Source organism: Rheinheimera sediminis (genome assembly GCF_004005375.1).
GTDB lineage: Bacteria > Pseudomonadota > Gammaproteobacteria > Enterobacterales > Alteromonadaceae > Pararheinheimera.
Genome location: NZ_RZUF01000012.1, coordinates 57,672 through 154,859, shown reverse-complemented (window position 1 = coordinate 154,859; position 97,188 = coordinate 57,672). Strand labels below are relative to the sequence as shown.

84 protein-coding genes and 11 tRNA genes are annotated in these 97,188 nt (G+C 46.0%); 37 read left to right on the top strand and 58 right to left on the bottom strand.

Annotation, left to right across the window (positions count from 1 at the left end):
* On the bottom strand, positions 1-538 hold a 538-nt coding region (locus tag EMM73_RS10145), incomplete at its 3' end, for a transposase (protein WP_186435178.1).
* Positions 539-734: 196 nt separating this feature from the next.
* Between EMM73_RS10145 and EMM73_RS10140 the strand changes: the two genes are divergently transcribed.
* The 3 genes from EMM73_RS10140 to EMM73_RS10130 all read left to right on the top strand — a co-directional run bounded on the left by EMM73_RS10140 (position 735) and on the right by EMM73_RS10130 (position 2,984).
* Positions 735-1,715 carry a hypothetical protein gene (locus EMM73_RS10140; protein ID WP_127686315.1) on the top strand — a complete coding sequence of 327 codons (981 nt, stop codon included), beginning with the start codon at positions 735-737 and terminating at the stop codon, positions 1,713-1,715.
* Between the two features lie 22 nt (positions 1,716-1,737).
* On the top strand, positions 1,738-2,256 hold the full coding sequence (locus tag EMM73_RS10135; protein WP_127686314.1) for a hypothetical protein: 519 nt from the start codon (positions 1,738-1,740) through the stop codon (positions 2,254-2,256).
* 98 nt (positions 2,257-2,354) lie between these two features.
* Entirely contained in the window at positions 2,355-2,984 is a 630-nt protein-coding gene (locus EMM73_RS10130; RefSeq protein WP_186435177.1) for a hypothetical protein, read from the top strand.
* A gap of 219 nt (positions 2,985-3,203) precedes the next feature.
* Here the strand turns inward: EMM73_RS10130 and EMM73_RS10125 are convergent, their stop codons facing one another.
* Both EMM73_RS10125 and EMM73_RS10120 read right to left on the bottom strand, forming a co-directional pair.
* Positions 3,204-4,520 (bottom strand): sensor histidine kinase, encoded by a 1,317-nt coding sequence (locus EMM73_RS10125; RefSeq protein ID WP_127686313.1) that lies wholly within the window; start codon positions 4,518-4,520, stop codon positions 3,204-3,206.
* On the bottom strand, positions 4,510-5,871 hold the full coding sequence (locus EMM73_RS10120; RefSeq protein WP_127686312.1) for a sigma-54-dependent transcriptional regulator: 1,362 nt from the start codon (positions 5,869-5,871) through the stop codon (positions 4,510-4,512). The genes EMM73_RS10125 and EMM73_RS10120 overlap by 11 nt, the downstream gene beginning before the upstream one ends.
* Positions 5,872-6,109: 238 nt before the next feature.
* Here EMM73_RS10120 and EMM73_RS10115 point away from each other — a divergent pair, with 238 nt between their 5' ends.
* The 4 genes from EMM73_RS10115 to EMM73_RS10100 are packed head-to-tail and all read left to right on the top strand — an operon-like array spanning position 6,110 to position 11,600.
* Positions 6,110-7,360, top strand: coding sequence for an efflux RND transporter periplasmic adaptor subunit (locus EMM73_RS10115; protein ID WP_127686311.1), 1,251 nt, complete (start codon positions 6,110-6,112; stop codon positions 7,358-7,360).
* Positions 7,361-7,370: 10 nt separating this feature from the next.
* Positions 7,371-8,060, top strand: coding sequence for an ABC transporter ATP-binding protein (locus EMM73_RS10110; protein ID WP_127686310.1), 690 nt, complete (start codon positions 7,371-7,373; stop codon positions 8,058-8,060).
* Positions 8,053-10,470, top strand: a complete 2,418-nt coding sequence (locus EMM73_RS10105) for an ABC transporter permease (RefSeq protein WP_127686309.1) — start codon at positions 8,053-8,055, stop codon at positions 10,468-10,470. The genes EMM73_RS10110 and EMM73_RS10105 overlap by 8 nt, the downstream gene beginning before the upstream one ends.
* A gap of 32 nt (positions 10,471-10,502) precedes the next feature.
* Positions 10,503-11,600 carry an MBL fold metallo-hydrolase gene (locus EMM73_RS10100; RefSeq protein WP_127686308.1) on the top strand — a complete coding sequence of 366 codons (1,098 nt, stop codon included), beginning with the start codon at positions 10,503-10,505 and terminating at the stop codon, positions 11,598-11,600.
* 12 nt (positions 11,601-11,612) lie between these two features.
* On the opposite strand, the gene EMM73_RS10095 is transcribed toward EMM73_RS10100, so the two are convergent.
* Positions 11,613-11,891: a superinfection immunity protein gene (locus EMM73_RS10095; protein WP_127686307.1), complete on the bottom strand. Its 279-nt coding sequence runs from the start codon at positions 11,889-11,891 to the stop codon at positions 11,613-11,615.
* Between the two features lie 3 nt (positions 11,892-11,894).
* Positions 11,895-12,035 carry a hypothetical protein gene (locus EMM73_RS20045; protein ID WP_186435176.1) on the bottom strand — a complete coding sequence of 47 codons (141 nt, stop codon included), beginning with the start codon at positions 12,033-12,035 and terminating at the stop codon, positions 11,895-11,897.
* Positions 12,036-12,255: 220 nt separating this feature from the next.
* On the opposite strand from EMM73_RS20045, the gene EMM73_RS10090 reads away from it, so the two are divergent.
* The 3 genes from EMM73_RS10090 to EMM73_RS10080 all read left to right on the top strand — a co-directional run bounded on the left by EMM73_RS10090 (position 12,256) and on the right by EMM73_RS10080 (position 13,898).
* Positions 12,256-12,780 (top strand): RNA polymerase sigma factor, encoded by a 525-nt coding sequence (locus EMM73_RS10090; protein ID WP_222422643.1) that lies wholly within the window; start codon positions 12,256-12,258, stop codon positions 12,778-12,780.
* Positions 12,770-13,363: a hypothetical protein gene (locus tag EMM73_RS10085; RefSeq protein WP_127686306.1), complete on the top strand. Its 594-nt coding sequence runs from the start codon at positions 12,770-12,772 to the stop codon at positions 13,361-13,363. Before EMM73_RS10090 ends, EMM73_RS10085 begins: the two co-directional genes overlap by 11 nt.
* Positions 13,364-13,496: 133 nt before the next feature.
* Positions 13,497-13,898 carry a hypothetical protein gene (locus EMM73_RS10080; RefSeq protein WP_127686305.1) on the top strand — a complete coding sequence of 134 codons (402 nt, stop codon included), beginning with the start codon at positions 13,497-13,499 and terminating at the stop codon, positions 13,896-13,898.
* Positions 13,899-13,911: 13 nt separating this feature from the next.
* On the opposite strand, the gene EMM73_RS10075 is transcribed toward EMM73_RS10080, so the two are convergent.
* Positions 13,912-14,463 carry a hypothetical protein gene (locus EMM73_RS10075; RefSeq protein WP_261373377.1) on the bottom strand — a complete coding sequence of 184 codons (552 nt, stop codon included), beginning with the start codon at positions 14,461-14,463 and terminating at the stop codon, positions 13,912-13,914.
* Positions 14,464-14,710: 247 nt separating this feature from the next.
* On the opposite strand from EMM73_RS10075, the gene EMM73_RS10070 reads away from it, so the two are divergent.
* The 5 genes from EMM73_RS10070 (at position 14,711) to EMM73_RS10050 (ending at position 21,364) form a co-directional block, all read left to right on the top strand.
* The gene (locus EMM73_RS10070) at positions 14,711-15,934 is read left to right on the top strand and encodes a multidrug effflux MFS transporter (RefSeq protein WP_127686304.1); all 1,224 of its coding nucleotides are present in this window, start codon (positions 14,711-14,713) and stop codon (positions 15,932-15,934) included.
* Positions 15,935-16,244: 310 nt separating this feature from the next.
* Complete coding sequence (locus tag EMM73_RS10065) at positions 16,245-17,777, top strand: Re/Si-specific NAD(P)(+) transhydrogenase subunit alpha (protein ID WP_127686303.1); 1,533 nt, start codon at positions 16,245-16,247, stop codon at positions 17,775-17,777.
* Between the two features lie 5 nt (positions 17,778-17,782).
* Positions 17,783-19,162, top strand: coding sequence for a Re/Si-specific NAD(P)(+) transhydrogenase subunit beta (gene pntB, locus EMM73_RS10060; RefSeq protein WP_127686302.1), 1,380 nt, complete (start codon positions 17,783-17,785; stop codon positions 19,160-19,162).
* A gap of 454 nt (positions 19,163-19,616) precedes the next feature.
* A complete protein-coding gene (locus EMM73_RS10055) occupies positions 19,617-21,035 on the top strand; it encodes a ricin-type beta-trefoil lectin domain protein (protein ID WP_127686301.1) in 1,419 nt (472 codons plus the stop codon).
* A 152-nt stretch (positions 21,036-21,187) separates the two neighbouring features.
* Positions 21,188-21,364 carry a DUF6435 family protein gene (locus EMM73_RS10050; RefSeq protein ID WP_127686300.1) on the top strand — a complete coding sequence of 59 codons (177 nt, stop codon included), beginning with the start codon at positions 21,188-21,190 and terminating at the stop codon, positions 21,362-21,364.
* 125 nt (positions 21,365-21,489) lie between these two features.
* Here the strand turns inward: EMM73_RS10050 and EMM73_RS10045 are convergent, their stop codons facing one another.
* The 7 genes from EMM73_RS10045 to EMM73_RS10010 all read right to left on the bottom strand — a co-directional run bounded on the left by EMM73_RS10045 (position 21,490) and on the right by EMM73_RS10010 (position 33,276).
* On the bottom strand, positions 21,490-22,008 hold the full coding sequence (locus EMM73_RS10045; protein ID WP_127686299.1) for a hypothetical protein: 519 nt from the start codon (positions 22,006-22,008) through the stop codon (positions 21,490-21,492).
* A gap of 10 nt (positions 22,009-22,018) precedes the next feature.
* Positions 22,019-23,239, bottom strand: coding sequence for a S1 family peptidase (locus EMM73_RS10040; RefSeq protein ID WP_127686298.1), 1,221 nt, complete (start codon positions 23,237-23,239; stop codon positions 22,019-22,021).
* A gap of 297 nt (positions 23,240-23,536) precedes the next feature.
* Entirely contained in the window at positions 23,537-24,127 is a 591-nt protein-coding gene (locus EMM73_RS10035; RefSeq protein WP_127686297.1) for a hypothetical protein, read from the bottom strand.
* 1,144 nt (positions 24,128-25,271) lie between these two features.
* A complete protein-coding gene (locus EMM73_RS10025; RefSeq protein ID WP_127686296.1) occupies positions 25,272-25,541 on the bottom strand; it encodes a hypothetical protein in 270 nt (89 codons plus the stop codon).
* 286 nt (positions 25,542-25,827) lie between these two features.
* The gene (locus EMM73_RS10020; RefSeq protein WP_127686295.1) at positions 25,828-28,893 is read right to left on the bottom strand and encodes an efflux RND transporter permease subunit; all 3,066 of its coding nucleotides are present in this window, start codon (positions 28,891-28,893) and stop codon (positions 25,828-25,830) included.
* A 4-nt stretch (positions 28,894-28,897) separates the two neighbouring features.
* Positions 28,898-32,137, bottom strand: coding sequence for an efflux RND transporter permease subunit (locus tag EMM73_RS10015; RefSeq protein WP_127686294.1), 3,240 nt, complete (start codon positions 32,135-32,137; stop codon positions 28,898-28,900).
* A gap of 71 nt (positions 32,138-32,208) precedes the next feature.
* Complete coding sequence (locus EMM73_RS10010; protein ID WP_127686293.1) at positions 32,209-33,276, bottom strand: efflux RND transporter periplasmic adaptor subunit; 1,068 nt, start codon at positions 33,274-33,276, stop codon at positions 32,209-32,211.
* A gap of 272 nt (positions 33,277-33,548) precedes the next feature.
* On the opposite strand from EMM73_RS10010, the gene EMM73_RS10005 reads away from it, so the two are divergent.
* Positions 33,549-35,012, top strand: a complete 1,464-nt coding sequence (locus tag EMM73_RS10005) for an OmpP1/FadL family transporter (protein WP_127686292.1) — start codon at positions 33,549-33,551, stop codon at positions 35,010-35,012.
* Positions 35,013-35,315: 303 nt separating this feature from the next.
* Here the strand turns inward: EMM73_RS10005 and EMM73_RS10000 are convergent, their stop codons facing one another.
* From EMM73_RS10000 to EMM73_RS09985, 4 genes are all read right to left on the bottom strand, one after another.
* Complete coding sequence (locus EMM73_RS10000; RefSeq protein WP_127686291.1) at positions 35,316-36,647, bottom strand: DUF4397 domain-containing protein; 1,332 nt, start codon at positions 36,645-36,647, stop codon at positions 35,316-35,318.
* Positions 36,648-36,857: 210 nt separating this feature from the next.
* Complete coding sequence (locus tag EMM73_RS09995) at positions 36,858-37,814, bottom strand: DUF4097 family beta strand repeat-containing protein (protein ID WP_127686290.1); 957 nt, start codon at positions 37,812-37,814, stop codon at positions 36,858-36,860.
* A gap of 14 nt (positions 37,815-37,828) precedes the next feature.
* Positions 37,829-38,362 carry a hypothetical protein gene (locus EMM73_RS09990; RefSeq protein WP_127686289.1) on the bottom strand — a complete coding sequence of 178 codons (534 nt, stop codon included), beginning with the start codon at positions 38,360-38,362 and terminating at the stop codon, positions 37,829-37,831.
* Positions 38,352-38,888, bottom strand: coding sequence for an RNA polymerase sigma factor (locus tag EMM73_RS09985; RefSeq protein ID WP_222422642.1), 537 nt, complete (start codon positions 38,886-38,888; stop codon positions 38,352-38,354). Before EMM73_RS09985 ends, EMM73_RS09990 begins: the two co-directional genes overlap by 11 nt.
* Before the next feature lie 446 nt (positions 38,889-39,334).
* On the opposite strand from EMM73_RS09985, the gene yegD reads away from it, so the two are divergent.
* The 3 genes from yegD (at position 39,335) to EMM73_RS09970 (ending at position 42,953) form a co-directional block, all read left to right on the top strand.
* The gene (gene yegD, locus EMM73_RS09980; protein WP_127686288.1) at positions 39,335-40,639 is read left to right on the top strand and encodes a molecular chaperone; all 1,305 of its coding nucleotides are present in this window, start codon (positions 39,335-39,337) and stop codon (positions 40,637-40,639) included.
* A gap of 150 nt (positions 40,640-40,789) precedes the next feature.
* Positions 40,790-42,235, top strand: a complete 1,446-nt coding sequence (locus EMM73_RS09975) for a DEAD/DEAH box helicase (RefSeq protein WP_127686287.1) — start codon at positions 40,790-40,792, stop codon at positions 42,233-42,235.
* Between the two features lie 19 nt (positions 42,236-42,254).
* Positions 42,255-42,953, top strand: coding sequence for a pseudouridine synthase (locus tag EMM73_RS09970; RefSeq protein ID WP_127686286.1), 699 nt, complete (start codon positions 42,255-42,257; stop codon positions 42,951-42,953).
* A gap of 452 nt (positions 42,954-43,405) precedes the next feature.
* Here EMM73_RS09970 and EMM73_RS09965 read toward each other — a convergent pair whose 3' ends face one another.
* The 3 genes from EMM73_RS09965 to EMM73_RS09955 all read right to left on the bottom strand — a co-directional run bounded on the left by EMM73_RS09965 (position 43,406) and on the right by EMM73_RS09955 (position 47,179).
* Positions 43,406-44,491 carry a glycoside hydrolase family 5 protein gene (locus tag EMM73_RS09965; RefSeq protein ID WP_222422641.1) on the bottom strand — a complete coding sequence of 362 codons (1,086 nt, stop codon included), beginning with the start codon at positions 44,489-44,491 and terminating at the stop codon, positions 43,406-43,408.
* Positions 44,492-44,572: 81 nt separating this feature from the next.
* The gene (locus EMM73_RS09960; RefSeq protein WP_127686285.1) at positions 44,573-45,754 is read right to left on the bottom strand and encodes an MFS transporter; all 1,182 of its coding nucleotides are present in this window, start codon (positions 45,752-45,754) and stop codon (positions 44,573-44,575) included.
* Positions 45,755-45,877: 123 nt separating this feature from the next.
* Positions 45,878-47,179: a polyamine export protein PaeA gene (locus tag EMM73_RS09955; protein ID WP_127686284.1), complete on the bottom strand. Its 1,302-nt coding sequence runs from the start codon at positions 47,177-47,179 to the stop codon at positions 45,878-45,880.
* 147 nt (positions 47,180-47,326) lie between these two features.
* Here EMM73_RS09955 and EMM73_RS09950 point away from each other — a divergent pair, with 147 nt between their 5' ends.
* Both EMM73_RS09950 and EMM73_RS09945 read left to right on the top strand, forming a co-directional pair.
* Entirely contained in the window at positions 47,327-48,112 is a 786-nt protein-coding gene (locus EMM73_RS09950) for a CLCA_X family protein (protein WP_127686283.1), read from the top strand.
* Positions 48,113-48,205: 93 nt separating this feature from the next.
* Positions 48,206-48,463, top strand: a complete 258-nt coding sequence (locus EMM73_RS09945; protein WP_127686282.1) for a hypothetical protein — start codon at positions 48,206-48,208, stop codon at positions 48,461-48,463.
* A gap of 59 nt (positions 48,464-48,522) precedes the next feature.
* Here EMM73_RS09945 and EMM73_RS09940 read toward each other — a convergent pair whose 3' ends face one another.
* Positions 48,523-48,774, bottom strand: coding sequence for a DUF4282 domain-containing protein (locus EMM73_RS09940; protein WP_127686281.1), 252 nt, complete (start codon positions 48,772-48,774; stop codon positions 48,523-48,525).
* Positions 48,775-49,043: 269 nt separating this feature from the next.
* Here EMM73_RS09940 and EMM73_RS09935 point away from each other — a divergent pair, with 269 nt between their 5' ends.
* Complete coding sequence (locus EMM73_RS09935) at positions 49,044-49,739, top strand: 2OG-Fe(II) oxygenase (protein WP_127686280.1); 696 nt, start codon at positions 49,044-49,046, stop codon at positions 49,737-49,739.
* 299 nt (positions 49,740-50,038) lie between these two features.
* Here the strand turns inward: EMM73_RS09935 and EMM73_RS09930 are convergent.
* The 21 genes from EMM73_RS09930 to EMM73_RS09830 form a co-directional block, all read right to left on the bottom strand.
* A tRNA-Ser gene (locus EMM73_RS09930) sits at positions 50,039-50,128 on the bottom strand.
* A gap of 115 nt (positions 50,129-50,243) precedes the next feature.
* Positions 50,244-51,302: a quinolinate synthase NadA gene (nadA, locus tag EMM73_RS09925; RefSeq protein ID WP_127686279.1), complete on the bottom strand. Its 1,059-nt coding sequence runs from the start codon at positions 51,300-51,302 to the stop codon at positions 50,244-50,246.
* Positions 51,303-51,380: 78 nt separating this feature from the next.
* Positions 51,381-51,456, bottom strand: a tRNA-Lys gene (locus EMM73_RS09920).
* 21 nt (positions 51,457-51,477) lie between these two features.
* Positions 51,478-51,553: transfer RNA gene (locus EMM73_RS09915), tRNA-Lys, on the bottom strand.
* 16 nt (positions 51,554-51,569) lie between these two features.
* A tRNA-Lys gene (locus EMM73_RS09910) sits at positions 51,570-51,645 on the bottom strand.
* Positions 51,646-51,671: 26 nt separating this feature from the next.
* Positions 51,672-51,747: transfer RNA gene (locus tag EMM73_RS09905), tRNA-Lys, on the bottom strand.
* 16 nt (positions 51,748-51,763) lie between these two features.
* Positions 51,764-51,839: transfer RNA gene (locus EMM73_RS09900), tRNA-Lys, on the bottom strand.
* A gap of 26 nt (positions 51,840-51,865) precedes the next feature.
* Positions 51,866-51,941, bottom strand: a tRNA-Lys gene (locus EMM73_RS09895).
* 346 nt (positions 51,942-52,287) lie between these two features.
* Positions 52,288-53,145 (bottom strand): tol-pal system protein YbgF, encoded by an 858-nt coding sequence (ybgF, locus tag EMM73_RS09890; protein WP_127686278.1) that lies wholly within the window; start codon positions 53,143-53,145, stop codon positions 52,288-52,290.
* 21 nt (positions 53,146-53,166) lie between these two features.
* Complete coding sequence (pal, locus tag EMM73_RS09885; protein WP_046520642.1) at positions 53,167-53,673, bottom strand: peptidoglycan-associated lipoprotein Pal; 507 nt, start codon at positions 53,671-53,673, stop codon at positions 53,167-53,169.
* A gap of 42 nt (positions 53,674-53,715) precedes the next feature.
* Positions 53,716-55,065, bottom strand: coding sequence for a Tol-Pal system beta propeller repeat protein TolB (gene tolB / locus EMM73_RS09880; protein ID WP_127686277.1), 1,350 nt, complete (start codon positions 55,063-55,065; stop codon positions 53,716-53,718).
* Between the two features lie 4 nt (positions 55,066-55,069).
* Positions 55,070-55,975, bottom strand: coding sequence for a cell envelope integrity protein TolA (tolA, locus tag EMM73_RS09875; RefSeq protein WP_186435175.1), 906 nt, complete (start codon positions 55,973-55,975; stop codon positions 55,070-55,072).
* Position 55,976: 1 nt separating this feature from the next.
* Complete coding sequence (tolR, locus tag EMM73_RS09870; protein WP_008899232.1) at positions 55,977-56,408, bottom strand: protein TolR; 432 nt, start codon at positions 56,406-56,408, stop codon at positions 55,977-55,979.
* Positions 56,408-57,091, bottom strand: coding sequence for a protein TolQ (tolQ, locus tag EMM73_RS09865; protein WP_127686275.1), 684 nt, complete (start codon positions 57,089-57,091; stop codon positions 56,408-56,410). Before tolQ ends, tolR begins: the two co-directional genes overlap by 1 nt.
* Positions 57,066-57,488 carry a tol-pal system-associated acyl-CoA thioesterase gene (gene ybgC, locus EMM73_RS09860; RefSeq protein ID WP_127686274.1) on the bottom strand — a complete coding sequence of 141 codons (423 nt, stop codon included), beginning with the start codon at positions 57,486-57,488 and terminating at the stop codon, positions 57,066-57,068. The genes tolQ and ybgC overlap by 26 nt, the downstream gene beginning before the upstream one ends.
* Before the next feature lie 726 nt (positions 57,489-58,214).
* On the bottom strand, positions 58,215-59,225 hold the full coding sequence (ruvB, locus tag EMM73_RS09855; protein WP_127686273.1) for a Holliday junction branch migration DNA helicase RuvB: 1,011 nt from the start codon (positions 59,223-59,225) through the stop codon (positions 58,215-58,217).
* 12 nt (positions 59,226-59,237) lie between these two features.
* Positions 59,238-59,861 (bottom strand): Holliday junction branch migration protein RuvA, encoded by a 624-nt coding sequence (gene ruvA / locus EMM73_RS09850; RefSeq protein WP_127686272.1) that lies wholly within the window; start codon positions 59,859-59,861, stop codon positions 59,238-59,240.
* 28 nt (positions 59,862-59,889) lie between these two features.
* Positions 59,890-60,411, bottom strand: coding sequence for a crossover junction endodeoxyribonuclease RuvC (gene ruvC, locus EMM73_RS09845; RefSeq protein WP_127686271.1), 522 nt, complete (start codon positions 60,409-60,411; stop codon positions 59,890-59,892).
* The gene (locus EMM73_RS09840) at positions 60,411-61,151 is read right to left on the bottom strand and encodes a YebC/PmpR family DNA-binding transcriptional regulator (RefSeq protein ID WP_127686270.1); all 741 of its coding nucleotides are present in this window, start codon (positions 61,149-61,151) and stop codon (positions 60,411-60,413) included. Before EMM73_RS09840 ends, ruvC begins: the two co-directional genes overlap by 1 nt.
* A gap of 109 nt (positions 61,152-61,260) precedes the next feature.
* Positions 61,261-63,036: an aspartate--tRNA ligase gene (gene aspS, locus EMM73_RS09835; protein WP_127686269.1), complete on the bottom strand. Its 1,776-nt coding sequence runs from the start codon at positions 63,034-63,036 to the stop codon at positions 61,261-61,263.
* Between the two features lie 151 nt (positions 63,037-63,187).
* Positions 63,188-65,935, bottom strand: coding sequence for a transporter substrate-binding domain-containing protein (locus EMM73_RS09830; RefSeq protein WP_186435174.1), 2,748 nt, complete (start codon positions 65,933-65,935; stop codon positions 63,188-63,190).
* Between the two features lie 176 nt (positions 65,936-66,111).
* On the opposite strand from EMM73_RS09830, the gene EMM73_RS09825 reads away from it, so the two are divergent.
* The 8 genes from EMM73_RS09825 to EMM73_RS09790 all read left to right on the top strand — a co-directional run bounded on the left by EMM73_RS09825 (position 66,112) and on the right by EMM73_RS09790 (position 72,608).
* Positions 66,112-66,951 (top strand): DUF72 domain-containing protein, encoded by an 840-nt coding sequence (locus EMM73_RS09825; RefSeq protein WP_127686267.1) that lies wholly within the window; start codon positions 66,112-66,114, stop codon positions 66,949-66,951.
* A gap of 64 nt (positions 66,952-67,015) precedes the next feature.
* Positions 67,016-67,759 (top strand): carboxy-S-adenosyl-L-methionine synthase CmoA, encoded by a 744-nt coding sequence (cmoA, locus tag EMM73_RS09820; RefSeq protein ID WP_127686266.1) that lies wholly within the window; start codon positions 67,016-67,018, stop codon positions 67,757-67,759.
* On the top strand, positions 67,756-68,721 hold the full coding sequence (gene cmoB, locus EMM73_RS09815) for a tRNA 5-methoxyuridine(34)/uridine 5-oxyacetic acid(34) synthase CmoB (RefSeq protein ID WP_127686265.1): 966 nt from the start codon (positions 67,756-67,758) through the stop codon (positions 68,719-68,721). Before cmoA ends, cmoB begins: the two co-directional genes overlap by 4 nt.
* Before the next feature lie 15 nt (positions 68,722-68,736).
* A complete protein-coding gene (locus tag EMM73_RS09810; protein WP_127686264.1) occupies positions 68,737-69,627 on the top strand; it encodes a LysR family transcriptional regulator in 891 nt (296 codons plus the stop codon).
* Between the two features lie 16 nt (positions 69,628-69,643).
* Entirely contained in the window at positions 69,644-70,051 is a 408-nt protein-coding gene (locus EMM73_RS09805; RefSeq protein ID WP_127686263.1) for a hypothetical protein, read from the top strand.
* 142 nt (positions 70,052-70,193) lie between these two features.
* Complete coding sequence (gene purM / locus EMM73_RS09800) at positions 70,194-71,237, top strand: phosphoribosylformylglycinamidine cyclo-ligase (RefSeq protein ID WP_127686262.1); 1,044 nt, start codon at positions 70,194-70,196, stop codon at positions 71,235-71,237.
* Between the two features lie 8 nt (positions 71,238-71,245).
* A complete protein-coding gene (purN, locus tag EMM73_RS09795) occupies positions 71,246-71,896 on the top strand; it encodes a phosphoribosylglycinamide formyltransferase (protein WP_127686261.1) in 651 nt (216 codons plus the stop codon).
* A complete protein-coding gene (locus EMM73_RS09790; RefSeq protein WP_261373376.1) occupies positions 71,877-72,608 on the top strand; it encodes a DUF3108 domain-containing protein in 732 nt (243 codons plus the stop codon). The genes purN and EMM73_RS09790 overlap by 20 nt, the downstream gene beginning before the upstream one ends.
* A gap of 21 nt (positions 72,609-72,629) precedes the next feature.
* Here the strand turns inward: EMM73_RS09790 and EMM73_RS09785 are convergent, their stop codons facing one another.
* Positions 72,630-73,394, bottom strand: a complete 765-nt coding sequence (locus EMM73_RS09785) for a class II glutamine amidotransferase (protein ID WP_127686259.1) — start codon at positions 73,392-73,394, stop codon at positions 72,630-72,632.
* 160 nt (positions 73,395-73,554) lie between these two features.
* Between EMM73_RS09785 and fadE the strand changes: the two genes are divergently transcribed.
* Positions 73,555-76,017, top strand: a complete 2,463-nt coding sequence (fadE, locus tag EMM73_RS09780; RefSeq protein ID WP_127686258.1) for an acyl-CoA dehydrogenase FadE — start codon at positions 73,555-73,557, stop codon at positions 76,015-76,017.
* 212 nt (positions 76,018-76,229) lie between these two features.
* On the opposite strand, the gene EMM73_RS09775 is transcribed toward fadE, so the two are convergent.
* The 4 genes from EMM73_RS09775 to EMM73_RS09760 all read right to left on the bottom strand — a co-directional run bounded on the left by EMM73_RS09775 (position 76,230) and on the right by EMM73_RS09760 (position 76,611).
* Positions 76,230-76,306, bottom strand: a tRNA-Pro gene (locus EMM73_RS09775).
* 19 nt (positions 76,307-76,325) lie between these two features.
* Positions 76,326-76,401 (bottom strand) — tRNA-His (locus EMM73_RS09770).
* A 27-nt stretch (positions 76,402-76,428) separates the two neighbouring features.
* Positions 76,429-76,505: transfer RNA gene (locus tag EMM73_RS09765), tRNA-Arg, on the bottom strand.
* A 29-nt stretch (positions 76,506-76,534) separates the two neighbouring features.
* Positions 76,535-76,611, bottom strand: a tRNA-Pro gene (locus EMM73_RS09760).
* A 243-nt stretch (positions 76,612-76,854) separates the two neighbouring features.
* Between EMM73_RS09760 and folD the strand changes: the two genes are divergently transcribed.
* The gene (folD, locus tag EMM73_RS09755; protein ID WP_127686257.1) at positions 76,855-77,712 is read left to right on the top strand and encodes a bifunctional methylenetetrahydrofolate dehydrogenase/methenyltetrahydrofolate cyclohydrolase FolD; all 858 of its coding nucleotides are present in this window, start codon (positions 76,855-76,857) and stop codon (positions 77,710-77,712) included.
* Between the two features lie 64 nt (positions 77,713-77,776).
* On the opposite strand, the gene cysS is transcribed toward folD, so the two are convergent.
* Entirely contained in the window at positions 77,777-79,156 is a 1,380-nt protein-coding gene (gene cysS / locus EMM73_RS09750; protein ID WP_127686256.1) for a cysteine--tRNA ligase, read from the bottom strand.
* 193 nt (positions 79,157-79,349) lie between these two features.
* Here cysS and EMM73_RS09745 point away from each other — a divergent pair, with 193 nt between their 5' ends.
* The 4 genes from EMM73_RS09745 to EMM73_RS09730 all read left to right on the top strand — a co-directional run bounded on the left by EMM73_RS09745 (position 79,350) and on the right by EMM73_RS09730 (position 82,136).
* Positions 79,350-79,844 carry a peptidylprolyl isomerase gene (locus tag EMM73_RS09745; protein WP_127686255.1) on the top strand — a complete coding sequence of 165 codons (495 nt, stop codon included), beginning with the start codon at positions 79,350-79,352 and terminating at the stop codon, positions 79,842-79,844.
* Positions 79,837-80,580 carry a UDP-2,3-diacylglucosamine diphosphatase gene (gene lpxH / locus EMM73_RS09740; RefSeq protein WP_127686254.1) on the top strand — a complete coding sequence of 248 codons (744 nt, stop codon included), beginning with the start codon at positions 79,837-79,839 and terminating at the stop codon, positions 80,578-80,580. Before EMM73_RS09745 ends, lpxH begins: the two co-directional genes overlap by 8 nt.
* 13 nt (positions 80,581-80,593) lie before the next feature.
* Positions 80,594-81,361, top strand: a complete 768-nt coding sequence (miaE, locus tag EMM73_RS09735; RefSeq protein WP_127686253.1) for a tRNA isopentenyl-2-thiomethyl-A-37 hydroxylase MiaE — start codon at positions 80,594-80,596, stop codon at positions 81,359-81,361.
* Positions 81,362-81,536: 175 nt separating this feature from the next.
* Entirely contained in the window at positions 81,537-82,136 is a 600-nt protein-coding gene (locus EMM73_RS09730; protein ID WP_127686252.1) for a Yip1 family protein, read from the top strand.
* Between the two features lie 79 nt (positions 82,137-82,215).
* On the opposite strand, the gene purF is transcribed toward EMM73_RS09730, so the two are convergent.
* The 10 genes from purF to fabB form a co-directional block, all read right to left on the bottom strand.
* The gene (purF, locus tag EMM73_RS09725) at positions 82,216-83,730 is read right to left on the bottom strand and encodes an amidophosphoribosyltransferase (RefSeq protein ID WP_127686251.1); all 1,515 of its coding nucleotides are present in this window, start codon (positions 83,728-83,730) and stop codon (positions 82,216-82,218) included.
* A gap of 20 nt (positions 83,731-83,750) precedes the next feature.
* Positions 83,751-84,239: a CvpA family protein gene (locus tag EMM73_RS09720; RefSeq protein WP_127686250.1), complete on the bottom strand. Its 489-nt coding sequence runs from the start codon at positions 84,237-84,239 to the stop codon at positions 83,751-83,753.
* 59 nt (positions 84,240-84,298) lie between these two features.
* The gene (locus EMM73_RS09715) at positions 84,299-85,054 is read right to left on the bottom strand and encodes an SPOR domain-containing protein (protein ID WP_127686249.1); all 756 of its coding nucleotides are present in this window, start codon (positions 85,052-85,054) and stop codon (positions 84,299-84,301) included.
* Positions 85,051-86,331 (bottom strand): bifunctional tetrahydrofolate synthase/dihydrofolate synthase, encoded by a 1,281-nt coding sequence (gene folC / locus EMM73_RS09710; RefSeq protein WP_127686248.1) that lies wholly within the window; start codon positions 86,329-86,331, stop codon positions 85,051-85,053. Before folC ends, EMM73_RS09715 begins: the two co-directional genes overlap by 4 nt.
* A 9-nt stretch (positions 86,332-86,340) precedes the next feature.
* Positions 86,341-87,213 carry an acetyl-CoA carboxylase, carboxyltransferase subunit beta gene (accD, locus tag EMM73_RS09705; RefSeq protein ID WP_127686247.1) on the bottom strand — a complete coding sequence of 291 codons (873 nt, stop codon included), beginning with the start codon at positions 87,211-87,213 and terminating at the stop codon, positions 86,341-86,343.
* A gap of 133 nt (positions 87,214-87,346) precedes the next feature.
* Positions 87,347-88,165, bottom strand: coding sequence for a tRNA pseudouridine(38-40) synthase TruA (gene truA, locus EMM73_RS09700; protein ID WP_127686246.1), 819 nt, complete (start codon positions 88,163-88,165; stop codon positions 87,347-87,349).
* 145 nt (positions 88,166-88,310) lie between these two features.
* The gene (locus tag EMM73_RS09695; protein ID WP_127686245.1) at positions 88,311-91,292 is read right to left on the bottom strand and encodes a FimV/HubP family polar landmark protein; all 2,982 of its coding nucleotides are present in this window, start codon (positions 91,290-91,292) and stop codon (positions 88,311-88,313) included.
* 193 nt (positions 91,293-91,485) lie between these two features.
* Positions 91,486-92,505 carry an aspartate-semialdehyde dehydrogenase gene (locus EMM73_RS09690; RefSeq protein ID WP_127686244.1) on the bottom strand — a complete coding sequence of 340 codons (1,020 nt, stop codon included), beginning with the start codon at positions 92,503-92,505 and terminating at the stop codon, positions 91,486-91,488.
* A gap of 138 nt (positions 92,506-92,643) precedes the next feature.
* Positions 92,644-93,792 carry a 4-phosphoerythronate dehydrogenase gene (locus EMM73_RS09685; protein ID WP_127686243.1) on the bottom strand — a complete coding sequence of 383 codons (1,149 nt, stop codon included), beginning with the start codon at positions 93,790-93,792 and terminating at the stop codon, positions 92,644-92,646.
* Between the two features lie 131 nt (positions 93,793-93,923).
* Positions 93,924-95,138 (bottom strand): beta-ketoacyl-ACP synthase I, encoded by a 1,215-nt coding sequence (gene fabB / locus EMM73_RS09680; RefSeq protein WP_127686242.1) that lies wholly within the window; start codon positions 95,136-95,138, stop codon positions 93,924-93,926.
* 165 nt (positions 95,139-95,303) lie between these two features.
* On the opposite strand from fabB, the gene mnmC reads away from it, so the two are divergent.
* A complete protein-coding gene (mnmC, locus tag EMM73_RS09675; protein ID WP_127686241.1) occupies positions 95,304-97,148 on the top strand; it encodes a bifunctional tRNA (5-methylaminomethyl-2-thiouridine)(34)-methyltransferase MnmD/FAD-dependent 5-carboxymethylaminomethyl-2-thiouridine(34) oxidoreductase MnmC in 1,845 nt (614 codons plus the stop codon).
* Positions 97,149-97,188 lie beyond the last annotated feature (40 nt).

Below are 97,188 nucleotides of genomic sequence, written 5' to 3'. Positions count from 1 at the left end.
TGCTTTGCATTTCGCTGACAAAGCTATCAGAACCCAGATAAATCAGTTGCTTGACCTCTGGCCACAAACTTTTTCCCACCCCGCGTAATACGAAATCCTGATACTTACGAATGGCAAGTGACCACTCGTTACCAAAGAGCGACAACAACTGGTCCACTGCCAGCCATGGCGGAGGCTCCTGATAATGGCAGGTAAAAACATAACTACTCCAGGGCCACTCTTCGCAGCTATCCACCATGGCCGCACGCACCGGATTTAATACAATGTAACGGCTCACCTCAAGCAGATAACTGTCCTTTTGCACCAGTATCGTTTTATAGCGCCCCTGAAACAGATGCCCCACTCTTTTGTGCGCCCGGTTAAAAAGCTGGGTGTAAACACCGTTCAACTGACGCATACCTGCGCTTAAATTGGCATCCGGAGTTTCAAGCAGAAGATGGTAATGATTAGTCATCAGACAATAGGCGTGAATGACCCAATTGAAGCGTTTGACACCGACTTTGGATGAAACCGACTTTGAGTTGTCCAAAATAATCATACAGACAGCGGTTCCCTAAATATAAAAACTCTATTAGCATCATATGTACCAACAAAGAACATACCCACCGTTAAACAGACGCATATCCGTCTCGAACGCCGGATAAAACGCTAAAAAGTTATGCTTATACGGTCTGACATTCGTTGAAATATGTAACTTAAACAGCTAAAGCAGAAATATCTATAAGGGAAAAATAATGGCGAATCTTTTAGGGAAATTAATTGGCATTATTATTAATATCATCATGATTCCGATAGTTTTGATCTTGGCAATTCCAATCGGGATTTTGAAGGCTAGGAGAGCTCAAAAAAGCAGGCTTCTTTTTACAGGTGCCGAGCAGACTTTATTAGGCAAAGCTCAACGTACAATAAATATGGAAGAATATGGACTGCTTTCACCCGATAGAGATCTACTTGAAGTAGCAAAATGTATAGAAAGTGCAAGGTGTGATTATCAAATAATAAAAAGTAGAGAGCGGTTTGATTCAACATTTACTGATTTCTTGATCCCTCGAATAAATAACTGTCATGTTGTTGATTGGAACAATGTGATGAGATTCTTTGAATTATCAGACTATGCGCAGTTCGAAGAAAACTTTGAATTTATTGAGGACAGTGTTGAAAAGTTAATACAAGGCAATATAGTGGAAGATAAGCTAAAAGTCAGCGGAGGAATTAGACTAGAGGAAGCAGAAGTTGATATTTTAGCCATCGTTCGCGACAACAAGGTGGTTTATCTCAATTCTGAAGCAGAGCATTTATTTGTTATAGATAAAGATGGTGACGAAAAACTTGATGGGAGAGTAGTTAATTTTGTTTTTTCAGGCCAGCTTGAAGGTGAGCATATCGAGCTGTTTGTTGCATTTGATGATTCAGATTCATACACAATGTTTACACTTAAAATGGGCATTATGGAAAGACTGAACTATGTTGCACAAGCCATATTTAAACACTTCGTCGCAGCTGGCTTGAAAAATATATTCTCTACCACTGAGAATTATTTCATTCAATACATCTACACATTTAAAGTATACCGAAAAAATGGAAAGTATTTCATGGTTAATAATTCGCAAACTCAAGCATACCTGATCGATGATTCAAGTATTATGCGTGATGATGTTGATAAAATAAAATCTGCATTTTGGAGTAAACGTAATGTTACAAAAAATTTTGTATGATATTCGATTCTGAGTCTGAGTTATGAATAGAAATGAAATCATGAATGCACACGAAGACTCTGTAATTTATAGCTTTAAGAGGTACGCAGCCTCTTTTGGTGATGTTATTGATGTTATCAGTAAGCCAGAACCACCTGATGCAATTATCACTATAAATGGTAATCCAAGCTGGATTGAAATAACAGATGCTTTCTTTAGTCCTGAGCTTGCAGAGAGTATTACAACAAATGTTTCTGATGATAAGCTACCTAGGCCTACTCCCAAAGAAAAGCGATTCTGTATCGATCCTGAGGAGCAATTTAGCTCGATATTAGAAGGCGTTATTATCAAAAAATACGATAAAGACTCGATAAGGAATGTATATAAACAGTACGGAAGTGGTATTTTATTGGTCGGTATTATAAATCCATTTTCTAGCGCTAAAGATCTAGCTACCTCTGAAAAAAATAAAATTGAGGAGGCTATTAAATCTAAAGATTCTAGGTTTAGTAAGGTTTATCTATATGATGTGCATGAACATATATTTCATAGAGTGCTCTAAAAAACCATAACAAGTTGCTGCACTCAGAAAATTACTCGTCACGCTCGTAATTTTTCATTAAGCAATCGTTAGCTTTAAAATCAATATTGGAGTATTAAATGAGAAAATTCATAATTCTGACTATTTTTGGTGCAGCTATAGCTGCGACCTCCGGATGTGCACTACAAAAAGCTAAAGGTTGGGATCAGTATGGAAAATATATGGCTGCCTATGATGTCTTGAGTTCTGACTGTCTCGAGTTGAACAAAAAAGACACAGATTACATTAATTATCGAATTGCAGCCTCTAAACTCCTAAATGTCATGGAAATTGATTCTGATCTTTACAACAATACATACAAAACAATTTATACAAACTCTCGCTCAAACACTCGCGAAGAGAATATGGAGTGGTGTGAAAAATTGCGCCCGGTCATAGTCATTGAAACTGAGGGAATGGAAGGCGACTACCAGCTTGGCTTGAAGGTGGTTGAGATATCTAAAAGAGAAAGAGCTGAGGACTGGGCAAGAGCTTTAGAGGCAACAGCTGCAATAGCCATGGCAGTTGGTGAAGGTATACAGTCTGCAAATGAGCAAGCCGCCCTTCAGTACCGCTACATCCCTATGCCCTCAGGACAAGTAAATTTCGGACAAAACACCAAGAGCAATTACAATCATTACTTGATTAATACGCCCAGCGGAATGAGACAGTGTCATGTAGCTAGTTCAGGCTATGTTTTCTGCAACTAAATAACGGCTCCAATTATTACATCACTTGCAGGTGGGAAATCAATGCGGTTTGGGCGATCTGATCAGTCGCCAAACAAAAACTTCACACAACCGCATTGAGCAAGAACAAATTACCATTTTTTATGTCTCAGGCGCTGTGCAGTGGCACACTGAATTTGGCCACCTAATTAGAGGTGTTATGGTAATCGTGGTTTTCATTATGAATGCACTTATCCGCTACTACGCAAATCGGATACTAAAACAACTCCCCCTTTGATCAGCTGGTTTGTATTCCAATTGAGCATCCTGCACCTGCAATAAGGCCCGCGATAAGCTTAAGCCAATGCCTGAACCTGTGGCCTTGGTGGTGAAAAACGGAATAAAAATTTGCTGTGCGACTTCGGGTGCAATACCTGGTCCGGTATCGCTGATATCCAGTTGCCATTGCTGTTGTGTAGTGCGCTCAAGCGTTAGGCTCAGTTGTTTCTGCTCACTGTGCTGCATTGCGTCCAGCGCATTTTGCAGCAGGTTAATCAGCACTTGCTCCATCAGGGCTTCATCCAGCCATAACAGGGCTTGGTTGGGGAACTCAGTCTTTAGCTCAACTCCGGACTGACTGAGGGCATCACGCTGTAAAGCCAGACAATTTTTGACAATAGCCACCAGATCCCTCTGCTGTAAATCCGCTTGTACTGGCTGACTCAACTGTTTAAAAGACAGGATAAAATCGGCCAGATGCTGACCGCGCCTGTGAATGGTGGTCAGCGCTTCGCTGAGATCCGCATGATCATCCTGATTTAATACAGAGTCTACTGTCGGCAAAATCTGCTGGCAGCTTTGCGCCAAAGACGCCATAGGGGTAACGGAGTTGGCAATTTCGTGGGTCAACACCCGAGTCAGTTGCTGATAAGCCTGTACTTCCTGCTGCAGCAGTGCCTGATTAATACTTTGCAGCGTTACCAGTTTACGCAGTTGGCCCTGAATACGGCTGCATACTATGCTCAGCGCCAGCCGGTCTGTGTAGCCTCGTTGTTGCCAGTGCAACTGGCCCTGATAATACGTTGTGGTGCTTTGCAGTATCGCTGCCAGTTGCGCTAAGTTAGCCTCATCAAAGCGACCTTGTTGCAGCTGTTGCTGTTGTGCTGCCGTCAGTAAGCGCTGCGCCGCCGGGTTAGCTTGCAGTAACTGATCGTCAGCTGCAAACTCCAGCACAGCAACATCCAGTTGGCTCAGCAATGTTTGCAAATACTGAGCTTTGGCTTCCGCTTGTTGGCGACTATGGCCTAATTGCTGCTGCACCTGGGCCAGCAACTGTTGCAATTCAGGCTGGTCGCGCAGGTTTAACGAAGTATCCTGATTCGCCAAAGCTCTAAGCACCAAAGCGGTCTGGCGCTGACGGGTGCTGCACTGTTGCCAGATCAACCAGGCTGCTAATACTGCAGCCAAAGTTAAGGCGACGGCAAAAGCTGATGATCCATCTTGCCATTGTCGATAGCTTAAAATCAGCAGCACAGCAAAACTGCCAAGCAATAGCAGCAAGCGGGTGTTAAAGGCCATATTTTTCCAACCGCCGGTACAAAGCGCCACGGGTTAAGCCCAGCGCTTTCGCTGCCTGACTGACATTGCCCTGATAATATTGCAGCGCCTGCCGGATGGTTTTTTCTTCAACAAATTCGAGGAAAAAATCTGTATCCGCTTTCTGCTCCGATGCCGAACTTATCGCTGGATTCAGGGCTGAACTTTGCAACTGACTAAAATCCACTGTATTGCCCTCCGCCAATACCACAGCGCGCTCTACCGCATGCGCCAGTTGCCGCACATTACCTGGCCAGTCGTAACTCTGCAAAGTGCGCTTATCGGCGGCGCTGATGTGTAAGCCATCGCGCTGATAACGCTGGGAATAATGCTGCAGATACCAATCGAGCAGCAAAGGAATATCCTCTTTACGCTCACGCAGCGGTGGCAACACTATCTCCACCGTATTAATGCGGTAGAGCAAATCCTGGCGGAAGCTGCCTTCGGTTACAGCCTGATAGAGGTTTTCGTTGGTGGCGCAAATTAAGCGAATATCCACAGCGACCGCCTGACTGGCGCCGACTGGCACCACAGTTCGGTTTTGCAGTGCAGTCAGCAGCTTGGCTTGTTGTGGCAAGGCTAAATTGGCCAGTTCATCCAGCAACAAAGTGCCACCACTGGCCTCAACAAAACGGCCGGCATAATCGCTTTTTGCGTCGGTAAAAGCGCCTTTTTTATGGCCAAACAACTCACTTTCCAGCAGGCTGGTGCTTAAACTGCCCATATCCACACTGACAAATGCTGCAGCAGCACGCTTTGAGGCCTGATGAATAGCCTGAGCGACCAAAGCTTTACCTGTGCCGCTTTCGCCCAGCAGCAACACATTGGCATCTGTCGCCGCTACTTTATCAATAGTACGTAGCACTTGCTGCATAGCCTGGCTTTCACCCAAAAGTGGAATAGTAGCTGCGTTTTCTGTTGCCTTGTGCGACGCTGGCTTAGGTTGAGTTGGCTGTTGCAACGCCTGTTGCAGTGTCTGTAATAGCTGCTCATTCTGCCAGGGTTTGGCAATAAAATTAGCCGCCCCACTTTGCATCGCTTTGACCGCCAAAGGCAAGGCGGCATAAGCTGTCATCATCACTACTTTGAGCTCTGGCTGGGTCTTTACTGCCTGCTTTAAGTAAAACAAACCTTCTTCACCACTTTGGGTATCGCGGCTGAAATTCATATCCAGCAGCAATAGATCAAAGTGCTCCGAGTTCAATGTCGTCAGCAAGAGTGCAGGCTCCTGTAAGGTCAGGACCTGGACAAAATGCTGCTTCAAAAAAATACGGCTGGCGATCAGAATGTCGTGGTTATCATCCAGTACCAGTACCTTATAGGGCTGTTTCATTTATACATCCTTGCGGTTGATTCCAGCACCCTACCGAAAACGCCATGCCTTCGCAACAGTCTTTTAAATCCAATCACTTAAGGCTTTTTCACCCTGTCCATTTATGGACAGTGGGCTGTATCACCAGTGGACAGCTTTCAAGAACCAAAAATTCAAATCATTGAAATATATAGCTTTATTTTTTGGCACAGCCATTGCGTATTCAAGCCCACAGAGTGCATTTTTTTGGAGCATCGCCATGGATAAGAAGATCACCCCAAGCACCCGCCGTCGCCTGTCAGCACCAGCAGCAGTGATAGTGCTGCTGGCAAGCACAGCCTGGTTTGGCAGCAACTGGCAAGCCAGCGCGCAAATGTCATTGCCGCTGCCACTCAGTTCAGTCAGCACAGCCCTGGTGCAACAGCAAAACCTGCAAGAAAGCATAGCGCTGCGCGCCAATGTGATGCCGCAGCAAACGGTGTTTCTGGATGTGATTGAAGGTGGCCGGGTCGAAGAAAAACTGGTGGAACAAGGCCAGTTTGTTACTCAAGGTCAGCCGCTGGTCAAGTTAAGCAACACAGCGCTGCAGCTGGATTTGATCAGCCGCGAAGCTCAGGTGACAGAGCAGATGAATTTTCTGCGCAACACTCAAATGACTATTGAAACCAACAGATTAAACCTGAAACGTGATGTGCTGGATATTGAACATCAACTGGTGACGCTGAAACGTAATCTGGCCCAGACAGAGCCACTGGTTAAAAGCGGCGTTTTGGCCAAAGAAACCCTGCTGAATTTGCAGCAGGATTTGCGCTATCAGCAACAACGTTTAGCGCTGACGCATCAACAGCAAAAACAAGATGAAGCCATTCGCCAGCAGCAATTAAGCCAGTTAAGCGAGAGTGTGGCCATGCTGACCAAAAACCTCGAATTTGCCCGGCAGAATGTGCAAAACCTGTTGGTGCGGGCGCCCGTCAGCGGTTATTTAAGTGAGTTTAACGTCGAACCCGGTGAATCCCGCGCGCCGGGCAGCCGCATGGGCCAGATTGATATTCCGGACCGTTACAAACTGGTGGCCAGTGTAGATGAATTTTACTTAAGCCGCGTCAGTACCGGCATGCAAGCCACTGCCAGCCTGAATGCAGAAGAGTTGCAGCTGACTGTCAGCCGCGTCGACAGCCGGGTGGTAAATAACCAATTCCAACTTGAATTTACTCTGCCGGGCGAGCAGCAGGTAAAACGTGGTCAGTCGGTGAACTTAACACTGCAACTCGAAGCGCAGCAACGCGAAACCCTGGTGCTGCCACGCGGTGCTTACCTGACCGACGGTGCGGGCCAGTATGTCTATGTACTGGATAGCAAAACCGCCACAGCTCGCAAACAAGCCGTCACCCTGGGTAAACAAAGCGCCAATCAGATTGAAATTGTCAGCGGCCTTAGTGCCGGTGATCAGGTGATCATTTCCGGCTATCGCGATTTTGCGCAAGCCGATACTATTCAATTAGAGCAATAAGGACTATTCCATGATCCAATTACAGCAATTAAACCGCGTATTTCGTACTGCGGAGCTTGAAACCACAGCACTGAACCAGATTGATTTAGTGATTGAACAAGGGGATTTCGTCGCCATTATGGGCCCTTCTGGCTGCGGTAAATCGACTCTACTCAGCATTCTGGGCATGCTGGACAGCCCAAGCTCCGGCTCTTATTTGTTTCAGGGCACCGACATTGCCCATTACAGCGAAAAACAATTGGCACAACTGCGTAAAACCCAGCTTGGTTTTGTGTTTCAAAGCTTTAACCTGATTGATGAGTTAACGGTATTTCAAAATGTTGAGCTGCCGCTGCAGTATCAGGGCATTGCCACAGCTGAACGCAAACAGCGGGTAGAAGCCATCTTAAAACGCATGCAAATTGACCACAGGGCCGATCATTTGCCATTACAGCTATCCGGCGGTCAGCAACAACGTGTTGCCGTCGCCCGCGCTCTGGTGATTAATCCGGCACTGATTTTAGCCGACGAACCTACAGGCAACCTGGACTCGAAAAACAGCGAAGAAGTGATGCAGATGCTGCGTCAGCTCAACCGCGAAGGCACTACTGTAGTGATGGTGACTCACTCTGAGCATGAATCACGTTACGCCAGCCGCATCATCCGGATGCTGGATGGCCAGATCATGACTGAGCGTGTCATGGAGGCGAAATATGCTTAACTCCTTCAGCATGATAGGTAACTATTTCACCACTGGTATCCGCGCCGTACTGCGGCATAAAACCCATTTAGCGCTGAACCTTTTGGGCTTAACCACAGGTTTGGCTTCTGCCTTACTGATTTTACTCTACGCCAGCTATGAACTGGGGTATGACAGCATGCATCCAAATGCGAGCTCTACTTACCGGCTGGAGCAGTTTTTTATTCCGGTGAATCAGCGCTTTCCCGTCTCCAGCCCGGCAATGAAAGCTGTTTTGGAAAACTATGATAAGCGGATTAAGGTCAGCCGTATTAATAGCGGCGCACCCGCTTTGCGCTTAGCGGGCTCCAGCCAGCAACTGAGCTTGGAACAAGCCCAGGCTGTGGATAGCAATATCACCGACTTTTTCCAGATTGAGGTGTTGCAAGGTGATTTAACTGCCGCTTTAACCCAGCCAAACCAGATAGCTCTGTCTGAGCAGGAGGCCATGCGGCTATTCGGTCATACCGAAGTGCTTGGCCAGCAGTTGCAACTGGGCGAACAGCGTTATAGCGTCAGTGCCCTGTATCGGATGCCACAGCAAAGCCATTTTCAGGCCGGCTCATTGCGCCGCATCAGCGATGAAATCGCTGCTGGCCGTCTGGCGGTGAATAACGTCTATAGCTATATCCAATTACCTGCAGACCTGGATCAAACCAGCATGCTGCAGCAGTTAACCACTCAACTGAACCAGCAAGCTTATCAGGGCGGCAAAGTAACTGAACTGCAACTGCGTGCCCTGACGGATATTCATCTACACTCCAGTTTAGCTTATGAATTTGAAGTCAATGGCTCAGCTGGCACAGTGAATATCTGCCTGGTATTAGCCGCCTTGTTGCTGCTGATTGCCGCCATCAACTTTATTAATATGAGCACAGCCCGCGCTGCGATGCGCGCCAAAGAAGTAGGAGTGCGCAAAGCTCTGGGTGCCAGCCGCAGTCAGCTGTTTGTACAGTTTATGCTGGAGTCCTTACTGATTGCCTGCTGTGCCGGTTTATTCGCAGCTGTTGCGGTAGAGCTGGTATTACCCGAGTTTAATCTTTTAGTAAACCGTCCTCTTCAGCTGGATTATATCGGCGACTTTGGACTGAGTTTATTGGCGAGTGTGTTGAGTGTCGGCCTTCTGGCTGGTGTCTATCCGGCGGTATTTATCTCGGCCTTTGATGCGAAAAAAGTACTGAGTGGCGACTTTCAGCGTGGCAACACGGCCATCTGGTTACGTAAAAGCTTACTGGTACTGCAAGGCGCTATTACTATAGGTTTGCTGGTATCCAGCATGGTGCTGCAACAGCAATTGCAGCTGCTGCAAAATCAGCCGACTGGTTATCAGCGTAACGCCAGATTAATGGTGAACTCAATAGATAACAGCCTGCTATTTTATGCCGAAAACAAAAATCTGTTACAAAGCCTACAACAGGTGGAAGGTGTTCATGCGGTCTCTCTACTGGATATGCAAATCACCGATACCATTTCTCAGGCGATGAATATTCAACTGCCGGGCCAAACACAAGACACTGCACTCCCGCCTATTTCACAGCTGGGCACAGGGTTTGATATTGCCAAAACTGCAGGCCTGACCTTGCTTGCTGGCCGGGATTTTAGCGAAACTTATCAAAGCGACTGGTATCAGACGCACGGCGATCATGCCACAGCTGCAGTGATCATTACCGAATCGCTGGCACGTAAAGCGGGTTACGAAAATCTGCAGGATGTGATTGGCCAACAATGGCTGCTGCCAGGAGATGTTCCTGTACTGCGTATGCAGGTGGTGGGTGTGGTTGCAGATATTCAGGTGGGGTCAGCCTTAAAACAACAAGAGCCTTTACTATTGATTTGTGGCCGCTCGCCTATGACGTACGCCAATATCATGCTTAGCATAGAGCCAACGCAGGCCCTAGCCGCCCGTGCCAGAGTGCAAGATCTGCTGGCTGAGCGTCTGCAGCGTCAGGATTTAAAACTCAGCTGGTTGAGTGATGATTACAATGCGATTTATCAGAATCAACAACGTCAGGGCAAAGTGATAGCACTATTCGCCGCACTGGCCATAGCCTTAACTTGTGTCGGGTTATTTGGTCTGGCCGCTTTTAGTGCCGAGCAGCGTTCACGCGAAGTGGCAATGCGTAAAGTACTGGGTGCAGGGCGCTTTAATCTGGTGAATTTACTGGCCAGCGAATACATCAAACTGATGGCCATCAGCGCCCTGCTCGCCATGCCAGCCACCTTCTGGGCACTGAACAGCTGGCTCAGCGCATTTAGCGTACGTATCAGCCAAAACCCGCTGTGGTATCTGCTGGCAGCAGCGGCAACCTTCGCCATTTGCTGGTGTACAGTGGCAGCTTTAGCCTGGCAGGTTGCAGGGCGCAAACCGGCTATGGTATTAAGACAGCAATAATGAAAAAACCAATGATAAATAAAGGATTATTGATGAAACTCAGTCTGATTTCAGCGGGCCTGCTGCTTGGCAGCACACTGTTACTCAACGCCTGCAGTACACCAAACAAGATCCAACGCCATTTAGGCAAAGATGCAGTCATTGAGCAGTTTACCGATGCTGAGCATCAAGGCACTTATCGTAATTTGTATCGCACGCCAGTGGAGCAGCGCCAGTATCCGGCCAACTGCGAGGCTGACTGCTATCCGGCGCATCAGGCAGTGGAGTGTAAGACACCGGGCCAGGATTGCCGCTATACAGGTGTGCAACAAGCACCTCTGTTAAACAGCGGTTTTAGTCTGCAGTGGCTTGGCCATGCCAGTTTTTTAGTCAAGACGCCGGATGGCCAGCAATTGCTGTTTGATCCAGTGTTTGGTCAGTTTGACTGGCCTGTAAACTGGGCTCAGCATTTGGCTGGTATTATTAAACGGCCCTACACGCCGACATTGACTGCAGAGCAACTGGCTGCCACTGACGCTGTGTTGTATTCGCACTTGCATTACGATCATTTTAGTCACGCCAGCATAAAGCAACTAGGCAACAGCCCTACCTATTACCTGCCTTTGGGGATGGCCGACTATATGCCAGAAGCTGGCTACAACATTATTGAACAAGCCTGGTATAGCCACAGCACATTAGGTGAACTGAATATCCATTTAGTACCGGCACACCACTTTAACAGCCGCAAATTGTTTAACGATCATAATCAGGCTATGTGGGGAGGCTGGCTGTTGGAGCAAAACGGCAAAACTTTGTTTTTTGCCGGTGATACCGGCTATTCAGCCCATTTTAAGGATATTCAGCAAAAATACGGTGATATTGATATTTGCCTGCTGCCGATAGCCTCTTATCATCATGACACCGACGGTGACTGGTATCGCTATGTCCATACCACACCTGAAGATGCCTTGATTGCCGCCAATGAACTCGGCTGTAAAGTGATGATCCCTTGGGGCTATGGCAATGCCAGCTGGCAGATGGGCGACATTAGCTCACACTCGCCACTGTTACGTTTACTGCATATGCAGCAGCACCTGAAAAGCCAGGTGCCACTGCTGATTTTAAATGAAGGGGATAGCGTGCAGTTGTAAAGACGCTGACGATCAGGCGACAGGCTTTAAACTGGCTTTTTCAGCCAGTTTATCGCCCAGTTTGCCTGTTACAGCCCAGACGACTAAAGCCACCCAGGCTATCCAGGAAAAGCCTGCAGGTATATTAAGCAAAGCAATTTTCGCTGCATGTTGGCGATTCAATGCCAAAGCCAGCAGACTGGGCAAAAACCACACCACCAAAAACAACAGACCAAATACCACTAAAAAAACCAGATCCGCTTGTTGCCATGCTTGCATAAAGGTGTCGAAAAATTGTTGTAAAGTTTCCATGTCTTACTCCTCGTTGTTGGTTTCAAATTTGTTTTGCAGTACAGAGGCCACCAGCCATAACACCATAAACAGCACCATAAATTCAGCATCGCTGGAGTGAAGCTCAGTCGTCAGCTCAGAAACACAGTAGTTTAAAGTTTCCATCAAATAATCCTCGTTGTTGATCGTCAGGTCAGTTAGCAAAAGCTTAAGTTTTCATGTCAGACAGACTTATTCTGTTTGCTTAAGAAGTCGTAACCTTCTTGTCAGCTGTTACAGATTTTTTTTATTTTATTTTTGTAACACTTTGACAACAGGGGCAGACTTACTAAGAGCAGAGTGATAACTTTTATGAAAACTCTAAGATATTGAACAGGGAGGTTTTTTGACTCTATCTACCACCAGCCTTATGTCGTCGGAACAGTTTTTACTGGAGCTATGGCAACAGAATCAGGCTGCGATCAGCCGTACTCTGATGGCATCAGAAGCAGACCCGGCAGCACGGCAGGATTTAAAGCAGGATATTTTTCTGGCGCTGCATCAATCGGCTGCGCGCATTCAGTCCGCAGAGCTGCCACGCGCTTACCTGTTTCGTATTGTGCACAACGTCACTGTTGATCACATAGCCAGAGCAAAACGCCAGCAATGGCAGCCGCTGGATGAAGATCATCAGCAGCTGTTAGTTCAGGATTGCCCTTCGGCTGAAGTTGGTGAGCAACAGCAAAGTCAGCAGTTAATGCAGGCAGTACGGCGCTTATCTGCAGCCAACCGCCAGGTTATTTTGCTGGCGATGGAAGATTTGGATGCCCCTGAGATCGCAGAAATTCTGCAGCTAAGCCAGGGGGCGGTAAGGGTGCGGTTAAATCGCGCTAAAACAGAACTGATGGAGATCATGCAAAATGGCAGATAATTTTGATTTTGCCGCCCTGACCAAAAGCTGGCAACAACAGAAAACCCCAACTGAGCAGTTGCCCAACGAGACGGATCTGGCACAAGCCACAGAACGTCAACGCCAACAAAAATGGTTGATGTACGGTGAATGGCTTAGTGCAGTAGTGATGCTGATGACCGCTTGCTGGCTAGCCTTTGCTATGCCGGGATGGCTGGGGTATCTGGCAGCAGTGTTCCTTACATTCGGGGCCCTTAGCACAGCTTATATCGGCTGGACAGTACACAGACCTATTCTTGCTTATGGCAACTGGAGCAGCAGCGGTTTAGTACAATTTCGCGCCCGGGCCTGTCAGCTTACATTGCGTTACTACCTCTACACCCAGTTGTCCTGTGCTGCCTTGATGTTATTTTCTGGCTTGTTGTGGCTACTAGAGTGGTGGGAACTTGCAGAGATCCCAACAGACCTGCTGCTATTTTACAGTCTGGTGGCATGCCCACTTTGTCTTTTGATGATGTTGCGTTTGCAACAAAAAAAACGGCAAAAAGTAAAGGAACTGGATCAGCTCAGCAGCTTAGCGGATGACTTTCAGCGCAGCGAATAGTTGCGCTCTGTCAGGGATACAACCCAATGAACAGGCGCAAACAAAGCATTCAAAAAAATCGCCAGTGATTGGCAAAGGTGCACAAATCAGCTAATGTAACTTTTTTGCAACTTTTGGATCCTTTGAGGTAGTGATGAATAAGTGGTTGTTGTTGGGTTTACTTAGTACTGGTGTCCATGCCTATGAGCCGGATAGAGACCAGGTACTGAGGTTTGAACCTACTCCATTTAAAGATGTGCAGCTCAATTGCCAGCGCGACAAAAACATTGTGCCCAGACGCAGTGACCTGATCCTGGATAATTATGCTTTGTTGGCTGCAGATAACGGCGAACGGGTTGCCATTATCACAGTGACCAATGGCGCTGGTGGTCAGCGTATGTTTAATCAGGAACATTTGGTGGCTTTACTCGCCGACTGCAGCCGTATTTTTCCGCTGGAGTTCGAACTTAGCCTGGCTGCTGGCCAGCAAACTACAGTACAAATTTATTTTGGTCGTCGGGTACAACCTGTACTGCAATTAATCAGCAACAACTAATGAGCACCAAAGCTTATTGCAAAAACCGCTCTTTATCTTCTATGGTGCATTGAGCTATTGGTGTGGGGTTATTGTCGCGCTGTACTGTCCAACATTCGTCATAAATTGAGCAATAACATAGCTCTATCTGCAGGTTGTCTTGGTCCGCCAGTAATTTCGCCACTTCAGTATCATGCAATTCCAGCGGTTTGGTGGACTCTCCCGACGACAGCACTATAGAACCTATATGTGATTGCACATGACCTACGGTGCGGCCACTACGCATTTTCAAGTAATCTGGCCAGCTTTTCACCGCTTTATTGTCAAAGCTCAGCCTGGCATGCTTAATAACTGCAGGCCCTGTGCCTTTGTTACTGACAATGTAATAAAAAAATGAACGACTGTCGTTATAGCTTCTTTGAATCTCAACTCTTGGCCACACCGATGCCCTGGCATAAGCCCTGTCAATAAAAGCCGAATAAATGCTGACAAAGGCGGTAATTAAACTGACGATCAGGGCTGAGCCCGCGATAATCATTTCCGGGTTCTTAAAGCTGTAACCTGTTGTCATCTCTTGATAATTCACTTTAACTTTGTTGATAAAAATTAGTGTAAAACATTTGTAACAGCAACAACAAGAGTAGAGCAGAAAAAATACAGGCAGTTCATAACCAATCATAGTCAGGCTAACTTTGTCGGCTATTTTTGTCGATTAACCTGATTGGCGACCGACAGGCTGCAAATTTGTTTAGATTTGATAACACTTTAGGTCTGCTAAAAGCGTTACACTCACACCGCTTTTTTCGGGTCGTTTTAAACAAGGAATGCTGTACATGTCTGATTACTCCACTCATGCACCCAAGTCGCGTATTTCTACCGGCGAATTTACTCTGCTGGTGGCGCTTTTGATGTCTATTGTTGCCATCTCTATTGACGCTTTATTACCAGCACTGGACGCCATTCGGGCCGATATTGCCATGAGTCACCCGAATCAGGCACAACTGGTGGTCAGTGCCTTATTTTTTGGCATGGCCATAGGCCAGTTGATTTGCGGGCCTTTGTCTGATGCCACTGGTCGGAAAAAAGTATTAAACGGCGGTATAGCACTGTTTTTAGTGGGTACAGCGATTTGTTATTTCGCGACGGATATCAACACTTTGTTGTTTGGCCGTTTTGTGCAGGGTTTAGGCGTGTCTGGCCCTTATGTGTCAGCTATTTCTATAGTGCGGGACAAGTACTCCGGCAATGATATGGCGCGTATTATGTCGCTGGTGATGATGATTTTTGTGATGGTGCCGGCTTTAGCGCCCAGCCTCGGACAGGCTGTGTTATGGATAGGCTCGTGGCGCGATATTTTTATACTTTATGTGTTTTATGCTTTGCTTATTGTGGTGTGGATTTTTATGCGCTTAGAGGAAACCCTGCCAAAAGAGCACCGTATTGCCATGAGTACAAAAGGCTTTGCTGAAGGCTTTAAGGAAGTGGTCAGTAACGTTCCTACTGTCTGCTATATGATTTGTATGGGGTTATTTTTTGGCAGCTTTATTGGTTACCTGAATTCGTCGCAACAAATTTTCCAGGACTTATTTAAAACAGGCGAGTTGTTTACCTTGTACTTTGGTTTACTGGCCATAGTCTTTGGCGCGGCCTCTCTGGTGAACTCCCGACTGGTACAAAAATGGGGTATGCAGCATTTATCCAACCGCGCTGTCTGGGGCATTATTATTAGCTCAGCCTTATTTTTAGCACTTCATTTAGTGATTGAAATACAGCTGTGGACTTTTGTAGTTTATGCGTCAGTCCTGTTTTTCTGCTTTGGTCTGGTGTTTGGCAATATCAACGCCATGGCGATGGAACCTATGGGTCATGTGGCTGGCATAGCAGCCGCTATTATTGGTTCTACTTCCTCTATTATGTCGATGAGTATAGGGACTGTGATCGGCTTGCTGTATGACGGCACTGTTATACCCGTCACTGCGGGTTTCTTTGTTTTTAGCTGCATCAGCATGGTTATTCTGACATTTGCGCAGAGGTATAAACTTAAAAACCCCGCCTAACAACACGTCTCTGCGATTAAGTAACCTGCTCAAGAATCCCCGCATAAAAATGCCGACAAACATTCTAAGCTTTGTCGGCTTTTTGTAGTCTCAACTTTGTCAGTTATCGCTATATGCTTATTTTTTATCGCCTTTTTTGTATTTTATCTGAGAGCTTTGCTGCACAAAAGCTGTAATTTCCAACTATGCTAAATGCGGCGTCAGTTCAGTTTTTACGAACAGCCCAATGTGCTTCACAATCACCAGATCACAGCCAAGCCTGAGGTGCTGGTATAGCCTGTAACGGATCAGAAAAAGACAAGAGGTCAGGATGTTTGTTGCTATTCCCAAAGAGGTAGTTCAAAACGAAACCCGAGTGGCGGCAACTCCAGCCACCACGGAACAATTACGTAAATTAGGATTTACTGTACTGGTAGAAGCGGGCGCAGGCAGTGCCGCTGGTTTTACTGATGAAGCTTACGTTCAGGCTGGTGCCAGCATTGCTGAGAGGGCGAAGCTGTGGGCCAGTGAGCTGATTTATAAGATCAATGCCCCAACGGAGCAAGAAATCGGCCAACTGCAAAAAGGCAGCACCCTGGTAAGTTTTATCTGGCCGGCACAAAACCCGGATTTAGTGGCACGTCTTGCCGCACAGGGTGTAAATGTACTGGCGATGGATATGGTGCCGCGCATTTCACGGGCGCAGTCACTGGATGCCTTGTCTTCGATGTCGAATATTGCTGGTTATCGCGCTGTAATTGAGGCAGCTCACAGCTTTGGCCGGTTTTTAAGTGGTCAAATCACAGCCGCAGGCAAAGTACAACCCGCCAAAGTGTTGGTGATTGGTGCTGGTGTGGCTGGTCTGGCAGCTATTGGTGCTGCCCGCTCTTTGGGCTCTATAGTCAGAGCTTTTGATACCCGCCTTGAAGTAGCCGAACAAATTGAGTCTTTGGGCGGCGAATTTTTAAAACTGGAATTTGCCGAAGACGGCTCCTCCTCCAGCGGTTATGCCAAAGTGATGTCGGATGAATTTATCGCGGCAGAAATGGCATTGTTTGCCGCCCAGGCCAAAGAAGTCGACATTATTATTACTACAGCTCTTATTCCCGGCAGACCTGCGCCTAAGCTGATCACCAAAGCCATGGTGGATTCGATGAAACCGGGCTCCGTGATTGTCGACTTAGCAGCAGCCACTGGTGGTAACTGCGAATATACAGAAGCAGGTCAAATCACAGAAACAACATCGGGCGTTAAGGTGATAGGTTACACCGACTTACCAGGCCGCTTAGCGGCCCAGTCGTCACAGCTGTATGGCACCAATCTGGTGAACTTAGCCAAACTCTTGTGTAAAACCAAAGATGGTCAAATGGTGCTGGATATGCAGGATGTGATTATTCGTAACATGTCGGTGGTGCATCAGGGTGAAGTGACCTTCCCTCCTCCACCCATTAGCGTCACTGCTGTTGCTAAACCTGTTGCTTCCAGCACAGCACAAGCAGTTGCCGCACCGAAAAAATCCATCAATACCAATTGGTTTATCGGCATTGCCGCGCTGTTGTTGCTGTGGATAGGCTACGCAGCCCCTACTGAATTTTTAGCGCATTTTACCGTATTTTTACTGTCCTGCGTGGTGGGTTATTACCTGGTCTGGAACGTAACTCACGCCTTACATACGCCTTTGATGTCGGTCACCAATGCCATCTCCGGCATTATAGTGCTCGGCGCTTTACTGCAAATCAGCAGCGACTCGGTGTTGGTGCAGGTGCTGGCGTTTTTTGCCGTGCTGATTGCCAGTATCAATATAGTAGGTGGTTTTACTGTCACGCAGCGCATGCTGAAAATGTTTCGCAAAGGCGGGGAGTAATAACCATGACACAAGGATTGATTACAGCGGCTTACATAGTTTCTGCCGCGTTTTTTATTGCAAGCCTCGCCGGTTTGTCGCAACAGGAAACCGCGCGCCGTGGCAACTGGCTAGGCATTTTAGGCATGACGATCGCACTTTTGGCGACTATTGCTGGCGTACATAGCGAGGCTATGTTGCCTTTAGTGATTGCTTTAGCCATAGGTGGTGCCATAGGTTTAAGACTGGCTTTGAAAGTTGAAATGACCCAAATGCCTGAACTGGTTGCTATTTTGCACAGTTTTGTCGGTTTGGCAGCAGTACTGGTGGGTTACAACAGTTTCTTTGAAACACACAAGGCCGAAGGTGCAGCCTTAACAGTGCATTTAACCGAAGTGTTTTTAGGCGTATTTATCGGCGCAGTCACCTTCTCCGGTTCTATCATCGCTTTTGCCAAGCTTCGGGGTATAGCCAGCTCTAAACCTTTGAGTATTCCGCACAAACATAAACTGAATTTACTGGCACTACTCGCCTCTACAGCACTGTTGATTTATTTTGTCAGCTTTAATGGCGCTGTGCCTGCCCTGCTGATTATGACGCTGATTGCTTTGCTGTTTGGGGTACATCTGGTTGCCTCCATTGGTGGCGCTGATATGCCAGTGGTGGTGTCTATGCTGAACTCTTATTCAGGCTGGGCTGCTGCAGCTGCGGGTTTTATGCTCTCCAACGACTTGCTGATTGTCACAGGTGCTTTGGTGGGTTCTTCCGGCGCTATCTTGTCCTACATTATGTGTAAGGCGATGAACCGATCCTTTATCTCTGTAATCGCAGGTGGTTTTGGTCAGGTGGATGCAAAACAAAGTTCAGGCGACGAAGAACAGGGCGAATACAGCGAAATTTCGGCGGAAGATGTAGCGGATTTGCTGAGAAACTCCAGCTCTGTGGTGATCACTCCAGGTTATGGTATGGCCGTGGCTCAGGCGCAGTATCCGGTAGCGGAGATATGCCAGAAACTCAAAGCCCGTGGTGTAAAAGTACGCTTTGGCATTCATCCTGTGGCTGGTCGTATGCCCGGTCATATGAATGTGCTGTTGGCTGAGGCCAAAGTGCCTTATGACATAGTACTGGAAATGGATGAAATTAATGACGATTTTTCCGACACCGATACGGTACTGGTGATAGGTGCTAACGATACAGTCAACCCTGCAGCTGCTGAAGATCCAACCAGCCCAATTGCAGGTATGCCGGTGCTGGAAGTCTGGAAAGCACAAAACGTGATTGTGTTTAAGAGATCGATGAACACCGGCTATTCTGGTGTAAATAACCCGCTGTTTTATAAAGACAACACTCAAATGTGTTTTGGTGACGCCAAAGCCACTGTGGATGCCATCCTAAAAGCGCTGTAAGCAGCCACCGATTGGAAAGCACCAACTGGTATCAATCTGCGCTGTGCCTTCGGGCCCAGCGCAGATTGTTCAATACGCTCCCCCTTCTGAGTTCAACCTCGTCTGCTCTGGAGTTTTGGCACAGTAATTTTGGAGTCGCGCTTCAGGCAGCCATTCACTGCGAAGGAAAAGCATGCGCAGCCCCACGGTTTTGCCAGCATTTTATCGTCTGTCCCCATTAAAATCAGCTGTAAAACTTGCACAGTAACTGTCACTAACCCCCACAAAAATGCAATCGTTTAACAAAATATTTTTCTTTATAATTCATAAACATAATATAAAAACCGCAAACAAAATAAAAAACCCATTAGTAAACGTTTACCTTGCCTGCTATAACTTCAGCCGTTCAACTGCTTTGGTACAACCAAGTGGTTAGACATACAACAAAAATCAAAATAATCGACAGGGGTAATTTATGACAATTCGCCGACTTTTTGCCGGGCTGGCTTACGCTTGCCTGTTTTTCCTCACAACACAGTCCCATGCCGCAGTAGTGTTGGGCGCCGATACCAGCTGGTTGTCCGAAATGGAGGCCAATGGCTATCTGTTTTACAATAGCAATGGTACACAGCAGGATCTATTCCCTATACTGAAACAACACGGCATGAGCGCTGTGCGGTTGCGGGTCTGGGTGAATCCGCAAAATGGTTACAACGGTATGACCGACGTGCTGGCCAAAGCGCAACGGGTAAAAGCCGCGGGTATGAAGCTGATGATCGATTTTCATTACAGCGACAGCTGGGCCGACCCGGGCCAGCAAACTAAACCAGCGGCCTGGGCCAGCTACAACGTGCAACAATTGATGGACAATGTCTGGAGCCATACCCGCAACAGTTTGCTGCAATTGCGTAACGCCGGTATCACGCCAGATTGGGTGCAAGTGGGCAACGAAACCAATGACGGTATGCTATGGCCTGAAGGCAGAGCATCGCTGAATATGAAAAACTATGCATGGTTAACCAACACAGGCTACAACGCAGTCAAGGACGTGTTTCCAGCAACTCCTGTGGTGGTGCATCTGGCCAATTGCCATAACGTGGAGAACTTTCGCTGGATTTTTAATGGCTTAAAAACCAATGGCGCGAAATTCGACATTATTGCTGCCTCGGCCTACCCCACCAATGCTTCAGGCTATACCTGGCAAAATGCTAACGCCGCCTGTTTGTTTACTCTGAATGAAATGGTGGCCACTTATGGCACTCCAGTGATGGTGACTGAAGTTGGAGTACCCTGGGATCATGCCCAAGCCAAACAAATAGTGGCAGATCTGATCACCAAAGTGGCTGCAGTGAATTCAGCTATGGGATTAGCAGTGTTTTACTGGGAACCTCAGGCTTATACGAACTGGAAAGGATACTCGCTCGGCGCTTTTACTCAAAATGGCGGCCCGGGCCCTGCCATGCAGGCATTTCTTGAAGCCAACAGCAGCAGGATAAAATCCCGTTTAAGCGGTAAATGCATAGATGTACCAGCTGCAAGTCAAAGCTCCGGTGCCCTGCTGCAGCAATACAACTGCAGTAGCGGTGCCAATCAGCAATGGCGCCCGGAAGCCACCGACAATGGTTATATGAGATTAAAAGCCAGTCATAGCGGCCTCTGTCTGGATCTGGCTAGCCAGAGCACAGCCAATAACATCAGACTGGTACAGCGCACTTGCAGCAGCAACAGTAGTCAGCAATGGCGCAGAGAATACATAGGTTCGGATCACTACCGGCTGCGCTCGCGCTTTAGCAACAGATGTATTGATGTCACGGGCTCGAGCTTAAGTGACGGCGCAGCTCTGATTCAATACAACTGTCATAACAACAGTAACCAGCAGTGGATCAATAACTAAGCTCACAGGCACCACAGGTTTTGTAATATTCAAAACCTGTGGTGCAACACAATGGCAGGCGCTTCGAATAAAGCTTTTGTAGTACCCCACTGAACAAAATCTCTCCTTCTGTCGTATATAACAGAACTACAACAACCTAAAGAGCCCATCCCATGTTTAGTTTTTTTAAGCGAGACCCTGTAAAAGCCTTACGACAAAAATACGATGCCAAGGCCGAACAAGCCATGCTGGCTCAGCGCAAAGGCGATATGCGCCTGTTTGCTGATTTAACGGCAGAAGCAGAAGAGTTATGGCAGCAGCTGGAGAAATTACAGGAAAAGAACAACTGATTAAGTTAAAAAATATACTCAATCAGTCGCTTCAAAAAAAGAGCATTGCATCTGAGCTCTGCTCTGTTCGTTATAATTTTAGCGCTTACAAGTACCAGACTATGTGCTGCATTGATTGGCCACTGTTACTTTGCCGGAAAATAGAAACCGTATTCCTGCTGTAGCTCTTTAAAAGCCGAAACTGAGGCTAAGTCCTTTGCAAACATGGCTGGCGTAGTCTTCGCAAAGTCCAGCACCTCTTTGCTCGGCTTATGATCCATGGTGTACATATTTTTCGCTTCAGTGGTATTGATACTGTAACTAAAATTGGCAATAGATTTTGAATGAATTCTCAATTCATAAGACACAACAAAATCATTGTTCTCAACAATAGGCAAAATCCCCAACGAGCCAGCCGCAAACATTAAAGACGTAAAGCTGGCCACATCTCCTCCTGCAGTTCCCTGATCGTGATAGGTCACCAATAATTTGACTGGAGTTCCATAGACCTCTTCGCCTAAATTTTTCAATTGCGGTAGTTTTTTTAATTGCTCTTCAATACCCAGTTCTTTGTCAAACATAGAGATAAACTGGACGGGCAGATCTGCGGCATTAACCTGCGCGGCGAAAGACATGATCGCGAATAAACCAAGGCTGTATTTCATTTCAAAGTCCTTATTGATAGCAGGATAATTTAACAACTGTCGCCAATGCTGCATCGTTGCCAGTGCGGAAGTCCGCGCTAAAATTTGGCTTTGAACTACTGTAAGCGATCTGATGCTTATCCAAAAAACGACGAATATGCTGCCGCTTTAATGCAAAATTGACATTTTGAGGCACAATGCCCTTTTCTATCAGGTTGGTAACATTCAGGGTACTAACTGCCATTCCTAACAATTCCCCCCCGTCTGAAACAATAGGTCCACCACTTGAACCAGGCTGAATTGGAGCGGAAAATTGTAAATGTCCCATAGAACCAGGTATACCTTCTGCGGCACTAACATTTCCTCTGGTTAAATTTGCACTTTGCGCCAGCACTCCCTGTAATGGATAGCCCACATTAGCAACAGGTTCGCCAACTACAGTCTCATCGCCTTCCCTTAAAGGTAAATATGGCACCTGAGTAAATTCACTGTTTAAAACAGCGGTATCCAGTAAGGTAGAATTTGCCGACAAGGTGGCATATGAGTCTTTTTGGCCAAAAGTCGCTTTTGTTACCAGACAATCATCCAATACATGAGCTGCAGTCAGGATTTGGCCATCTTTGTTGATGAAAAAACCTGTGCCGGTACTGACAGGCTTTTTCATATCTGCAATAGCTTCTTTGGCAACCTGATCTATTTTGGCAAGCTCAGGAAATCCACTCAGGCTGGGCTTCAGGGTGTTTAACACTTTTACGCTAATCACCTGCGCCGTTTTCAGCGCCGTATTGAAGAACGCAGCAGTTTGCGCTATGTCACCAATGTCAGCTTTATCTGTCTCTTTGCCTTCCATTAATAACTTGCCTTTAGTGTCAAATACCTTGTAGTTCAGCTGAAAATTTAACACACCACTCTCAGGCTTCCACTCGGGCGCAAGTGCAACAAGCAAAGCGTAATCGTCATTTGCATTAAATTGAGCCAAAGCTGAGTCTGAAAAATGGCTTTTAAACGCAGCATCAACACCCTGCGCAAGACCTTGGCCAGGGTTCACCCATAAGCCACGCCAACTGGCAAAAAATCTGGAGTTCAGGGAGCTTTTCGGAATGTAGTATCGAAGTTTTACCGGATTAGGCACCTGAACAGATTTATTTACAACGACCCCTTTAGGCAGAGCTGTTGGATCTTTTTTTACTGTAGTGCAACCAGAAACCAAAAGTGCCAGGCAAAGCAGCACAAAACCAAATTTTATATTCATCATTTTCCTTGTTATGAATCATTAAAGCTACCGGGGTCGCCTAAGCAGTAGGAGCAAGTAATCAGTTGATAATTTTCAATTTTTCAGCACTGTGTTTACTACTATAAAAAAATTGTTCAGATCAATACAAGAATAATTTTCAACATCACACAACCAAAGCTATATCAAGCTGAACAATCAAATAGCAAACACCCCTAAGCGGGAAACAACCCTATGTCTTGATGAAGGAAAAAAGCTTGAACAAAAGTGCAGATCACAGTGCGTGGCCCGGGCAAATTGAAAACACCGGCTTCGCTTCTATTCCTCAGAATATTTAATCAGTTCCTCGACATACAGATAGTCACTTTGCACCTGAGTCAGCTTAATAAATGTTTTCAGCTTGGGAGCATAAAGATGAATATCTTCGGTATCGGCACTGAACCCTCTGGAGTTTGTGATCTTGCCCTTGTATCTGATGCTGTAAGCCATAAAGGTTCCGGCTGGCACAGTTTCCTCTTTAAAAGACAAAACTTCAGCATCCTGAATGGTTGCGCCTGTCGTACCGTCATCACTTGTCCAGTGCTCTTCAAAGGTCCACTTTTTACCAACCTGTAAAGGCCAGCTATACCGGGGCGTTTTGCTCTGAACAGGTTTGACAATGGCGGCTAATGGAATGACCTTAGCTGCAGTTTGCATAAAGAGTTCGCCATTTTGGCTGATTATTTTTTTACTATCTTGTCCATCTGCACGTATTTCACCTGCAGTTGTTACGCCCTGGTATTTCCAAACCCATGTTTCGCCTTCCCGGTAGTCAGCGAGCTTGGGTTGTTGGGTAACATCAGATTGAGTTGCCAGACTACAGAGGCTACAGAGCAGTAGCGTCAAACAGACTAAATAGCAGCTTCGCATTTCAAAATATCCTTATAATTTAATGACTAACCAAACAAACCACCACAGCGCGAATTAAAAACCACCTAACTGAGAAGTGCATCATGTTTTAACGATTCATTTAGTATTTAGTAGTCAGCTTCAAAGCAGGCAGAAACACTGGCCGCTTACATCGGCTAATGGTGACAACTAGCTAGAAAAACGCCAACTACGAGCAAGATTCACGGCTTGAATCCTTAGGTGTTTTTAAACATCTTTGAACCCATTAAATGCCTTAACTTCTTCGCAACTATAAAAGTTGTGCATATAGGTAAGACCCAGCCTCCCCTTTCCTAGGTCAAAAAAATAGCAACCGCCCTTAATTTCTGAAAACTTAAGTGTCGAAAACTGCCAAAGTGCTTGGTTTTGATCTTTGAGTTCCAATGTACAGAAGTTGAAAAAGCATGTTGTTTTTTTTAATTCAGCTTTATAAGTCGGAATGCTGTCGATGTATATATTGTTATCAGTGAAGTTAACCGCCGGCAGAAGCGCAACTAACAATGTTGCAGGTATAACAGCTAGCAAACCACTTAAAGCGATTCGCTCATGCTGTGTCGCATTTTGACCTAAAATAACTTCACGGCCAGTTAAGAAATAAACAAGTAAGAAGATAAACGAGAAAACTATTAGAGCGTGTTGACGTTTCAGGGTTATTTTTGCAGCAGTCTGGCCGGTTTTTATGCAAGGCAGCGCGAGTGCAGTGTAGTTATTCTACATAAACGAGTGCTAACGCAGCAGAAAGGCCGGCCAGGCGCTGCCCTTCGGGTTCGTCTGGCGGCGCCCTGAGCTTTGTCACTCGTCGCTCATTTAGAATAACTAAACTTCGCTCCTCCTTTCGCGCTCAAAGCACCGCCAGAACGAACAAAATTTAATCTCGAAACGTCAACACGCTCTAGTCCAACTGACACTATGGCTAACAATGCATCCCTGTCTGTAAAAGTAGTATTTGAACCTATTAACTGCGTAAACAAAAACAAAACTCCGAATAAACCGATTATTTGTCTTATTGCTGTAGATTTCAAAAATGCCTACGAGGTGCATAAAGCAGCCAGTAAGCGTGCTTTTGTAGTGAAAGCTAAGCCGCCGCTAAAAAAACGTTGCCGTGACTGGCCTTGTTATAAGCCAATTACTTCCTTAGCCCAATGACTTTTAAGCCATTTTCTTCATAAACAACGATATCGGAAGTTTTAGCGGAGAACAAAATTTTAACCTCTTTCCCCGGAGGGACCTGTTCTGAGTATGGCTCTAACGACTCAATAGCTTTCCATTGCCCGTTTACAAACCCATCGGATTGACCAAAATTAAATTTATTCTCTTGTTCAAGCTTTAAAAGAGGATAAAAAACCGCTGCACTTAATAAAATACCAATAATCAAACCAATAGCCAGATTTTTCACTGATGCCTCCATGGCTTATAACAATACATTTTCGAAGGCCGTCCGCTCGCAAGTCGAACTTTTTTCTGCCTTTTTATGGCCTTTATTCATACCAAACTAACGCTGACGTACCTCTATTTCAACAGGTTTTTCTGACATCACTAAAATTATGGCCGACAAAATCTGTGCAGGCAGTACGCTGGTTGTCCTTTGATTTACTCAAGTACAAGCTGCTGCGGATCAGACATAAGCCTAAAGTAAAAAGCAGGCTGTGTTTGCCTGCTTTTCACCCCCAACGACTGCACAACTAAGGCGCCGTAATCACCTTATTCGCCAGTACTCTGGCTTTGCCTAAAAAGCCAGACCAGCGGATATTGAAGCGTATTAAACCCCAGTAAGTTAAAGGCACCAGCAATAAACTGGTTAAGGTAGAAAACACCAGTCCACCAATGATAGCAATAGCCATAGGCGCATAACTGGGGCCACCACCACCTATAGTGGCATCGCCAAAAGCCAGAGGTAACAACCCCAGCACAGTAGTAGATACCGTCATCAAAATAGGTCGTAACCGAGCCTCACAGGCTTCAATGATTAAAGGCACCAGCTCTGCATCCGGACTTTCGTGGCGTAACTGGTTAATACGATCGACCAGTACTATACCGTTATTCACCACTATGCCCATCAGCACCAGCATTCCTATCATGCCCATGATGCCCATCGAAGTGCCTGTGAATAAAAAGGCCCAAAACACACCGACAAAAGAGAACAGCAAAGAACCAATGACAGCAGTAGGCATGATTAGAGATTCAAACAAAGCCGCCATCACCAGATAAATCATCGCCACAGCCAGCAGCATATTAATCTGCATTATGCCTTGAGCTTCATCCTGATACTGAAAGCTACCTTCAAAAGACCAGGCATAACCAGCGGGTAATTGCAGCTGATTTAACCTATTGGTTAACTCTGCTTTGGCTTTATCCATCGTCAGCTCTTTGCTCATATTCATCCCAATGGCAAGCGTGGTCTGACGGTTAAAACGCCGGATTTCCGACAAGAGCGGCGCTATTTTCAATTCAGCCACCTGAGCCAAAGCAATCACCACATTGCCTTTCACCTGTACAGGAATAGCGGCCAGTTCGGCCGGTGAGTGACTGACTTTTTCGTCGTATAACACTCTAAGCTGCACTTCGCCCTGATCTTCAGAGCGGAAGGTGCGTAGGTTGCTGCCACGCAGTGCTAAACTCACAGCCTGAGCTACAGAGCTCGCATCTAAACCCTGACGTTGTAACTCTTCGTTGTTCAGCAGAATTTGCATTTCAAACTGACCTTCAGCTACTTCAGAGCGCACATCCTCTAAGCCTTCGATTTGAGATATGACAGGCACTATATCAGCAGCTAACTTAGTCAGCATTTCAGTGGATGGACCGGACAAATGCACCTGCATGCCCCCACCACTGTCACTCCAGCCAAAAGTAGGCTGAGAACGCACCAGCTGCGGCCAGTTCTTCCGAATATTTTCCTTAATTTCAGCCACAGGTTTGATCAACGGATCGTTAAACATAATGATAGAGATTGCATGATTCGCTCTGTAATAGCTGTAGACAGATTCAATTTCAAACTCTTCTTGGTGCTGATATAAATAAGCTTCCATTCGATCGACTTCCTGCTCTACCTCAGCCAGGCTGTAATTGCCCTGTACGTTGTAGTTCAGAAAAGCCCTGCCGCTGTCACCACCATCTTCATCACCACCAGAAACAGCCCCTATAGGAATGGCAATACTGAATAACAATAAAAAGGCGATGCCAGTGGCAGCTTTAGGTGAACGCATTACCCAACGTAAACAACGACCATAAAACAGCTCTACCTTGCTTGGTGCTGCATTGTCGCTGCTATGAATTTGCTGAATTTTGGTCGTTAAAAAAGGAATTAAAGTTAATGCCATCAACAAAGACACACCAAGAGCTATAGTGATGGCAATAGCCACATGTTCTAAAAACACAGTAACGTCTACTTTTTGACCAATGATATTGGGCAGAAATACAATAGCTGTAGTGGCAGTGCCAGCCAGCACAGCCAGACTGACGCGGTGCACTCCCAGTTCTGTGGCCTTTTTAATGTCAGGATGTGCAGCTCGTTCACGAAAGATACTTTCAGTCACGACCACAGAGTTATCCACCAGCATCCCCACGGCCAGCATCAAGCCCATCATACTGAGTATATTTAGGCTGTAACCGAGGAAATACATAGCGCCGAGCGTAATAGCCAAAGAAACAGGCACAGACAACACCACTACTAAAGTGGTTGGAATATGACGTAAAAACAAATACAAGACACCAAAAGATAACAAGGCGCCGATAGCACCTGAACTTAACAAGTTAGCTAACGAATCCGTCACGCCTTTGGCGGTATCATCCATGATAAATAAGTTGATACCGTTAAAGGCCGGGTCTTTACCTGCAGCATCGACCACAGCAATAGCGGCGCGGGATACATCCACCAGATTGGCATTGGATTCTTTAAATACGTTCATGCCCACGGCATAAGTTTGATGTAAATGCCGGCCTTCAGTACGTTTTGGTAATTCCAATATCACGTCGGCTACAGCACCTAAGGTTAAACCTGCCCGTATCGGCAAAGCACGAATTTCATCCAGACTGACAAATTCACCTACAGGTTTAACCAGAATACTTTCATCCGGATTACGTAGCTCGCCTGCAGTCATAGCGAAGTTACTTTCCTGCAGCAACTGCAGTAGCTGCGCTGGGTCAACCTGCAGATTACGCATACGTTGTGGGTCGAGGCGAATAGTCACCTGACGCTTATCCACGCCATAGAGCTCCACCCTGGATACACCGGGCACGCGCTCCAGGGGGCGTTTGATCACCCGCTCCAACAAGTCATAGGCCATAGCCAGGTCACGGTCACTGGAAATCCGAAGTTGGAAAATCGGCATATCGGCCGTATTAAACTGATACACCATCACTCGTTCTGCGTCTCGTGGTAACAAATGACGCATATTGTCTAAACGTTCACGCACTTCAATACTCTTGGTATTGATGTCTTCTTCCCAGTTAAATTCCAGCGAGATACCTGCGCCATCCTCTCTGGAGAAACTACGCATTTTTTTAACCCCTGTAACTGTGGCTAAAGCCTCTTCCACAGGTCTGGTAATTAAGCGTTCTATCTCACTGGGCGTTGCGTTTGGGTAAGGCACATTGACATAAATTTCCGGAATGTCGATGCCTGGGAATTTCTCCAGGGGCAACATCCGACTAGCGATCAAACCAAACACCAGCAAAGACAAAAACAACATGCACAAAGTCACAGGCCGGGTTAAAGCAAAACGGGTAATGGCTAAAGGTTGATGATCCATGCCTCTACTCCTTAGCCGCTTGCGCATCACGCGCAGTCAGACGATACAACACTGGAATAAACACCAGGGTGAGCAAGGTAGACAGGCTTAAACCCCAAATCACAGTAATAGCCATAGGAGAGCGGATCTCGGCACCATCACTGCTGCCAAGCACCATAGGCAACAAACCTAATACAGTGGTTAAGGTGGTCATCAATACAGGGCGTAAACGGGTGGCGCCTGCCTGCACTATGGCGTCATTGAGTGCTATGCCTTCAGCACGTAACTGGTTGATACGGTCAATCAACACTATAGCGTTATTCACCACTATACCGGCCAGCATAATCAGACCTATAAAGACGATGACAGAAACTCTGGTACCTGTCAGCCACAAACCAAGCACGGCACCAGCACCAGCCAGAGGCACAGTAAATAAAATCAGTAAAGGTTGCAGCAGATTTTCAAACTGGGACGCCATCACCAGATACACCAGAAATACCGCCAGCAACAAGGCCATCATCAGGGAATTAAATGAACGTTCCATTTCTTCACTTTGGCCCACTATAGTGGCCCCTACACCATAAGGCAGAGTCAGCTCTGCCAATACAGCTTTGGCCGCTGCTGTGCCTTGCTCTAAATCTCCATAAGCCAGATTCGCGCTAACCAAAGCCACCCGCTGCTGACCAATACGGGTAATTTCGCTTGGTCCTATTTCACGTTGAATATCAGCCACAGCAGACAAAGGCAGCGGGTTTTTGCTATTTGGATTGATGATAATTTGTGACAGTTGCTGCTCTGAGTTGCGGAAGTTTTCCGCCAGACGTACCCGGATATCCACTTTGCGATCGTTAATTGAGTACTGGCCAGCCACCTCACCCCCAATATAATTAGCCACACGTTTGGATACATCCGCTGCAGTTAAACCCAACTGCGATAATCTGTCGTGATGGAAATGCAAGGTAAGCTCCGGCTGACCTGAACGTAGAGAGCTTTTGATATCCGTAAATCTGTTATTGGCAGCTAACAGCTTGGCCAGTTGATCAGACGTGGCTTTTAAACTGGTTAAATCATGGCCTGACAGTTCAATTTCCATTGGAGTGCTGAAACTGAACAGCTCTGGTCTGTCAATTTTTGCAGTCAGAGCCGGCATGGTGCTGACGGTATCGCGGAACAGTTGAATAAGGCGTTCTTCATCTTCTGTAGTAGCACTGTCTTTTAAAATAATACTTAAACGGCCCCAGTGGCTGCCACCCACATTTGGATCTACAGTCATCTGCTGCCCTGTACCGGCCTGAGCATAACTGCGATCAATTTCAGGTTGCAGTGAAGCCACAGCGGCCAGTTGCTTCAGTACTTTGTCAGTGCGCTCAATGGCGCTGCCAACGGGCAATTGCACTTCAACATAAAACTCGCCCTGACTCATGCTTGGGATCACATCAAAGCCTAAACCAGGGATCAGCGAATAAATCAGCGCTGTGATGCCTATAGTAGCGGCCACCACCAAAGTTTTTACTTTGAGGGCTGCAGTTAATACGGCACGATAGCCCGATTCCAACGCTGTTAAAAAAGCCTGCACCAGATTAAGCAAAGGGTTAAAGATAAAGCTTAATGCTTTAGCCACAACACGGAACAAAATGGTCAACAAGGTAAACAAACCTAAAAACAAAAAGCGAACGCCCAGATATAACAGATGGAATGGCAACAGCGGCCATAAATACCAACGAGAGGGTTTAATAGTTAGTTTGCTTGTTTCTGCAGCAACTGCCGAAGCTGAAGCAGAACCAGTGCGCTCGCGGGCTGCCATAGCCGGAATAAGTGTTAATGCCACCAATAACGACGCCAGCAAAGCATAAGTAACAGTTAAAGCCTGATCTTTAAATAGTTGCCCTGCCACACCTTCGACAAACACCAGCGGGAAAAACACTGCCACTGTAGTTAACGTAGAGGCAGTTATCGCCATCGATACTTCACTGGCACCTTTTTTTGCCGCGTCCATAGGTGCCATGCCCTGCTCTTTGTAACGGGCAATGTTTTCGAGCACCACTATAGCATTGTCTACCAGCATACCTATGGCCAGGGCAATACCGCCTAAACTCATAATATTTAAGCTAATATCCTGCGCATACATCAGATTAAAGGTGGCAATCACCGACAAGGGAATAGACACAGAGATCACTAAAGTGGTCCAGACATTACGCAGGAATAAATACAACACCAGCATAGCCAGAATACCACCGGCAAAGGCGGCAGATTTTACTTCATCTATGGCTTGTTTAATAAAAGTAGACTGGTCATACACCAAGGTAAGCTGATAACCGGCAGGCAGATTTTTTTCTAAATCCCCCAGTTTTTCTGTCACTGTTTTTGCAACCTGAACTGTATTGGCGTCACCTTCTTTATAAATAGAAATTTCAATGGCTTCTTTACCATGCACATAAGTAATGCTCTGACGGTCGACAAAAGAGTCACGCACTTCAGCAATATCTGACAAGCGAATTTGGCTTTCGCCGACTTTGGAGATATATAAGTTACGAATTTCGTCCAGGGAAGCAAATTGGTTAATAGTGCGAACTAAATAGTCATTGCTACCTGTTTCTAACCGACCACCCGCCTGATTAATGTTTTGCTCTTTTAAACGCTGATTGATAGTGCTGATATCCAGCTTTAACTGGCTTAACTTTTCATTGTTAACAAGAATTTGAATTTCCTGAGTCAAGCCCCCATCAGGTCGCACTGCAGCTACACCAGGCAAAGATTCTAAACGGCGACGTAAATCTTCTTCTGCAAAAGTACGTAAACTCACCAGTTGAGCCGGGGTTAGATCATTTTTTTCATCCCGGCTTAACGCCAAACGTACCACAGGATCTAAATTCGGGTTAAACCGAAGCAACAAAGGCTTTTTCACATCTAGCGGCAGATAAAGTACGTCGATTTTTTCCCGCACTTCAAGACCTGCCAGATCCATATCTGAGCCCCATTCAAACTCCATGATCACATCAGAACGACCAGCTCGGGATACGGAATGCACTTTACGAATACCTTTGACTATGCCCACTGCCTCTTCAATCGGCTTACTCACCAGTTGCTCCACTTCAGCCGGTGCCGCGCCCTGGTATTCAGTGCGGATTGTTAAGGTTGGGTAAGACAAGTCAGGAAGTAAATTGACGGCTAGCCGGCCCATGGCGACCAGACCAAATAACATAATACCTAATGTAAACATCCACATGGTGACAGGACGTGCAACAGCTATATCCACTAGTTTCATAGAAAGTCCCTAAATTATTTTTATTTATTCATAACGGTGGGGCTTAAGCCCCACTGCTGAGGGAGAGTTGATTAGCTTTTCGCAATGACCTGAACAGGGCTTTGCTCTTTTAGACTAGCCTGACCTGCAGTAACGACCTGATCACCTTCAGCTAAACCAGCGACCACTTCAAACATGGTGTCGGATTCATAGCCAGTCGTGATAGTTTTGCGTTCAACTTTGCCGTCTTTGTTCACCACGAAGACTGAACTGCTGTTATCCATCGCCATCACTGCACGTTTTGGCACTAATAACGCCGCATCTTTTGCATCGTATTGCACTTCAACCTGAGCAAACATACCGGCTTTTAAGGTCAGATCGCTGTTATCTACGGCCACTGTGACTCGGGCTGTGCCTGTAGCTGCATCAACCACGGGAGAAATACGGATAATCTGAGCTTGTTTAACCGGCATAGCGGCAAAATGTAAGTGAGCAACCTGACCCACTTTAGCACGAGGCAACTGATGCTCTGGTAAATTGATCACAGCTTCTAAGCGCTCTTGTGACACAATTTCAAACAAGGCTTTGGACGAGTACTCAGTGATCAACTGACCCACTTTGACATGACGACGAGCCACAACACCACTGATGGGGGCAATGATTTGAGTTTCTTTTAACGCCAACTCTGACAAGGCCACTGAAGCAGACAAGGATTCAACCTGCCATTTTAATTTGTCGTATAAATCAAAACTCACCAGTTTCTTCTGATACATAGCCTCTAAACGCGCCAGCTCACTTTTTAACTGGCCGAGTTCAGCCTTACCTTTGGCTAAATTCAGTTGCTGACGTTCAGTGTCTAAAATTGCCAGTACTTGACCGGCTTTCACTACATCGCCCTCTTCCACAAACAACTGCTGCACTATGCCAGTAGACTTGCTATTCACCTCAGCATCCTCTTTGGCTTCCAGTGTGCTTGTGGTGCGGTACAAGCTGCTGATTTCACCACGACTGACCAAAGCAGCCTCAACAGGAATACTAATGACGGTGTCCACTTTAGCAGCATCAGGGCTTCCTTCAGCATTACCGCATCCGGTTAAGACCAAAGAACTGGCTAATAAGGCAGTGGTTACAGCAGTTGCAAGCAATGAGCGGGTTTTCATAATGAGTCCTTGAATAAACAAAATCGAATCAGTTGCAATCGGATTGCATCCCCTGTGCCATTTCGAAAAGTACTTAAAATCCTTTTAAAAACAACATCATAAAATTAGAAAATAAAAACCTGGCTGAGTTTATCTTTATTCTTTGGCAAATTTCACTACTTTTTAGTCAATCAAAGATCCGACCAGTAACGCGATATGCCAGATTTAGAGCATGTACTCTAAGGCCTTGTCCCCCTATAATGCCGCGAAATTTATTACAGGGTACACAAATAATGTTACGAAAAGCTTCATTACCTTTGGCAATCAGCCTTGCCTTCGCCAGTCAATCTGCATTCGCCGAAGGCTATAAACTATTTGAACAATCCGTCAGCGCTGCCGGTAACGCTTATGCAGGTCGCGGTGCTCAGATCTCCGACGCCTCTTTACTCTATTCAAACCCTGCAGCATTAACTGAATTAGAAGGGGCGAATTTTTCCGGTGGCGTCAACCTGATCTATGCAACCAGTCGCTACAGTGACGCATCAGCCCAAAGTGCAAATGGTATGGCGGTATCTGGCCGCGACTCTGGCAAAGCGACTTTATCGGAGTTGGTTCCTTTTGGTTTTTACACAGACCACTTCAGCGATACTATAAGCTGGGGTATCGGTATCTATGCCCCTTTTGGTTTGTCATCCAACTACCATGACGATTGGGTAGGCCGCTACTTTGCCGATGAAACTGCAATTAAAGTGGTGGCGGTACAGCCTACTCTGGCCTATAAACTGAACCAAGTTTGGTCAGTAGGTTTGGGTATCAATATCAATTACGCCGAAGGCACTTTATCCAAATACAAAGACCACTCAGGCCTCTGTGAACTTGGAACCAACATTAATGGACTGTACGGCGCCAATGTATATAACGCAGCCTATTGTGATAGCCATTACGAAGTAAATGGCGATGATGTAGCTGCAGGTTACAACCTGGGTATTCACTCTGACCTCGGTACCACCAAGTTGGCCTTGGTGTATCACTCAGCAGTGAAATACAATTTAAAAGGTGATTCTGAAATTACCAACACGCCTATTACAGGCGCCAATGTGGCTGGCAATCCAAACTTTATCGTGGCTCGTCCAGAGCTGCCGGCCATCAGCCTGGCCACAGGCAAACTGGCTGCAAACAGCTATCTGAACGAACAAAGCAAACTAGATTTAACCACTCCGGCCAACCTGGCTTTTAGTGCTGATCAACAAATCACAGAACTCTTATCTGTGCAAGCCAGTGTTACCTGGACAGGCTGGAGCAGCTTTGAGTCTATTGATATCGTCAGCGATGACTCCACTCCCAGCATTTCACTGAGTACTCAATTACCACAGAACCTTAATAAAGAAGGTTATATTGGCTATATCCCAGAGCATTGGCATGACACCTGGTCGTTCTCTTTAGGCACCACAGTGCATTACGATGATCAATTGACGCTAAGAACAGGCCTGGCTTACGACGAAAACCCTATCACGACCAGCCATAAAACAGCGCGGGTACCCACAGCAGATCGGATTTGGTGGACCTGGGGGGCGACCTGGGCTCTGAGCGCAGCACAAAGTGTTGACTTTGCTTATGGCTATATGTGGATGAACAAAGTCAGTATCGATGAGCACGAATACAACGCCAATGGCAACCGTATTTATAACTCAGGTGTACAAGCCAACTACCGTAACAAAGCTCAGGTTTTAGCTGTCCAGTGGAACTATAAATTTTAAAAAACCTAACCTTTTATCAAAAGCCACCGTTTTAACAGTGGCTTTTTCTTTTTCGCAGTTAATAGCGTGAAAAGAGCAACAGCTCTGATAGCTACAGTCGCAAAAATGGCCACGTCCTGTGGCCATTTTTGCTTTACAACCTATCACCTACCAGTGAATTATTTAATCTGAACCCGAGATAATGAGTGTCGACCTTTTTCGATTTAATAAATTAAATCAGAGAAGTAAAATTGTTATATTCAACAACCAAAGTCTATTCATTAGCACCGCTTATCCCACATTCATCGAGACCATCACATCAGGTTATTTAACCAAGGTAATCTTATAACCACTTGGAGCTGTAGCAGATGGCTCAGCAGCCAGAATATAGTTTTTACCTGCGTCTAATTGCAGCGTCGGTGTTTTATCCAACAAGCTGATAGTACCGTTGTCTGCGACCTGCACCAAAGAAATAGAGTAGAAATCCTTGGGCAAGGTTAGACTGGCATACTTCTTAAACTCCAGCGCTTTGACATGAAACTTAGCGCTTTCAATGGTTTCATTCTGACGCACGAAATAGAAGTGCAGATTTTTGAAATCAGGGACCAGGTTCGCAACATTAATCTCGTGCTCATGAATCTGAGGCAGATTTTTTTCTATGAAGTTGAGTAAACCTACCTTTTGCTCGGCATCACGGAACAACAATACCGACTTGCTTTGACCTGCATTAATAGTCAGCAACACGTTGTTTAACAACAACTGGTTGTTTTCATTTAACACAGCAATACTGTAATCGTTTTTGTCTAACTGGATATAATCAGTCAGGGTATCCTGCACTAAGTCTGCAACAGGTAAGTTGTTGATAGCGATCTGACCTTGCTGGTTATCCAGGCTGTTGTAAATTCTGACCTGTCCTTTCGCCAGACGATGTTCTAAAGCCTCTACAGTGCTGGAGTTGCCAACAATATCTAACGATACTTGCTGCTGCATAGGACCTAACTTGTCACGCACGACCAAAACATAGCTGGTGGTGTATTGGAAGTTATAGGCAACTGCTTCGAAAAATGGTGTAGTGCTACCCGCGGCGGTCAGAAAAAGTTTGTACTTACCACGTTTGAGCATCTTGCCAGTGCTGGTAATGGTCTTAGTGGCTACAGACTCTAACAGCGTAGCTTTGCTAAAATCATCAGTCTCGGCAGCGGTGTATAGATCTACTTTGTCATAATTAGCCGATACGTTTGCGACAAAAACCCGGAACTGGTCGTCAAACTTTTCTTCACGTTTGTGTGTTAACGTCAACATACTAGGATTTGCCGCATCGCCAGCCATCAACAGCAGCGTCTTTTCACCCTTGTTTAGGGTGATATCTGCTTCTTTGATCAGGGCACTGCTGGTCGCATTTTTTAGCTGATATTTGTAACTGCCAGGCTCCACAGTAAACATATTCGAGGCATCGCCAAAAGTAGCAGAACCCGCCGCTTTTTCATCTACTGTCAAAGCGCTGTTAGCACTATTGGCTGCTCCGTTATAAAACTGCACGTAACCCTGGTTAAACCCTTCTTCAGCTTTTTCATCTGAGCTGCCACCACAAGCGGCCAAAGCGATCAGCGAAAACAAAGGCAAAGCCAGACGACTGGCACGCTGTATCATGTTCATAAAGCTATCCCGTAACTTGGTTGTTAGTTGGCCAAGAGATTATGTATAGCTTCATGAAAAACCTAGCGTTTTTACCAACACCAACAGTTAATAACAGCCTTTAACAAATCACGTATAACTGAACACTAAATGGCTATTGCAAAGTTATGTAAAGCTGATGTTAAGAGGTAACCTAAGGCAGCAGGGACAAGGCGTACTGCCTGACTGAGGTTAGTTTGTTTCCAGCTTTAATGCTCCGCTGACTGTATTCATCTGGATACTGCCTTCGCCCTGGCCAGTGCTGAATTCAAGGCTACGGCGCGGGCCATATTTAGTTTTTTCCGCCTTGTGACTGGTCAATTCATTCTTAATAGACCCCCCGGCATTAGCGACCAGATAAAACTTAGCGTCAATAGTTTTATCCAGTTTAAGTTTGGCATTACCACTGACAGTACTGGCTTCTACTCGTGGTGCAATACTGCCTTTGAGTTCAGCGTCTAAAGAACCGTTGACCGAACTCATGTTTAGTTGCTGTACATTGGTTAATTCCAAATCAGCTTCACCATTTACCACCGAGACAGAGACTTCAGAAGCCGACGACTTAGTGTCAATACTGCCGTTGACAGCGTCAATGCTCAAACGACCCTGTGAGCCACGATCTTCTATTTCGCCATTCACTGTATTGAGGCTAATACGACCATTATTGTTCACACTGGTAATTTCACCATTGACGGTTTCCAACTGAATAAACTTTTCTAACTTTTCACCATACACAGAACCATTGACCGTGCTAATTTTACTGCTGCCCTGAACTCCTGTAACTCGGATGCTGGAATTCACCCCTTGAAACTCAACTTCAGCGCCTTTCGGTACTTCAATTTTTAAGCGAGACCCTTCCTTTTCCTTATCGTCCCAATTGCCGTAGTTACGTATATTGGGCATCTTCACTTTAAAGCTGGTAAAACCATTTTTTGATTCCAGATCGTAGCCATCGGATTTTTCATCCAGGGTGCCTGACACTTTAAAACGACTTTCTGCAGTTGCTACTATCTCCACTTCACCACGCATGTTTTCAATATAAATTTTTTCGTTATTGGCCACTTTCAAATTTTCATTGACAGATTCAGCTGCCCATAAATGATGGCTGAAAGCAGCCAAGGCCAGACCTAAAATCAGTTGTTGTTTCATCATTTTACTCCAGATTAAACCAGGCCCGACCGGACCACCTTTTGTAAGTAATTCTGCTGTTGGCTATACAATTGACGTAACTGTTTAAGCAACACTGCTTCATTTGGATTGTATTTCAAAGCCAGTTGCACCAGCTGAATGGCTTGTTGCCACTGAGCGAGTTGCTGTTGCCAGTCTGCATATACAGGATCGACAGCTTTCATACTGGCCAGTTGCTCTGCTTTGGCCTGCTCAAAGCTGTACACTATCGCAGTTTCGGCATCCATTAGTTGTGGGTTAAAAGCCGGCGTTTGCCCTCCAGCGCCTGGTTGCAAAGCTGCTGGTGGCCAAAATAGAGCAACAGCGAACAACACCGAAGCCGCACTGGCGACATAAGCGCTGGCAAAAGCTCCAGATAACCAGCGGTTTGATTTGAACTGATCCTGATTAGCTGCAATAGTTTCAGGCATTACTAAAGCTTGCTCCAGCTCTGGCCATAAATCGCGGGATGGTTTTAACTCGGAGGCTAAGCCTGCAATCAACCTATCCAATTCATCTTCAGTTTTCATCTAACCACTCCCGTAATAACTGCCGTGCTCTGTGGTATTGCGATTTAGAGCTGCCTTCGGCTATGCCTAATAACTCTGCAATTTCCTGATGCTGATAGCCTTCTATAGCAAACAACACAAACACAGCTCTTGCCTGATGAGGCAAACGTAAAATTAATTGCTCTAACTCCCTACTCTGGCCCAACTCAGTGCCAGCCAATTCAGGCAATTCCTCTGTGGCCAGTCGCAGTAGTTTATCCTGACGCCATAAGTCTATTGCCGTTCGACTTGCAATACTATGCAACCAGGTACTAAAACTACTTTCACCACGAAACAAGTGAAGTTGTTGCCAGACCTTCACAAAAACGTCCTGACAAGCATCTTCGGCTTTGCCGCGGTCTGCCAGTAAGCGCAGACATACTGCGTAAACCCGACCAGAATACTGCTGATACAACTGTCTGAATGCCACGAGGTCGCCTTGCTGTGATAAGCGCACCAGTTCATCCATAAGCAAGACTTTATATTCCGGACATTCAGAGCTCAACATCCCGTTCCTGTTGTTTTATTTCTGCTGTTATCTGCTTAGTCGGACAGACAGGCCCAAAAGGTTTAAATGCAATAATAAAAAACGTCTGACCTGCCAGATTTAGTCAAACATACTACAGCTGGGTGACTGATTTTTAATATAAATTTTGTTTGGCATGCCAGCCCCCCCAGACTCAAGCTTATGTCTTACTTTATCAGGTAAGACAACTGCAGAAAAAACTCAACAAAACAGCTTAAGCTTGATAGAAAACTCTGAATTTAGGGCCAGAGCATCTCATCACTAGAAAACAGCGTTTAGTATCACTTGCCCATGATTGACCACTTTTTAGAAACAAAAACTGTAGTTTATGCAAAGCATCCTCATATCGCCTTAGAGAAAGCCAAAATCGTGGGCAAAGCAGCCGAATAAAGCTATACTCGCCGCCCTTTTTTCTGACAGGTGATCCTATGTCTGCTGCTTATCTTGCTGTTGATTTTGGCACATCCAACTGTGCTGCTGGTTTTATGCTGGACCAACAGCCGCATTTATTGGCGCTGGAGCAGGATGGTAGCCGTTATTTAAGTTCTGCTTTGTATATAGAGCGTCAACGTGATCCTGAAGACGAAGATGCCTACCTGTCGGCCAGTCTGACTCGTTTGTTGGCGCAAAACAGTAAGGTGCTGGTTGGCAAAGCGGCGCACGAGCGCTATAGCATGGACCCTTTAGGTGGTGTTTTTATCCGCTCACCTAAGTCGATGTTAGGTAGTCGCCTGACACCAGCTCAAACTGAGATTTATACCCAGGTCGCAACCTTATTACTGGGTCAAATCAAGCAAGGTGCGGAACAAAAACTAGGTCATCAGGTTGAACGGGTGCTGATTGGCCGCCCTATCCATTTTCAGGGCATAGATTTAGCCTTGGGCGATGAACGGGCTTTAGCGATATTAAATCAGGCTGCAAGCCGGGTTGGGTTTAAAGAAGTCGATTTTGCCTACGAGCCTGTGGCTGCTGCTATTGAATACGAGCGACATCTTACACAAGAACAACTGGTGCTGGTGGTCGACATTGGCGGCGGTACCAGTGATATCAGTCTGATCCGCTTAGGGCCAGAGCATAGCCAAAAGTTTGACCGCAGCAGCGATTTGTTGGGTCACAGCGGCAAACGTATAGGCGGTGTGGATATGGATATAAAACTCACCATCTATGGCCTGATGAAACTCTTTGGCCGCCAGAGTCTGGCGCTGGATGGCAAACCTTTGCCTGGCGCCTTGTTTAGCGACGCTGTGAATATCATCGATATCCATGCGCAGGAAAGGTTTTATGCCGAAAAAACCTATGACGAACTGCTGGATTTAAAAGACTTAGCCGCTGAACCTTTGTTATTAAATCGCTTTATTCAGGTCTATCAGCAGCATTTAAGTTACTACCTGAATCAAAAAGCAGAGCAAGCCAAAATCGGACTGACTGAGCATGCCGCAGTGGATGTGATACTGGACCGTATCGACCAGGATCTTTTACAAAACCTGTCGCAACAGCAACTGATGGACGCTTTGTATCAGGAACTATCCGGCATTAGTAAGTTGATCCAGCAATGTGTTGAAAGCGCCGGAGTCAAACCTGACAGTATTTTTGTCACAGGTGGCGCTTCTGCAGTGCCTGGCGTTCAGCAGATGCTGCAGCAGTTATTGCCCGGAGTACCAGTGATCCGTGGTGATCAGTTTGGTTCAGTTGCCATGGGCTTAAGTAAGTTGGCCTCGCTTCGCTTTGGTTAATGGCTGACTCATTGCAGAGTTAATTGCACTCAATTTGCCAAACTGCACAAAAAACCGACAATAGCGCTGGTCGCGCCAGCGCTTTACCGTTACAATGCGCGGCTTTTTGCGGGGGCCAATTGGGGTTCGCGCTTTTATTTGAGAAATTTAATGTCATTTTCTGCTTTGGGTTTAAACCCTGCTTTGGTTGAGGCCGTACATCAGGCCGGTTATACCCAACCTACTCCTATTCAACAACAGGCCATTCCAGCTGTGTTACAGCGTCGTGATCTGTTGGCTGCCGCTCAAACCGGCACCGGCAAAACTGCCAGCTTTGTTTTACCTATACTGCAAATTTTATCAGCACAACCTATCCAGAAACCTCGTCCGGTCAAAGCGCTGATTTTAACGCCGACCCGCGAACTGGCGGCGCAGATTGAAGAACAAATTCAAAAGTACGGCAAAGAATTAAGCCCTAAACTCAAACACCATGTGGTGTTTGGTGGTGTTAGCATTAACCCGCAAATGATGGCTCTGCGTGGTGGTGTCGATATTTTAACTGCCACTCCGGGTCGTTTATTAGATTTACTGGGCCAAAACGCATTAAAGCTGGACCAGGTGCAAATGCTGGTGTTGGACGAAGCCGACCGTATGCTGGATATGGGCTTTATCCGTGATTTGAAAAAAATCCTGGCGCTGTTGCCTAAAGTTCGCCAAAACCTGCTGTTTTCTGCAACCTTTAGTAATGAAATTAAAGGCTTAACTCAGGGCTTGTTACAAAACCCTCTGATGATCCAGGTCACGCCGGAAAACACCACTGTCGAAAAAATTGAACAGCAAGTTTATTTGCTGAACAAAGGCCAGAAAACGGCCGCTTTGTGTGAATTGATCACCGAAAACAACTGGCAACAGGTGTTGGTCTTTATGCCAACCAAACACGAAGCCAACAGATTGAGTGAACAGCTGACCTATGCAGGTATTCCTTCTGCGGCATTGCATGGCAATAAAAGCCAGAATGCCCGAACTAAGGCATTAGCCGATTTCAAAGCCAATGAACTGCGGGTACTGGTCGCCACAGACGTGGCAGCCCGTGGTATAGATATTTCCCAGCTGCCTTATGTAGTGAACTTTGCTCTGCCACGCTCACCTGCTGATTACGTGCACCGTATAGGCCGTACTGGCCGTGCTGGTAAATCTGGTTTAGCTGTGTCTTTTGTTGCTCCGGATGAAATTCCGCAGTTAAAACTGGTGGAACGTTTGATTGGTATTAAGCTGCCAAGCCAGACTATCAATCCAAATCCATTGCCAGAAGCCATGGTGGCCATAGCCAAAGCACCACGCCCGCCTCGCCCTGTGCGTAAAGCTCCGGCTGAAGGCGCTAAGCCAAAAAATGCAGGCAACAAAGCTCAAGCTCACGCGGGGCAAAAGTCTGGTCAAACACAGGGCCAAGCGCAAAAAACGGCCCAGGGTCAAAAACCACCACGCCGATTTGAAGCACCAAAAACACCAGGTATTCAGACTCAGGCCGCTGGTCATATGGCCACTCCTGCTGCTGAACACAATAATGGCAATGGTCAGCGTCGTCGCTTTAAACCTAAGCCAAAAGCTACAGCTTAAAAGATAGTGGTCAAAGCGGATGAAGATTCGTTTAGCCAAATATCTGGCCGACCATGGCCTTTGTTCAAGACGAGCCGCTTCAAGGCTGATTGACGAAGGCCGGGTGTTGGTGAATCAGCGCCCAGCCAATCATATTGACCATGTCGATGCTGACGACCAGATCCAGGTCGATCAGCAACCTTTCCATGCCACCACGACAAAACACTATGTGCTTTACCACAAGCCTGTAGGCATTGACTGCAACCTCAATCCAGACAAAACCGACAGCTTGTATCATCTGTTGCAGCACTTTCCGATGCGACTCTTTCCTGTTGGCCGACTGGATAAAGACTCTTGTGGCTTAGTCTTGCTGACCAATGACGGTGAGCTGGCGCAACGCTTGCTGCATCCTGACTTCTACCACGAAAAAACCTACCAGGTGACAGTAGATAAACCACTGATGAGCGAGGTATTGACTCGGCTTGCAACTGGCGTTAGCTGGACAGTAGGCCCTCACAGTTATCAATCCCGACCATGTCGTGTAACCCCCCTGAGCGACTGTAGTTTTGAAATTGTGCTGACCCAAGGTTTAAACCGACAAATCCGCTATATGTGCCGCAGTCAGGGCTTCAAAGTAGTGCAGCTTAAACGGGTGCAGCTTGCACAATTTAGCCTGGCTGATTTAGCCGAAGGTTGTTTTCAGGCCCTTAGCTTGTGCGGCAACTCAAGTGGGTTCTGAGGATATTTCTGTTGTAAACTGAATTTTTATCAGGTGGTTGAAAACATAGATTAAAGAAGTAAGCGTCAAACCTATTTGTTTTTTTGCCTGTCTCAGGGCAGCTTTTGTCTTTAAATATATGAACTCGGGATAATGAGTGTCGACTTTTTTCGATTTAATGAATTAAATCAACGAAGTAACATTGTTACGTCAAGCAAACAAAGTCTTTGCTGACTGAATGTACAGATTTTTGTTGATATCAAGGCGCTTTGTCGTACGCCACAGCAAGCTATAGCCAGACGGAGCAACGCAGAGAGGCGCGAAAAGATGTCAGTTCAGTGGCACGGCTTATCCCGAGTTCAGGTTAGATAACTACAATTCTGCTGAAATCAGCTATTGATGCCAAAGCTGAAAAGTTTTGGCACAAGCTGCATTAAACCGGGTCTGGAAAGCTACAGCCACCTAGACTAAAGTCAGGGCGCCATAGCAGCATCTTGTGGCTGATTTAAACGCTGCAATTCAGCTTTAAAGAATAGTCCCTGACGGCTCGGCGTATAATTCCAATCGTCCAGCAGCGCTGGCGTCCACAGCACATCAAACACCCAAGGCGTCCATGAAATACCGCGATGTTCAAAAAACTCAATAATGGCTTTACCATAAGTTTCATCGCCAATCACGGGCTCATGCGCGCCAGCCCCATCAGCGGACATAAAACCAAATTCAGTAGCAATCACAGGGTAACGTTCGGCAACATAACCCCAATCCTGCTGCCATTGTTCCTGCCAAGGCCCAGAACGTTTTTGTGGGTAAGGGTGAGTCACATAGGCGACCCGATCAACTGCTATGGGCTGGTCTTTGACATAAGACAAATCATAACCCCAGTCAAAGCCCGCCACCAAAGGTATGGCAGCATCATCAATCTGGCGGATCATATAAATCAACTCCTCCATCAGCCGCTTGTAATCTGACCATGGCATCAGTCCCATCTGGCCACCGGCATTAGTGGGTTCGTTGTATAACTCATACAAAGCCACGGTCGGATTCCCTTTGTATCTGTTAGCAATTTGATACCAGAATCTGAAGGTTTCTTCTTTGGATGTGATGTAATCTGCTCTGTGGTACACGCCATTGAGCATATTGCCTATCGTATGCCAGTCGATGATAACATAGAGCCCAAGCTCCGAGGACCAGCGCACAGCATCATCCAGGTAGCGTAAATAGTCTTGTTCCCCCTTGGTGCGCCAGGCTTGCGGATGCACAGGAATTCGCACTACGTTGGCATTCCACTCTTTGGCTTTTTCAAAATAGCCGCGGCCCCACTGCCCGCGTTCGTCCAGGGACGCAGGATCAGCCAAAGCCAGGCCCCGGAATACAAAAACGCTGCCGTCTGGTTTGACGAACTGATGACCTTCAATAGTGATACGCGGTAACTGCTGCGCTGATTTAAACTGGGCAGGCGCATCAGAAAAACGCTGTTGCAGTACTTCTTCAGCCACAGCCTGTTGCAGGCTGCTGATACAAAACATTATCACGCCAGCCATCAGGGTTAGTGAGTTCATCTATTGGTTCCTATGTAACCTGTTTCAGTCCCCAGCTTACTGGTGTTGGAGCTGAAGCACAACTATAGCCAGAGCAGTAACTCATCGGTTAAGAGGTTGGCGGTACAAAAAAAAGCTAAGCAGCAAAGTTAAGCCAAACATCAGTACTGACCCAAGCACTACCCCGTTCCAGCCCCAGTGCTGCCAGAACGGCGACAAATACAAGCCTCCCGAACTCGCACCCAGATAATAAAACACCAAATACAAAGCGCTGGCACTGGCTTTGGCCTTCTGTGCCTGCTGATTCACCCAACTGCTGGCGAGAGAGTGGCAAAGGAAAAATCCAAAAGCACTGATAAAAAAGCCTGCGACAATCCAGGGCAAGCCTTGAAGCAGAGTGATAACAGTACCCAGCATCATAATGAGTATGCCCAGCATCATCCCCAGAGCAGGATGAATATTCTGCCCGACTTTACCTGACAAAGCTGAACCAACGGTGCCAGTCAGATAGGTGACAAACAACAAACCTATCCAACCGCTGGACAACAGGTAAGGCGGATCTGCCAGCCGGAATGCCACAAAAGTGTACTGATTTAAAAAAACAAAGAAGTTTAATCCACCAATCAGGTAGGTCAGTAACAATACCTTCTGGCGCAAATGAAACCAATTGTCTGCCATTGCCTGTTTCAGTTGAAACGGCTGTTTTTGAAAATAACTGGATTTGGGCAGATAACGCCAGACCAAATAGGTGCACAGTGCGCTACCAAGCCCCATAGGCCAGAATACCCATTGCCAGTGATTCATTTCTGCAAACCAGCCGGACAACAGCCGCCCGCTGATACCGCCGAGTGAATTCGCACTGATATAATAGCCAACAGCCACTACCATAGCGGTTTTACTGAACTCCTCGCCCATGTAAGCTATAGCAATAGCAGGCAAGCCGCCTAAACAAAACCCCTGCAAAGCACGCAGTATTAAAAGCGACTGATAAGACTCGACCTGAGTCAGAGCCAGCGTACTGAGCGCCATACCGCCCAGACTGCAGAGCAATAAAGTACGACGGCCATAAGCATCCGATAAAGCGCCATAAACCAGTAAAGACAAGCCTAAAGCCAGCGTACCTATAGCGTAACTCCAGCTGGTTTGCAGTGGCGTCAATTGAAACTCACGACTTAACAGCGGTAAAAGCGGTTGCAACAGATGCAGGTTGGCAAACACAAAGACTGCAGCCAGACAAAGCGCAAAACTGGCAGCGTAAAAAGCAGGTGTTTTTTTCTCAATCATGGCTTTCAATCATCAACAACGCCGAGTCAGAAGTTCTGGCTCATCACAGATGGCTAAGTATACAGCGAATAAGCAGAAATTTACTTTGCTTTAACTCAAACGACTATTGGCCTGACCCCAAAACTACTCGCCTTGCTCTGCCACTTTGACTTTAGTCACCAGCAACTGGTCAATTTTGTAGCTGTCGATGTCTACCACTTCAAATTTGTAGCCCTGATAAACCACAAAGTCGGTGCGCTTTGGAATTTTCCGCAGCATATACATCATAAAACCAGCAATAGTTTCGTAATTTTCGTCATCAGGGAAAGTGTCGATATCAAAGACCCGCATCACATCATCCAGTGGCGTTAAGCCCTCCACCAACCAGGACGCCTCGTCACGTTGCACTATTTGCTCTTCGTCTGAATTCACCAGCTCACCCATCACAATGCTCATCACATCTTTCAACGTCACCATACCAACGGTTAAAGCATATTCATTCAGCACTACAGCAAAGTCGATACCACTGGACTTAAAATGCGCCAATACTTCGTATAGGGACAACGAATCAGGTACGATCAAAGGGGTGTGGATCATGCCTTCTTTCAGTAAATTAATAGGCTGTTGATGCAACACCTGCATCAAGATGTCCCGACTGTCGACATAACCCACTACTTTATCCAGGCTGTCATCACAAACAATAAATTTGGCGTGCGGATGTTCGGCAATCTTGTTTTTAATGCTATCTGCCGTTTCTTTTAAATTAAAGTAAATCAAGCTTTCGCGTGCTGTCATGGCGGAGGTCACAGTGCGGGAATCCATATCAAACACGTTTTCCAGCAAAGTTCGTTCTTGCTGCTGCAAGACACCTGCCTGAGCACCTTCATCCATCATGGCCACTATATCTTCTGGCGTAATTTGATCGACTCGCTGAGTGGGCACGTTAAACAGCTTAAACACCAGATTAGCCAAACTATTAAATAACCAGACCAGAGGTTTAAAAATAACCAGCATCAACAACACCAGATTGACCACTGATATAGCAACCTTTTCAGGCGCTAACATCGCCAGGCGTTTGGGCATCAAGTCGGCAAACAAAATAAACAGAGCAGTGACAAAAAACACTGACAAACTGAAGGCAATACTCTCATTCGCCGGATGTTCGAAAATTAAATTCAGCAGGGTTAAAATATAAGGAGTAAAAGCCGCTTCACCTAAAATACCGCCTAATATCGCCACAGCATTCAGGCCAATTTGAGCTATGGTAAAAAAACTACCAGGGTTTGACTGTAATTGCAGCACTAACGCAGCACGGGGTTCACCGTCTGAGGCCAGCTGTTTTAAGCGGATTTTACGGGAAGCAGCTAAAGCTATTTCAGACATAGAAAAGAAAGCGCTGGCACTGATCAACAGTAACATAATCAGTAAATTCTCTAGCAGGGACATAAAAATCACTCTTTGATAATGGGCTTTGGTACAGAAAAGCCATCAAGTTGTATTGAAAACCACTATACCGCTTGTCAGTATACGACCTAAACTTGGTTTTCCCAGCATAAGCACTCAAAAAATGTTTAAATTTGAACCAGTTACCCTATGACCGATTTAGTACCTCGCATACAGCAGGCTTATTTTCGTAACGGCCCACAACACAGATCCGGTGCTGATGTCAGCTTTTTGGACATAGTAAAAGTCTTTGGTTTCCAAAGTATTAAAATAGGCCGTTGGGTCACAGCAGCAGAACAACAATTGGCGGCTAACTTGTTTTTTGACACTTTATCCGACCTGATGCTGCTCCTACAGGTGCCAGAAAAGGTGATTTCGCTGAATCAAAGCCTTAGTCTGAATTTTGGTATTGGTGGCCAGCAAGGTAGCTGCGCTTTTTATCAGCCGCAGGGTCGCTTACTGGCGCTGGCTAAAAATGCCGGTGGTGGCAGCTTAGCGCATGAGTGGTTTCATGCCTTTGACCATTATATTTGCAGCAAATTATTTACCGATGAACTACCCACTACAGCTTTTGCCAGTTCAAGCTGGCTCAACAATGCCACAGTGTCCCCTCACCCGCTCAATACCTATTTGGATCAAAGTTTTGCTGCCTTGTTTTTATCTGCCACTGGCACTGAACCTAATAGCTACGTTAAAACTTCCGCCGCCTTCGACCAAAGCCATGGCATTTATTATTACGCCAAACCGGAAGAATTGGCTGCGCGTGCTTTTGAGCATATGTTGCAACAGCAGCAGCTTAAAAATAGCTTTTTGGTCAGCGGCACCTTAAAAAGCAAAGCAGCGAAAGCAGGCTTGTATCCGGAACAAGCTTTATCGTCAGTGTTGGCTCAGCACTGGCTGGGCTATTTTTCCTTACTGGGCCGCGCGCTGAGTTAAATTTGTCTGGAGCCAAACGCCATGGCACAAATATTGATAAGTATTCTGCAAGCACAGAACGACTGACAGTATTTTGACCAAAGGGTGAAGCAGATGAACACAACATGGCGCACAGAAGAACTACGTCGTTTAAATCAGACCATGAAAGCGATAGAGATATTGGCTGAACAGCCTGATTTAGCGGTAATCTATCAGGGTAAAGCCTGGCAGTATCGTGACTTACTGGAGCTTTCTGTCAGGATCTTCAGACTGGCTCAACAAGAAGGTTATGATGTACAGGCCTTTGAACTGTGGTTTGCCAAAGATGCCGAGTTATTTGCCCGTTACGGCCTGGAATGGCGGGTTGGTTAAGCTTGTAAGCAACAGCAAGCCTCTGGCTGACTTGCTGCACCTGGTAAAAGTAAAGAGTTTTACTGTTCGCTCTTTTCCGCAATTTTTTGCAAATTAGCGTTGATCTTAAATAATACGATCAACAACTCACACCAAATTCGGGCACCAATAGCACCACCAATCAAAATACCTAATCCTGTCAGAAAACCACCACCGTAATCAGAAAACATGGCAGCTACACCACTGAAAACAGCAACAACCAGCAAGAACCAATAGATCACAGTAATAATTTTTGGGGTTAACATAGAGTCAAAGAAAAAAATACTTTTCATCAGGACGTCCTTTTATAAATTCCGAGAGTTCTGTCTCCCTGACTCTGGTGAAGCCAAAACCAGGATTCTTTATCGCCATTATCGGTAATGGCTAATTATAAGGTAATGAATTCATTGAATTCGTTCAATAGCTACACAAGAACCTGAATCTTTATTCAGGCTCGGGCTACCTAAAAGCCCCAATGCTAATGTCCGCTGATAGTCCAGTGTCAAAATATTGTATGATCGAATTTTTGAAGCACTATCTCACTTTAGAGGCGAGTTTTTAAATGTGGCTGAACGACCAGCAAACTATCCCTTCAGCAATCCGCAGGTATCGAAAGACCCTGGCGGCTTCCACTCCTCAGCATATAGTGATAGATGGCTTATTTGAGCCACAAAAGTTAGATGCTATCTGCGCCGTGTTGCACCATGAACACTATTGGCAAACACAAAAACACAGTTACTCGGCTTTATACCTCGATGACAGCAAATGGCATGCAACTCCTGACTCAGAACGCTTTGTGCAGCGGGATCTGTGGCAAGGTCACAAAGCAGGCCCAGATGATAAGCAGTGCGCTATTGCTCAGGAGTTTTTACAGTATCTGCGAAGCAAAGAGTTTATGGCGCTGCTCTCTAAGATCTTTGATGTCCAGATCACAGACATTCATGTTGCCAAGCCTGAAGTGAATACTAATTTTTTTCGCTTAAGCGCTGAAGATTTTGTCAATCAACATGCCGATGATTCACCGGGCAGAGAAATCTGCATGCTGCTGTATCTAAATAGGAACTGGAGTACTGAACAGGGCGGAGAGCTGGTTTTTATGGGTAAGGATGATAAGACTGTGACTATCCCGCCTTTGTATAACCGCTGTGTACTCTTTGATCCCTCATCAGAAGGTTCTGAACATTGGGTCAAGACCGTAACTAGTAAAGGTACCACTGCGTATCGCTACAACGTGACTAGTTGGTATTGGTCGGAGTGATGGGGTTAGCAAAACTAAGGGGGCGAAACAAACTGGCTCCGAGAGAGGGATTGCCACGTCTCAATAGGCCCCAGGTTTAATCCGCGACAGCAGCGCCTCGGGATTAAATGAAAAAGGCCCGGACTTGCGTGCTGAGGGATTGCCAGCACCATCCGTGGTGCTGGCCCTGCGGGCCGCGCTAAAGCGCGTCCAAATTCGCTCCGGGCGAATTTGTCGAACTTAGGGCTCGAACCAAGACCTCGCTCTCCGGATTAAATGAAAAAGCCCCGGACTTTCGTCCGGGGCTTTTTCATTTAATCTGGCGGAGAGAGAGGGATTCGAACCCTCGTTAGGGATTAACCTAAACACACTTTCCAGGCGTGCGCCTTCAGCCACTCAGCCATCTCTCCGATGCTTGCTGCAGCAAGCGCGGCTATCCTATTGAAATTCACCGCGCCGTGCAACTGTTAAATACAAAGCCCCGTTCTTTTGCTGGAATTTTCAGCAAAACTCACTATAAACGCCTTAAGCGTTGCCTTTTACCGGCATTTGCGCTGATTTTGCGAAGTTCAGCATTCTGTCCAGCGGGATTAACGCCTGTTCACGTAAATCAGCGTCAACAAATATCTCGTGACCTTCAGACTGCAGTAAAGCGTCCTCAATCGCCTTCAGACCGTTCATCGCCATCCAAGGGCAATGAGCGCAGCTACGGCACGTTGCGCCGTTACCGCCCGTTGGAGCTTCGATAAAGGTCTTATCTGGCATAGCCTGTTGCATCTTGTAGAAAATGCCCCTGTCTGTTGCCACAATAAAGGTGTCGTTTGGCATGGTCTGGCTGGCTTTGATCAACTGGCTGGTAGAGCCAACCGCATCGGCTAAATCAACCACGTTGGCTGGTGATTCAGGGTGAACCAGCACAGCAGCATTTGGATATTGCTTTTTCAGCTCCACCAGCGCTTTGGCTTTAAACTCATCATGCACAATACAAGCGCCTTGCCATAACAGCATGTCGGCTCCGGTTTGTTTTTGCACATAAGCGCCCAAATGACGGTCTGGCCCCCATAAAATCTTTTTGCCTTCGCTATCTAAGTGCTCAACCACATCTAAGGCAATAGACGAAGTCACTACCCAATCCGCACGAGCTTTGACTGCAGCTGAAGTGTTGGCGTACACCACCACAACACGATCAGGATGCTCATCGCAAAAGGCGCTGAAGGCATCTGCAGGGCAACCTAAATCGAGTGAACAAGTCGCATCAAGAGTAGGCATTAACACAGTTTTTTCCGGGTTCAGAATTTTGGCGGTTTCGCCCATAAACTTAACACCGGCAACGATCAGGGTTTTAGCTGAATGCTTATTGCCAAAGCGTGCCATTTCCAGCGAGTCAGACACACAACCCCCCGTCTCTTCGGCGAGAGCTTGAATCTCAGGATCTGTGTAATAGTGCGCTACAAGCACAGCATCACGTTGTTGTAACAAAATCTTGATACGTTCTTTGTACGCAGCTTTTTGATCCGCATTCAGCGGCAAAGGTTTTTTCGGGAATACAAAGTCAAGTTCGTTGAAGTGCAGTGCTTGATCCATAACGGCCACCCGGTTTGAAAAAGTGCGGCATTATACACAAAAACTTTGGCAGTAAATACACAGAAGACGATGATTGCATGGTGGGTCATGATGGATTCGAACCATCGACCAACGGATTAAAAGTCCGCTGCTCTACCAGCTGAGCTAATGACCCATGCAAGGAGAATCGAAAAAGTGGTGGGTCATGATGGATTCGAACCATCGACCAACGGATTAAAAGTCCGCTGCTCTACCAGCTGAGCTAATGACCCAGAGTAGGTTTTGAATTGGTGGGTCATGATGGATTCGAACCATCGACCAACGGATTAAAAGTCCGCTGCTCTACCAGCTGAGCTAATGACCCAATTCAAAATGTACCTGGCGCGGAAGTGGTGGGTCATGATGGATTCGAACCATCGACCAACGGATTAAAAGTCCGCTGCTCTACCAGCTGAGCTAATGACCCAGAGTAGGTTTTGAATTGGTGGGTCATGATGGATTCGAACCATCGACCAACGGATTAAAAGTCCGCTGCTCTACCAGCTGAGCTAATGACCCAATTCAAAATGTACCTGGCGCGGGAGTGGTGGGTCATGATGGATTCGAACCATCGACCAACGGATTAAAAGTCCGCTGCTCTACCAGCTGAGCTAATGACCCCTGCCGCGGACGCATATCTTACTTATTTAAATTTCCAGCGCAACCAAAAATTACCAGAAAGGCCATTTTCTTTGTTCAACTGCTTAAAATGCCAGCACAAAATACCTGACCTGAGCCATTCTGCGACAGACAGTCGTTTTTATATACAGAAAATGACCGCCTAAAATCCTGCCAAAAATTCTCAGCGCATTCCTATTGGCGGTTTTTCATCTGGTTTTTAACTACTACCAAAGCTAAAAATAACGCACTATTACTCAACTATGTAACGGCCTTTGTAGGGGACAGCATGACTCCCATAAAAAAACCCCGGCCATGACCAGGGTTTTTACTAAAAACAAAAGTTGAGTTACAGACTCTCTAACTTAGTCTTGGCTGCTTTTGCTGGCTTAGATTGGGGATATTTACTGACAAGAAGTTGATAAAACTGCTTGGCTGCCGCTACATCACCTTCTCGCTCTGCAAGCTGACCTAGTTTTGCCAAAGAATCCGCAGCTTTTCCAGATTGCGGATACTGTGCGACTACACGCTCAAACTGAGCCTTAGCTTTCAACAGTTCGTTTTTTGTAAAAAACAACTGGCCAAGCCAATAGTAAGAGTTGGGCGCATAACTGGAATCTGGATAAGAACGGACAAAATTCTCAAACGCAGGAATAGCTGCATCGTAATTGCGATCTTTCAGCACTAAATTTACAGCACTTTCATAAGATTCGTTTTCCGAAGGGCTAGAAGATATTTCAACACCGCTATTATCAGCTGATTCAGTTGAATCGGACGCTGTATTGATTAGAGCAGCAGGATTCCCTATGGGCTCCTGGCTTGGTGCAGATGTGGTGCTACTGGTTGAGGATGGAGTCACAGCGCTGGCTGCTGTATTAGCTCCTTGACCAAGTCTACGGTCTATCTCCTGATAAATATTACGTTGTTGTTGTAATATTTCTTCTAATTTGTAGGAATGCATCTCAGTAACGCCACGCAGTTCAGACACTTCGTCTAATAATGCGGACACTTGCTGCTGCATCGCAACCTGAGCATTGGCTCTGGCCTCAACAATACGTTCCAGCGCAGCTATACGGTCAGCCGTGGAGGCGTATTTTGGAGTCTGGGTAGCGCCACCGCCAGCGCGGGACAGATCGGCTACAGGAGCCGGATCTGCCCACGAGGCAATGCTGATAACAGAAAGCGCAGTAACTAAAAATTTTTTCACTGCTTTGCTTCGTATCAGTTATTAGTAAACTAAAACAGCGCGACGGTTTTTAGAGAACGCGCTCTCGTCGTTACCTTCAACAGCTGGTTTCTCTTCGCCATAGCTTACTACTGACATTTGGCCAGCAGCAACGCCCAGGTTAGCTAAGTACTGAGTCACAGCTTGACCGCGACGTTCGCCTAACGCGATGTTGTACTCTGGAGTACCACGAGCGTCAGTGTGACCTTCAACAGTTACAGTGATGTTAGTGCGAGCGCGCAAGAAAGCAGCGTGAGCTTCCAGAACAGAAGCGAATTCTGAACGGATTGCTGACTGGTCGAAGTCGAAGTAAATAGTGTTGTCCTGACGCAGAGCTTCTAATTGCTGACGCAGCAATTCTTCAGCTGACAGGCCTTGTTCAACCACTTGGTTAGTGTTTGCACCAGTGTTTGCATCAGTAGCAGCAACTTCATCAGTTGAGCTACAAGCAGCTAGAGTTAACACTGGCACCGCAACTAACAAGCCTTTTAAAACTTTGTTCAAGTTCATAATTGTTGTCCTTAATATATCAATTAACCAAATTTTTGTTTTTTATAAAAATGGTGACCAAGCTGGAGATTTTACTCTACCATTTGCCGCCGGTAACCGTGCTTTAAAACGCCCATCCATAGATACCAGTGCCAGTACTTGTGACGAACCGTACAAAGTACTATAAATTATCATTGAGCCATTAGGCGCAATGCTTGGTGACTCGTCCAGATAAGTGCGAGTCAACACTTGCATATAGCGACTCTCGACATCCATGCGGGCGATATTATACTGGCCATTTGTTCTATTGACCATAACAATACCACGACCATCTGGTGTGTAAGAGGCTGCTAAATTCATATCTCCTTCAAATGTTACCCTTTCAGTAACACCTGTAGCTACATTTACACTGTATATCTGCGGATTACCACCACGTTCTGAACTAAAAATGATTTTCGAACCATCCGGAGACCATGAAGGTTCAGTATCGATCCGCCTATGGTTAGTTAACTTTGTCAAGGCTTTGGTCGCAATATCCATCACATAGACTTCAGCGTTACCATCTTTTGACAACACCATAGCCATTTTACGCCCATCAGGTGACCACTTAGGGGCTCCGTTAATGCCCTTGAAACTGGTCAGTATACTGCGACGGCCCGTATAAATATCTTGAATATAAATTTGTGACTGACGTTTTTCAAAAGTGACATAGGCCAGTTTAGTGCCATCAGGTGACCAGGCCGGAGACATTAATGGCTCTTTGGCTCTTAATAATACCTGTTCATTTTCACCGTCGTAATCAGCAACCACCAATTGATAACGGAAATCAGCTTTATCTCTTACCAGTACGTAGGCTATTTTTGTTAAAAAGGCGCCCCGCTCCCCTGTTAACTTTTCATACACAATATCACTGATGCGATGAGCGTACTGGCGGAACTGGTCACCACTAATAGTGGTTTCCCTTGCGTCCAACACATGTGTCAAACCTGTAGTCAGTTGGCCGCCAATAATGGCCGACGAAGAACCGCCTCCAGCAGCACCTTTAAACACATCCACTAATTCAAAACGCACGGCATATCTGTTAACACCAACCTCACGGATACTGCCCGTTACCACAGCTTCTACGCCCTGCTTCATCCAGCGTTGATAGTCGATCTCTTTGTTGTTGGCCGGTTGTTGTGGCATCCGGGTTACTGCAATAGGATTGAATTTTCCGCTACGCATTAAATCTGCAGACACTATATCTGCGATACGCTGGTTCGGCAGCGTATTCCCTTCAAATTTAAAAGGCACTATGGCAACAGGGCGGGCACTGTCCACACCATCTGTGATGACAATTTCTAAACTGGCATACGATTGCGCACTTATGACCAAGGCAAATGCGGCCAAGGCTTTTCCTATCAACTTCAGCATATTGTTATCTCAGTTCTGGTCTCAAAATTGTTGTTAAATCTTTCAAAGCATCGTATACATCAGGGTCTGGCGACATAGGGAAGTTACCCGCCTTTTGTATTGCACGCATTGCCGATTCACAAAGCGCTCTGTCTCCACCCAGTACAGAACTGGAGGTCACAAAACCATTGCTGGCTAACCGAATATTTACCCGACACTCTTTGCCACGCATTGTATCGTCTACGAACCAATTTTGTTGGATTTTCGCAATAATCATTGCCAGATAACGTTGCTTCTCTGTCAAAATCTGACCGGCCTTCGCTGCCCGCCGTGCTTCAGCTTCCTCCTCCAACTGCTCTGCCAGCATTTCTTCTGCAGCTTCGCGTTCACGTTTTTCTTTTTCTGCTTTTGCCTTTTCAGCTTTTTCTTTGGCTGCTTTTTCTTTCGCGGCCTTTTCTTTTGCTGCTTGCTCTTTTTTCTTCTTTTCTATTTCCTGTTGTTTTTTCTTTTCGTCATCTTTCTTTTTCTTCTCAGCAGCAAGTTTTTGTTGTTTCTCTTTTTCTACAGCCTGTTTTTTCTTTTCTTCCACCGCTTTTTTCTCAGCGATTTCAGCTTCTTTTTTCTCTTGCTCCTGTTTCTTCAGGCGCTGTTCTTCAAGGCGTTTATCACGTTCTTCCTGCTGTTTTTTTCTTTCAAGGTCTTTTAGACGTTTTTCCTCAGCCTGCTTTTTCAGCTGATTTTTTTCCTTCATTTCGTCAAATTGTGACTGATCTACCACTGTTGCATTCAAAGGCGCACTCAGATCACCAGGCATAGGTACCACTAAAACTTCTTTGCTTTTAAAAAAATTAAAATTGGCAAACAAAAGCACGACAACCAAAAGGTGCAAAGCACCCGAGATGATCAGCGACTTCTTAAACGCTGGTTCCATCTTAATTCTGCTCCACATCGTCAGTCATCAAACCAACGGAAGGCGCTCCTGCATCTTTCAGCAAGTTCAACAACTGGATAATGGCAGAATAATTAACACGCCCATCGCCTTTAATAATGACTTGGGTGCCAGGCTCTAACTGCAAAGTGCCAGCCACTTCCAACTGCATTTCCTGCGCATTGAATGGGCCTTTGTTCACGCCATCTTTTTCAAAATAATACAAACCGCCTTCATCTACAGTAGCCACCAGCGGTGTTTTACCATCTTTCATTTGCTCTATAGGTTCGGCATCCGACTTAGGTAGCTCAACTTTTACACCCTGTGTGATAATAGGCGTTGTTACCATAAAAATAATCAACAAAACCAACATCACGTCAATGTAAGGAACTACGTTGATTTCTGCCACCATACGGCGCTTTTTGCGGACGTACATTAGTTGTTTTCTCCGTTGGCCATAGCCTGACGGTGCAAAATGTTGGCGAACTCTTCAACAAAGTTTGCGTACGCACTTTCCAGCATTTCAACTTTATGAGAAAACTTGTTGTAAGCAATTACAGCCGGGATAGCAGCGAACAAACCGATAGCTGTTGCAATCAGGGCTTCCGCAATACCCGGAGCAACCATAGCAAGTGTGGCTTGCTGTACTGCACCCAAAGCAATAAATGAGTTCATGATACCCCAGACAGTACCAAACAGACCTATGTATGGACTGATAGAACCGACAGTAGCAAGGAAAGGCAAGTGAGTTTCCAGACGCTCTACTTCGCGAGACAAGCCCACACGCATAGCACGCTGAGTTCCTTCCATGACAGCAGCAGATTGACGGCTATTTTTATGTAACCGGGCGAACTCTTTAAAACCGGCCTTGAACAGAGCTTCCACCCCTGTCACAGTGACTTTACCGCTTACTTCACTGTAAAGCTTGGATAGATCAATACCAGACCAAAACTTATCTTCAAATTGTTTAGTTTCTTCCACTGCAATACTCAGAGCCTTATTGCGTTGGATAATCATGGCCCAGGACATTACAGACATACCCACTAACATCAACATAACCAGCTGAACGACAACGCTAGCATGAAGAATTAAATCAATTACTGATAATCCGCCTGTCACCTGATAACACCCCTAAAACGTCGCGAGGTATCGCACTCGCTTTCATTAATGATAATTTTACGCAGGCTATACTAACCTGCGCTGAACAAAGCAGCTCTGCATCTGCATTGTAGATTTCTTGCCAAAAAACCAAACTGGCCTTTTTCAACTGCTTAATCTCACTTTTGACCAATAAAAGCTGATTAAACCGCCCTGGCTTGTGGTTTTCCATCTGAATACTTTTTACGACAAAACCTATATCCTGGCTCAGCAATACGTCTTGTTCGACACCAAGGCTTCGAAGCCATTCAGTTCGGGCTCTTTCAAAAAATTTCAGATAGTTAGCGTAATATACTATGCCACCGGCATCAGTGTCTTCGTAATATACTCTGACTGGAAATTCAAACACCTCAAGCATCACTATATTCGGGCAGCCAAATTGGTCGCTATCATATTGGAGGCCAATCCCGAACTCAACAGGGCAAGACCTTTCCTCGTTAAAATATTTTTAGGTTGCTACTCCAGAAATCGGGTCAAAAATTTAAGATGGTTACTTGTATGAAAAGTTTCACCTTTACGATGGACAGGCAAAAAATAGCGTTTAATGGCTAAATCTTATGATTAGAATTTTTTTCTGTAAAAATTAGTAATTCGCAACAACTCTCATGCCGGTTCAGCCTACCTTAATTTTAAAGGCCTAGATCGCAAAATTCATCTCAAACCCATTAAAATTCACACTTGATATATATTTATTCAGATTAGTTAAATTAATCTGAATTCTCAATTTTTCTAGTTTGAAGTAATTGCACTAACTCCCTAAAATGGCGGCGTGTTCTGAGCTAGCGCAAGAGTCCAGGTCTTAGTGACCCGACTTTAGTGATGAATACTGATGATGTGATTATCTGTTGAAAGATGATCATCTTGTCTCAACATGTTCCCTGGATTTTGAAGACTTACTTCAACTTGTTGCATTCGCCCGCTAATTTAGCGGGCTTTTTTTATGCGCTGCCATCTATGGCGCTTACCCTAAAGGGCCAACGCTTCGCGTTGTTCAAAATCGCTCCCGGCGATTTTGTTATTCGATCTGCGACACTTTCTTGCCGACAGGCAGCTCTTTTCTCTCTATAGTCGTGTCAAAGCATCGTTAATTCGATTCCGGTAAATCAAAACCAAAATGTTTGTAGGCTGCTGGTGAGACGATACGGCCCCGCGGCGTACGCTGGATAAAACCTTGTTGAATTAAAAAAGGCTCTATCACATCTTCGATAGTTTCCTTCTCTTCACCTATGGCTGCAGCCAGGTTATCCAGGCCTACAGGGCCGCCACCGAATTTCTCAATAATAGACAACATTAACTTACGGTCCATATAGTCAAAACCACTGGCATCTACATCCACCATATGCAAAGCGGCAGAGGCAATCTCCACTGGCACCAGGCCGGCGGATTTGACCTGAGCATAATCACGCACCCGCCTTAATAGACGGTTAGCAATACGGGGAGTACCACGCGAACGGCGGGCGATTTCAGTAGCCGCAGGTAACTCAAGCTCTAAGTTCAGATAGTGGGCTGACCGTAAAATAATGTGCGCCAGCTCATCGACTTTATAAAACTCCAGCCGCTGAACTATGCCAAAACGATCTCGAAGTGGTGAGGTTAAAGCGCCAGCTCTGGTGGTAGCACCTATCAGTGTGAATGGCGGTAACTCCAGTTTGATAGAACGAGCAGCAGGCCCCTCCCCTATCATAATATCCAGCTGGTAGTCTTCCATCGCCGGATACAAAATCTCTTCCACTACCGGGCTTAAGCGGTGAATTTCATCAATAAAAAGTACATCATTAGGCTCGAGGTTGGTTAGAAGCGCTGCTAAATCACCGGCTTTTTCCAGCACAGGGCCTGAGGTGTTTTTAATATTCACCCCCATTTCATTAGCCACCACCATAGCTAAGGTGGTTTTCCCCAAACCAGGCGGTCCAAAAATTAGCAAATGATCCAAAGGCTCACCACGGCCACGGGCCGCTTCGATAAAAATAGCCATTTGCTCTTTAACATGAGACTGCCCGGTATAATCGGCCAGAGATTTAGGTCGGATGGCGCGGTCAATCAGCTCATCCTCGCGGCTGGCTTTGGTATCGATCAGACGATCGGCTTCTATCATGAGTATTCCTGTTTAAATCATACTGCGCAAAGCCAGTTTGATCAGTTGCTCGCTGCTCATATCGGCTTGCTTAATTTTTTGCACTGCTTTGCTGGCCTGCAACTGGCTATAACCCAAAGCTACTAAGGCACTAAGGGCATCCTGCTCAGCACTTTCTACCAGTTCAAACGAATCGACTTCATCATCAGTAAGCACTAAATGATCAGTGACAGGTGTACTGATGTTCAGCCCCCAGTCTTTTAAACGGTCACGCATTTCTATCAATAATCGTTCAGCGGTTTTTTTACCAACGCCTGGCAGTTTTACCAAAGTGCTGATATCGTCGTGTTGTACACAACGGACAAACTGCTGAGCGGACAGACCGGATAAGATAGTAAGAGCTAACTTCGGTCCTACCCCATTAGCTTTTATCAGTTGGCGAAACAAAGCACGCTCCGTGCTGGTGTGAAAACCATAAAGAAGTTGCGCATCTTCCCGCACAACAAAATGGGTGTAGATCACAGTTTCTTTGCCTACTTCAGGCAATTTATAAAAGCTGGTCAAAGGCAGCTGCACTTCGTAGCCAACACCTGCCACATCAATAAGTAGATCCGGCGCCTGCTTTTCTAAAATAACACCACGTAATAATCCAATCACAATCAAAAGCTCCGGTATTCAGAAAAAATCAGCGTAGCCTGCCGCGCACTGTTTTAGTGGCCTGCCCTGCCAAATGCAATAAACTTTGATGAGTATGCCCGTGACACATAGCCACGGCAAGGGCATCGGCAGCGTCGGCTTGCGGATTACCCGGCAATTTTAACAAGGTGCGGATCATATGTTGCACCTGAGTTTTATCAGCGGCACCAGTGCCGACTACAGCTTGCTTGACCTGACGGGCTGAGTATTCAAAGACTTCAAGCCCAGCATGTTTCGCTGCCACTATAGCAGCACCACGAGCTTGCCCAAGCTTTAGGGCGGAGTCTGGGTTACGAGCCATAAAGACTTGCTCTATGGCAAATACATCTGGCTGGGTTTGCTGAATAATCTCGCTCACCCCATCAAAAATTTGTTTGAGTCTGTCGGGGATGTCATTCAAGGTTAATCGAATACAACCGCTGGCAATGTATTCAAATTTCTGGCCTGTCTGACGCACAACCCCGTAGCCGGTTAACCGACTGCCGGGATCAATACCAAGGATAATAGCCATTAAGGCACTAACGCCATCACGTCATCGGCAATGTCAGCATTGTGATAGACGTTTTGTACATCATCGAAGTCTTCCAGCATGTCGATGAGTTTAAAAAATTTCACCACATGTTCTGCATCTACTTCGGCTTTGACTGAAGGCATCATGGTAATTTCAGCGTCGTCCGCGACAAGCTTTGCCGCTTCTAAGGCTTCACGTACGTCGTTGAAACTATCAGGGCTGGTGATCACTTCAATGCTGCCGTCGTCATGACTGACTACATCTTCCGCGCCTGCCTCCAGTGCAATATCCAGCACCTGATCTTCAGATAAACCTGGCGCAAAAGAGATGAGGCCTTTTTTACTGAATAAATAGCTGACGGAACCTGCAGTGCCCATATTGCCGTATTTGGTAAAAGCACTACGCACATCAGCTACAGTACGTTTGTGGTTGTCCGTCAGGGTTTCTACTACTATGGCAACGCCACAAGGACCGTACCCTTCATACACCAGCTCTTCATAATTGCTGCCATCCTGCTCACCAGCGCCACGTTTGATAGCCCTGTCTATCGCATCCCGGGTCATATTATTCAACAGCGCTTTGGCAACCGCAGTCCGCAAGCGAGGATTGGCATCCACATCAGCACTGATACGGGCTGACACTGTCAGCTCGCGAATAAGTTTGGTAAAAATCTTAACCCGCTTGGCATCCTGACGAGCCTTGCGGTGCTTCATGTTAGCCCATTTACTATGACCAGCCACGTGCATACTCCATCGTCATAAAAGCGAAGCGGCCTTAGCCGCTTCAAAATAGTGCAGAAAACAACTCATCAAAGGCAAAGTACAGTGAGTACTGTGCCTTTTAAATTATTTATTGCTTTTTTACCACCTGAATACCCAACTCAGCCAGTTGAGCCGGATTGGCCTCACCTGGTGCATCGGTCAGTGGACAAGCAGCAGTGGCAGTTTTTGGGAACGCCATCACATCACGAATGGATGTAGCACCTGTCATTAACATCACCAGACGGTCTAAACCAAAAGCCAGACCTGCATGTGGAGGTGCACCATAACGTAAAGCTTCCAGTAAGAAACCGAACTTCTCTGCGGCTTCTTCATCACTGATGCCCAGTAACTGGAATACTTTAGCCTGCACGTCCGGCGTGTGGATACGCACAGAACCGCCGCCAAGCTCAGTACCGTTTAACACCATATCATAGGCGTTGGACAACAAGGCTCTGTGATCCAGCTTGTCCATTTCAGTCGCGAGGAATTCAGCGGTGTCCAAAGGTGAGGTGAACGGATGGTGCACTGCTGAGAAACTGCCATCATCGTTTTCTTCAAACATTGGGAAGTCCACAACCCACAGTGGTTTCCAGCCCTGCACTGTTAAACCTAAATCTTCGCCTAACTTCAGACGCAAAGCGCCCATAGCTTCACAAACTACTTTGTAGCTGTCAGCGCCAAAGAAAATTAAATCGCCTGTAGTGGCCTGAGTGCGGCTTAATACTTCGCTGATAATTTCAGGAGTTAAAAATTTGGCCACAGGAGACTGAATACCTTCAGCGCCGGCACTGATATCGTTCACTTTTAACCAGGCCAAACCTTTAGCGCCGTAAATGCCAACAAAAGCTGTGTAGTTATCTATGTCTTTACGTGAGACTTTTTCAGCAGCACCCGGCACTTTTAACGCCACTACGCGACCTTTTTTGTCATTGGCCGGGCCTGAGAAGACTTTAAACTCAACGTCTTTCACTAAATCAGCTACGTCGACAAACTGCATTGGGTTACGTAAGTCTGGTTTGTCTGAACCGTATAAACGCATCGCTTCGTTGTAGGTCATACGAGGCATTTTGCCTAAATCGACATCCAGTAGTTGCAGGAACATCTGGTGTACCATTTGCTCCGTGACTTCCATCACTTGCTCAGACGTCATGAAAGATGTTTCGATATCAATCTGAGTAAATTCAGGCTGACGGTCTGCACGTAAATCTTCGTCACGGAAACATTTAACGATTTGGTAATAGCGGTCCAGGCCAGCCATCATCAGCAATTGTTTAAACAACTGTGGCGATTGTGGCAAGGCGAAAAACTGGCCTTTGTGAGTGCGGCTTGGTACTAAATAGTCGCGGGCACCTTCAGGAGTAGCTTTAGTCAGGATCGGCGTTTCTACATCCAAAAAGCCCTGACTATCCATAAAGTTGCGGACAAAACTGGTGACCTTAGCGCGGAACTTTAAACGGTCGCTCATTAAAGGACGGCGTAAATCAATGTAACGGTATTTTAAGCGCTGCTCTTCGCTATTGTTCTGGTTTGGATCCAGCGGAATAGGAGCAGATTTATTTAAAATAGTCAGGCTGGAGGCATAGACTTCAACTTCGCCAGTAGCCATATCGGTATTAACCTGAGACTCTGGACGGGCACGTACAGTCCCAGTTAACTGCACACAAAATTCGTTACGTAAGTCAGCGGCCTGAGAGAATAAGTCTGTTAATTCAGGATCAAAAAATACCTGAACCAAGCCTTCGCGGTCGCGCAGGTCAATAAAAATCAAACCACCTAAGTCACGACGGCGGTTGACCCACCCACACAATGACACCTGTTGACCAATGTTTTCTGCCTTTAATGAACCGCAATAATGGCTACGCATTAACTTATCCTTTCAGTCGAACTTTAATATGCCTGCGAAAATGAGCGCTAATTATATAGAAAAGACGATTAATGTCACTGCCCTTAAACTCAGTTAACAACTAGCGATTAGATTTTGTTCACTATGGCAGCGCTTGGCCGGAAAAAGCAGATCAGCGACTGAAGCGATATTGGCTTTTTCCTTGCTGCTTTACCTGATACATCAATTGATCGGCAGACTTTAGCAAAGTGGCTGCGTCAGTACCGTCATCCGGATAAATAGCAATACCAATGCTTGCACCTACTTTGGCCTGACAAACCGACAAGGCTAATGGCTCTTGCAGGTACAGTAGTATTTTTTCTGCCACTATAGCAGCATCATCCCGATCTACTAATCCAGTTAACAAAATCACAAATTCATCGCCACCAAAACGAGCCACAGTATCTGTTTTCCTTACACAGTGACTCAACAGCGCTGATAACTTGACCAGCATCTCATCGCCTACATCATGCCCATACAAATCATTCACTTGCTTAAAGCCATCTAAATCTATAAACATCAATGCCAACATCTCGTTATGCCGGGCATGTTGATGCAAAGCCGTTTGTAAACGTTCAGTCAACAGGCTTCGGTTTGGAAGATGAGTTAAATCATCATGGCCTGCCATAAAACGCATTTTCTCTTCCACACTACGGCGTAAATTCACTTCACGACGCAAGGAGAAATTCCAAATAAGAAAGCCGACAGTTACCATAAAAAACACTGCAGCTATTTGCAGCACCAGAGTCATCACCCTGCTGTGATCCAGACCTTGTTTAATCCCCAAATCCAGCCATTTATCCTGCAGGTTCTTTCGATCGGCATCATTAATAGTTCTTATGCCCTTATTCAGGATCACTAATAATTCAGGTAAGTCTTTACGCACCCCAAAATAAGACGGATATACAGCCAATTCAGCAGGCAAATAAGCACGTAAATTAACGTATCTTGGATCCCTCAGCGCCACCGCTGAAGCCAGCACTGTATCCAGGGCAAAATCAGCACGTCCTGAAGTCACCATTTCGAGTCCGTCATTTAAACTGTCAACTTCAATCACTTGATGCATGGGATAGTCAGTTTTGAGTTGCTGTACAAACTGATACTCGCGCATCACGGCTATACGTTGACCAGGCATAGACGCCAGATTTTCATAAAATACCGCCCCCTGCTTCCCTAGCATGATCCATTCTAACGTCCAATAATCCATACTGAAGGAACTGAAACTGCGCCGCTCTGGTAAATCAGAAATATTCGCCACCATCTGCAGTTTGCCTGCTTTAAAATCCTCTAACAGTAGATCCCAATCGCTATAAGGCTGAGGTACGAACTGCACATCTAAACGCTGATTAAGTAATTTCAGAATGTCGTTGGTAATACCCTGGACTTGACCTTTTTCGTCAACAAATTCGATGGGGCGCCAGTTATTCATCACGCCAACTTTTATCTGCTGATGCTGATTTAACCACTCCCGCTCAGCAGAAGTTAAGGGCACTTTGTCACGAAATGTTTGAAAATAGCCGCGGGCATTTTTACCCAACCATCGGTCTTCTATTTCAACCAGCTCATCTAAGCTGATGTCTGAAAAACCTTTTTGGATCCGTTGATACAATTCCTCATCATTTTTACGGATCAGCGAGTACACAGCAGACTCATACCGAATACCAGGAAAGACTTTTAGGCTATCTTGGCTACTGTTTTGCAACAGACGTCCACCTACTGTTAAATCTGACGCTAAAAAACCTGAGATCTGATTTTTCGACGTAGCGTCAATCATCTGATCCAGGGTATCGAAGACTTTTAATCTCGCTTCAGGGAACTGTTGTTGTAATTGAGGCCCAAGACTAGAGGTATGCAAAAGCCCAAGCGTAGCGCCTTTCAATCGATCCACAGAGGTTAAATCTAACTTGCTGTTATAGAATAGTGACGAATAAATATTGTACAGATGATAAGCAGGCTTTAAACCAGTGTATTTTTCAGCGTTTTCAATTTGAGCCATCTGTACATCAATCCGACCTTTGCGTAAGTAGGCCAAGGAATCCTCAGATTGATTAGGTACAAAACTGACGGCTATGCCGGTTTTTTTAGACCAAAGCCGCCATAAATCAACAAAAACCCCTTGTACATCCCCTAGAGTAGTCGCGTGCATAAACGGTTGATTGCCAATAGATACCCCAATCAGAAGGGTTGTCGGATCTGTATCCACGCTCAGCCATTTCCGTTCCAGCTGATCTTTAAAGACGGTATCGACAGCATCTGCAGCTGCCTTTAAATGCTGCAGTAACAAAGCCTTGTCCTTTCTAACGGCAAAAGTCAATTCGATTTTTTGGATAGGGACTTTTTTAAAAGCCGGGTAGAGCAAACTTAGTTCTGTGTAACTGACATAACGAGGAGATAATCGATCCAGACTTGTGAATGCTTTAATTTCCCCTTTTAAAGCGGAGTCATACATCTGAGACACGGCATCGTATGGCTTTAACACCAAATCAGGTTGATGTTGCGTCAAACTATCAATATGAGTTGAGCGCCCTACCACCCCCACCAGATAAGGTCGCAAATCCGCTAAGTTAGCTACTCCAGTCAGATCTCTGTGCACAAATACATTACTGAAAATATCCAGATAAGTTGTGCCCAACAAATACTGTTGTTCCCGATCCGCGGTTCGCCCCAGCCCGCCATGCAAGTCTATAAGGCCTGCATCCAGCATACTGAGTGTATCGGCCCAATCTGCGGCGATAAATTCTGTGGCGATGCCGTGTTGACTGCCTAAGTGCCGCCAATAATCGACCACCAACCCTGCAGCCTGACCTTCATCGTCGATAAACATATAAGGATAGGTATCGCTGGAGATCCCTATTTTCAGAGCAGCCGGAAGTCTATCCATAGACCCGGACTCTTGCGCCTGCAAATTACAGCCATAAGCACAGCTTGCAATCATCAAAAAAAACAACAGCAACTTTTTCATCATAGTGGAGATATAATCATTATCTTGGTTAAAAAGCTAAATCCAGCGACAATAGCCACCTCAATAAGAATGACTTTTTTACAATGGAACCCCGGATGCTATATCTTGGCTGCCCAGTCTGGGCAAAGGCTCAGTGGAAAAATCTGATATTTAACAGCGAGCTGGATCCATCAGACTTTCTTGCTAACTATAGTAGGTATTTCAATTCTGTAGAGGGCAACACCAGTTTTTATGCTGATCCGTCAGCACAAACTGTTACCCGCTGGAAAGAGCAAAGCGATGAAGCGTTCCGTTTTACTTTAAAAGTTCCCAAACGATTAAGTCATCAGTTTCAGCAATTCCAGCGTGCTGAATTACAACTCTGGCTGGATTTGATAGCGCCGCTGGCAGAAAAACTGGCTTTGGTGCATTTACAGCTACCCGCTTATTTTTCACCAGAGCATTTAAGCTGGCTTCAACAGATGCTCAATAGCTTGTGTTCATCCTTTTCTGTCGCTGTTGAGGTGCGCCATCCGATGTTTTTTGATAAAGCAGAACATGAAATCACCTTGAACCGTTTATTGCGTGATTTTGAGGCGGAGCGGGTGATATTTGACAGCAGAGCTCTATTTTCAGTGCCCGCTACAACCGCAGCATTGCTGGACGCGCAGCGGAAAAAACCTTATCTACCCGTGCATGCGGTGGCCTTGACCAAACAGCCTATGCTACGTTTCGTCGGCACTGACGATATGACCATCAATCAGCATTATTATCAGCCTTGGCTGGGGAAAGTACGGCAATGGCTGGATGAAGGTAAAACACCTTTTTGTTTTTTCCACAGCCCTGATAATCTGACAGCTCCACAGCTGGCACGGCAGTTTGTGATGGACCTGGGTATAGAACATCCGATACTGGCCCCCTGGCCAGAACATCAGAGCCAACTGAGTCTGCTTTGATTTCGCCCCCAAGCCAAAATACGTTAAACTGTTCGCCAATTAAAGGTATGAAGTAGTTCGACTGATGCAAAAAGATCATATTTACGCTGACCCTTTGGGCCATATTCAGGATTTTTGTTTTGACTCTGCCGTAGTGGATGTGTTTCCAGACATGATCCAACGCTCTGTGCCTGGCTATCAAACTATCATTCAGACCATAGGCAAACTGACCAGCCGTTTTCAGCAAGCTGACAGCAACTATTACGATTTGGGTTGTTCTTTGGGCGCGGCTAGTTTAGCCATGCGCCGCCAGATCACTGAACCTGGTTGTCAATTGATTGGAGTCGATAACAGCGCTGCAATGGTGGAACGTTGTACCAGCCATCTACAGGCCTTTCGCTCTGACGTTCCAGCTAGGGTATTGCTGGCCGATATTCGCGATATTCCGATGGAAAATGCCGCTGTAGTGGTCAGTAATTTCACCTTGCAGTTTTTAGCCAAAGAAGACAGAGCCCGCCTGATTGAACGAATTTATCAGGCGCTGAAACCTGGTGGTATTTTTGTGTTGTCAGAAAAAATTATCGAAACTGATGAAACCACTCATGAGCTGTTAATTGATTTACACCACGACTTTAAACGCGCTAATGGTTACAGTGAGCTGGAGATCAGCCAAAAACGCACTGCGCTTGAAAATGTGATGCGCCCCGACAGTCTGGAGGAACATAAAGCAAGATTGTCTGCTGCAGGCTTTGAACACATCAGCCTGTGGTTTCAGTGTTTTAATTTTTGCTCTCTGGTCGCAATAAAAACAACAGAGGAGCAAGGATGAGCCGTTTTCAGAGTTTTTATCAGCAAATTGCCGCGAATAAGTTGGTGCACTGGCTTGAGACCTTACCGGCTCAATTAAAAAGCTGGGAGCAAGAGGCTTTGCATGGTGACTTTAAGCAGTGGCAAAAAGTACTGGACCATTTGCCAGTTGCAGCGAAGAACTGTGTCGAATTAAAAACTAAAGTCGAATTTGGCCAGCCAGAAGACTTAAACCATGGCCAAAAACAACGGCTTGAAGTTTTGTTACGCCAGCTTATGCCATGGCGCAAAGGCCCATTTACCCTGCATGGTTTAACCATAGATACCGAATGGCGCTCTGACTGGAAATGGGACAGAGTTCTGCCTCATATCAGCCCACTTCAACACAGAACAGTGTTGGATGTCGGCTGTGGCAGTGGTTATCACTTATGGCGCATGAAAGGTGAAGGTGCGGAATTTGTTGTCGGCATTGATCCCTCACAGCTGTTTTATTGTCAGTTTGAAGCCATCAAACATTTTAATCCAGACCCTAAAGTGCATTTATTGCCGGTCGGCATAGACGATATGCCAGAGCTAAAAGCTTTTGATACAGTGTTTTCCATGGGCGTATTGTATCACCGTCGTTCCCCCATCGACTTTTTAGCTCAGTTAAAACAACAACTACGCCCCGGTGGTGAGTTGGTGTTAGAAACCTTGGTGATTGAAGGCGATGAGCAGGCGGTGTTAGTGCCCACTGACCGCTACGCTAAAATGCGTAACGTCTGGTTTATTCCAAGTACAGCAGCTCTGTTGTTGTGGATGCAACGCGTGGGCTTTAGAAATATAAAAGTAGTGGATTTATCTGTCACCAGTCTGGATGAACAACGTAAAACCAGCTGGATGGAAAATGAAAGTCTGATTGATTTTCTTGACCCAACTGACCATAGTAAAACCATTGAAGGCTATCCGGCTCCGCTTCGTGCCGTGATAGTAGCACAGGCTTAAACTGAAGGAATTTCGATGCCGTACCGCCCGAAATCAACTATGGAACAATGGCGTATACTGCAAGCTGTGGTCGATGCGGGGGGGTATGCGCAGGCCGCTGATTTACTGAATAAAAGTCAGTCTTCCCTAAATCATGCGGTGGCGAAATTACAGTATCAGTTGGGTGTGGAACTGCTGGAGGTCAAAGGACGTAAAGCCTTTTTAACTTCGGCAGGTGAAGTCATGTTACGCCGCTCTCGTTTATTAACCCAACAAATTGAAGATTTAGAGCTGTTGGCTTCCAATATTAATGTTGGGTGGGAGCCTGAAATTCGTATCGCGGTAGAACTAATTTACCCTAAAAAATTTTTATATCGCGCTTTGGCTAAGTTTCACCCTATTTCACGTGGTAGCCGAATACAGATCATAGATACGGTAATCACAGGTTCGACCGAAATGATTACGGAACATAAGGCTGATTTAGTTATAGCAGCGTCACCTAGTGTGCCTAAAGGCTTTATCGGTGAACCTTTAACCGTAACCCAGATGCTGCCGGTCGTCGGACAAAACCACCTGCTTGCGCAGCAATCAAAACTTGATTTAAATGAACTGAGTCAATACTTACAGATAGTGATCCGGGATACTGCAAGCAAACCTAAAGACGTCGGCTGGTTAAAGGCGGAACAACGCTGGACCGTGAATAATTTTTTTGAAGCTATAGATATTCTGAAAAGTGGTATAGGGTTTTGTTGGTTGCCTGAATTTCTAATAGAAGACCTGGTTAAAACCGGCGCTCTGGTTTGTCTTCAAATTCCACTCAGCTCAGCTCGCGTAGTACCTTTAGCGCTAATTACACCCAAAGAAGAAACACTAGGGCCCGGCAGCCGCCAGTTACGTGAGCTGCTGTTAGCCGAGCATAAAAACTAATCATCAAGGGGTCAAAATGAACCAGCACGAAGTAAGTGAATTAATGAAAGCAACAGCACAGGACGCCGTTGTCTATGCTGCAGAGGAACATCAGGTGCTATTGGACTTTAGTCTGGATAGTTTAAGCAAAGTCGATGAAATACTTAGTGAACTTTATTTACGTCAGCAAGAGCAACGTCATGCCGATGATTTGCTATTCACTTTATGCAATCTGTTTGGTTCTTACACAGGTGAGATTTTTATTCATCATGTCGGCGGTCAGTGGTACTACGACGAATCGTCACCAGACGCACCTTATATCTGTGTGCATTATAATGGTAAGGAGTTTCCTTTTGCGTCCTTGGTTTACCATCAAATTGCCAAAACTCCGAGCGCGAGTTTACGCAATTATGTCGGACAGGCAATGAACAACGCCATGCAATGATAATAGCTTCGAGGCAATGCTCTGCGATCAATCCAACCTGATCCACCGTTGCATGCAGTAAATCCTTTTGTCTGGCGGCTTTACAGGGTAAAATGCCGCGAATTTTTTTTGACCTTCACTTTTTAGCCATTTGGGGATTGCCGTGAGCGAGCAAAAAACGTCGTTAAGTTACAAAGACGCTGGTGTAGATATTGATGCCGGTGAGGCCTTGGTTGACCGTATTAAAGGTGCAGTAAAACGCACGACCCGTAAAGAAGTAATGGGCGGTTTAGGCGGCTTTGGTGCTTTGTGTCAAATCCCTGCTGGCTATAAAGAGCCGGTGCTGGTATCAGGCACTGATGGTGTAGGTACCAAACTGCGTCTGGCAATGGATTTAAAACGCCATGACAGCGTAGGTATCGACTTAGTTGCCATGTGTGTGAACGACATAGTCGTATCAGGAGCTGAACCGTTATTTTTCCTTGACTACTACGCCACTGGTAAGCTGGATGTAAATACCGCTGCCACTGTGGTAGAAGGCATTGCTAAAGGCTGTGAGCTGGCTGGTTGTGCTCTGGTGGGCGGTGAAACTGCTGAAATGCCAGGTATGTATCACGGTGAAGACTACGACATCGCTGGTTTTAGCGTTGGTGTGGTTGAGAAGTCTGAAATTATTGATGGCAGCAAAGTAAAAGCAGGCGATCAATTAATTGCATTGGCGGCTTCTGGTCCTCATTCCAACGGTTTTTCGTTAATTCGTAAAGTACTGGAAGTTAGCGGCCAGGATCCTCAAACCATGCTGGAAGGCAAAACTATTGCCGATCATCTGTTAGAGCCTACCCGTATTTATGTAAAAAACCTGCTGGCTTTAATTAAAGCTATGCCGGTCCATGCCTTGTGTCATATTACTGGTGGTGGTTTCTGGGAAAATATCCCTCGGGTACTGCCAGAAAACACTCAGGCAAACATCAAAGAGAGCAGCTGGCAATGGCCTGCTATTTTCAGCTGGTTACAACAGCAAGGTAATGTAGAACGTCACGAAATGTACCGCACCTTTAACTGTGGTGTCGGTATGATTGTGGTGGTTCCTGCAACTCACCTTGATGCGGCTTTAGCCCAGTTAAAAGCCGCTGGCGAAAATGCCTGGCATCTAGGTGAAATTAATCAGGTTGCGCCGGACCAAGCTCAAGTTGTGATCCAAGGCTAAACCCAGGCATGAAATCTATTGTGGTATTGATTTCAGGCAGTGGCTCCAATCTGCAGGCAATTTTAGATGCCTGCAGTGCTGGTTTTATCGACGGAAAAGTCACAGCTGTGCTGTCAAACAAAGCCAAAGCTTTTGGTTTAGAGCGTGCAAAAAAAGCCGGAGCTAAAGCTATAGTGCTGGATCATAAAGCCTATGTCGACCGTGCAGCTTATGATCAGGATTTGATTGCAACTATCGACCAGTATCAACCTGATTTGGTGGTGCTGGCTGGTTTTATGCGTATTTTAACGCCTGAATTTGTGCAGCATTATCAGGGCCGTTTGCTGAATATCCATCCTTCGTTATTACCCAAATATCAGGGGCTGAATACTCATCAGCGCGCTATTGATGCGGGTGACTCGGAACACGGCTGTTCAGTGCACTTTGTCACGGCAGAGCTAGATGGTGGACCAGTGATTTTGCAGGCAAAAGTACCTGTATTTCCTGGTGATGATGCAAATGCTGTCGCAGAGCGTGTTCACGAGCAAGAACATCGTATTTATCCGTTGGTTGTGCGCTGGTTTTGTCAGAACCGTTTACAACAGCAGTCAGATAAGGCATTGTTAGATGGCCTTTTATTGTCTGACCATGGATATGCAAATGACCAGGATGATGAATAAATGGCGCCTTAGTGCGTCATTTTTTTTACTCTTTTCAAGTCTTTTATCAGCTGAAGAACCTGCAGTTGCCCCTTCACACCAAATTTCAACTTTTGAAGCCAGCTACAATGTATTGCGTTCCGGCAAAAAACACGGTGAAGCCAAACGTTATGTCAAAACCACTGAACAAGGTTACGAGCTGGGGTATAGCAGCGATATTAGCTGGCTGATTTTTACAGATAAACGTTCAGAACAATCCTTTTTTAGTGTCAAAGATGGCCGTATTCAGCCCAGTCGCTACGTGATGAAACGCAGTGGCTCAGGCCCAAACCGTTATTATGAACTGAATCTAAACTGGGAGAATAAAGAGCTAAGAGTCGAAAAATCTAAAAAAATCAAAACCGTACAATGGAATGAGCAATGGCTTGATCCTTTGAGTTACCACAGTCAGCTCGCTTTAGATTTACAAGCAGGGAAAACTGAATTTGAGTATCAGGTACTGAACCGCCATGGTGAAGAGCGTAAGTACAGCTTTAAAGTGGCAGGCGAAGAGTGGTTATCGCTGCCCTACGGTAAAGTAAGAGCGATACGAATTGAACGCACAGGCACGGGGCCTGATAAACAAGTATTAGCCTGGGTAGCACCGGAGCTGGATTATTTGTTGGTTCGTTTATGGCAAGCCGAAGACAAGGTTGAACAATTTGATATTCAGCTGGCAACTTTAAAGCCGTAAACTTTTCCCCTACAGAGCCGCTTATTGCGGCTCTCCTGCCTTGAATAGCTGTGCTTGCCCGGACGCCATCACTTGCCACTGTTCGTTTGAGGTTAGTGGCAAAGTGGCAATAATAGTCACTACATCCTTTTCTGTGGTTTCTTTTGAAAAATCAATATCTACATCCACATCAGACAACAGTGCCACACCAAAGGGAGCTCTTCTGGTGATCCAGTGCAATTTAGTACTGCAATAGGCCAGCAGATAATCACCATCTGATATCAACAAGTTAAACACACCTAACTGCTGTAAAGCCGGACACAAGCTAGCAAGATAATCAAAAGCCTGCTTCATATCATCAGGTGCTGTAGGAAAACGTTGCTCAAGCGCATTCAGTAAATAACAAAACGCATGTTCGCTGTCAGTTTGCCCTACCACAAAATGTTTACCTGTTGCTAAAGTTTCAAAACCATGCAACTGACCATTATGGGCATAAGTCCAGTATCGTCCCCATAAAGTTCGGGTAAAAGGATGAGTATTTTCAAGCCCTACTCCACCACTATTGGCCTGGCGAATATGCGCCACCACAGCAGTACTTTTAATAGGATAATCACTAATGAGCCTTGCTATTTCCGACTGATAACTCGGATCGGCGTCTTTAAAAGTACTGACGCCTTTGCCCTGGTAAAAAGCCACACCCCAGCCATCTTTATGCGGGCCCGTTTTCCCGCCCCGTTCTCTTAGACCTTTAAAACTAAAACAGATATCGGTTGGCACATTGGCAGACATTCCTAATAACTCACACATAAATCAGATAGCTTCCTATACTTGCTCACACGATACACTGACGCTGCAACAAAAGTTGACAGTAAACCAAACTGCAAAGTAAGGAATTACTTGCATCTTTGCAACAGGCACACTACTCTAAGCCTACAGTGGTCTGACCTCTAGTTCTCAGGAGTAAATTATGGATGTGTTAATTTTTTGGGTAGCTTTGCTTGGCACAGTCGCCGTGCTCGCCTACCACAGAGCAAGTTTAACTATGTTTACGGCGTTGATCGCTGCTTTATTAGCTGTAGCAAGCTTCACTGACACAGTGGGTCTGGTCAGCTGGATCCTGTTTTTAATTGTGGCCCTACCTTTAAATGTCGCCAGCATACGTCAACAGTACTTAACCAAGCCGCTGTTGAAGATATACCGCAAAATTATGCCGGAAATGTCGACCACAGAAAAAGAAGCTATTGATGCCGGCACCACCTGGTGGGAAGGCGATTTATTCCGTGGCACACCAGACTGGCACAAGCTGCACAATTATCCAAAACCACGTTTAAGTGCAGAAGAACAAGCGTTTTTAGACGGTCCTTGTGAAGAATTGCTGGCTATAGTAGACGATTGGCATACCACACATGAACGTGCTGACTTATCACCAGAAGTGTATCAGTACCTGAAAGATCACGGTTTCTTTGCAATGATCATCAAAAAGCAATACGGTGGTCTGGAGTTCTCTGCTTACGCTCAGTCTTGTGTTCTGCAAAAGTTAACTAGTAAAAGTATGGTTTTATCCAGCGTTGTTGGTGTGCCTAACTCTTTAGGCCCAGGCGAGCTGTTACAACATTATGGTACCAAAGAGCAGCAGGACCACTATCTGCCTCGTTTGGCCAAAGGTTTAGAAATCCCTTGTTTTGCCTTAACCAGCCCAGAAGCTGGCTCTGATGCCGGCGCTATCCCAGATGTGGGTATAGTCTGTAAAGGCCAATGGGAAGGTCAGGAAATTATTGGTATGCGCCTGACCTGGAACAAGCGTTATATCACGCTGGCTCCTATTGCAACAGTGTTGGGTTTAGCATTCAAAATGCAGGACCCGGACGGTTTATTGGGTGACACAAAAGATTTAGGTATCACTTGTGCTTTAATCCCGGCATCAACACCTGGTGTCAAAATCGGTCGTCGTCACTTCCCACTGAACGTGCCATTTCAGAATGGTCCAACTCAGGGTGAAGAAGTTTTTGTTCCGCTGGATTACATCATTGGTGGTCCGAAGATGGCTGGTCAAGGCTGGCGTATGCTGATGGAATGTCTGTCAATAGGTCGTGCTATCACCCTGCCGTCTAACAGTACTGGTGGTATCAAAGCCGCAGCATTATTGACTGGAGCTTATGCCCGTATCCGTCGTCAGTTCAAGCTGCCCATAGGTAAAATGGAAGGTATTGAAGAAGCCCTGGCCCGTATTGGTGGTTACGCTTACATGGCGGAAGCTTCGACTACTATGTCGGTAGGCTCTATCGATTTAGGTGAAAAACCATCAGTTATCTCTGCCATTACCAAGTTTCATATGACAGAGCGGATGCGTCAGGCCATTATCGACGCTATGGATATTCATGGTGGTAAAGGCATCTGTATGGGCCCGACCAACTATTTGGCCCGTGGTTATCAGGGTGCTCCAGTCGCTATTACGGTAGAAGGTGCCAACATTCTGACGCGTAATATGATTATTTACGGTCAGGGTGCAATTCGTTGCCATCCTTTTGTATTGGCTGAATTACAAGCTGCAGGTTTAGAAGATGAACGCGCTGCTGTTACCGCCTTTGACCGTGCTTTATTTGGACACATTGGCTTTAGTATCAGCAACTTCTTCCGTGCTTTATGGTTAGGGCTAAGCAATTCAGCCTTCTCTGCCAGCCCGTATTCAGATGCGACTGCTAAGTACTACAAACAAATGAACAGATACAGCGCTGCATTGGCGTTAATGTCTGATGTGGCCATGGGCACCATGGGTGGTGATTTAAAACGCCGTGAACGTATCTCAGCCCGTTTAGGCGATATGTTATCCATGTTGTATCTGACTTCAGCTGTACTGAAACGCTTTAACGACGACGGTCGTCCAGCGCAAGACTTGCCTATTGTACAATGGGCTTGTGAAGACAATATGTACAAAGCTCAGGTGGCTTTGGATGAAATGCTGGATAACTTCCCGAATCGTATCGTAGGTTCAGTCTTAGGTAAGCTATTGTTCCCTTGGGGTCGTACTTTACGCAAACCATCGGATCAGCTGGATCATCAGGTGTCACGTATTATGCAAACACCTTGTGAAGCCCGCAGCCGCTTAGCAACGAACGTTTATCTGACGCTGGAACCAAACAATCAGATCGGTTTAATTGAAAAAGCCCTGGCTGATATTCTGGCCGCTGAGCCTATCTTCGACAAAGTGGTGCATGCAGCGAATAAGCGTCTGCCATTCTTCCGCTTAAACGAAGTAGCAGATTTAGGTTTAGAGCTAGGTGTAATCACCGAAGCCGAAGCACAAAAGCTGCGAGTGGCTGAACAAGGCCGTCTGCATACCATCAACGTGGATGATTTTGATCCGCTGGAATTGGCTGCAGATAAGTCTTTGTTTGATATCAAGCCAAAAGCAAAATCAGAAGCTGCTTAAGCAGCGTTGATTGCCAAAGAAGCCTGCCCTGTGCAGGCTTCTTTTTTTTTGCATTTGAAACAGTAAGGTATAGTGCTTTAGAAAAAAACGAACAAGTAAAAGTAGGCGTTGACGATGAAGATAAAATCTAGGTGTAGGGATGACAGAGCAGATTTACAAAACGCAGAAACAAAAAAACAGCATTGCTGCTATTATTGTTTTTACTGGGAGAATGGTCGGTGATGCAAGATTCGAACTTGCGACCCCTTGGACCCAAACCAAGTGCGCTACCAAGCTGCGCTAATCACCGACATATAACCTAGTCTAAATGGGGTGGCTGATGGGGCTCGAACCCACGACAACCGGAATCACAATCCGGGACTCTACCAACTGAGCTACAGCCACCACGGTAGAACTTTACTTACGTTGCAATGGCGCGCCCGATAGGACTCGAACCTATGACCCACGGCTTAGAAGGCCGTTGCTCTATCCAGCTGAGCTACGGGCGCCAAATTCGAGGCCGTTAGGCTCTCTTAAATGGTCGGTGATGCAAGATTCGAACTTGCGACCCCTTGGACCCAAACCAAGTGCGCTACCAAGCTGCGCTAATCACCGACTTCGCTACACTACTGCAACGGGGCGGAATATTACAGCCCAACCCTTGGAGCGTCAAACCTTTTTTGCAGCTAAAAAACTGATTGCTTAATATTTGAACCCATTTGCTGTAAAAGCGTTCAATAACACGAAAATATGCTGATTTTTTAACTTTTTACGCCAGTTAAACTGATCTGCTTGGCCTCCTTGCTGTAGCTGTGCGAAAATACAACCCCTCAGATCTCAGGTTAACAGAGCAGTTTTATGGCAGCACAAATCATAGATGGCAAAGCGGTAGCTCAATCTACCCGTCAACAGGTCGCATTAAGAGTTCAGCAACGCCTTGCAGCAGGAAAAAGAGCTCCGGGCCTTGCGGTAGTGTTGGTAGGTATGGATGCAGCCTCTCAGGTCTATGTAGGCAGTAAACGCAAAGCCTGTGAAGAAGTAGGTTTTGAATCCTTCTCTTACGATTTACCATCAAGTACCACTCAGCAAGAATTATTTGATTTAATCGATAGTTTAAATGCCGATAACCAGGTAGACGGTATTCTGGTGCAATTGCCTCTGCCAGCAGGTTTAGACGCTTCCGCTATTCTGGAGCGTATCAATCCACTGAAAGATGTTGATGGTTTCCACCCTTACAATATAGGCCGTTTAGCTCAGCGTATGCCTGCGCTGCGTCCTTGCACACCAAAAGGTATCATTAAACTGTTGCAAAGCACCGGTATTCAAATCCGTGGTATGGATGCAGTAGTGGTAGGCGCCTCCAATATTGTAGGCCGCCCTATGGCACTGGAGCTGTTATTAGCAGGTTGCACCACAACAGTGTGTCATAAGTTCACAAAACAACTGGAGCAGCATGTACGCCGCGCTGATTTAGTGGTCGTAGCCGTAGGTAAGCCTGAGTTTATTCCGGGTGACTGGATTAAGCCTGGTGCGCTGGTGATTGATGTCGGTATAAATCGTTTGGAATCCGGCAAACTGGTCGGTGACGTTGAATTTGATAAAGCCAAACAGCATGCACGTTTTATTACGCCAGTGCCTGGTGGTGTAGGCCCAATGACAGTGGCCTGTTTGATTGAGAATACCTTAGAAGCCTGCGAGCAATTCCACGACCAATAATATGTTGGGGTCAGGCCTTGCATGTTGCATCACAAATGCAACATGCAAGGCCTGACCCTAACAGCTAACCCCGACGCCAGGTCGTTACGCCAGCTTTATCTTCCAGAATAATACCTTTCGCAACTAAAGCGTCACGGGCAGCATCAGCTGCAGCCCAGTCTTTGTTGGCACGTGCTGTATTACGCTGCGCTATTAAAGCTTCAATTTCTGTAACATCATCTGAATCTGTGCCCGACTGTAAAAAGCTTTCTGCATCGCCCTGCAAAATCCCCATCACACTGCCGAGCTTAATTAATAAGCCCGCAAGCTGTGAGGCTTTGGCCGGATTGGCGGCTTTTTCTTTGTTGATATCACGCGCCAGCTCAAACAGCACAGGCAAAGCCAAAGCTGTATTGAAGTCATCATCCATAGCAGCACGGAAGGTAGTGACGTAATTGTTATTCATATCGATGTCTGTCGCAGGTTTTACTTCGCGCAAGGCTGTGTACAAACGGCCTAAAGCTGAATGCGCTTGCAGCAAATTTTCCGCCGAGTAGTTCAGCTGACTGCGGTAATGGCTGGAAATCAGGAAATAACGCACAGCTTCAGCGTTGTAATCAGCCAGCACATCTTTCACAGTAAAGAAGTTACCTAAAGACTTAGACATCTTTTCTTTATCCACCTGCACCATACCTGTATGGATCCAGGTATTGACGTACGGCGTGTCATGCGCGCAGCAGGACTGAGCAATTTCATTTTCATGATGCGGGAACTGTAAATCTGAACCACCACCGTGAATATCAAAATGTTTGCCTAAATGCTTTGCACTCATAGCCGAACATTCAATATGCCAGCCAGGACGACCTTCGCCCCATGGCGATGACCAACTTGGCTCATTTGGCTTGGCCATTTTCCACAAGACAAAATCCAGCGGATCGTCTTTGGCCTGATCAATCTCAACCCTGGCGCCGGATTGCAACATGTCCAGGTTTTGCTGACTGAGCTGACCATAAGCTTTGTATTTACTGACATCAAACAGTACATCACCGTCAGAGGCGATATAGGCATAACCTTTAGCCACTAAAGTTTCTATCAGCTCAATAATTTCAGCCATATGAGTGGTGACACGAGGTTCAATATCGGCAGGCATTAACCCCAGCGCGTTAAAATCATCGTGCATAGCAACCGTATAACGGGCCGTTAAAGCATCACAACTTTCGCCGTTTTCATTGGCCCTTTTGATAATTTTGTCGTCCACATCTGTGATATTACGCACATAAGTGACGTCATAACCGCTGAAACGTAAATAACGGTTCATTACATCAAAAGCGACATAAGTACGGGCGTGGCCAACATGACAGAAATCGTAAATGGTAATGCCGCAGACATACATAGAAACTTTGCCAGGCACTAAAGGCACAAAGGACTCTTTTTTACGGGTCAAGGTATTAAAAATCTGTAGCATGGGCTCCTCGGGAAATCATCAAAACGGCAATGACAAAGTGCGATAGTGTAACATCAGCAAATGTCTTGAGCTATCCTCGCTTTCTCGCTTTGTTGCAAAGAAACAAGATACTTTCCTCTCCTCCCTGAAGTTACTTGGGTATATGCGTTAGCTGCGGTACACTAGCGCCGTTTTTTAGCTTGAGGAGAGCATCATGGTTAGCTTACATACCAATTTCGGCGTGATTAAACTGGCACTATTTGCCGACAAAGCCCCTGCAACAGTCGAAAACTTTCTGAACTATGTCAAAGAAGGTTTTTATGACAACACCATTTTTCATCGTGTGATCAATGGTTTTATGATCCAGGGCGGCGGTTTTACTCCTGATATGGAACAAAAAGAGCCGGGCAAACCAATCAAAAACGAAGCAAACAACAAAGTGGCTAACAAAGCAGGAACTGTGGCAATGGCTCGCACCAGCGACCCGCATTCTGCGACTTGCCAGTTCTTTATCAATGTGGCTAACAACGACTTCTTAGATTTCAGCTCAGAAACTTCTCAGGGCTGGGGTTACTGTGTATTTGGTGAAGTGGTCGAAGGTATGGATGTGATCAACAAAATCAAAACTGTGTCTACAGGACGCAAGTTTGGCCATGCTGATGTACCAAACGATGCTGTGATCATCGAAAAAGCAGAAATCCATGGCTAAAGGCCACAGCCTTTTTATTGCCGATCTGCATTTAAGCGAACAACGCCCGGATATCACCGCGGCGTTTTTGCTTTTCTTACAGCAAAAAGCAACAGATGCTGATGCCCTCTATATTCTGGGTGATTTATTTGAAGTCTGGATTGGTGATGATAACCCTTCGCCTTTGCTGAGTGAAGTTGCGACAGCCATCAAAGCTTTAACAGCTCAGGCTGTGCCGGTTTATTTTTGCCATGGCAACCGTGACTTTTTACTGGGTAAAAAATTCGCCAAGCGCTCTGGCATGCAATTGCTTGAGCCCCTTACTGTGGTCGATTTATACGGTACTCCTACCTTATTAATGCACGGAGATTCGCTTTGCACCCTGGATATTGGTTATCAGAAGTTTCGGGCCTGGTGGGATCAAAAGTGGTGGCAAAAGCTGATCTTGTCTTTGCCTCTGTGGTATCGGCAACATCTGGCGCGCAAAGCCCGTCGTGTCAGTGCTATGGATAAAAAAGGCAAAACATCCGACATTATGGATGTAACGCCGGATGAAGTGCCTAAAGTGATGGCTCAGTATCAGGTGCAGCATTTGATCCATGGTCATACCCACAGACCTGCAGTGCATCAACTGCAAGGTGCCGATGGCAACGCAGCACAACGTTATGTGTTAGGTGACTGGTATAGTCAGAGTTCTTATCTGGATGTGTCAGCGGATGGCTGGCAACTGCACTTCAACCCCTTGTCACAGGTTTAATGCTGAGATTTTTATGAGTTTTACCGAATTACTTCAGCCCATTCATCAGTTTTTACAGTGTGAAACCCCAGACAGCTGGATAGTCGAAGCACAGAAACCAGAGCGACTGGCGGTTTTATTACAGGACCACTTAATCTGTGAGCTTAAAGCGGCGCAAACCGCTATGTATCTGCTGCGCCGTTATGCCTGTGACAAAGACAGCTCATTAACCTTACTGAACTGGCTAAAGCCTTTTGAAGACTTCGCCTATCGTTTTGACGGGGATATCCAGAGTTTAAAGCAGGCTGAAAAACTGAATAAAAGTATTATAGGTCGCTCTGACTTTGTGCACTCGGATCGTATCATCGACCGTATGGTGTTACTCATCCGCGAAGAACTGCATCATTTTTGTCAGGTGCTGGAGATTATGCTGGACAGAGGTATCCCCTACGAAAACATCAGTGCCAGTCGTTATGCTAAAAGCCTGATCCAGAACTGCAAAACTCATGAGCCGCAAATTCTGATCGACAAACTGATATGTGGTGCTTATATCGAAGCACGCTCCTGTGAGCGTTTTGCGAAATTAGCTGAATTTGTTGATCCGGAGTTAGCTGGTTTTTATACATCACTACTGCGATCTGAAGCGCGGCATTTTGCTGACTATCTGGAACTGGCGCAGGTGATCTCAAAATCTGATATCTCAGGGCGGGTGTGCTTTTTCGGCAAACTTGAAGCTGAACTGATTTCAAGCCCGGATCCGGATTTTAAATTCCACAGCGGTGCCCCCACTGCGACCATTTAGTACTGTTTTTTTCTGTTATTAAAAAGCCAGTAACTGCGGTCTCGAAGCTGCTTTACACCACTTGCGACAGATTTTCCGCTCTAAACTTGACGAACTGGGTTCTATTAGCCATAACAAAGGTAAGGGTTTGTTTTGTGCCCTGTAATGAACAACGTAGTAGCCAAGGATAACAACTATGATTCTAAATCACTTATGGGGACTGTATGCCCATCCTAAAGAAGAATGGCATACGATAGACGCTCGTCACGAAAGTTTCAGATACAGCTTAATCCATATCCTGCTCATTGCCTTAATCCCTTCTCTTTGCGCTTATTATTCGGCAGTGCACATCGGCTGGAGTATAGGTGTGGGTGAACCTATACGTTTAACAGCTGACAGCGCCATGATGCTTTCCGTCGCTATGTATGTCGCATTGATCGGCGGAGTCTTCGCGCTTGCGTATCTGGCGCACTGGATGGCTCATACCTTTGGCTCTGAACCTACCTATACCCAAACATTGGAATTAGCGTCCTACACTTCTACTCCACTTTTTATGGTAGGTTTTGCCGCTTTATTCCCTGAACTTTGGTTTGTCATGCTGGTAGGTTTGGCAGGCTTAACCTATTCGGTGTATTTGCTTTATGTAGGGGTGCCTATTCTTATGCATATTCCTGAAGAGCGCGGTTTTATTTATGCAAGTTCAGTAGTGACCACAGGTTTGATTCTGCTGGTTTGCGTGATGACTGCTACCGCTATTTTGTGGAGCTCTGGTTTCGGTCCTGCGTTTACGCATTAGTTTATTTTAAAATGTCAGAGAAGCAAAAAGGGCCGGTTAATACCGGCCCTTTTTTATTTACGATATGGGCTTTGCTGTATTAGTTGCCTTCGTTATGCAAATCTAAACTTGCAGATAACTCAGCTTCTTTTTTACGTTTGGACGCTTCATTACGTTGTGCATCCAAACGATTCAGATAGGCCTGGTCTATATCATTTGTTACATAAATACCGTCAAACACTGAGGTTTCAAAGCGCTTCAATTCAGGGTTTTGTGAACGGACTGCATCGACTAAATCTTCCAGCGACTGAAAAATCAAGCCATCAGCACCAATGATTTTACAGATACTATCTACATCATGGCCATGAGCAATCAGTTCATTTGCCGATGGCATGTCAATACCATAAACGTTCGGGAAACGAATTTCTGGCGCCGCCGAAGCGAAATACACCTTCTTAGCACCAGCCTCTCGGGCCATATCAATAATTTGCTCAGACGTAGTACCACGCACTATAGAGTCATCCACCAGCAATACGTTTTTGCCTTTGAATTCCTGCCAAATCGCATTCAGTTTACGTTTGACTGACTTTTTGCGTTCACCCTGGCCCGGCATAATAAAAGTACGGCCAATGTAACGGTTCTTTACATAGCCCTGACGGTAAGGCAGACCTAATTCATGGGCAATTTGCAATGCAGCGTCATTACTGGTCTCAGGGATCGGAATAACCACATCGATATCTAAATGTGCCCATTCTTTTTTAATTTTCTCACCAAGCTTTTTACCCATAGCAACGCGGGACGCGTACACAGACACATTATCTATAGTGGAGTCAGGACGGGCAAAATACACATATTCAAAAATACACGGCACATAACTTGGGTTTTCAGCACATTGTTGGCTGAATAGCTCACCGTCTTCGGTGATATAGACAGCTTCACCCGGAGCAACATCACGCAGCACAGTAAAACCGTCCGCATCTAAAGCGACACTCTCAGAAGCAACCATATATTCAGTGCCAAGCGCTGTTTCACGCTTGCCCATCACCAGAGGGCGTATACCGTTTGGATCACGAAACGCCACTAAACCATGGCCAATCACAACAGCCACCACCGCATAACCACCACGGATCTTACGATGTAAATTTGTGACAGCACCAAAAATATGGTCAGGGTTAACATGCATATCAGCATGAATGTCCAGCTCATGGGCAAAAGCATTCAACAAGGCTTCTGAATCGGAGTTGGTGTTGACATGACGACGGGCGGTGCGGAATAACTCGTCTTTTAACTCTTCGGAGTTCGTCAGGTTACCATTGTGCGCCAAAGCTATACCAAAAGGACTATTGGTATAAAACGGCTGAGCTTCGGCCGTACTGGCAGAACCTGCTGTTGGGTAACGCACATGGCCTATACCCATGTTGCCAGACAAACGTTGCATATGGCGGGCTTCAAACACGTCTTTCACTAAGCCATTGGCTTTGCGCAAGCGTAAGGTTTTGTTGTCTACTGTCACTATGCCAGCGGCATCCTGACCACGGTGCTGCAACACAGTTAAACCGTCGTACAACGCCTGATTGACCGGATACTTACCTACGATTCCAACAATACCACACATCGATTATTTCCTCGCCACACTTAGGGTCGCTGCATAAAACTGGAATGGGCTTTGATGTATTCAAAAAACCATTCAATGATAAAACCAAATTCGGGTATTAGTTTGGAAGCTTGCCACCAGTCTGTTTGATCTGCAGTGGTAAAAGCATCCAGGAAAAATAACAATGCACTGACCACCAGCACACCACGCAGGGCGCCGAAGATCAGGCCAAGTAACCGGTCTGTGCCAGATAAGCCTGTAGATTCGACCAATCGGCCGATCAAATAATTAACTAAAGCACCGATAATAAGGGTAAAAACGAACAGAACAGCAATAGAAACCGCATTACGCACCAGTGCGTCTTGCAATTCAGTGAAATAGGTTGCCAGATAGGGGTAGTAATAACTGGCTACAAAAAAGGCCAGTATCCAGATAATCAGTGAAACCGCTTCTTTAGCAAATCCCCTGACCAGACTTATTACAGTCGAAAGGGAGATAATTGCCAGAATGGCATAATCAATCCAAACCATTTGCTACCAAAGGATGCTTAAGGACGGCGCGCATTCTACCAAAACACGCACCATAACACCTAATTATTTTCTATAGGCTTAAAAGCAGTCAACTTCAAACCTTGAATTCCGGTCAGTTGCTGTAGTTGAGGCAGTTTTTGTTCCAAGCGTTCTTTTTTCAATTCTGGGCCAACTACAACGCTGACCATGGCCTGACCCTGAGCATTAGTGGTTGAACGGGTAAAAGTAGTAAAACCTGCTTCTTTGAGCTTTGAAACTAACGCTGTAGCATTTTCTGTTTTAGCAAAACTCCCCACCCGAACTATCCAGGCGGTCTCATTCAGCGCTGGATTGCCTTTAGGTTCAATCTGTTTTTCTTTGGTAGCAACAAGTGCTGATGTTACTGCTGTGTCAGAGGTGCTGTCTGACGCTGCTGCCGGACCCAAAGGGTTTTCAGTCGATACAGGTATTTGCTCAGCCAGTGCAGCTGTTACAGCGCCATCTGTAGTTTGGGTAATCATGGTAGCGCTGTCTATCGTCGCTGCGCTACCAGTATCGCCAGCAGTCACTTGCGCAAAGTTATCATCTGGTAATGCTGCATCTACAGCAGGTTCATCCACTGGCGCTGAAAGTAATTCCTGCTGTTTTTCAGCCAACTGTTGTTTAGTGAAAACCTGCTCTTGTTGCACTGTGGCAAATTCCGGACGTTCAGGAATTGCCTTAAATTCACCTTTAACCACCTGTTTTTTCCCATCCAGCAAATCAGGTAAAAAAACGATGGCAGCAATAATTAAAATGCTGCTGCCAATTAAGCGATTTTTAAAAGCGCTGGTCATACATCTGTCTCCTTTTGCAGCGCAAGAACTGCCGACACTGTAACAAAAGAGCCGAAAATCACCAATAAATCATTAGGCTGCATAGATAACAGCGCTTTTTGGTAACCTGACTCTAAATCTGAATAACAGCAATAATGGCTTTGTGCTGGTAATTGAGCAAGTAACATACTGGCCTGAGCGCCACGAGATCCAGGTAGATCCACCAGATGCCACTGGTCAGCCAGGTCGTGAAAAGGAGCCAGACTTTGTTGAATATCTTTATCCTTAAGCATCCCCACCAGCAGATGAACCCGAGCATACTCTGTTTTAATGAACTGTAGCTGAGCAGCTAAATAACCTGCCGACTGCGGGTTATGCGCCACATCCAGTAAAATTCCCGGTGTTTTATTCAGCCATTGCATACGACCAGGCAGACTTAATTCAGCCAGAACCTGCACAGTCTGCTGCTTAGAAGGCAACAGAGTTAAAGCTTCCAGTGCAGTAAGGGCTGTCGCTACGTTCTGCAGCGGCGCAGATGTCAGAGGTAATGCCTCGAACTGACTCTGCACACCACGCCAGCTAAAGCTTGTCTCATTGACGCTGTACTGGTAGTCCTTATTGATGCAAAGCAGTTTTGCCTGAATATCCTGACTGTATTTCAGCACCGACTGTGGAATATCAGTCTCACCTATCACGGCTGGCTTGCCTGAGCGAAAAACACCGGCTTTTTCACGACCAATGCTTTCGCGATCTGGACCTAAATAGTCCTGATGGTCTAAATCGACAGTGGTCAGAATACTTAAATCCGGATCGATGATATTAGTCGCATCCAGTCGGCCACCTAAACCTACTTCAATCAGGCAGATATCCGGTTGCTGTTGTCTCAGCAGATAAAAGGACGCCAGCGTGGTGAACTCAAAATAAGTCAGCTCGATATCAGCACGCAATTGCTCGATAAAAGCAAAAGCTTCACACCAAAGGGGGTCGGCTACATCTTCGCCATTAAGGCGTAAACGCTCGTTAAACTGCAACAAATGAGGAGAGCTATAGACACCGACAGAAAAGCCTTGCACAGCGCAGAGCTGTTCAAGAGTGCGGGCTGTAGTGCCTTTGCCGTTGGTACCGGCGATCAGAATTTTTTTACCGGGTAGCAGATGCAAATCGGCACGCTGCGCGATGTGAAGCACCCGCCCCAATCCCAGTTCAATCTGATGTTGAGGATGTTTTTGTTCTATATAACAAAGCCAATCCGTCAGAGTCTGACAGGATTGGCTTGCAGGCGATAAAAGATTGGTCATAACACCTTATTAGGCGACGCGGTGTTCCTTGGCAGGAGCTGGCCATCGCATGAATTTAGCCACAAGTCGGGCAATTGTATCGCGCATTTGGCGGCGGTCAACAATCATGTCGATAGCACCGTGTTCCAGCAAGAATTCACTGCGCTGGAAACCTTCAGGTAATTTTTCACGTACCGTCTGTTCGATAACGCGAGGACCGGCAAAACCGATCAGAGCTTTAGGCTCACCAATGTTTAAGTCACCCAGCATCGCCAGACTGGCAGATACACCACCCATGGTAGGATCAGTCAGCACAGAAATATAAGGTAAACCTGCTTCACTCAGTTTGGCCAGAGCAGCACTGGTTTTGGCCATTTGCATCAAAGACATTAAAGCCTCTTGCATACGGGCGCCACCACTGGCAGAAAAACAGATAAAAGGTACTTTGTTTTCAATGGCGTATTCGACACCTTTGACAAACTTGGCACCCACTACAGACGCCATAGAGCCGCCCATAAAAGCAAACTCAAATGAAGCCACCACTACAGGCATACCCAGCAAGGTGCCACGCATCACCACCATGGCGTCTTTTTCATTGGTTTCTTTTTGTGCAGCAACAATGCGGTCTTTGTATTTTTTGCTGTCTTTAAATTTCAACAGATCCTGAGGTTCTAACTCAGCAGCTAATTCCACCATACCGCCGGTATCAAGGAAACTGTTCAACCTGTCTCTGGCACTGATACGCATATGGTTGTCACATTTAGGACAAACCCCTAAGTTCCGATCCAGTTCTGCCTTGTACAATACAGCGTCGCAAGAGGTACATTTAGTCCAGACCCCTTCAGGAATATTACGACGCGATGAAGACGAAGTTCTGGGCAGAATTTTTTCTAACCAACTCATAGTTGTTCCTTGGTAGCGCAGCAGGGCTTGAGCCCAAACTTAGTTTATTGTGTAAAAAAGCGCCGATCATGCGGCTAACGGCGCTTATTAAAGCACAAAGCAATGATAGAACCTATAGCTAACTGGTCTTACTTCAAACCGCAGTTTCAGAGAGCTCAGAGCAAAAACTGTCTGGCAGGAACAGTGGGCCCAACGGCATTTTCGGGATACCAAAGTGTTCAGGGTAATCCACGTCCACCAGATACAAGCCCTCAGCTTTAGCTGTTGCCGCTGCTAAAGTTCTATCTTTAGCTGCTAAAAGCTCTGCAATCCATTCTGGTTCTTTCAAGCCCATTCCCACTTGCAGCAAGCTGCCCGTGATGTTTCGTACCATATGATGCAAAAACGCATTCGCCTTAATATCCAGTACAATATATGGCCCAAACCGACTCAAATGCAAATGCATCAGATTGCGAAAAGGGCTATGCGACTGGCATTGAATAGCGCGAAAGGAGGTAAAGTCATTTTCACCCAGCAAGTGGACCGCGGCTTGCTGCATCAGTTCAATGTTTAATTCCTGATGATAATGACTTAAGCCAGCCCCCAAAATAGCAGGCCTGAATTTATTGTTGTAAATCACATAACGGTAACGGCGGGCCGTTGCAGAAAAACGGGCGTGAAAATCGTCAGCAACACCTTGTGCCCAGCGCACTGCTATACCATCAGGCAGATTGGAGTTAGTCCCCATGATCCAGGCTCGCATATCCCGGTTAGCCTCGGTATCAAAATGCACGACTTGACCAGTCGCATGGACACCGGCGTCAGTGCGCCCAGCGCAGGACAGCTCAATAGTGGTATTAGCCACCTTCGACAACGCAGCTTCCAAATGACCTTGCACACTTGGCACTTCTCGTTGCCTTTGCCAGCCAAATAAACCAACACCGTTGTATTCAATACCCAACGCAATTCGCATTCTTACTCCCATCACTTTAGGGGCGAAAGTATAACTCAGGCAGAAGTGGAAACTCACCAATTTTAACTACGACAAAGCCTCGATAAAAATGGGTTCAGATCACATTGTTAAGGGTTAACAATGTGATCTGAACCCATTTAAAGATTTAAAGCTGATTTTTTAGACTTTGAGCTTCTTGCTTGATGTGTTCTGGCGCAGCTGAATTTAATACTTTATCGATTAAATGTTCAGCACCATCTTGTTCGCCAATTTCAATATAAGCGCGGATTAAATCCAAATCAGCAGCAAAACCTTGCTCCGCCGGATCCAATTCAGGTTCATGCTGTGCTGCAATAAAGTCCTGATAATCCTCCAAACCTGCGTCTATATTCCGCACTGGGTTTTGACTCTGCTGCGTTTCATCTTCAGAATCATCTAATAATTTATCCAAAGCCAGCAGCGAGAACTCTAAATCATCCTGAAGCATGGCTTGCTGTGACGGTTTTTCGGCTTGATGCAATGATTCAGTCTGAGTTTCAGTTTCTTCAAGAGCTAATTCAGACAATACCTTGTCAGCAACCTGTTCATCTGCCAATTCTGTTTCGTTATCAGCTTGTGCATAATCAGCTAATAAAATATCAAAATCTGTCTGGTCTAAAGCCTCAAGCTCTGAGGCTATATCATCATTGGCGAGTTCGGAATCACTCTCTACAACCAGTGGTAAAGGCTCAAAACTTACTTCATCCTCTTGTTCCAACTCAAACTCGCCTTCGGCCTCCTCATCAGAAAACTCCAGCTCAGGATACTCTTCCAGTACCTTACTTGGGTTTTCAACTGATAAAGTAGCAGCGGAGACGCGGCTAACGGATAAATCTTCTTGTAAATCAAGATCGGGGACGGATTCAATAGCAGGCATCTCTGCAACAGGATCACTCAACTCTTGCCAGGTCTGATTGATTTCGACATCCTCAGCTAGATCATCGGCACCCGTGCCTGCATTCGGGTCTTCACTCTTGGCTTGCATCTCAGTGTTTTGAGTAGTAGTTTGGTCATCAGAACTATGCTCTGCAACCTCAGCTTCTTCCGTTAGTTTAAAACTATCTTCTGCATTTGGTGTCGACTGATCTTCGCTGTCATCACTAAGGTCCTGCGTGAGTGCTGCTAAATCAACAGGATCTGCATGAAGTTGCGCTGGCATAACTGTTGCGCTCTCTGAGGCCACTTCGTCGGATAACAGCAGGGCTACATCATCAGGGCTTAATGGATAATCGTCTTCATCGAATTCCAGCTTGGTCTCGGACGGTAAACTCTCGCCAGTCCCTGCTTCAGATTCGACCTTCAAATCAAAATCTTCAGTAACGAATTCAGCAGTGTCGTCCGCATTGTTACTATCAGGCCAATTGGCTGCGCCATCGAGCAGTGCGTCGATGTCAATATCACTCTCATTTTCAATAGACAATGGCTCTGGAGTGGATAATTCTTCTTCAGCCAGCGATTCGGCAAATTCATCTAGCTCGGAGCTATCAAAATGAGGTTGTTCCGGCGTTAGATCTTGCACCTCTGCAGGATCTGCAATTTCGGTGTTTAATGAACTGTCTGTGACAATTTCAGCTTGAGGCTCATCGTTGGGAACAACCAATTCATCGAGCAGAGAATCGAAGTCCACTTCTTCCACTTCTTCGACTTCTTCGATATCGTCTGCATTTACCTTGTCTTTATCAGTTGAAACAGAACTGCCTGACATAAAAGTGTCGATGTCCAATTCATCCAGTTCAATTTCTTCGATCAAATCATCCAGTTCATCAGCAGTTTGCTGTGTTTGTTTTTGCTCTTCCGCCAATTGCTCAGCTACGGCTTGGGCAAATACGTCTTCATCCTCATCCAGCTCAGGTTCTTCATCAAACAGAGCGGATAAATCGGCACCAGATAGAATATTGTTTGGATCGAATTCTTTCACTGGGGCTTTGACAGGTTGATCCAGCAAGTCATCTAATAACTCATCGTCTATTGAACTGGCGTCAAGTAAGTCTTTACTATCTAGCAAGTCATCGTCATTCATCAGAATGTCGTCAAACTCATCTGTCCTGGTATCGAGCAGAATATCATCATGTAAATCAATAGGTTCGTCATCAAGCCTTATACCTTGACTGCCTGTGTCCAATAATGATTCATCCAGCGTCATCAAACTGCTTTCGTCGAAGTCCAAACTTTCATCTAAAGGCGGCAAAGGAGAACGATAACCCGACTCTTGCTGAGGCACTGCAGTGGCAGCATTGACTATTTGTTCTGATTTTCTGGTCCTGCGCTTAATCCAGCCTAATATGGCAAACAAGAGGAGTAGAGCTGGTAAACTGGCGAGTAAAACCCAAGTAAAGCTGCTGGAGGAAATATTTTGCCAGATTTCGGCAAAATTTGTCCCTTGCTGTTCACGCTCAATCTGAGCCTTTTGCTGAGCAAGCATTTCTGCTTGCTGCGAGACTAAAAGCTGCAACTGAGTTTGAATTTCGCTGTCTTTGTCAACCTGAGACTTCATCAGCAACATTTGGTCTGCCAACTGGTCAAGTTTCTGCTTTAAGGCGGAGTTGTCAGCTAAAACTGCTTCCACTGTCACTTGCGATTCGGCTAACTTGCTTTGAAGATCAAGAAGCTGGCCTTTTTGCTCCCCTTCAACCCGGCTCAACTCTTGTTTAATTTCTTGCTTGGCTTTATCTACATCTTTCTGTTGCGCAGTATTGACACCCTGTTTTACTTTGGCAGCCGCCGCAGCGCGCACTCTGTCGGCCCAGATGCGGTCATCTTCCTCAGATTTCATCTGGGCATCTTTCGCATCGACAGACAAAATTTCGTCGACATTGGGGATAGCCAAAAAGGAGCCAACATTCAGATGGTTAAAGTTATCATCAAGAAAAGATTGAGGATTTTTCAAGTAGATGGCGTACATCACCTGATAGATATTTAGCCCTGGGTGTGGTCGTACTTCTTCAGCTATACGCCATAAAGTATCGTTAGGGGTTAAAGGTCCCACCCTGCTGCGGTCAGGATTCTCACTGCTTTTTGGCCCTTTCAGACGCACGGTGGTTTCTGCAGTGGCGTTAACACTACAAATCTGCAACAGAATACTGAAAATAAGAAGCCCAACTAAACGCATCGATAATCCTTTAAGGCCGGAGAATATTTTTTGAAACTAAATCACTGCAAACATCGTTCCACACTGGAATAGTAAACCAGATGCATGCCAGTGGCTACGCTTAAACACAATTTGCATATCGGCTGCTGACTCAATTGCTTTAGCAAACAATAAAGGCTCCCGAGGGAGCCTTTATCTGGTTATGAAGCTGCTATTACAAATAATCTCGTATTAAATGCTCAGCGATCTGAATACTGTTAGTCGCAGCGCCTTTGCGGATATTGTCGGCAACAAGCCATAAGTTAATGCCATTTTCATGCGAAAAGTCTTGGCGAATACGGCCAACAAACACATCATCCTGACCAGCAGCATTACCGACCTGAGTTGGATAATCTGCATTATCTTCCATTAATGTTACGCCAGGTGCATTGGCTAACAGCGCTTTGACCTGTTCAACACTGATGGGCATGCGGGTTTCCAGATGCACGGCTTCGGCATGACCATAAAATACCGGCACACGCACAGCAGTAGCGTTAACGGAAATGCTGGCATCGCCCATAATTTTTTGGGTTTCCCAGTGCATTTTCATTTCTTCTTTGGTGTAACCATTGTCCAAAAATACATCTATTTGTGGAATACAGTTAAAGGCAATCTGACGGGCAAACTTACTACCTTCCTCCAGAGGACGACCGTTTAGCAACTGCGCCGTCTCTTTTGCCAATGCTTCCACACCTTGCTGACCAGCACCAGCCACTGACTGATAGGTTGCTACGTTGATACGGCTGATCCCTACGGCATCATGAATAGGCTTTAAGGCCACCAGCATTTGAATAGTGGAGCAGTTTGGGTTGGCGATAATATTGCGATTACGGAACTCAGCAATAGCGTGCGCATTCACTTCTGGCACCACCAGTGGAATATCAGCTTCGTAGCGGAAATGCGAGGTGTTGTCGATCACGACGCAACCTGCGTCTGCAGCACGAGGAGCATAAGTTGCAGACACGCTGCCACCCGCAGAAAATAAACCAATCTGTACCTTAGTCCAGTCAAAGGTTTCAGCATCCAGTACTTCAATTTGTTTACCCTTAAAGGTGATATGGCCACCGGCAGAGCGGCTGCTGGCTAAAGGATAAAGTTTATTTACCGGAAAATCGCGCTGTTCTAGAATTTCAATTAAATGCTGGCCTACTAAACCTGTAGCACCTAACACAGCGACGTCGTATTGCTGAGCCATGGTTATTCCCCTTTTCTGTTACTGGCTGCTTTACCCTTCTTACTTGACGCTGCCGCATTGTTGACTGCGCTCTTCGCCCCAGTCACTTAGGACTTCTATGCTCCTGGGGTCTCACTCGCTTGTAGCCGCGCTGCAACGTCAATTAATTTGGGTACTAAAACCTAATGTTGTTAAAAACTCAGGCACTTCTTGTCCTGTCAGCCGCACCGAGCTGTATTCACGCCGCGGTGGATATGACTTTCTAAGCCAGTCAAAACCTTGCGTTTTATTGTCTTGCGTCATATAGAAACGAAACAAAGCATCGTCCCGGCGCACATCATATAACAGCCGGCTTAAATTTTGGACATCTAAAAGTCCAAAATTTGAATTTATTTTCAGCTCTGAAACTTGAGGCTCTGGTAGCACTTGCGCCAGAGTCTTTGCCGGACTTAACCCCAACTGTTGGCAAAGTGCCTGATACAGCATTTCTGTACCTCGGGCTTTACCTTCAATACTGTGTCCAGCAATGTGCGCAGTGGCTATCTCTGTAAAGGGAATTAACCTTAAATCAGGTTCTGGTTCATTGGCCCAGACATCCAGCACCAGCGGCCGTTTCTGACCAGACTGAGCTTCTGTACATTGAGCATCCGTCAATAAAGCGTCGTTATTGGTCACCTCACCACGGCAGGCATTGATCACTGCGCAATCGGCTTTCAGCAGCTTTAAGGTCCGGCTGTTCAATAAGTCCACTGTGGCATCTGGCCCTGTTTTGACCAAAGGCACATGAAAACTGACGATATCGAGCTGAGGCAATAATTCTTCAAACGGAATATGCGGAAAATCAGGCTCAGTAACTGCTCTTTGTGGGTCACAGCACAACACCTTGATGGACAAGGCCTGAAGCGCACTCACCAGCACTCGACCTATATTACCAACTCCTACTACACCGACTGTTTTTTGCTGCAAATTCCATTGGTACTTTTCCGCCAGCACAAAGATGCTACTCAATACATACTCAACCACTGACTGAGCGTTGCAGCCAGGCGCACTACTAAAACCTATGCCTCGTTGCTGCAGATAAAGCTGATCGACATGATCAGTGCCAATAGTGGCAGTGCCTACAAATTTCAGTTTTGGGCTTTTTGATAACAATTGCTGATTTACCTTGGTCACAGAACGCACTAGTAGCACATCTGCATCACTCATCTGATCCGCGGTTAAAGTACGGCCATTGACCAGCCTGACCTCGCCTAATTCGGCAAAGAAGTCTTTGACGTACGGCATATTTTCGTCGGCGTATATTTTCATCTGTATCAATCCGGTGATGGAATAGCGACATTGTAACGACAGGGTTTGCATTGAGCCATCGGATTTCTGGTTGTTGATCAAAAAAGGTCAGACTTTTGGTCTGACCTTTCTAAGCTCACTTCTAAGACAACTTAGCCCTGATATTTTTGCATCACTAAGGTAGCGTTGGTACCACCAAAACCGAAGCTATTTGACATCACTGTGGTCAGTTTAGCTTCAGTGGCTTTAGTCACAATATTTAAACCAGCAGCCGCTTCATCCAGGGTATTGATGTTGATTGAAGGAGCAATAAAGTTATGCTCCATCATCAGCAATGAATAAATAGCTTCATGCACACCGGCAGCACCTAAAGCATGACCTGTCATAGCTTTAGTGGCGCTAATGGCTGGCGATTTACCACCGAAGACTTGTTGAATAGCACCTAATTCTTTCACATCACCAACTGGCGTACTGGTACCGTGGGTATTGACGTAGTCGATTGGACCTTTCACATCTTTCATCGCCATTTCCATACAACGCACTGCGCCTTCACCACTTGGCGCCACCATATCGTAACCATCTGAAGTAGCGCCATAACCGACGATTTCAGCATAAATTTTAGCGCCGCGTGCCAGTGCATGTTCCAGCTCTTCAATCACCAGAATACCGCCACCACCGCTGATAACAAAACCATCACGGTCAGCATCATAAGTACGGGACGCCAGTTCTGGCGTTTCATTGTATTTAGTCGATAAAGCGCCCATAGCGTCAAATTCCATCGCTAAGGTCCAGTGCACTTCTTCACCGCCACCGGCAAAAATAATGTCCTGTTTGCCCAACTGAATCAGCTCTACCGCATGACCAATACAATGTGCACTGGTAGCGCAGGCAGAACTGATGGAATAGTTCACACCTTTGATTTCAAAAGGAGTGGCTAAACAAGCCGAACAAGTGCTCGACATGGTTTTTGGCACTGCATAAGGACCTACACGTTTTACGCCTTTTTCACGTAAAATATCTGCGGCTTCAATCTGGGTTTTAGATGAAGCACCGCCAGAACCTACCACTAAACCAGTGCGGAAGTTCGATACTTGCTCTGGTGTTAAAGCGGCATCTTCAATAGCTTGTTGCATAGAAATATAAGCATAAGCTGCTGCATCGCCCATAAAACGTAAGGCTTTGCGGTCTATTAAGGCGGCTGTATCAATTTCAATCTGACCCCAGACCTGTGATCTCAGGCCCATGTCGGCAAATTCCTGTGACGCTTTAATGCCTGAGCGTCCTGCTTTTAACGATTCCAGCACTTGCTGCTGATCGTTACCAATGCTGGATACTATGCCTAAACCTGTGATCACTGCTCTTTTCATGCTTGCTCCAAACAAAAAATCGGATGTCTTTTAGTAATTGCGCCACATTGTACGGAGTTTCTTTTCGAAACTGGTCCGCTTTCAGCGCACAGTTGTACACTATTATCTATTTGTATTGCGGCTAAGTTACAATAACTTATTCTTTTTCGATAGGGTTCTACTTCCTTGCAACAGGCTCAAGTTCACTACAACGACGCTGGTACACCGGTTTCAGACTTGTTTGGCGATATATATTTTTCCGACAATGGTGGCCTGGACGAGACTGATTATGTGTTTTTACATAAAAATCAGCTACCTCAACGTTGGTTTACTCATCCACGTGCTTTTTTTCATATCGCCGAAACAGGATTTGGTACTGGCCTGAACTTTCTGCTGACCTGGCTACGTTTTCGACAATACAAAGCCGATGCTGTGACTTGTCAACGACTGTACTTCAGTAGTTTTGAAAAATATCCTTTTAGTAAAGCAGACTTAACCAAAGCTTTAGCGGCCTGGCCGCAACTGGCTGAGCTAACCAATTTGTTGGTAGAGAGCTACCCTGTTGCTTTACCAGGCCCGCATCGAATGAGCTTCGATGATGGTTCTGTGGTGCTGGATTTGTGGCTGGGAGATGTTAATGAACTACTGCCGCAAGTGCCAGAGCATAACAAAGTCGATGCCTGGTTTTTGGACGGTTTTGCCCCAAGTAAAAATCCGGATATGTGGCAGCAAAATTTGTTTAACCAAATGTTCAGACTAAGCCACAGCGGTACTACGGCTTCTACTTTTACCTGTGCTGGTTTTGTCCGTCGTGGTTTAAACGATGCCGGTTTTTCTGCCAGTAAAACCAAAGGCCATGGTCAAAAGCGTGAAATGTTGATTGCAAGTGCAGAACGGGCTGCAGAATTGAACCTAGAGCGACCAGACAACGTCATGGTTATAGGTGCGGGTGTAGCAGGCATTAATGCGGCTTTTGCGTTATGGCAAAAAGGATTAAAAGTCCAATTACTCTGTACAGACGCAGAAGCGGGCATGGGCGCTTCTCACAATCGCCAAGGTGCAGTGTACCCTAACTTGCACGCAACTTACGATCTGATGTCGTCTTTAAGTTGCCAGAGCTTCTTATACGCAAGACAGTTTTACGCAACATGGCTGGAGAATCTGACAGTGGCAGCTGACTGGTGTGGCGTATTAACGCTCGCCTGTAACGACAACCTTGTTAAACGCCAGCATAAAATCCAGCTACAACCCTTTGCCACAAGTGGCTTATTTAAAGCTGTAACCAAAGAGCAAGCTGGTGAGATTGCAGGGCTGGCTCTGCCTTATGACGGCTTATTTTTTCCCACAGCAGGCTGGTTATGCCCACAACAGTATTGCCAGCAGATGGCTCTATGGCTTAGCAGCCGAGGTATCGACATTCAGTACAACACTCAAGTGCAAGCAATCACTCAACAAGAACGGCATTGTACTGTGGAAACCACAGCCGGAACTTTGCAAGTCGCTACAGTAGTGCTGGCAACAGGCGCGGATTTAAACAGTCTGGATCATCAGGGATCTTTTCCACTGCGGCAAATCCGTGGGCAGGTCAGTCATCTGCAAAGCCAGACGATGACGCCACTAAAAACTGTCGTTTGTCATCAGGGTTACATCACTCCTGCATACCAGCAACTGCATTGTGTAGGGGCAACCTTTGACCGTAGCAGTGGGCACAGCGAGGTGCTTGACGCCGACAACCAACAGAATCTCGATTTGGTCAATCAAACATTGGGACAACCAGAGTGGTTTGAAGACGCAGCAGTGGTGTCCGCCAAAGCAGGTTTACGCGCGACAGTACCTGATCATATGCCAGTGCTTGGTCAGCAAAAACAACTGTGGCGCTTTGGAGCTTTAGGCGCTCGCGGTTTAACCTGGGCGCCTTTACTGGCTGAAGTTCTAGCTTGCGCCATCACAAAAGAGCCCTTACCTTTAACGGTACAACAGCTTGATAGTATTGATTTACAACGTTATCTTCATCATACCCCGAAGGAATAAGCGCATTACCCAGGGCATAGCACAAAGAGCGATGACAGAG

Excerpts from the sequence above, each read along its gene's own strand:
- EMM73_RS09960 (WP_127686285.1), bottom strand. The coding sequence starts at position 45,754 with ATGATTGAGAAAAAAACACCTGCTTTTTACGCTGCCAGTTTTGCGCTT.
- EMM73_RS10115 (WP_127686311.1), top strand. The coding sequence starts at position 6,110 with ATGGATAAGAAGATCACCCCAAGCACCCGCCGTCGCCTGTCAGCACCA.
- EMM73_RS09690 (WP_127686244.1), bottom strand. The coding sequence starts at position 92,505 with ATGGCTCAGCAATACGACGTCGCTGTGTTAGGTGCTACAGGTTTAGTA.
- lpxH (WP_127686254.1), top strand. The coding sequence starts at position 79,837 with ATGGCTAAAGGCCACAGCCTTTTTATTGCCGATCTGCATTTAAGCGAA.
- EMM73_RS10095 (WP_127686307.1), bottom strand. The coding sequence starts at position 11,891 with ATGGAAACTTTACAACAATTTTTCGACACCTTTATGCAAGCATGGCAA.
- nadA (WP_127686279.1), bottom strand. The coding sequence starts at position 51,302 with ATGGATCAAGCACTGCACTTCAACGAACTTGACTTTGTATTCCCGAAA.
- pntB (WP_127686302.1), top strand. The coding sequence starts at position 17,783 with ATGACACAAGGATTGATTACAGCGGCTTACATAGTTTCTGCCGCGTTT.
- EMM73_RS09695 (WP_127686245.1), bottom strand. The coding sequence starts at position 91,292 with ATGCGTTTAGTTGGGCTTCTTATTTTCAGTATTCTGTTGCAGATTTGT.
- EMM73_RS10120 (WP_127686312.1), bottom strand. The coding sequence starts at position 5,871 with ATGAAACAGCCCTATAAGGTACTGGTACTGGATGATAACCACGACATT.
- EMM73_RS09940 (WP_127686281.1), bottom strand. The coding sequence starts at position 48,774 with ATGAAAAGTATTTTTTTCTTTGACTCTATGTTAACCCCAAAAATTATT.
- ruvC (WP_127686271.1), bottom strand. The coding sequence starts at position 60,411 with ATGGCTATTATCCTTGGTATTGATCCCGGCAGTCGGTTAACCGGCTAC.
- ruvB (WP_127686273.1), bottom strand. The coding sequence starts at position 59,225 with ATGATAGAAGCCGATCGTCTGATCGATACCAAAGCCAGCCGCGAGGAT.
- EMM73_RS10035 (WP_127686297.1), bottom strand. The coding sequence starts at position 24,127 with ATGCGAAGCTGCTATTTAGTCTGTTTGACGCTACTGCTCTGTAGCCTC.
- EMM73_RS10020 (WP_127686295.1), bottom strand. The coding sequence starts at position 28,893 with ATGGATCATCAACCTTTAGCCATTACCCGTTTTGCTTTAACCCGGCCT.
- EMM73_RS09955 (WP_127686284.1), bottom strand. The coding sequence starts at position 47,179 with ATGTCCCTGCTAGAGAATTTACTGATTATGTTACTGTTGATCAGTGCC.
- aspS (WP_127686269.1), bottom strand. The coding sequence starts at position 63,036 with ATGCGTAGCCATTATTGCGGTTCATTAAAGGCAGAAAACATTGGTCAA.
- EMM73_RS09810 (WP_127686264.1), top strand. The coding sequence starts at position 68,737 with ATGCCGTACCGCCCGAAATCAACTATGGAACAATGGCGTATACTGCAA.
- ybgC (WP_127686274.1), bottom strand. The coding sequence starts at position 57,488 with ATGCTTGAGGTGTTTGAATTTCCAGTCAGAGTATATTACGAAGACACT.
- EMM73_RS09785 (WP_127686259.1), bottom strand. The coding sequence starts at position 73,394 with ATGTGTGAGTTATTAGGAATGTCTGCCAATGTGCCAACCGATATCTGT.
- EMM73_RS09935 (WP_127686280.1), top strand. The coding sequence starts at position 49,044 with ATGTGGCTGAACGACCAGCAAACTATCCCTTCAGCAATCCGCAGGTAT.
- purF (WP_127686251.1), bottom strand. The coding sequence starts at position 83,730 with ATGTGTGGTATTGTTGGAATCGTAGGTAAGTATCCGGTCAATCAGGCG.
- fabB (WP_127686242.1), bottom strand. The coding sequence starts at position 95,138 with ATGAAAAGAGCAGTGATCACAGGTTTAGGCATAGTATCCAGCATTGGT.
- EMM73_RS09805 (WP_127686263.1), top strand. The coding sequence starts at position 69,644 with ATGAACCAGCACGAAGTAAGTGAATTAATGAAAGCAACAGCACAGGAC.
- EMM73_RS09720 (WP_127686250.1), bottom strand. The coding sequence starts at position 84,239 with ATGGTTTGGATTGATTATGCCATTCTGGCAATTATCTCCCTTTCGACT.
- folC (WP_127686248.1), bottom strand. The coding sequence starts at position 86,331 with ATGACCAATCTTTTATCGCCTGCAAGCCAATCCTGTCAGACTCTGACG.
- EMM73_RS10125 (WP_127686313.1), bottom strand. The coding sequence starts at position 4,520 with ATGGCCTTTAACACCCGCTTGCTGCTATTGCTTGGCAGTTTTGCTGTG.
- EMM73_RS10105 (WP_127686309.1), top strand. The coding sequence starts at position 8,053 with ATGCTTAACTCCTTCAGCATGATAGGTAACTATTTCACCACTGGTATC.
- EMM73_RS10040 (WP_127686298.1), bottom strand. The coding sequence starts at position 23,239 with ATGAATATAAAATTTGGTTTTGTGCTGCTTTGCCTGGCACTTTTGGTT.
- miaE (WP_127686253.1), top strand. The coding sequence starts at position 80,594 with ATGAGTTTTACCGAATTACTTCAGCCCATTCATCAGTTTTTACAGTGT.
- EMM73_RS09825 (WP_127686267.1), top strand. The coding sequence starts at position 66,112 with ATGCTATATCTTGGCTGCCCAGTCTGGGCAAAGGCTCAGTGGAAAAAT.
- EMM73_RS09730 (WP_127686252.1), top strand. The coding sequence starts at position 81,537 with ATGATTCTAAATCACTTATGGGGACTGTATGCCCATCCTAAAGAAGAA.
- EMM73_RS10000 (WP_127686291.1), bottom strand. The coding sequence starts at position 36,647 with ATGAACATGATACAGCGTGCCAGTCGTCTGGCTTTGCCTTTGTTTTCG.
- EMM73_RS10130 (WP_186435177.1), top strand. The coding sequence starts at position 2,355 with ATGAGAAAATTCATAATTCTGACTATTTTTGGTGCAGCTATAGCTGCG.
- EMM73_RS09990 (WP_127686289.1), bottom strand. The coding sequence starts at position 38,362 with ATGAAAACTGAAGATGAATTGGATAGGTTGATTGCAGGCTTAGCCTCC.
- EMM73_RS09970 (WP_127686286.1), top strand. The coding sequence starts at position 42,255 with ATGAAGATTCGTTTAGCCAAATATCTGGCCGACCATGGCCTTTGTTCA.
- EMM73_RS10050 (WP_127686300.1), top strand. The coding sequence starts at position 21,188 with ATGTTTAGTTTTTTTAAGCGAGACCCTGTAAAAGCCTTACGACAAAAA.
- EMM73_RS10110 (WP_127686310.1), top strand. The coding sequence starts at position 7,371 with ATGATCCAATTACAGCAATTAAACCGCGTATTTCGTACTGCGGAGCTT.
- EMM73_RS10085 (WP_127686306.1), top strand. The coding sequence starts at position 12,770 with ATGGCAGATAATTTTGATTTTGCCGCCCTGACCAAAAGCTGGCAACAA.
- EMM73_RS09965 (WP_222422641.1), bottom strand. The coding sequence starts at position 44,491 with ATGAACTCACTAACCCTGATGGCTGGCGTGATAATGTTTTGTATCAGC.
- EMM73_RS09995 (WP_127686290.1), bottom strand. The coding sequence starts at position 37,814 with ATGAAACAACAACTGATTTTAGGTCTGGCCTTGGCTGCTTTCAGCCAT.
- folD (WP_127686257.1), top strand. The coding sequence starts at position 76,855 with ATGGCAGCACAAATCATAGATGGCAAAGCGGTAGCTCAATCTACCCGT.
- EMM73_RS09745 (WP_127686255.1), top strand. The coding sequence starts at position 79,350 with ATGGTTAGCTTACATACCAATTTCGGCGTGATTAAACTGGCACTATTT.
- tolA (WP_186435175.1), bottom strand. The coding sequence starts at position 55,975 with ATGGAACCAGCGTTTAAGAAGTCGCTGATCATCTCGGGTGCTTTGCAC.
- tolR (WP_008899232.1), bottom strand. The coding sequence starts at position 56,408 with ATGTACGTCCGCAAAAAGCGCCGTATGGTGGCAGAAATCAACGTAGTT.
- accD (WP_127686247.1), bottom strand. The coding sequence starts at position 87,213 with ATGAGTTGGTTAGAAAAAATTCTGCCCAGAACTTCGTCTTCATCGCGT.
- EMM73_RS10015 (WP_127686294.1), bottom strand. The coding sequence starts at position 32,137 with ATGAAACTAGTGGATATAGCTGTTGCACGTCCTGTCACCATGTGGATG.
- EMM73_RS10080 (WP_127686305.1), top strand. The coding sequence starts at position 13,497 with ATGAATAAGTGGTTGTTGTTGGGTTTACTTAGTACTGGTGTCCATGCC.
- EMM73_RS09975 (WP_127686287.1), top strand. The coding sequence starts at position 40,790 with ATGTCATTTTCTGCTTTGGGTTTAAACCCTGCTTTGGTTGAGGCCGTA.
- EMM73_RS09950 (WP_127686283.1), top strand. The coding sequence starts at position 47,327 with ATGACCGATTTAGTACCTCGCATACAGCAGGCTTATTTTCGTAACGGC.
- EMM73_RS09830 (WP_186435174.1), bottom strand. The coding sequence starts at position 65,935 with ATGGATAGACTTCCGGCTGCTCTGAAAATAGGGATCTCCAGCGATACC.
- truA (WP_127686246.1), bottom strand. The coding sequence starts at position 88,165 with ATGCGAATTGCGTTGGGTATTGAATACAACGGTGTTGGTTTATTTGGC.
- EMM73_RS10010 (WP_127686293.1), bottom strand. The coding sequence starts at position 33,276 with ATGAAAACCCGCTCATTGCTTGCAACTGCTGTAACCACTGCCTTATTA.
- purN (WP_127686261.1), top strand. The coding sequence starts at position 71,246 with ATGAAATCTATTGTGGTATTGATTTCAGGCAGTGGCTCCAATCTGCAG.
- EMM73_RS09945 (WP_127686282.1), top strand. The coding sequence starts at position 48,206 with ATGAACACAACATGGCGCACAGAAGAACTACGTCGTTTAAATCAGACC.
- EMM73_RS10055 (WP_127686301.1), top strand. The coding sequence starts at position 19,617 with ATGACAATTCGCCGACTTTTTGCCGGGCTGGCTTACGCTTGCCTGTTT.
- fadE (WP_127686258.1), top strand. The coding sequence starts at position 73,555 with ATGGATGTGTTAATTTTTTGGGTAGCTTTGCTTGGCACAGTCGCCGTG.
- EMM73_RS09715 (WP_127686249.1), bottom strand. The coding sequence starts at position 85,054 with ATGACCAGCGCTTTTAAAAATCGCTTAATTGGCAGCAGCATTTTAATT.
- EMM73_RS20045 (WP_186435176.1), bottom strand. The coding sequence starts at position 12,035 with ATGGAAACTTTAAACTACTGTGTTTCTGAGCTGACGACTGAGCTTCAC.
- pal (WP_046520642.1), bottom strand. The coding sequence starts at position 53,673 with ATGAACTTGAACAAAGTTTTAAAAGGCTTGTTAGTTGCGGTGCCAGTG.
- tolB (WP_127686277.1), bottom strand. The coding sequence starts at position 55,065 with ATGCTGAAGTTGATAGGAAAAGCCTTGGCCGCATTTGCCTTGGTCATA.
- EMM73_RS10045 (WP_127686299.1), bottom strand. The coding sequence starts at position 22,008 with ATGAAATACAGCCTTGGTTTATTCGCGATCATGTCTTTCGCCGCGCAG.
- EMM73_RS09790 (WP_261373376.1), top strand. The coding sequence starts at position 71,877 with ATGACCAGGATGATGAATAAATGGCGCCTTAGTGCGTCATTTTTTTTA.
- cysS (WP_127686256.1), bottom strand. The coding sequence starts at position 79,156 with ATGCTACAGATTTTTAATACCTTGACCCGTAAAAAAGAGTCCTTTGTG.
- EMM73_RS09685 (WP_127686243.1), bottom strand. The coding sequence starts at position 93,792 with ATGAAAATATACGCCGACGAAAATATGCCGTACGTCAAAGACTTCTTT.
- cmoA (WP_127686266.1), top strand. The coding sequence starts at position 67,016 with ATGCAAAAAGATCATATTTACGCTGACCCTTTGGGCCATATTCAGGAT.
- EMM73_RS09985 (WP_222422642.1), bottom strand. The coding sequence starts at position 38,888 with ATGTTGAGCTCTGAATGTCCGGAATATAAAGTCTTGCTTATGGATGAA.
- EMM73_RS10135 (WP_127686314.1), top strand. The coding sequence starts at position 1,738 with ATGAATAGAAATGAAATCATGAATGCACACGAAGACTCTGTAATTTAT.
- yegD (WP_127686288.1), top strand. The coding sequence starts at position 39,335 with ATGTCTGCTGCTTATCTTGCTGTTGATTTTGGCACATCCAACTGTGCT.
- EMM73_RS10065 (WP_127686303.1), top strand. The coding sequence starts at position 16,245 with ATGTTTGTTGCTATTCCCAAAGAGGTAGTTCAAAACGAAACCCGAGTG.
- EMM73_RS10100 (WP_127686308.1), top strand. The coding sequence starts at position 10,503 with ATGAAACTCAGTCTGATTTCAGCGGGCCTGCTGCTTGGCAGCACACTG.
- EMM73_RS10005 (WP_127686292.1), top strand. The coding sequence starts at position 33,549 with ATGTTACGAAAAGCTTCATTACCTTTGGCAATCAGCCTTGCCTTCGCC.
- cmoB (WP_127686265.1), top strand. The coding sequence starts at position 67,756 with ATGAGCCGTTTTCAGAGTTTTTATCAGCAAATTGCCGCGAATAAGTTG.
- EMM73_RS10140 (WP_127686315.1), top strand. The coding sequence starts at position 735 with ATGGCGAATCTTTTAGGGAAATTAATTGGCATTATTATTAATATCATC.
- EMM73_RS10070 (WP_127686304.1), top strand. The coding sequence starts at position 14,711 with ATGTCTGATTACTCCACTCATGCACCCAAGTCGCGTATTTCTACCGGC.